Source organism: Trinickia sp. (assembly GCF_051961175.1).
In the GTDB taxonomy this organism is placed as follows: domain Bacteria; phylum Pseudomonadota; class Gammaproteobacteria; order Burkholderiales; family Burkholderiaceae; genus Trinickia.
The window spans coordinates 1-86,688 of record NZ_JBQCDN010000045.1 but is presented as its reverse complement, the minus strand read 5'-3'; the positions used below and the strand labels follow the sequence as shown (position 1 = coordinate 86,688).

85 protein-coding genes and 1 pseudogene are annotated in these 86,688 nt (G+C 64.1%); 44 read left to right on the top strand and 42 right to left on the bottom strand.

The genetic code is table 11. From position 1 onward, the window contains the following. On the bottom strand, nt 1-539 hold a 539-nt coding region (locus ACTHL0_RS02995; RefSeq protein WP_440565097.1), incomplete at its 3' end, for a SirB1 family protein. Between the two features lie 5 nt (nt 540-544). Beyond that, nucleotides 545-2,095 (bottom strand): murein biosynthesis integral membrane protein MurJ, encoded by a 1,551-nt coding sequence (gene murJ / locus ACTHL0_RS02990; protein ID WP_440565096.1) that lies wholly within the window; start codon nt 2,093-2,095, stop codon nt 545-547. A 628-nt stretch (nt 2,096-2,723) separates the two neighbouring features. On the opposite strand from murJ, the gene rpsT reads away from it, so the two are divergent. Continuing rightward, nucleotides 2,724-2,996, top strand: a complete 273-nt coding sequence (gene rpsT / locus ACTHL0_RS02985; RefSeq protein ID WP_102647170.1) for a 30S ribosomal protein S20 — start codon at nt 2,724-2,726, stop codon at nt 2,994-2,996. A 238-nt stretch (nt 2,997-3,234) separates the two neighbouring features. Here the strand turns inward: rpsT and ACTHL0_RS02980 are convergent, their stop codons facing one another. Continuing rightward, entirely contained in the window at nt 3,235-3,564 is a 330-nt protein-coding gene (locus ACTHL0_RS02980) for a DUF3579 domain-containing protein (RefSeq protein ID WP_440565106.1), read from the bottom strand. Nucleotides 3,565-3,821: 257 nt separating this feature from the next. Between ACTHL0_RS02980 and argF the strand changes: the two genes are divergently transcribed. Beyond that, nucleotides 3,822-4,751, top strand: a complete 930-nt coding sequence (gene argF, locus ACTHL0_RS02975; protein ID WP_440565095.1) for an ornithine carbamoyltransferase — start codon at nt 3,822-3,824, stop codon at nt 4,749-4,751. Between the two features lie 154 nt (nt 4,752-4,905). On the opposite strand, the gene murB is transcribed toward argF, so the two are convergent. Next, entirely contained in the window at nt 4,906-5,943 is a 1,038-nt protein-coding gene (gene murB, locus ACTHL0_RS02970) for a UDP-N-acetylmuramate dehydrogenase (RefSeq protein WP_440565093.1), read from the bottom strand. 226 nt (nt 5,944-6,169) lie between these two features. On the opposite strand from murB, the gene ACTHL0_RS02965 reads away from it, so the two are divergent. After that, nucleotides 6,170-6,655, top strand: a complete 486-nt coding sequence (locus ACTHL0_RS02965; RefSeq protein WP_277427161.1) for a YajQ family cyclic di-GMP-binding protein — start codon at nt 6,170-6,172, stop codon at nt 6,653-6,655. Between the two features lie 165 nt (nt 6,656-6,820). Here the strand turns inward: ACTHL0_RS02965 and plsY are convergent, their stop codons facing one another. The 5 genes from plsY to queG all read right to left on the bottom strand — a co-directional run bounded on the left by plsY (nt 6,821) and on the right by queG (nt 10,973). After that, nucleotides 6,821-7,480, bottom strand: a complete 660-nt coding sequence (plsY, locus tag ACTHL0_RS02960; RefSeq protein WP_440565092.1) for a glycerol-3-phosphate 1-O-acyltransferase PlsY — start codon at nt 7,478-7,480, stop codon at nt 6,821-6,823. An 81-nt stretch (nt 7,481-7,561) separates the two neighbouring features. Beyond that, the gene (gene ybaK / locus ACTHL0_RS02955) at nt 7,562-8,053 is read right to left on the bottom strand and encodes a Cys-tRNA(Pro) deacylase (protein ID WP_440565091.1); all 492 of its coding nucleotides are present in this window, start codon (nt 8,051-8,053) and stop codon (nt 7,562-7,564) included. Nucleotides 8,054-8,125: 72 nt separating this feature from the next. Next, on the bottom strand, nt 8,126-9,109 hold the full coding sequence (gene xerD, locus ACTHL0_RS02950; RefSeq protein WP_440565090.1) for a site-specific tyrosine recombinase XerD: 984 nt from the start codon (nt 9,107-9,109) through the stop codon (nt 8,126-8,128). Then, nucleotides 9,106-9,591, bottom strand: coding sequence for a methylated-DNA--[protein]-cysteine S-methyltransferase (locus ACTHL0_RS02945; protein ID WP_440565089.1), 486 nt, complete (start codon nt 9,589-9,591; stop codon nt 9,106-9,108). The genes xerD and ACTHL0_RS02945 overlap by 4 nt, the downstream gene beginning before the upstream one ends. Before the next feature lie 53 nt (nt 9,592-9,644). After that, on the bottom strand, nt 9,645-10,973 hold the full coding sequence (gene queG / locus ACTHL0_RS02940; protein WP_440565088.1) for a tRNA epoxyqueuosine(34) reductase QueG: 1,329 nt from the start codon (nt 10,971-10,973) through the stop codon (nt 9,645-9,647). Between the two features lie 17 nt (nt 10,974-10,990). On the opposite strand from queG, the gene tsaE reads away from it, so the two are divergent. The 4 genes from tsaE (at nt 10,991) to trxA (ending at nt 15,140) form a co-directional block, all read left to right on the top strand. After that, complete coding sequence (gene tsaE / locus ACTHL0_RS02935) at nt 10,991-11,530, top strand: tRNA (adenosine(37)-N6)-threonylcarbamoyltransferase complex ATPase subunit type 1 TsaE (RefSeq protein WP_440565087.1); 540 nt, start codon at nt 10,991-10,993, stop codon at nt 11,528-11,530. After that, nucleotides 11,512-13,113, top strand: coding sequence for an N-acetylmuramoyl-L-alanine amidase (locus tag ACTHL0_RS02930; RefSeq protein WP_440565086.1), 1,602 nt, complete (start codon nt 11,512-11,514; stop codon nt 13,111-13,113). Before tsaE ends, ACTHL0_RS02930 begins: the two co-directional genes overlap by 19 nt. A 127-nt stretch (nt 13,114-13,240) precedes the next feature. After that, a complete protein-coding gene (locus ACTHL0_RS02925; protein WP_440565085.1) occupies nt 13,241-14,134 on the top strand; it encodes a pirin family protein in 894 nt (297 codons plus the stop codon). 157 nt (nt 14,135-14,291) lie between these two features. After that, nucleotides 14,292-15,140: a thioredoxin gene (trxA, locus tag ACTHL0_RS02920; RefSeq protein ID WP_440565084.1), complete on the top strand. Its 849-nt coding sequence runs from the start codon at nt 14,292-14,294 to the stop codon at nt 15,138-15,140. A gap of 154 nt (nt 15,141-15,294) precedes the next feature. Here trxA and ACTHL0_RS02915 read toward each other — a convergent pair whose 3' ends face one another. Further along, on the bottom strand, nt 15,295-16,167 hold the full coding sequence (locus ACTHL0_RS02915; protein WP_440565083.1) for a tRNA threonylcarbamoyladenosine dehydratase: 873 nt from the start codon (nt 16,165-16,167) through the stop codon (nt 15,295-15,297). A gap of 195 nt (nt 16,168-16,362) precedes the next feature. On the opposite strand from ACTHL0_RS02915, the gene pdxH reads away from it, so the two are divergent. The 3 genes from pdxH to ACTHL0_RS02900 all read left to right on the top strand — a co-directional run bounded on the left by pdxH (nt 16,363) and on the right by ACTHL0_RS02900 (nt 19,627). Beyond that, on the top strand, nt 16,363-17,001 hold the full coding sequence (gene pdxH, locus ACTHL0_RS02910) for a pyridoxamine 5'-phosphate oxidase (protein ID WP_440565082.1): 639 nt from the start codon (nt 16,363-16,365) through the stop codon (nt 16,999-17,001). 158 nt (nt 17,002-17,159) lie between these two features. Continuing rightward, nucleotides 17,160-18,374: a class I SAM-dependent methyltransferase gene (locus ACTHL0_RS02905; RefSeq protein ID WP_440565081.1), complete on the top strand. Its 1,215-nt coding sequence runs from the start codon at nt 17,160-17,162 to the stop codon at nt 18,372-18,374. Between the two features lie 44 nt (nt 18,375-18,418). Next, nucleotides 18,419-19,627 (top strand): DUF72 domain-containing protein, encoded by a 1,209-nt coding sequence (locus ACTHL0_RS02900; RefSeq protein ID WP_440565080.1) that lies wholly within the window; start codon nt 18,419-18,421, stop codon nt 19,625-19,627. On the opposite strand, the gene msrA is transcribed toward ACTHL0_RS02900, so the two are convergent. Further along, nucleotides 19,599-20,153: a peptide-methionine (S)-S-oxide reductase MsrA gene (gene msrA, locus ACTHL0_RS02895; protein ID WP_440565079.1), complete on the bottom strand. Its 555-nt coding sequence runs from the start codon at nt 20,151-20,153 to the stop codon at nt 19,599-19,601. The genes ACTHL0_RS02900 and msrA overlap by 29 nt on opposite strands. A 325-nt stretch (nt 20,154-20,478) precedes the next feature. Here msrA and ACTHL0_RS02890 point away from each other — a divergent pair, with 325 nt between their 5' ends. Further along, a complete protein-coding gene (locus ACTHL0_RS02890; protein WP_440565077.1) occupies nt 20,479-20,988 on the top strand; it encodes a flavin reductase family protein in 510 nt (169 codons plus the stop codon). Between the two features lie 31 nt (nt 20,989-21,019). On the opposite strand, the gene ACTHL0_RS02885 is transcribed toward ACTHL0_RS02890, so the two are convergent. Beyond that, a complete protein-coding gene (locus tag ACTHL0_RS02885) occupies nt 21,020-21,514 on the bottom strand; it encodes an Lrp/AsnC family transcriptional regulator (RefSeq protein ID WP_440565076.1) in 495 nt (164 codons plus the stop codon). A 130-nt stretch (nt 21,515-21,644) separates the two neighbouring features. On the opposite strand from ACTHL0_RS02885, the gene kynB reads away from it, so the two are divergent. Genes kynB through kynA form a run of 3 tightly spaced genes read left to right on the top strand, consistent with a single transcriptional unit; the run spans nt 21,645 to nt 24,556 of the window. Further along, a complete protein-coding gene (kynB, locus tag ACTHL0_RS02880) occupies nt 21,645-22,292 on the top strand; it encodes an arylformamidase (protein ID WP_440565075.1) in 648 nt (215 codons plus the stop codon). Between the two features lie 34 nt (nt 22,293-22,326). Beyond that, nucleotides 22,327-23,577: a kynureninase gene (gene kynU / locus ACTHL0_RS02875; RefSeq protein WP_440565074.1), complete on the top strand. Its 1,251-nt coding sequence runs from the start codon at nt 22,327-22,329 to the stop codon at nt 23,575-23,577. Nucleotides 23,578-23,587: 10 nt separating this feature from the next. Further along, nucleotides 23,588-24,556 carry a tryptophan 2,3-dioxygenase gene (gene kynA, locus ACTHL0_RS02870; RefSeq protein ID WP_440565073.1) on the top strand — a complete coding sequence of 323 codons (969 nt, stop codon included), beginning with the start codon at nt 23,588-23,590 and terminating at the stop codon, nt 24,554-24,556. Between the two features lie 104 nt (nt 24,557-24,660). On the opposite strand, the gene ACTHL0_RS02865 is transcribed toward kynA, so the two are convergent. Together ACTHL0_RS02865 and prs are read right to left on the bottom strand one after the other, a co-directional pair. Beyond that, on the bottom strand, nt 24,661-26,421 hold the full coding sequence (locus tag ACTHL0_RS02865) for a nicotinate phosphoribosyltransferase (RefSeq protein ID WP_440565072.1): 1,761 nt from the start codon (nt 26,419-26,421) through the stop codon (nt 24,661-24,663). Between the two features lie 54 nt (nt 26,422-26,475). Beyond that, nucleotides 26,476-27,324 (bottom strand): ribose-phosphate diphosphokinase, encoded by an 849-nt coding sequence (prs, locus tag ACTHL0_RS02860; RefSeq protein ID WP_440565071.1) that lies wholly within the window; start codon nt 27,322-27,324, stop codon nt 26,476-26,478. 125 nt (nt 27,325-27,449) lie between these two features. On the opposite strand from prs, the gene ACTHL0_RS02855 reads away from it, so the two are divergent. From ACTHL0_RS02855 to ACTHL0_RS02835, 5 genes are all read left to right on the top strand, one after another. Further along, a complete protein-coding gene (locus tag ACTHL0_RS02855; protein WP_440565070.1) occupies nt 27,450-28,148 on the top strand; it encodes an NUDIX hydrolase in 699 nt (232 codons plus the stop codon). Nucleotides 28,149-28,415: 267 nt separating this feature from the next. Next, the gene (locus tag ACTHL0_RS02850) at nt 28,416-28,886 is read left to right on the top strand and encodes a Fur family transcriptional regulator (protein WP_440565069.1); all 471 of its coding nucleotides are present in this window, start codon (nt 28,416-28,418) and stop codon (nt 28,884-28,886) included. Nucleotides 28,887-28,956: 70 nt separating this feature from the next. Next, nucleotides 28,957-29,844 carry a metal ABC transporter solute-binding protein gene (locus ACTHL0_RS02845; protein ID WP_440565105.1) on the top strand — a complete coding sequence of 296 codons (888 nt, stop codon included), beginning with the start codon at nt 28,957-28,959 and terminating at the stop codon, nt 29,842-29,844. Nucleotides 29,845-29,846: 2 nt separating this feature from the next. Then, nucleotides 29,847-30,818 (top strand): ABC transporter ATP-binding protein, encoded by a 972-nt coding sequence (locus ACTHL0_RS02840; RefSeq protein ID WP_440565068.1) that lies wholly within the window; start codon nt 29,847-29,849, stop codon nt 30,816-30,818. Then, nucleotides 30,811-31,593, top strand: coding sequence for a metal ABC transporter permease (locus ACTHL0_RS02835; RefSeq protein WP_440565067.1), 783 nt, complete (start codon nt 30,811-30,813; stop codon nt 31,591-31,593). The genes ACTHL0_RS02840 and ACTHL0_RS02835 overlap by 8 nt, the downstream gene beginning before the upstream one ends. On the opposite strand, the pseudogene ACTHL0_RS02830 reads toward ACTHL0_RS02835, so the two are convergent. After that, nucleotides 31,590-31,745: pseudogene (locus ACTHL0_RS02830) on the bottom strand (type II toxin-antitoxin system RelE family toxin); the annotation flags it as partial. The gene ACTHL0_RS02835 and the pseudogene ACTHL0_RS02830 overlap by 4 nt on opposite strands. A gap of 183 nt (nt 31,746-31,928) precedes the next feature. On the opposite strand from ACTHL0_RS02830, the gene dalD reads away from it, so the two are divergent. The 3 genes from dalD to ACTHL0_RS02815 all read left to right on the top strand — a co-directional run bounded on the left by dalD (nt 31,929) and on the right by ACTHL0_RS02815 (nt 35,950). Continuing rightward, nucleotides 31,929-33,341, top strand: a complete 1,413-nt coding sequence (gene dalD / locus ACTHL0_RS02825) for a D-arabinitol 4-dehydrogenase (RefSeq protein WP_440565066.1) — start codon at nt 31,929-31,931, stop codon at nt 33,339-33,341. Nucleotides 33,342-33,456: 115 nt separating this feature from the next. After that, nucleotides 33,457-34,938, top strand: a complete 1,482-nt coding sequence (gene xylB / locus ACTHL0_RS02820; protein ID WP_440565064.1) for a xylulokinase — start codon at nt 33,457-33,459, stop codon at nt 34,936-34,938. Between the two features lie 40 nt (nt 34,939-34,978). Further along, nucleotides 34,979-35,950, top strand: a complete 972-nt coding sequence (locus tag ACTHL0_RS02815; protein WP_440565063.1) for a sugar-binding transcriptional regulator — start codon at nt 34,979-34,981, stop codon at nt 35,948-35,950. A gap of 8 nt (nt 35,951-35,958) precedes the next feature. On the opposite strand, the gene ACTHL0_RS02810 is transcribed toward ACTHL0_RS02815, so the two are convergent. Continuing rightward, entirely contained in the window at nt 35,959-36,405 is a 447-nt protein-coding gene (locus tag ACTHL0_RS02810) for an SRPBCC family protein (protein ID WP_440565062.1), read from the bottom strand. Between the two features lie 459 nt (nt 36,406-36,864). On the opposite strand from ACTHL0_RS02810, the gene ACTHL0_RS02805 reads away from it, so the two are divergent. Further along, nucleotides 36,865-39,963 carry an autotransporter family protein gene (locus ACTHL0_RS02805; RefSeq protein WP_440565061.1) on the top strand — a complete coding sequence of 1,033 codons (3,099 nt, stop codon included), beginning with the start codon at nt 36,865-36,867 and terminating at the stop codon, nt 39,961-39,963. 72 nt (nt 39,964-40,035) lie between these two features. Here ACTHL0_RS02805 and ACTHL0_RS02800 read toward each other — a convergent pair whose 3' ends face one another. Continuing rightward, the gene (locus ACTHL0_RS02800) at nt 40,036-42,156 is read right to left on the bottom strand and encodes a protein kinase domain-containing protein (RefSeq protein ID WP_440565060.1); all 2,121 of its coding nucleotides are present in this window, start codon (nt 42,154-42,156) and stop codon (nt 40,036-40,038) included. Nucleotides 42,157-42,515: 359 nt separating this feature from the next. Between ACTHL0_RS02800 and ACTHL0_RS02795 the strand changes: the two genes are divergently transcribed. The 3 genes from ACTHL0_RS02795 (at nt 42,516) to ACTHL0_RS02785 (ending at nt 43,654) form a co-directional block, all read left to right on the top strand. After that, on the top strand, nt 42,516-42,788 hold the full coding sequence (locus ACTHL0_RS02795) for a hypothetical protein (protein ID WP_440565059.1): 273 nt from the start codon (nt 42,516-42,518) through the stop codon (nt 42,786-42,788). Nucleotides 42,789-42,885: 97 nt separating this feature from the next. After that, nucleotides 42,886-43,152 carry a hypothetical protein gene (locus tag ACTHL0_RS02790; RefSeq protein ID WP_440565058.1) on the top strand — a complete coding sequence of 89 codons (267 nt, stop codon included), beginning with the start codon at nt 42,886-42,888 and terminating at the stop codon, nt 43,150-43,152. A 250-nt stretch (nt 43,153-43,402) separates the two neighbouring features. After that, nucleotides 43,403-43,654: a hypothetical protein gene (locus ACTHL0_RS02785; RefSeq protein WP_440565057.1), complete on the top strand. Its 252-nt coding sequence runs from the start codon at nt 43,403-43,405 to the stop codon at nt 43,652-43,654. Nucleotides 43,655-43,714: 60 nt separating this feature from the next. On the opposite strand, the gene ACTHL0_RS02780 is transcribed toward ACTHL0_RS02785, so the two are convergent. After that, nucleotides 43,715-44,188, bottom strand: a complete 474-nt coding sequence (locus ACTHL0_RS02780; protein ID WP_440565056.1) for a lecithin retinol acyltransferase family protein — start codon at nt 44,186-44,188, stop codon at nt 43,715-43,717. Nucleotides 44,189-44,700: 512 nt separating this feature from the next. On the opposite strand from ACTHL0_RS02780, the gene ACTHL0_RS02775 reads away from it, so the two are divergent. Both ACTHL0_RS02775 and ACTHL0_RS02770 read left to right on the top strand, forming a co-directional pair. Continuing rightward, entirely contained in the window at nt 44,701-44,985 is a 285-nt protein-coding gene (locus ACTHL0_RS02775; protein WP_440565055.1) for a hypothetical protein, read from the top strand. 21 nt (nt 44,986-45,006) lie between these two features. After that, a complete protein-coding gene (locus ACTHL0_RS02770; protein WP_440565054.1) occupies nt 45,007-45,777 on the top strand; it encodes a PP2C family protein-serine/threonine phosphatase in 771 nt (256 codons plus the stop codon). A gap of 15 nt (nt 45,778-45,792) precedes the next feature. On the opposite strand, the gene ACTHL0_RS02765 is transcribed toward ACTHL0_RS02770, so the two are convergent. From ACTHL0_RS02765 to ACTHL0_RS02725, 9 genes are all read right to left on the bottom strand, one after another. Then, entirely contained in the window at nt 45,793-47,109 is a 1,317-nt protein-coding gene (locus ACTHL0_RS02765) for a sigma-54 interaction domain-containing protein (RefSeq protein WP_440565053.1), read from the bottom strand. Continuing rightward, the gene (locus ACTHL0_RS02760) at nt 47,106-50,147 is read right to left on the bottom strand and encodes a peptidase domain-containing ABC transporter (protein ID WP_440565103.1); all 3,042 of its coding nucleotides are present in this window, start codon (nt 50,145-50,147) and stop codon (nt 47,106-47,108) included. Before ACTHL0_RS02760 ends, ACTHL0_RS02765 begins: the two co-directional genes overlap by 4 nt. A gap of 99 nt (nt 50,148-50,246) precedes the next feature. Beyond that, nucleotides 50,247-50,999, bottom strand: coding sequence for a peptidylprolyl isomerase (locus tag ACTHL0_RS02755; protein WP_440565052.1), 753 nt, complete (start codon nt 50,997-50,999; stop codon nt 50,247-50,249). A 71-nt stretch (nt 51,000-51,070) separates the two neighbouring features. After that, nucleotides 51,071-52,462 (bottom strand): HlyD family efflux transporter periplasmic adaptor subunit, encoded by a 1,392-nt coding sequence (locus tag ACTHL0_RS02750; protein WP_440565051.1) that lies wholly within the window; start codon nt 52,460-52,462, stop codon nt 51,071-51,073. After that, entirely contained in the window at nt 52,459-54,420 is a 1,962-nt protein-coding gene (locus tag ACTHL0_RS02745; RefSeq protein ID WP_440565050.1) for an FHA domain-containing protein, read from the bottom strand. Before ACTHL0_RS02745 ends, ACTHL0_RS02750 begins: the two co-directional genes overlap by 4 nt. Before the next feature lie 213 nt (nt 54,421-54,633). After that, nucleotides 54,634-56,022, bottom strand: a complete 1,389-nt coding sequence (locus ACTHL0_RS02740) for an efflux transporter outer membrane subunit (protein ID WP_440565102.1) — start codon at nt 56,020-56,022, stop codon at nt 54,634-54,636. Between the two features lie 229 nt (nt 56,023-56,251). After that, complete coding sequence (locus tag ACTHL0_RS02735; protein WP_440565049.1) at nt 56,252-56,524, bottom strand: hypothetical protein; 273 nt, start codon at nt 56,522-56,524, stop codon at nt 56,252-56,254. A 276-nt stretch (nt 56,525-56,800) separates the two neighbouring features. Further along, a complete protein-coding gene (locus ACTHL0_RS02730) occupies nt 56,801-57,229 on the bottom strand; it encodes a DUF4399 domain-containing protein (RefSeq protein WP_440565048.1) in 429 nt (142 codons plus the stop codon). A gap of 13 nt (nt 57,230-57,242) precedes the next feature. Beyond that, nucleotides 57,243-57,650 (bottom strand): DUF4399 domain-containing protein, encoded by a 408-nt coding sequence (locus ACTHL0_RS02725; RefSeq protein WP_440565101.1) that lies wholly within the window; start codon nt 57,648-57,650, stop codon nt 57,243-57,245. 279 nt (nt 57,651-57,929) lie between these two features. Between ACTHL0_RS02725 and ACTHL0_RS02720 the strand changes: the two genes are divergently transcribed. Beyond that, nucleotides 57,930-59,078, top strand: a complete 1,149-nt coding sequence (locus tag ACTHL0_RS02720) for a formylglycine-generating enzyme family protein (RefSeq protein ID WP_440565047.1) — start codon at nt 57,930-57,932, stop codon at nt 59,076-59,078. A 19-nt stretch (nt 59,079-59,097) separates the two neighbouring features. Here ACTHL0_RS02720 and ACTHL0_RS02715 read toward each other — a convergent pair whose 3' ends face one another. The 5 genes from ACTHL0_RS02715 to ACTHL0_RS02695 form a co-directional block, all read right to left on the bottom strand. Further along, entirely contained in the window at nt 59,098-60,255 is a 1,158-nt protein-coding gene (locus ACTHL0_RS02715; RefSeq protein ID WP_440565046.1) for an ABC transporter ATP-binding protein, read from the bottom strand. Then, nucleotides 60,243-61,007: an HAD family hydrolase gene (locus ACTHL0_RS02710; RefSeq protein WP_440565045.1), complete on the bottom strand. Its 765-nt coding sequence runs from the start codon at nt 61,005-61,007 to the stop codon at nt 60,243-60,245. The genes ACTHL0_RS02715 and ACTHL0_RS02710 overlap by 13 nt, the downstream gene beginning before the upstream one ends. Continuing rightward, nucleotides 61,004-61,867 carry a carbohydrate ABC transporter permease gene (locus ACTHL0_RS02705; RefSeq protein WP_440565044.1) on the bottom strand — a complete coding sequence of 288 codons (864 nt, stop codon included), beginning with the start codon at nt 61,865-61,867 and terminating at the stop codon, nt 61,004-61,006. The genes ACTHL0_RS02710 and ACTHL0_RS02705 overlap by 4 nt, the downstream gene beginning before the upstream one ends. Beyond that, the gene (locus ACTHL0_RS02700; RefSeq protein WP_440565043.1) at nt 61,864-62,799 is read right to left on the bottom strand and encodes a carbohydrate ABC transporter permease; all 936 of its coding nucleotides are present in this window, start codon (nt 62,797-62,799) and stop codon (nt 61,864-61,866) included. Before ACTHL0_RS02700 ends, ACTHL0_RS02705 begins: the two co-directional genes overlap by 4 nt. Nucleotides 62,800-62,915: 116 nt before the next feature. Then, a complete protein-coding gene (locus ACTHL0_RS02695; RefSeq protein ID WP_440565042.1) occupies nt 62,916-64,247 on the bottom strand; it encodes an ABC transporter substrate-binding protein in 1,332 nt (443 codons plus the stop codon). 283 nt (nt 64,248-64,530) lie between these two features. On the opposite strand from ACTHL0_RS02695, the gene ACTHL0_RS02690 reads away from it, so the two are divergent. Both ACTHL0_RS02690 and ACTHL0_RS02685 read left to right on the top strand, forming a co-directional pair. Further along, entirely contained in the window at nt 64,531-64,779 is a 249-nt protein-coding gene (locus ACTHL0_RS02690) for a type II toxin-antitoxin system Phd/YefM family antitoxin (protein WP_440565041.1), read from the top strand. Next, nucleotides 64,776-65,162, top strand: a complete 387-nt coding sequence (locus ACTHL0_RS02685) for a type II toxin-antitoxin system VapC family toxin (RefSeq protein ID WP_440565040.1) — start codon at nt 64,776-64,778, stop codon at nt 65,160-65,162. The genes ACTHL0_RS02690 and ACTHL0_RS02685 overlap by 4 nt, the downstream gene beginning before the upstream one ends. Nucleotides 65,163-65,198: 36 nt before the next feature. Here the strand turns inward: ACTHL0_RS02685 and ACTHL0_RS02680 are convergent, their stop codons facing one another. After that, nucleotides 65,199-65,954 carry a YoaK family protein gene (locus ACTHL0_RS02680; protein WP_440565100.1) on the bottom strand — a complete coding sequence of 252 codons (756 nt, stop codon included), beginning with the start codon at nt 65,952-65,954 and terminating at the stop codon, nt 65,199-65,201. A gap of 639 nt (nt 65,955-66,593) precedes the next feature. Between ACTHL0_RS02680 and ACTHL0_RS02675 the strand changes: the two genes are divergently transcribed. The 12 genes from ACTHL0_RS02675 to ACTHL0_RS02620 all read left to right on the top strand — a co-directional run bounded on the left by ACTHL0_RS02675 (nt 66,594) and on the right by ACTHL0_RS02620 (nt 77,507). Further along, nucleotides 66,594-66,785: a Flp family type IVb pilin gene (locus ACTHL0_RS02675; RefSeq protein WP_440565039.1), complete on the top strand. Its 192-nt coding sequence runs from the start codon at nt 66,594-66,596 to the stop codon at nt 66,783-66,785. A gap of 87 nt (nt 66,786-66,872) precedes the next feature. Further along, the gene (locus tag ACTHL0_RS02670) at nt 66,873-67,406 is read left to right on the top strand and encodes an A24 family peptidase (RefSeq protein WP_440565038.1); all 534 of its coding nucleotides are present in this window, start codon (nt 66,873-66,875) and stop codon (nt 67,404-67,406) included. 15 nt (nt 67,407-67,421) lie between these two features. Then, entirely contained in the window at nt 67,422-68,462 is a 1,041-nt protein-coding gene (gene cpaB, locus ACTHL0_RS02665) for a Flp pilus assembly protein CpaB (RefSeq protein WP_440565037.1), read from the top strand. Nucleotides 68,463-68,470: 8 nt separating this feature from the next. Then, entirely contained in the window at nt 68,471-69,889 is a 1,419-nt protein-coding gene (locus ACTHL0_RS02660) for a type II and III secretion system protein family protein (protein WP_440565036.1), read from the top strand. Between the two features lie 14 nt (nt 69,890-69,903). Beyond that, nucleotides 69,904-70,308 carry a CpaD family pilus assembly lipoprotein gene (locus ACTHL0_RS02655; RefSeq protein ID WP_440565035.1) on the top strand — a complete coding sequence of 135 codons (405 nt, stop codon included), beginning with the start codon at nt 69,904-69,906 and terminating at the stop codon, nt 70,306-70,308. Between the two features lie 13 nt (nt 70,309-70,321). Continuing rightward, nucleotides 70,322-71,548, top strand: a complete 1,227-nt coding sequence (locus ACTHL0_RS02650) for an AAA family ATPase (RefSeq protein WP_440565034.1) — start codon at nt 70,322-70,324, stop codon at nt 71,546-71,548. Then, nucleotides 71,545-73,038, top strand: coding sequence for a CpaF family protein (locus ACTHL0_RS02645; protein ID WP_440565033.1), 1,494 nt, complete (start codon nt 71,545-71,547; stop codon nt 73,036-73,038). The genes ACTHL0_RS02650 and ACTHL0_RS02645 overlap by 4 nt, the downstream gene beginning before the upstream one ends. Continuing rightward, a complete protein-coding gene (locus ACTHL0_RS02640; protein ID WP_440565032.1) occupies nt 73,035-74,033 on the top strand; it encodes a type II secretion system F family protein in 999 nt (332 codons plus the stop codon). The genes ACTHL0_RS02645 and ACTHL0_RS02640 overlap by 4 nt, the downstream gene beginning before the upstream one ends. Beyond that, a complete protein-coding gene (locus ACTHL0_RS02635; RefSeq protein WP_440565031.1) occupies nt 74,030-74,962 on the top strand; it encodes a type II secretion system F family protein in 933 nt (310 codons plus the stop codon). The genes ACTHL0_RS02640 and ACTHL0_RS02635 overlap by 4 nt, the downstream gene beginning before the upstream one ends. A 40-nt stretch (nt 74,963-75,002) precedes the next feature. Next, nucleotides 75,003-76,031: a tetratricopeptide repeat protein gene (locus ACTHL0_RS02630; protein WP_440565030.1), complete on the top strand. Its 1,029-nt coding sequence runs from the start codon at nt 75,003-75,005 to the stop codon at nt 76,029-76,031. Continuing rightward, on the top strand, nt 76,028-76,456 hold the full coding sequence (locus tag ACTHL0_RS02625) for a TadE/TadG family type IV pilus assembly protein (RefSeq protein ID WP_440565029.1): 429 nt from the start codon (nt 76,028-76,030) through the stop codon (nt 76,454-76,456). Before ACTHL0_RS02630 ends, ACTHL0_RS02625 begins: the two co-directional genes overlap by 4 nt. Continuing rightward, nucleotides 76,449-77,507, top strand: coding sequence for a TadG family pilus assembly protein (locus ACTHL0_RS02620; protein WP_440565028.1), 1,059 nt, complete (start codon nt 76,449-76,451; stop codon nt 77,505-77,507). Before ACTHL0_RS02625 ends, ACTHL0_RS02620 begins: the two co-directional genes overlap by 8 nt. 22 nt (nt 77,508-77,529) lie before the next feature. Here the strand turns inward: ACTHL0_RS02620 and ACTHL0_RS02615 are convergent, their stop codons facing one another. From ACTHL0_RS02615 to ACTHL0_RS02585, 7 genes are all read right to left on the bottom strand, one after another. Continuing rightward, nucleotides 77,530-77,643 (bottom strand): PAAR domain-containing protein, encoded by a 114-nt coding sequence (locus ACTHL0_RS02615; protein WP_440565099.1) that lies wholly within the window; start codon nt 77,641-77,643, stop codon nt 77,530-77,532. A 146-nt stretch (nt 77,644-77,789) separates the two neighbouring features. Then, entirely contained in the window at nt 77,790-78,140 is a 351-nt protein-coding gene (locus ACTHL0_RS02610; RefSeq protein ID WP_440565027.1) for a type II toxin-antitoxin system ChpB family toxin, read from the bottom strand. Beyond that, the gene (locus tag ACTHL0_RS02605; protein WP_440565026.1) at nt 78,134-78,385 is read right to left on the bottom strand and encodes an AbrB/MazE/SpoVT family DNA-binding domain-containing protein; all 252 of its coding nucleotides are present in this window, start codon (nt 78,383-78,385) and stop codon (nt 78,134-78,136) included. Before ACTHL0_RS02605 ends, ACTHL0_RS02610 begins: the two co-directional genes overlap by 7 nt. 140 nt (nt 78,386-78,525) lie before the next feature. Further along, nucleotides 78,526-78,762, bottom strand: coding sequence for a tyrosine-type recombinase/integrase (locus ACTHL0_RS02600; RefSeq protein ID WP_440565098.1), 237 nt, complete (start codon nt 78,760-78,762; stop codon nt 78,526-78,528). A gap of 43 nt (nt 78,763-78,805) precedes the next feature. After that, nucleotides 78,806-80,338 (bottom strand): efflux transporter outer membrane subunit, encoded by a 1,533-nt coding sequence (locus ACTHL0_RS02595; RefSeq protein ID WP_440565025.1) that lies wholly within the window; start codon nt 80,336-80,338, stop codon nt 78,806-78,808. A gap of 1 nt (nt 80,339) precedes the next feature. Further along, nucleotides 80,340-83,543, bottom strand: a complete 3,204-nt coding sequence (locus tag ACTHL0_RS02590; RefSeq protein WP_440565024.1) for an efflux RND transporter permease subunit — start codon at nt 83,541-83,543, stop codon at nt 80,340-80,342. Between the two features lie 19 nt (nt 83,544-83,562). Then, nucleotides 83,563-84,777 (bottom strand): efflux RND transporter periplasmic adaptor subunit, encoded by a 1,215-nt coding sequence (locus tag ACTHL0_RS02585; protein ID WP_440565023.1) that lies wholly within the window; start codon nt 84,775-84,777, stop codon nt 83,563-83,565. Between the two features lie 414 nt (nt 84,778-85,191). On the opposite strand from ACTHL0_RS02585, the gene ACTHL0_RS02580 reads away from it, so the two are divergent. After that, nucleotides 85,192-85,848: a TetR family transcriptional regulator gene (locus ACTHL0_RS02580; protein WP_440565022.1), complete on the top strand. Its 657-nt coding sequence runs from the start codon at nt 85,192-85,194 to the stop codon at nt 85,846-85,848. A 95-nt stretch (nt 85,849-85,943) separates the two neighbouring features. Here ACTHL0_RS02580 and ACTHL0_RS02575 read toward each other — a convergent pair whose 3' ends face one another. Both ACTHL0_RS02575 and ACTHL0_RS02570 read right to left on the bottom strand, forming a co-directional pair. Next, nucleotides 85,944-86,186: a helix-turn-helix domain-containing protein gene (locus ACTHL0_RS02575; protein ID WP_440565021.1), complete on the bottom strand. Its 243-nt coding sequence runs from the start codon at nt 86,184-86,186 to the stop codon at nt 85,944-85,946. 55 nt (nt 86,187-86,241) lie between these two features. After that, complete coding sequence (locus ACTHL0_RS02570; RefSeq protein WP_440565020.1) at nt 86,242-86,658, bottom strand: type II toxin-antitoxin system RelE/ParE family toxin; 417 nt, start codon at nt 86,656-86,658, stop codon at nt 86,242-86,244. Between the last annotated feature and the right edge of the window lie 30 nt (nt 86,659-86,688).

Here is an 86,688-nt window from a genome sequence, read left to right as displayed (position 1 = left end):
AGCAGCATGCGCAACGCGTTGCCGACCGACTGCTCGGTGTGCGAGATGTAGGGCTCAAGCATGTCCACCATCTGCGTCTCGGAGAGCGACTGGCCCGTCGTAGGATCGAGCATGACGTCGCCCTCGGGCAGCGTCACGCGTAGCAGAAAGTGGCCGGGGAACGACACCCCTTTCACCGGCACGCCAATCTGCTCCCCCAGTTCCAAATAGAGCACCGCCAGCGAGATCGGAATCCCGCGCCTGCGCTTGAGCACGACGTTCAGGTGGCTGTTGTCCGGATCGTAATAATCGTTCAGGTTGCCTGCGAAACCGAGCTCGCGGAAGAAGAAGCGATTGAGCGCACCGATTCTTTCCGCCAAATCGGCACTCGCGGGCAAGCGCCGCTTCAAGCGCAGCGCGAGTTCGTCGAGTTCGGCAAGCACCGCTTCGAGGTCGAGATCGGGATACGCATCTTGCGCGAGCGCGATCGCTGTCTCCGTCAGGGGAAGACTGTCATCGTCGGCAACGAGGGTGGCGAAGTAATCGAGTACGGATGTCATGGCCGTCACTTGGCACGCCTTCTGAAGTACGCGTATTTGAAGCCCATCAGCCAAAGGATACTGAAATATAGTGCGGCAAAGATCACCAGGCACGCGCCGAGCAATGCAATGCGCGCCCACGGATGCGCACGCAGGCCGATCCAGTCGAAAGTGATCGCGCACCAGTGCATCGCACCGGCGAGCAGCAACGAAGCGCCCGCCATCTGCACGAGAAAGCGCAACCACCCGTGCGATGGAGTATAGATCCCCCGCCGGCGCAAACCGATGAACAACAACGATGCGTTCACGCAAGCGCCGAGCCCGACGCTCAGCGTGAGGCCCGCATGCGCCAGCAGGGGCACGAAGGCGTAGTTCGACAGCTGGGTGACCACCAGGACGGCGATGCCGATCTTCACCGGCGTTTTGATGTCCTGTTTGGCATAAAAGCCAGGGGCGAGAATCTTGATCAGGATGATGCCGACGAGGCCGATGCCGTACGCCGCCAGCGCGCGGCCGACCATGACCACCGAATGCGCATCGAAACGGCCGTAATCGAACAGCCCGGCCACCAGCGGTTGGGCGAAGAAAAACAGTGCGAGCGCACTCGGCACGGCGAGCAGGAACGTCACGCGCAGCCCCCAATCGAGCAGCGCCGAATACTCATGCGGATCGGCATCGGCATGCGCCTTCGCCAGGCTCGGCAGCAAGATCGTGCCGAGCGCGGCGCCGAGCAGGGCCGTCGGAAATTCCATGAGGCGATCGGCGTAATAGATCCACGACACCGCGCCCGGCCCCAGACGCGAAGCGATATTGGTATTGATGATGAGGCTGATCTGCGCGACCGACACGGCGAACATGGCGGGCACCATTTTCACGAGCACGCGCTTGACGCCGCGGTGCGCGAGCGCGGCAAACGGATTGAGCCCGATGCGCGGCGCCATGTCGATCTTGCCGAGCGCCGGCAATTGCACGACGAACTGCAACACGCCGCCCACGATGACGGCCCACGCCAGCGCGTAGACCGGCACCTTCATATGCGGCGCGACAAACGCGGCGGCAATGATAAAGGCGATGTTCAGTAGCACTGGCGCAAAAGCCGGCAGCGAGAACTTGCCGTAAGTATTCAGCACGCCGGCGGCGAGCGTCGTCAACGAGATGAAGACGATGTACGGGAACATGATCCGCGTCATCGTCACGGCAAGCACGAACGCCTGCCCGTCGGCCCGCAACCCCGATGCCACGACGTAGACCACCCACGTGGAAGCCACCATGCCGAGCAGCGAGACGAGCGCGAGCATCCAGGCGAGCACCGTCGACATCGCATCGACGAGCGCCTTCGTTGCATCGTGTCCTTGCTGGCTTTTGAATTCGGCCAGAATCGGCACGAAGGCCTGCGAGAACGCGCCTTCCGCGGACAAGCACCGCAACAGGTTCGGGATGCGGAACGCGACGTAAAACGCGTCGGTGAATTGACTGGCGCCAAACGCACGGGCGATCAGCGTCTCGCGGGCAAGACCGGTCACGCGGGACAGCAGCGTGAAGCCGCTGACCGTCAGCAAGGCTCGGAATAGATTCATCAGATTTGAACGCTGCGCTAAAGCTAAACATTCTCCGATGCGCACGCGCATCGCCAGTGGTGGGGATCCTCGGCCATTCGACGGAAGAAGGCGTCAAGGGGCGCTTATTATACGGACACCTGCGGTCCAACCGGCCCCGGCGCGGAAACGCCGGTGCCGACGTCACCGGTAGCCCCGGTGGCACGGGTTCCGCGCGCTTGGCCGATGCCGAGCACAAGATCCGGCCCTCTTCGACCGCTGCCGCCCCGTCAGGTTGCACGGGTAGCGGATCCGTCGCGGGCTTGCCATGTGCCTGATTTTGTTGCTATACTCGCGCGTTTCGAAGCTCGACCTCGGTCGCCAACCGGTCTTTCCTCACGAAAATGAGAAAAGGGCCGGCCCCGGCTGCTGGCTGAGAGGCTGACCGAGAAGCCGGCTAAGAAGGCTGACAGGGCGATCCAAGACCCAACGGCGAACGCCGGCGTGTGGTCGCCAGGCACCGTGTTCGCGGCATCTTCGCGAAAACCCCGAGCACGCTTCGTCGATGTTTTTGCGCTTCCGGGCAATCGCTTCCGGAGGTTTGGACCAAAAGCGGCACTCGATCGGCCTACCGGCCGTGCGCCGAAACAGTACAGGACAAGGAACTCTCATGGCTAACTCCGCACAAGCACGCAAGCGCGCCCGCCAGGCCGCCAAAGCGAACTCGCACAACTCGGCTCTGCGCTCGAAGTACCGCACGGCTGTCAAGGCTGTCCGCAAGGCGATCGAAGCCGGCGACCAAGCCAAGGCGGCAGAGCTTTTCCGCGCTTCGGCGAAGACGATGGACATCATCGCCGACAAGAAGATCGTTCATAAGAACAAGGCCGCTCGCCATAAGAGCCGCCTGGCCGCAGCCATCAAGGGCCTGCAAGCCGCCGCCTGATATAGGCTTTTGCGACAGGCGAGGCCTCTGCGCCTTGCCGGCGAATGCTTTGCCCCGTGGGCCCGGCCCAGGCGCAAAACGGTCGCACGACGCGATCGCACGACGCATTCGGCTATAAGATCGGCTACCCGATCCGGCAACAAAAAAGCCCGCAATATCGAGATTGCGGGCTTTTTTGCGCGCCTGCTCGGCGTGTCGTCGGCGTGAAGTCAGCGCGCGAAGGAAGGCCGAGGCTGACCTATACCTTTTGCGACGCCCCGTGATCGGCCGGAAGCTCACAGGCCTCGGTGACGACCAGATCGTTGTCTTTTGCGAAATTCATGACGAAGTCGAACGCCATCGGCTCGATATCGCGCAGCCGCGAATCGATGATGACGCATTTGAGATCGCCGAGGAGAATCGGGCGCACGTAGCGCGAATACTGCAGCCGCGCGTTAGGGCCCTGGGCGCCGGGACCGTAACAGGACATGACCCCTGCGAGGCGCTCCGACCAATCACTGGGACGGAATTTCTTCCCGCCTTTCGTGATGCCTTGAATGAAGTATTCGGTGTGGGATGCTTCGGCCATGTACGAAACCCATGAAACGTGCCCGAAGCCTGCCCGCCGGGCTTGGGAAAACTCGACGATTATACCACCCGCAGCGACTTTTTCCGCACTGCACACAAACTGCGATGCCCATGGCGCGTGCGTCGGCTCCGGCTCGCCGGCTGGACCTGCCGGCTCGTCAAACAAAAAAAAATCCTTTATGCTGCTTGCAGTTACCACATCCGACGGCGGCGCCGTCCGGTGCCGGCGCACCGGGTCAAGCCCGCCGTATTCGTTTTATGGCCGCCAAACAAATCCGTCACTACCTGCAGTTCAACGATTTCTCCCGGGACGACTACGAGTACGTGCTCGAACGCTCGCGCATCCTGAAACGCAAGTTCAAGAACTACGAGACCTATCACCCGTTGCACGACCGCACGCTCGCGATGATTTTCGAGAAGAACTCGACGCGCACGCGGCTTTCGTTTGAAGCCGGCATCTTCCAGCTCGGTGGCCACGCCGTGTTCATGAGCACACGCGATACCCAACTGGGCCGCGGCGAGCCGATCGAAGACGCGGCACAAGTGATTTCGCGCATGGTCGACATCATCATGATCCGCACCTTCGGGCAGGACATCATTCGTCGCTTCGCGGAAAACTCGCGCGTCCCCGTCATCAACGGCCTGTCGAACGAATATCACCCGTGCCAGGTTCTGGCCGATATCTTCACGTTCTACGAGCATCGAGGCCCGATCGCCGGCAAGACGGTCGCGTGGGTGGGCGACGCCAACAACATGCTCTATACATGGATCGAGGCCGCTCAGATTCTCGGCTTCAACCTGCGTATTTCGACGCCGCCGGGCTACGGGCTCGATGCGGCGCTCGTCGCGGCCGGTAGCGCACCGTTTTACAACTTGTTCGACAACCCCAACGAAGCCTGTGAAGGGGCCGATCTGGTCACCACCGATGTGTGGACCAGCATGGGGTTCGAGGCCGAGAACGAAGTGCGCAAGGCGGCTTTCGCCGATTGGTGCGTCGATGCGGAGATGATGGGGCGGGCGCGTCCCGATGCGCTCTTCATGCACTGTCTGCCGGCTCACCGCGGCGAAGAAGTCAGCGCCGAGGTCATCGACGGGCCGCAAAGCGTTGTTTGGGACGAAGCCGAGAACCGGCTGCACGTTCAAAAGGCGCTGATGGAGTTCTTGCTGCTCGGCAAGCTCAATCACTGAGGACGGTTTTCCTTGCCGGCCCGGCCGGGGCCGCGTGCCCCCGGGGCCCGGGTATCGTTCGCCGGCGCCCCGTAACCGGGCGCGGGGGGCGATAACGGGCGATCACACCACGATGGGCACACAATCCGGCTCGGGTCCACCACCCGAACCGGTGCTAAACGACGACGGGCTCCGGCTCCAACTCGACACCGAACCGCTCTCGCACATCATGCTGAATCGCTTGCGCGAGCGCGAGCACCTGCGCCCCCGTAGCACCGCCGCGATTGACGAGCACCAGCGCCTGCCGCTCGTGAACGGCGGCCGCCCCCATCGCGCGCCCCTTCCAGCCGCACTGATCGATGAGCCAGCCCGCCGCCAGCTTCACGCGCCCGTCGGCTTGCGGGTATGAGACGATCTGAGGCTCCCGCGCGCGCAACGCCTCGAACGCCGCGGCATCCACGACAGGGTTTTTGAAAAAACTGCCGGCGTTGCCAAGCGTGGCCGGATCCGGCAGCTTCGCACGACGCACGGCCACGACGGCATCGAAGATGGCTTGCGGCGTTGTCTCGCCGGCACCCGCCTCGAGCGCCCGGGCCACGTCGGCATACCCGGCGCGAGGCGCCCACGCCTTCGGCAGACGGAACGTGACGGACGTGATCGCGAATCGATCCCGCCCTTCCCGCTTGAAAAAACTGTCGCGATAACCGAATTGGCATTGCGCGGCATCGAGTTCGACGGTTTGGCCGCTCGTCAGCTCGAGCGCGCGCAACGAATGGAAGCGCTCAGCCATCTCGAGGCCGTAAGCGCCGATGTTTTGGATCGGTGCGGCGCCGACCGTGCCCGGAATCAGCGCGAGGTTTTCGAGCCCCGGGAAGCCGTTCGCCAGCGTCCATGCGACGAACGCATGCCAATTCTCTCCGGCGGCCGCTTCGACGTACCAGGCTGCGTCGTCTTCGCGCACGAAGCGCTTCCCGGCAAGCGCGACGAGCAAGACGATGCCGTCGAAATCGCGTGTGAGGACGACGTTGCTGCCGCCGCCGAGCACGAGATGCGGCAGGCCGGCCACGCGCCGGTCATGCAAGGCCGCGATACATTGATCGGGCGATTCGATGCGGCAGAACCAGCGTGCACGGGCGTCGAAGCCGAACGTGTTATGCGCACGCAGCGTGTAGTCGGATAAAAGCAAGAGCGGATCGGAATCGGAAAAAGACATCGGCGAAGGGGGCGCTTGTGCTGCACCGCGGGGCGAAGCGTCGCACAATGCGACGTATAGCGCCGCCCGGCGTTTTCTCGGAAGACTTGCGTCGGTAAAATGGCGTTCGGTCGTGATTATAGCGAGTGCCCGGAGCGCGCGATCGGCTCGGGTACGCAAGCCATGCATGCGGGGCTCGCCGCTTGAACGCGGGTGCCGTCCAAAAACAGCGTTGGGAGAAATGAATATGCCGTCGTTCGATGTCGTCTGCGAAGCCAATATGATCGAAGTGAAAAACGCGATCGAGCAATCCAACAAGGAAATCTCCACGCGCTTCGATTTCAAGGGATCGGACGCGCGAGTCGAGCAAAAGGAGCGCGAACTGACGATGTTCGCCGATGACGACTTCAAGCTCGGTCAGGTGAAAGACGTCGTGCTGTCGAAGATGGCCAAGCGCAACGTCGACGTGCGCTTTCTCGATTACGGCAAGATCGAGAAGATCGGCGGCGACAAGGTCAAGCAGGTGGTGACGATCAAGAAGGGCGTGTCGGGCGATCTCGCCAAGAAGATCGTCAAGCTCGTCAAGGACAGCAAGATCAAGGTGCAGGCGAGCATTCAGGGCGATGCCGTGCGGGTGACGGGCACCAAGCGCGACGATTTGCAGAGCGTCATTGCGATGCTGCGGAAAGACGTCACCGATACGCCGCTCGATTTCAACAATTTCCGCGACTAACCCGAGCCGCGCACACGCGCTCGCGGCGGATCGTTGCTCCGCGGGCGCGGGCCTACGCCGGCCGCCGCCTCGCGATGCATGCACGCCCGGCCGCCAGCGTGCGAAGGTACGAACGGGCGAACGTCCGTTAGCGGGCTGTCACCGCACGAGCGGTCCTGCGCAACGTCAGTGCTTGCGGGCCTGTGCGGCGCCCGAGCCGGCCTTGCCGCCAGCTTGCGCACCGCCCTTCTTCTCGCCGATCCGGCTTTCCGTACCCGCAATCAGCTTCGCGATATTGGCCCGGTGCCGCCAGACGAGCAACGCGCTCATCGCAAATACGGCCCAGGCAATCTGATTGGCGCCGAACAGGAAGATGTCGAACAACGGCGCGAACACCGCCGCCATCCGCGCGGCGAACGACGAGTAGCGAAAGAAGAACGCGACGATGAGCCAGGTCAGCGCGGTCGCCAGGCCCAGCACCGGATGGATCGCGAGCAGCACGCCGGCCGCCGTGGCCACCCCCTTGCCTCCCTTGAATTTGAAGAACACCGGATAGAGGTGCCCCAGAAAGACGGCGATCGCGGCGAGCGCCACGGCCGTATCGCCGAGGCCGAAGCGCGGCCCGAAGCGCGCAACGAGCCAGACGGCCAGCCAGCCCTTGAACGCGTCGCCCACAAGCGTGAGGATGGCCGCGGTTTTGTTGCCGCTGCGCAGCACGTTCGTCGCACCGGGGTTCTTCGATCCGTACGAACGGGGATCGGCCAGCCCCATGGCGGCGCTGACGATCACGGCGAACGAGATCGATCCGATCAAATAAGCGGCAACGGTGGCGATCAGCAATGGCATAGCGGGAACTCTTTCGACTTAGCGGGCATAGGGCCCGGCGCACAAGGTGCCAGGGCGGCTCATTCTACAGAACGGCAAGGCTCATTCGCTGCTTGCGCATTGCACCGGGCGCGCGCCGAGCAACGAGGTCAGCACCGACGGCGCGAGGCTCACGAGGTAGCCGCGACGCCCGCCGTTCAGATAGATCGAATCGAGTTCGAGGATCGTCGATTCGACGTAGACCGGCATCGTCTTCTTCGTGCCGAACGGCGACGTGCCGCCCACCAGATAACCGGAGTGCCGATTGGCCACTTCGGGCTTGCATGGCTCGACACGCTTCGCCCCGATCTGACGGGCGAGGTTCTTGGTCGATACCGTGCGATCGCCGTGCATGAGGACGATCAGCGGCTTGGCGTTCTCGTCTTCCATGACGAGCGTCTTGACGACGCGGTGTTCGTCGACCTTGAGCTGGCGCGCCGATTCGGCCGTCCCGCCATGCTCGACATACTCGTAGGGGTGCTCGCCGAAGCGCACGTCGTGGCGACGCAGGAACTGGGTGGCCTGGGTCTCCGAAACATGTTTTGTTTTGCTCATCGGCGCATTGTAAGCGCAACCGCCCGGCCGTTTCACGTTTCATCTTTCACGCCACATCGCGTTCGGCCGTCCTCACCCGCGCGGATGATGCGCCGCGTGCAGGACCCTCAGGCGCTCCCGCGCGACGTGCGTATAAATCTGCGTCGTCGAGATATCGGCGTGGCCGAGCAATAGCTGGACGACGCGCAAGTCGGCGCCGTGATTGATGAGGTGTGTCGCGAACGCATGGCGCAGCGTATGCGGCGAGAGCGGCGTTTGCACGTCGGCCGCGCGCGCGTGCCGCTTGATGATGTTCCAGAACTGCTGACGCGTCATCCCTTCGCCGCGTGCCGTGACGAAGAGTGCATCGGCTGCGCGCGCGCCCATGAGCGCCGGCCGCGCCTCGCGCAGGTAGCGCTCGATCCAACCGTGCGCTTCCTCGCCGAACGGCACCAGCCGCTCTTTCGACCCCTTGCCCATCACACGTACGACGCCTTCGTTCAAGCCGACTTCGACGGTCTTGAGCGCGACCAGCTCGCTCACGCGCAATCCACTCGCGTACATCAGTTCGAGCATCGTGCGATCGCGCAAGCCGAGCGCCGTATCGACATCCGGCGCGGCCAGCAGCGCTTCGACTTGCGCTTCGGTCAGCGTCGACGGGAAGCGCGGCGCCTGCTTGGCCGAGCGTATGCGCAGTGTCGGATCGGCGCCGATCCGATGTTCGCGCAAGGCCCACGCGTAGTAGCGACGGAAGACGGAAAGCCGGCGATTCGCGGATGTCGGCTTGCCGTCGCTGCGGGCGGCGAGATAGCCGTTGATGTGCGCCTCCTGCGCCGCATCGATGCCGACGCCTTGCGTGCGTGCGAGCCAGTCCGCGAAGAGCCGCAAATCCCGGCCGTAGGCGTCGAGCGTATTGCGCGCGAGGCCATGTTCGAGCCACAGCGCGTCGCCGAATGCGTCGATCGATCTCACGTTGGCGGCTTGCAGTGCCCGCGCCGCGGTATCGGCCGGCGATTCGTCGCTTGCCGCCGGTGCGCCAGGAGACTCAGCCAAGGCGATGCCGTTCGTGCCGCTCATAGCGCCAGCGCCAGTTGGCTGCTTTCATGTGCGAGCAGCCAGCGTTTGACACGCGGATAGAAGCCGTCGCCCGAATGATGCGAGAACCCGCCGAGCCCGTTCGCCGCGACCACGCGATGGCACGGAATCACGAGCGGAAACGGATTGTCGCCGCACGCCTGCCCCACCGCGCGCGCCACGCCGTCCACTTGGCGGGCCAGCGCGCCATACGTCATCACGCTGCCGGGCGGGATCTCGCACATCGCCTGCCAGACGCGGCGCTGAAACGGCGTGCCGGCATCGGCGAGCGGCAGATCGAATGGCGCGGCGGCGTCTGCCAGATACCGCTCGATCTGGCGGGCGGCGCGCTCGGCAATCGCCGAATCGGGTGCGCGCAGAGGAACCGAATCCTCGAGATAAGCGATCGCACGGACGACGCCCGCCGCGACATCGACTTCGATCCCGACGTTGCCGAACGGCGCACTGACGACGGCGTGGTACATCACTGTTCTCCTGCTCCCCGATAAATGGCGGCGGCTTTCGCGTGCCCGATAGCTTACGCCGCTTGCAGCGCCCAGTGCACGTGCTCGCGCACGAGCGGCGAGGGATCGTCGGCCCGCGCACGCAACGCCGCGATGATACGCGTGCGCATCGCGTCTTCAAGTGTGCCCGGCTGCCCCGTTCGATCGGCGTTCGACTCCGCATGCGGCGTCGCCGCCGGGTCACTGCGCTCACCGCGTCCCGCGCGCAGTGCATTCCCCATCGCGACGGCCAGGTTGCGCAGCCACCGCTCGTAGCCGATCCGCCGGATCGCGCTGCCCTGCATACGCGTATCGAACATCTCGGCGCTCCAGGCGAACAGCTCGACGAGGGTGGCACGGTCGAGCCCGTGGCGTACGTCGAAGTCGTCGACGCTGGCTGCCTGTGCAAACTTGTTCCACGGGCACACGAGCTGGCAATCGTCACACCCGTAGATCCGGTTGCCGATGAGCGGACGCAGCGGCTCGGGAATACTGCCTTTCAGCTCGATCGTCAGGTAGGAGATGCACCGGCGGGCGTCGACGCGATAAGGCCCGACGATCGCGCCGGTCGGGCACGCATCGATGCAGCGCGTGCACTGTCCACAATGCGCACCCGCCTCGCGCGTCGCCCGTTCCGGCGCCGTTTGCGCATCGGTCGGCAACGGCAAGTCGACATAGATCTCGCCGAGAAAGAACAGCGAACCGGCGTCGCGTTCGAGCAGCAACGTATGCTTGCCGCGCCAGCCGACGCCGGCCTTTTGCGCGAGCGCCACTTCGAGCACGGGTGCCGAATCGGTGAAGACACGATAACCGAACGCGCCGATCTCGCGCTCGATGCGCTCGGCCAACTGCTGCAGCCTTGCCCGCATGACCTTGTGATAGTCGCGGCCGCGCGCGTAGAGGGAGACGACGGCGGCCGCCGGATCGGCGAGGCGAGCGAATTCACGCGCGCGCCAATCGTCGTGCATGACATCGGACGCGGCTGACGATCGGCTTTCATCCGGGGCTTGCGCCAGCATCGCCGCGGGCAAATAGGCCATGCGCGCAGTGATCACACGTCGCGTACCGGCCACAAGCTCGGCCGGCCGTGCGCGTTTCGCGCCATGTTTGGCCATATAATCCATCTCGCCGTGGCAGCCTGCTTCGAGCCAGGCGGCGAGCGCCGCTTCGGCATCCGACAAATCGGTGTCGCTGATCCCGACGGCGGCGAAGCCCAGCTCGCGCCCCCACGTCTTGATGTGCTGCGCGAGCGTGGCGAGCGCGCCATCGTCGAGAGGATTGGCGGCCTGGCCGGCGCCGCCGCGCGTATCGGCCTCGCCGAGTGCGTGCGCGCCAGGGCTGGCCTGTTCCGGACTTCGTTTCATCCCGCTATTTTACGAGAATGCCCGCCGCACCCGCTTCGTCGTATTTTCCGCCCGCGAAAGCGCTGCTAGAGCGCCGCTTCACGCTCGACGATCTCGCGGCAACCGATGCGTTCGGCGCGCGGTTCGCGCAGTCGATCGATGCCGTGCGCCTGCTGCCGCCTTTCAGCGGCCTGCATGTGCAGCTGCTCGGCGATCTCGGCGCCGGCAACACGACGCTCGTGCGCGCGACGCTGGCCGGCCTCGGTCATTCAGGCCGCGTGCGCAGCCCGACCTACACGCTCGTCGAACCGTACGCGCTCGCTCGCGGCCAGGGGGAACTCGAGCTCTACCATTTCGATCTCTACCGCTTCGCCGATCCGGCCGAGTGGCTTGACGCCGGCTTTCGCGAATATTTCGATGCGGGCGCGATCTGCCTTGTCGAATGGCCGCAGAAGGCCGGTGCGCTGCTCGGCACGCCCGATCTCGTGTTCGCCCTCGAACCGATCGATGACGACCGGCGCCTGCTCGACGCCCGTGCCTATAGCGACTCAGGAAAAGCATGTCTCGAAAGATGTTGATCAAACCGTTCCAGTCGATCGAATCGGCGGCGACCGCGACGCATAACTGGCGCCGCCGCCAAGTGTTGCGCGCGGGCGCATCGACGCTGGTCGTCGGGCTGGCCTCCGCCTTCGGGTTCCCGACCGCGGCGCTCGCCAGTTCCGTGCTCGGCGTGCGGGTGTGGCCGGCGCGCGACTACACGCGCGTGACGATCGAATCGGATCAGCCGCTGGAAACGACGCAGCAGCTTTTGCAAGGGCCCGATCGCCTTGTCGTCGATCTGAACGGCCTCGATCTCGATCAGGCCCTGCGCGATCTCGTCTCGAAGATCACACCGAACGATCCGCAAATCGAAATGGTCCGCGTCGGGCAGTTCCAGCCGCACGTCGTGCGTCTCGTGTTCGATCTGAAAGGCTCGGTCAAGCCTCAAGTGTTTTCGTTGCCGCCCGTAGGCAGCTATCGCTATCGGCTCGTCCTCGATCTGTATCCGAAGGTCGCCCCCGATCCGCTGATGGAGCTATTGGCCGAAACGGAACGCAAGGACAAGCGGCTGGACGACAGCGCACGCGAGGCAGACACACTTCAAAACGCGCCCGCACCGCTGGCGGGGCCGAACGCGGCGCCCGGCACGCCGCCCTCGCCGCCGGACAACAGCGACGCGTTTTTCCAGCGCTACGCCCAAAACACGCCCCCCGGGGCGCCGGGCGGCCCGGCGTCCCCGAGCGCCAACGCAGGCAGGGGGGCGGCCCACAAGGCGCCGAAGCCCGCCACTGCGCCCCCCGCGCTGGCCCAGCGACCGGGCGGCCCGGACAAGAACGCCGGTGCGGCCGACGACGGGCTGGGCGACAGCGGCGATACCTACGCCTTCACCACGCCCAAGTCCGGCAAGACCGTGCGCCTGCTCACGGTCGCGATCGATCCGGGCCACGGCGGCGAAGATCCCGGTGCGATCGGCAGCGCCGGCACCTACGAAAAGCATATCGCGCTCGATGTCGCGAAAAAGCTGCGGGCGCTGATCGATGCGCAACCGAACATGCGCTCGATGATGACGCGCGACGCCGACTTCTTCGTCCCGCTGAACGTCCGCGTGCAGAAGGCGCGGCGCGTCGGCGCCGATCTGTTCGTCTCGATCCACGCGGACGCGTTCACGACGCCCGAGGCACGCGGCTCATCGGTCTTCGCACTGTCCGAGCACGGCGCGACGAGCGCCGCGGCCCGCTGGATGGCCAATAAGGAGAACTCGTCCGATCTGATTGGCGGGATCAACGTCAAGACAGAGGACGCGTCGGTCAACCGCGCGCTGTTCGATATGTCCACCACGGCGCAAATCCGCGATTCCCTGCGCTACGGCTCTTTCGTGCTGAAAGAAGTGGGCGAGATCAACAAGCTGCACAAAGGTTCGGTGGAGCAGGCAGGCTTCGCCGTATTGAAGGCGCCCGATATTCCGTCGATCCTCGTCGAAACGGCTTTCATCAGCAATCCCGAGGAAGAAAAGCGCTTGAACGACGATGGTTATCGCAGCGAAATGGCGAGCGCGATCCTCAAAGGGATCAAACGCTACTTCGCGGCGAACCCGCCGTTGGCCAAGAACCGGATGGCGTAATCCGACGGCCGGGCACGGCCCTGCCCGGCCGCCGCCATGCTGGCGCGCGCCCCGGTACAGCCGACGGAACCGGATTCGCATGCCGAAGTACAATGGTCCGCCCAGCCGACCCCGTATGGAGTGCGTTGTGCCGACATCCGTCAAAGCCATCCTGAAGCCGACGCTCCGCGACATCGGCAGTCTCGCGGTGCGTCGCGTGCTGCCCGCACTCGCGGCCCGTCTCGTCGGCCCGTTCATTTTCTTCGATCACATGGGGCCCGCCAGCTATGCGCCGGGCACCGGTGTCGACGTCCGCCCGCATCCGCATATCGGCCTGGCGACGGTCACCTATCTGTTCGAAGGTGCCATGCTTCACCGCGACAGTCTCGGCTCGGTCCAAAAAATCACGCCGGGTGACGTCAACTGGATGACGGCCGGCCGCGGCATCGTCCACTCGGAACGCACGCCGGACGAGGAGCGGCGCCACGGCCAAGTGGTGCACGGCATCCAGACGTGGGTGGCGCTCCCGCTCGCGCACGAAACCGACGAGCCCTCGTTCGAGCACCATACCGCCGCCAAGCTGCCGCAGATCGAACGCAACGGCGTCACGCTGACCGTCATCGCCGGCAGTGCCTTCGGCTTTGAAGCGCCGACGCGCACCTACTCGCCGACGCTCTATGTCGCGGCGAACTTCGCCCCCGACGGTGCGCTCGCGCTGACGCCCGAACATGAAGAACGCGGTGTCTACCTTGTCGACGGCGATCTCGCGATCGACGGCGAGCCCTTGGATGCCCACCACATGGCCGTGCTCGTGCCGGGCGAGACGGCCACGCTGTCAAGCCGCGCCGGAGCATCGGTCATGCTGCTCGGCGGCGCGAAACTCGACGGCGAACGTTTCATCGAATGGAATTTCGTGGCGAGTTCGCGCGAAAAAATCAGCGAGGCGAAGGCCGCATGGTCGGCCCAAACGATGGGCCACGTGCCCGGCGAGACCGAATGGATCCCGCTGCCCGAGCGCGCTGCGCACGCGCGCAAAGATTGAAAACACGGGAGCCGTCCCCAGCTTCAGGCTGTCTTCCGCATTAAGCCGCATTAAGCAACTGAAAGCGGCACCAGGCAGCGCGATGCGGCCCTTATCGGCACGGATGGCGCCGCTCAGCACGGAACGCCACCCGCAAGCAGTCACCCACGAGGATGTGATGAATACCAGCTTGGCAACTTTCGAGAAAGACGTCATCGACGCTTCGGCGCTCGCGCCCGTGCTCGTCGATTTCTGGGCACCGTGGTGCGGGCCCTGTACGTCGCTCGGCCCGCTGCTCGAAAAGCTCGAACACGACTATGCCGGCCGCTGGCGGCTCGTGAAGGTCAACGTCGACGAAAACCCGGAACTTGCGGCCCATTTTCAAGTGCGCAGCATCCCGCACGTCGTGGCGTTTTCGGGCGGGCGCCCCGTCGATCAATTCACCGGCGTCCTGCCGGAAAGCCAGCTGCGCGCGTTTATCGACCGCCTGGTGCCGGATCCGGCCCAGGCCGAACATCGCGTCGCGCTGCATGCGCTCGAGGCGGGCCAGCGCGATGTCGCGCTCGAGCACCTGCAAGCGGCGCTCGCGCTCGATCCGGGTTTCGACGAGGCGCGGCTCGATTTGATCGAGGTGCTGCTCGACGAAGAGCGGACCGACGACGCACGCCGCGAGGCCGAACTGCTTTCGCCGAAGATCACGCAAGGCATCGACGCGCGCTACAACACCTTGAAGACCCGGCTCGACGCCCTCGATGCGGCAGCCGACCTGCCGCCGACGGACGCACTGGAGACGGCGGTCACGGCCGATCCCGGCAATCTCGAGGCGCGCTTCGACTTGGCTAACGCGCTGATCGCGCGGCGCGCTTATGAACCCGCGCTCGAACATCTGCTCGAAATCGTCAAGCGCGATCGTACGTTCCGCGATGATGTCGGCCGCAAGACGATGCTGTCGGTTTTCGATCTGGCGGCGCACCGCCCGGAGCTGGTATCGGCATGGCGGCGCCGGCTCAGCGCCGCACTGAACTGAACGTCGTGCTGGACTGACCTGCCGCATCGGCGCAGGACTGACGCGTCCGCGCGGGACGATGCGCTGAGCGACGGGCGCGCCGCTCGGCCGTCGTGCACCAGCGCGCCGGCCCTGCACGCGAAGACGGCCCGCGCTCAGTCCCGCTCAGTCCCGCTCAGCGCGCCGTCTTCGCCAAGGCCCGCAGGACGTGGGCGGCCGCGGCAAAGCCGAAGCTCGCCGTCACGCAGACGCTCGAGCCGAACCCCGCGCAGTTGAGCCCGACCGGGCCGGCATGGCCGGGCGAGGTGTTCAGATGCTCGGCGACATTGTCCATATCGCAGACGGCCGCCTCGGGATAGATGAGCGGTTCGTCCGAATAGACGGCGCTCACCTTGAATTTCGCTTTGGGCCCACGCGGAAAGCCGTGTTGCTTGCGCAACTGCGCCCGTACCTTCGAGAGCAGCGGATCCTGGATGGTCAGCGCCAGATCGTCGATGCGGATCCGGGTGGGATCGAGCTGCCCGCCCGCCCCGCCCACCGTGATGAGCGGCTGCCCCTGCGCGACGCACCACGCGATGAGCGCCGTTTTCGTGCGGACGCTGTCGATGGCGTCGATGACGTAGTCGAACCCGCCCCCAAGCAGCGCATCGAAATTGTCCGGATCGACGAAATCCTCGACGCGATGGACGACGCATGCGCGATCGATGAGCGCGATACGTTCGGCCATGGCGTCGACCTTGGGCTTGCCGTAATTGCCGTCGAGCGCGTGCACTTGCCGGTTCGTATTGCTTTCGGCGACATTGTCGAGATCGATCAAGGTCAGCGCCCCGATCGCGCTGCGCGCCAGCGCCTCCGCCACCCAGGAACCCACGCCGCCGATACCGATGACGGCGACGTGAGCGGCCTCGAACGCGGCGAGCGCATCCGGGCCGTAGAGACGGGCAATGCCACCGAAGCGGCGGGCGCGATCCGCCTGCTCGGTGTCTTCGACGCCGCTCAGCGCGGGAATGGGATCGGATGAGGCCGCAGTGGCGTGGGGGGTGGACATGACGCGTGCAAATCTGACGAGCGAGGGCCGTATTGTGCCTCAACGAGCCCGTTCCAGCTGCGGCGCTTGGCGTACTGGCGCATCCTGCGCGCGCTCGCCACTATTTTAGATTTCACCCGATTTCGGCCCAACCCGAGGCAGGTTTCTCGCAGGTTGGCTATACTGACCCCGACTGTGTAGCGGTCGCATAACAACATGACAACCCTCGCCGATCTCCGTAAAGATTATGCGCGCGGCTCACTCGACGAAACGAGTGTCGACGCCGATCCGATCCGCCAATTCGACGCTTGGTTCAAGCAAGCGCTCGACGCGCGGCTGCCCGAGCCGAACACGATGACGCTCGCCACCGTCGATGCGCGCGGCTATCCCTCGGCGCGAATTGTGCTCATCAAGGGCGTCGACGCGCGCGGGTTCGTTTTTTTCACGAACTACGAAAGCCGTAAGGGGCTCGACCTCGCGGCCAATCCGCACGCGAGCCTGCTCTTTTACTGGATCGAACTCGAACGTCAGGTGCGCGTGGAAGGCACGGTCGTAAAGACGAGCGCCGAAGAAAGCGACGCGTATTTCCATTCGCGTCCGCTGGGCTCGCGGATCGGTGCCTGGGCGTCGGAGCAAAGCCGCCCAATCGAGAGCCGGGCGCTGCTCGAAGCGCGGGAGAAGTCGTTCTCCGAGCGTTTCGGTGAAGACCCGCCGCGGCCTGAGCACTGGGGCGGCTATCGCCTCGTGCCCGAAACCATCGAATTTTGGCAAGGGCGCCCGTCGCGCCTGCACGACCGAATTCTTTACACCCGCCTGAGCGCCGACAGCTGGCGCATCTCGCGATTATCGCCTTGACGGCGAGCTGACGCCTCGCGCCGGCGCGCGCCGCTTCGCCCGTACCGGGGTTCGCGGCGGGGCCGTCTGTGCAAGAACACGCTGTCCGTGCCTCGAGTGCGAGCTGCGGACGGCCGCTTTGCTCTGCTTTGCATTTTCAACGTACACGGAGAAAACGCATGTTCTGGGAGAAAAAGCTGGCGCAGTGGGTGGACGATGTGCGCAATAAGACGAACCTGCCGGCGCGCCTCGTGTTATGGAACGGGCAACAACTCGACTTCGGCAGCTTCGCCGCGCCGCAGGTCACGCTCAAGGTCAATTCGGCGTCCGCGCTGCCGCTGCTGCTCGAGCCCAGCCTCGACAATCTCGGCGAAGCGTACGTAGAGGGCAAGATCGATATCGAGGGCAAGCTCTCGGACATCATCACGATCGGCTACTCGCTCGCCAAGAGCACGGTCACGAGCGCCAGCAAGCTCGCCCGTGTGCGACGCTACTTCAATCACACGAAAACGTCCGACAAAAAAGCGATCCAATATCACTACGACGTTTCGAACGAGTTCTACCAACTCTGGCTCGACGATAGCATGGTTTATTCGTGCGCCTACTTCGAAAACGGAGACGAAGATCTCGGCACGGCGCAGCGCAAGAAGATCGACCACATTTTGAGAAAAATCCAGCTGCAGCCCGGTCAGCGCCTGCTGGACATTGGCTGCGGATGGGGCGCGCTCGTCTTGCGCGCAGCGAGCCAGTTCGGGGCACAGTGCGTCGGCGTCACGCTCTCGCAAAATCAGTTCGACCTGGCGACCGAACGCGTGAAAGCGGCGGGGCTGGCCGACAAGATCGAGATTCGTCTGCAAGACTACCGTGACCTCGACGGGCAATTCGACCGCATCACGAGCGTCGGCATGTTCGAGCACGTCGGGCGTAAAAATCTGCCCACCTATTTCACGAAGATTCGCGAGCTGTTGGCCGAAGACGGCATTGCGATGAACCACGGCATCACGTCCAGCGATTACGACAGCGGGGAGACGGCGCTTGGCGGCGGCGAGTTCATCGATCGATATGTCTTCCCCGATGGCGAGCTGCCTCACATCAGTCTCGCGCTCGAGGCGATGCAGCGCGGCGGGCTCGAACCGGTCGACATCGAAAGCTTGCGGCGGCATTACGCGCATACGCTCGAAATCTGGACCGAGAACTTCGAGACTCACAGCGACAAGCTCAAAACGCTCGTCGACGACGAAAAGTTTCGCATCTGGCGCGTGTATCTGGCCGGCTGCGCCTACGCGTTCGAGCACGACGATGTCTCGCTGTTCCAGATCGTCTGCCGCAGAGCGGGCCGCAGCGCTCAAACGTTGCCTTGGTCGCGCCGCTACATGTACGATCGGCCGCTTTAGCGCGTAGCGCGCATGTGAGGCCCCTGTGCCGGGCCCGGTATTCGATGGCAGCCAGCAAAGACGGTACGCAATTCGATCTGTTCGGCGGTGAAGACACCGGCCTGTCACGGCGGGTGCCCACGGCCGGAACGCCCTCCGACGACATCACCGGGACCGGTGAAACCGCCGGAACCGCAGGGACAGCCGAAGCGGCGGCGCAGGCCAAGCGAGGCCGCCGCGCACGGGCCGTGCTCCCTGCACCGGCGTCGCCCGATGTGCTCGATTGCGCGCAGGTGCTCCCACCGCAGGTGCGGCTCGGCACGTCGTCCTGGTCGTTCCCGGGCTGGGAAGGCATCGTCTACGGCGAGGCTTACAGCGATTCGAAGCTCGCCCGTGACGGGCTCGCGGCCTACGGCGCGCATCCGCTGCTGCGCACCGTCAGCATCGATCGTTCGTTTTACGCGCCGCTTTCCGTGGCGGACTACCTGCGCTACGCGCAGCAAGTGCCGGATGATTTCCGCTTCATCGTCAAGGCACCCGCTTCGGTGACGGACGCGTCGCTACGCGCCGAACGCGGCGAGCCGATCGGCGAGAACCCGTGCTTTCTCGATGCGAAGCTGGCCGCCGCCGAATTCGTGACGCCTTGTCTGGCCGGTCTGGGCACCAAGGCCGGCTCGCTCGTGTTCCAATTGCCGCCGTTGCCGGACCGTATCCTGGCCGAGCCGATCGCATTCGTCGAACGGCTCGGCGCGTTTTTCGATGCATTGCCGCCCTTGCCGGCCTCTGCGTCCGGCGAAGAGGGCGCCTTCGCACCCACCTGCTACGCGCTGGAAATTCGCGACGCCTGTCTGCTCACGCCGCGGCTTATCCGGATGTTGCGCGAGCGCGGCATCCGTTACTGCGTGGGGCTGCACGCGCGCATGCCGGACCCGTTGCGGCAAGCGGCGGCGCTCGCGCTGCTCGACGGCGATACGCCCTGCGGGCCGCTCATCGTCCGTTGGAGCTTGCACGGCGGGTTCAAGTATGAACAGGCGAAAGCGAAGTACGAGCCGTTCAACCGGCTCGTCGACGAAGACCCGGCAACGCGCTCGGCACTCGCCGAACTGGCCGCGCGCTATGCCATCGCAGGGCAACCCGTGCTGATCGTGACGAACAACAAGGCCGAAGGGTCGGCCCCGCTCACGTGTCTCGGGCTCGCACGCGAAATCGCGGCCGCCTGCGCCCGGTTGCGGGAAGAGGCGCTGCCTACGCCGCGCCCGGACGCATCCAGCTAGCGAACTTCGCGCGAAACTTCGCGACTTTCGGCGCCACGACGAACGCGCAATATCCCTGCTCGGGGTGCTGAGCGAAATACCGCTGATGATAGGCTTCGGCCGGCCAGTAGTTGCCGTCGAGCGGTTCGACTTTCGTGACGATCGGGGCGTCGAATACACCATCGCGCTCGAGCTCCCGAATCGATTCGAGGGCGATCTCCCGCTGACGGTCGTTATCCGTAAAAATGACGGACCGGTACTGTTCGCCGACGTCGTTGCCTTGCCGGTTCAGTTGAGTCGGATCATGGATCGAGAAGAAGATCTTCAAGATCTCGTGATAGCTGATCCGGGTCGGGTCGAATTCGACTTTGACCACTTCGGCATGCCCGGTGCCGCCGTCACAGACTTGCTCGTAGGTAGGCCGTTCGAGCCTGCCGCCCGCATAGCCCGATTCGACGCTCTTGACGCCCTCGACATCAAGGTAGACCGCTTCGAGACACCAGAAGCAGCCGCCGCCCAGCGTGGCGGTTTCGGTCGTCTGACTCATGGCTTTCGCTCTCCTCATTCATATGCGGTTAGCGCGGGTGGCAGCGGGACGGGCAACCCGCCCGACGTGCGATTGCGCTCAGAGAGAACTAGCTTAGTGCGTTTTGGGCAAAGATGGGAGCCCACCACGCGCAGGCGATGCCACCGTCCAACGCAGCCTATTTCGCACAGCGAGGTCGGCCGATTGCGTATTCAATTAAAATCAACTATTTCGCCACTTACGCTACGACGTTTTCAGCCTTGGACTTTTCCTTTTCGACTGCCCTCGTGTGTGCGCACCCTGCGCAGCGCGCGGCCGCCGTGCGGCATGCCGGAGCCAGCGCACGATGAAGCGCGCAAGCCCCCCGAACTTCGATGTCGTCGCGTTCCGGCAGGCATTGGGTCAATTCGCGACAGGCGTGACGGTCATTACGACGCGCGCCCAGTCGGGGCAGTTGATCGGCATCACGGCCAGCTCGTTCAATTCGGTTTCGCTTGATCCGCCGCTCGTGCTCTGGAGCCTCGCGACAAAATCCGCCTCGATGCCCGTGTTCCAGACGAACAGCCACTACGTAGTGAACGTGCTGGCCGCGTCGCAACTCGATTTGTGCCAGCGGTTCGCAACCGTCAAGGGCGATCGTTTCGCCGGCGTCTCGCACGCGGCCGGCGATACCGGCATGCCCGTGCTCGAAGGCGCGCTCGCCTGGTTCGAATGCCACAACCGAAGCCGCTACGAAGAAGGCGATCACGTGATTTTCGTCGGTGAAGTCGAGCGCTGCGGCGTCCACCCGGAGGCGCAGGATATCGCACCGCTCATTTTTCATGGCGGCGCATTTCACGGGGTGAAGCCGCTTTAAAGCACAGCTGGGAGCCGCCGGCCGCGGCGGCTCAGCGCACCGCGGTTGCCTGCGCCAACACCACCGGCACCCCCGAGTCCTCTTTCAGTGTCTGCAAGACGATGTTCGATCGAATGTCCATGACGCCCGGCGCCTTATACAGCTTGCTGAGCACGAAGTCGGAGTAATGCTTCAGGTTGTGCGCGAGCACGCGCAGGACGTAATGGCTTTCCCCTGTGACGACGAACGCACCCATGACTTCCGGCCACGCTCGCACCGCCTCGGCAAAGCGTTCGTGCCAATTCTCCTGATCGTTGCGCATCGAAACCTGCACGAAAGCTTCGAGCTCGAATCCCAGCGCCTCACGGTTCAAGCACGCCCGATAACGTTCGATGACACCCTGCTCTTCGAGCAACCGCAACCGGCGCAGGCACGCCGATGGCGACAGCGAGATGCGATCGGCCAAATCGAGGTTGCTGATCCGGCCTTCGTTCTGAAGAACGCTCAGAATGCGGCAATCGGTGGCGTCCAGCGTGATCGCGTTCATTTTTGGCCCCCTTTTTCGGTTTATCTCGAATTATGTTCTAGTCCGCTCGATTCGTGGAGAGAATTTCGCAAGCACTTTGCGCGCGAAGTTGCCTATCATCGTCGCAAGCTTCCCCTAACCGCGAGGAAACATGCAGGAGACGATCTGGGACATTTCGCCGCCCGTCGAGGCCGCCACCCCCGTTTGGCCGGGCGATACGCCCGTCGGCATCGAGCGCGTCTGGCGCATGGAAGCGGGTTCGCCCGTGAACGTCGCGCGTCTGACCTGTTCGCCCCATACGGGCGCGCATGCCGACGCGCCGCTGCACTACGACGCCGAGGGCGTTGCAATCGGCCACGTGCCGCTCGCGCCCTATCTGGGCCCCTGCCGCGTCGTGCATTGCATCGGCGCGTCGCCGCTCGTCTTGCCCGAGCACATTGCGCCGTTCGCCGATGCGCTGCCGCCGCGCGTGCTGCTGCGCACCTATGAGCGCGCACCGGTTACGCGCTGGGACGAAACGTTTTGCGCCGTCGCGCCCGAGACGATCGACTTTCTTGCCGCACGCGGCGTCGTCTTAATCGGGATCGACACGCCTTCGCTTGATCCTCAGGATTCCAAAACGATGGATTCGCATGGGCGCGTGCGCGCGCATCGGATGTCGATCCTCGAAGGGCTCGTGCTCGACGCCGTGGCGCCCGGCGACTACGAGCTCATCGCGCTGCCGCTGAAGCTCACGACACTCGATGCCAGCCCAGTGCGCGCGGTTCTGCGCGCGCTCCCCGGATCGCTCGCCGCCTAACCCTTTATTACCTCGACAAACTGTTGACCCTTTCATGAAAACACGTGCCGATGCGATCGCGCTCGACCGCGACGATCCCCTTGCCCGCCTGCGCGACCGGTTTGCGCTGGCCCCGGATGTCATCTATCTCGACGGCAACTCGCTGGGGGTGCCGCCCGCGGCCGCCGCGGCACGCGCCCAAGCAGTCATCACCCAAGAGTGGACCGAAGGGCTCATCCGCAGCTGGAACGCGGCAGGCTGGTTCGCGCTGCCGCGCCGCCTCGGCGACAAGCTGGCGCCGCTCGTCGGCGCGGCCAGCGACGAGCTCGTCGTCACCGATACGATTTCCGTCAATCTGTTCAAGCTGCTGTCGGCGGCCTTGAGGATGGCGCACGATCGCGATCCGAGCCGCCGCGTGATCGTGTCCGAGCGCGCCAATTTCCCGACCGATCTCTATATCGCCCAAGGGCTCATCGAACAGCTCGATCGCGGCTACTCGCTGCGTCTCGTGGACGATCCGGCCGACCTGCCCGATGCCATCCGGGACGACACGGCCGTTGCGATGATCACGCATGTGAACTATCGAACCGGCTACATGCACGATATGGCCTCGCTCACGCAGCTCATCCAGCGCTCAGGTGCGCTCGCGCTGTGGGACCTCGCACATTCGGCCGGTGCCGTTCCCGTCGATTTGAACGGCGTGCATGCGGATTTCGCCGTCGGCTGCACTTACAAATATCTGAACGGCGGGCCCGGTTCGCCGGCGTTCGCCTGGGTGGCCAAGCGCCATCAGAATGCGCTCGCGCAGCCGCTGTCGGGCTGGTGGGGGCATGCCGCGCCGTTTTCGATGCATCCCGTCTATGCCCCTGGGCAAGGGATCGGCCGCTTCTTGTGCGGCACGCAGCCGATCGTCTCGATGTCGCTCGTCGAAGCGGGACTCGACGTCTTCCTCGAAACCGATATGCAGGCGATCCGGCGCAAGTCGCTCGCGTTGACCGATGCCTTCATCGATCTCGTTCAAACGCGTTGCCCGGGCCATCCGCTGACGCTCGTCACGCCACGCGCCCATACGCAGCGCGGCTCGCACGTGAGCATCGAGCATCCGCACGGCTATGAGGTCATGCAAGCCTTGATCGCGCGCGGCGTGATCGGCGATTACCGCGAACCGCGCGTGCTGCGCTTCGGTTTCACACCGCTTTATACGCGGTTCGTCGATGTCTGGGATGCCGTCGAAACGCTGCGTGACGTGCTCGATACCGAAGCCTGGCGCGCGCCCGAATACGCGGCGCGTCATTCCGTTACCTGAGGAGGCCTGAATGACCGAACATATGCGCTTACCCGAGATGCCGGAAGCCGCGGAGCCGACGTCGCATGCGGCACGCGGGGGCTGCCCATTCGGACACGGCGGCGAATCGGCACCGAGCGACGGGGCAGTCAAGGGGGCACCGCACGTTCCCCCGGGAGACGCGGGCTGGCATGACGCGCAACTCGATTTTTCACAATCGATGAGCTATGGCGACTACCTCTCGCTCGATTCAATCCTGCATGCGCAACATGCGCGCTCGCCCGATCACAACGAGATGCTGTTCATCATTCAGCATCAGACGAGCGAGCTCTGGATGAAGCTGGCGCTGTACGAGCTGCGCGCGGCGCTCGGCAGCGTGCAACGCGACGAGTTGCCGCCCGCCTTCAAAATGCTGGCGCGCGTGTCGCGAATCATGGAACAGCTCGTCCAAGCGTGGAACGTACTGGCGACGCTGACGCCGTCCGAATATACGGCCATGCGTCCGTACCTGGGTTCGTCGTCGGGCTTTCAGTCGTATCAGTATCGGCAGATCGAATTCGTGCTGGGCAACAAGAATGCGCAGATGCTGAAGCCGCACGCGCACCATCCGGAGGTTCACGCGCAGGTGAAGGCCGCCCTGGAAGCACCGTCGTTCTATGACGAAGTGGTCCGGCTACTCGCGCGCCGAGGCTTTTCGATCGCCCCGGATCGGTTGGAACGCGATTGGACCCAGCCGACCACCTATGACGCGTCCGTCGAAGCGGCATGGCTGGAGGTCTATCGCAATCCATCCGAACACTGGGAGCTCTACGAGATGGCCGAAGAACTCGTCGATCTCGAGGACGCGTTCCGTCAATGGCGCTTCCGCCATGTCACGACCGTGGAGCGCATCATCGGCTACAAGCAAGGCACGGGTGGCACGAGCGGCGCGCCGTATCTGCGAAAGATGCTCGATGTCGTCTTGTTTCCCGAGCTGTGGCACGTGCGCACTGTGCTTTAGGGCCTGTTCACGCGAATTCCAGGCTTGCGCCAGCCCCAAAAAGGATTGTTTCAATCAGGGAAACGTGCCTCGCTGACGAACGAGCGAGGCACGGCCCGGCCAGGTCACATCGCCAGGCTGCCCGCTTCCGGGCAGACCCACGAGGCCCGCAAGCGCTCGCGAATCTCGGCGAGCGTCGTCGTCACGAGCAATTCGCCGTCGCGGAAGACCGGCTTGAGCTCGCCCGCGTCGAATTGTTCCAGCGTCTGTTGCTCGTGGAGCACGTAGCCGTCGCCTTCCTTTTCGACGCGCAACAGGCCGCGTGCCGACTTCTTCGTGCCGTCGTCGGTGGCCGGATCCTTGTAGATGTCCACTTGCTCTTCACCGACTTCGGCATAGATCGCCTTCATCGCCCACCCGAAGGTATCGCGCGACAGCATGTTGTACGTGTACGAGCCGATCCCGAAGACGACATTGCTCGACGCGAAGCCTTTCGCGGCCAGCCGGCGCATGATCTCGAAGGCGCGCGGCAACGAGACCGAATCGCCGTAGATCAGGCCGACCTTGTCGTTGAGCATCTTGTAGCCCTTCTCGGTCATCGTGCCGCCGTAGATGTCCCACAAGCATTGCACGGAGCCTTTGTACTCGGCCTCGGTGATCGCTACATCGGTGGCCGCCACCACGTACTTGCCGTCTTGCATGCGCAGCGTGCCGTCGGCATTGCGCGCGAGTTCGCTCTGTTCGTAGCCAGCCAGGATCCGGACCGGATCGCCCGAGTCGGGACGGAACACCACGCGGCTTTGTCCGAGTGCGTTCGGCTTGCGAGCCAGAATGTCTTCCTTGAGCTCCTTCGCGATGACGGTGATCACGTTCCAGTAATCGAACGAATCGGAGACCAGCGATACCATTCCGGCCGGATAATCTTGCGTGACGAACTCGCGAATCACTTCGCGCTCCGCCAGCCGCCGCAGCCCTTTCTCTTCGTAGCCCGTCGAAGCGACTTCCTTGGTCAGCCGTTCGATCTGAGCCGCGGCTTCCTGCTGCGACAACGCCTTCAACGCGGCGGCGGTCAACACGGCGTCGCCCTTGCCCGTCGCCAGGCGCTTCAGCGTGAACAAAATACGCAACGTCATCACGCTGTGCTCGGATGCGGGAATCGAGCCGCCCACCAACGCCTTGTCCGCATCGGCGCCGTAGTAATCCTCGGCGTAGTCGATGGCCGGAATCGTGTCCGTGCCCGTGAACGAGAGCAAGTGCCCCGTACCGCAGCGCATCGCGTCGTGCACGCCGCTCATGCCGCGCATCGAGAAGTCATGACCTTGCCAGTCGACGAAGGCTTCCGGTGCGCCCGTGAGCCTTGCGAAGTAAGTCAGGAGCTTGCGGAATTCGAAGGCGATCGTCGCTACTGTCGACGGCTTCCACAGTTCCGTGCTGAAGAGCGTTTCGAAATAGGTGGAGACCCACGGAAAATCGGCGTGCGTATTGATGAACACAACCGGCGGCACCTTGATGTTCACGCGTGCGCCTTCCGGCAGGGCGCGCAATTCGAGCGGAAGGTAGCCGAGATCGTGCAGCGCCGCGAGTCGATCCATGGGCACGGCATCCGGCCCCAACGCGGTATCCATGCGGCGCTTGTACTTACGCAATGCCTCGGCCTTCGGCGCTTGAAAGAACTCACGTTGAAACACGCCGAGGAAAAACTCCTTGATAAACCCTTGGAGCCCGAACCAGACGATCTTGTCGTCGAAGAACTGCGGCAGCACCGGCGCGTATTTCGCCGAGCGCGGCGTGAAGTTCGCCACGAGCTTCGTGGTTTCTCCCGGGTACATCGACGGGTGGCCGGTCTTGTAGAAATCCGCGAGATTGAAGGGGATCAGTCCGTTCATGCTCTTGCTCCTCGGTGCGTTGTATTGATGTGTTGCTGGTTGGTTGTTGTCTTGTCAAACCCGGATGGCGCGCGTGTCGCTCGTCCAGTTGTTGCGCGTAAAAACGCCGGCATAGCTTTCGAGCAGCCCATCGAGCCCCTTGCTGAAAATGCCGTGCGTAACGTACAGGAACAATGGGTGGCGCGCCATGCTGCCGCCACGTTTTTGGCGGACGGCTTGGGCGAGCTCGGTGAAGGTGCGGCCGCCGTCGCAGATGTCGTCGACGACGAGCAGCGCGCCATCGGGCAATTCGCCTTGGATTTCGGTGCCCGTAATGGCCCCGGTGCGGGTATCGCGCACTTTGTCGGCGAACACGACGGGGAGCGCGAGTTGCGCGGCCAGTTTGAGGACCCGCTTGCGTGCACCGGCATCGGGCGCGACCAACGCCACGTTCGCGCATTCCGTGCGAATCCGGTCGAGCACGCGACGCAAGGCGGGCAGCGGATCGTCGATGACCACGCGATCGAGCAGGGCCGGCGTGACGTCGCTATGCGGATCCTGAACCACGACCCGGCGGTAGTGCTGTGCATTGATGAGCTCGCAAAACACCTTCGCGCTCAGCGATTCACCCGGGTTCGCGACGCGATCCTGGCGCGCGTACGGAACGTAGGGCAGGTGCAGATCGATCGCCGTGCCCGGATACGCGCGACGCAGTGCGTCGGTGGTCATCAGCAACGTCATTGCCGCATCGGCGTTGGGAACGTGCGCGTTCAACTCCAATGCGTCCGCTGCGGCGCCCGTTTGAACCGCGACGTGCAATTCGCCACCCGGAAACTTCAATACCTTCAGTTCGACTGGACTGCGTGCGGCCTCGGACACATCCGGGGAGCCTTTCGTTTCGACCACTGCCGTGATGCCAATCATCGCCCTCTCTCCACATAGTTGTAAAGTTCAACTAACATGAAGCGAAGTATAGATCGACATAGTCGATATCTGCAACTATCTTTGTTAAAATATTTTCCTGTTTCAGGCAAGGGAGGACGGCGGCGATGACCAAGACATACGGAAAGCCGGACGTGAGCGTCGATGTGGTGCTGCTGACGCTGGCGGAGCAAGGCTTGATGGTCGCGCTGCACCGGCGCCCAGGTGAGCCGTACCGCGGCGCGCTGGCGCTGCCGGGCGGGTACATCCATACCGATCGGGATACGTCGCTGGAGGATGCCGCACGCCGTACGCTGCTGGATAAGACAGGGCTCGCGCCGCGCTACCTCGAGCAGGTACAGACATTCGCGGGCCCCCTGCGCGACCCGCGCGGGTGGTCGGTCGCGATCAGCTATGTTGCGCTCGTGCCGTTGGACGAGTTGGCGGCGGCATCGTCCGACGTCTTCGAATTCTATTCGGTGGACGGCCTCCCCGAGTTGGCGTTCGATCATACCGGGCAGGTGCGCGCCGCCGTGGAGCGCGTCAGAAACAAATCGAGCTATTCGACCTTGCCGTGCTGGCTGCTGCCGGAGAAATTCACGTTGACGCAGTTGCAGCACACGTACGAAGCCGTGTTCGGCGAAACCGTCACGCGGGCCACGTTCCGCTCGAGACTGGGTATCAAGGTGGGCGACGTGCAGGCGGGAGAGGCCGTGGACGAAGCGGGTGTCCTGATCGCGACCGACGACTATCAAGGGGGCAACCAACGGCCCGCACGGCTCTTCCGCGCCGACCGCCTCGGCTTGTTCAAGCGGGCGAGCTGGTGACCCGCTTCGCTGACGCGTCCCCCTGCGCGAGCAGCCAGTCGCGAAACGCCGCCACGTCGGCGCGCTCGACTTTTACACGCGGGCAGACGAACCCATAGCTGTAATCGTTCGGGACGGCGAGGTCAATCACGCGCGCGGCTGCCTGCTTCCGCGCAGCGCCTGACCGCCGCGCGATGACCTCGCCCCCGGTCCCCCACCTTATCGTTCCATACGCGATGCGGTGATATGTTATATCATCGCAGCCACGAATTACTTCGGAACGAAGCCATGTCAGCCGCCTCCTTGACCGATCGCCTCGCACGCGCCGATGCGTACGCGGCCGAACACGGCCTGGCGCTTACCCAGCTGCGCCGGCAGGTCTATGCGCTCGTCGCCGCGGCGGGCAAACCGATCGGCGCCTACGATTTGCTCGCCGCCCTCGAGCCCGAGCGCGGCCGCGTGCCGCCGACTACCGTCTACCGCGCCCTCGAATTCCTCGTCGAGCACGGATTTGTTCACCGCATCGAATCGCGCAACGCGTTCGTCGCGTGCTGCGAAATCGGCAAACCGCACCAAAGCCAGTTCCTCATCTGCGAACGCTGCGGCGATACGCTCGAAATCCCCGGCGAAGAACTCGCCGAACGGCTTTCGTCCACGCCCCCCGCGCACGGCTTCGAGGTTCACAAACAAGTCGTCGAGCTTAGCGGGCTGTGCGGCCACTGCCGGCACAAGCGCGGCGAACACACGCATCGGCATTGACGCCTTTCGTGTTGTCGCTGGTTTTCGATCATTAGGAGAACGGATGAAATCGATCGGCCTCACGGGTCGCATGGCAGCGTCTGTGCGCCATGTGGCGAAGCACATCGCGTTGGGCATGGCCGCGCTCATCTTCAGCGGGGCCGCGTTGGCGCAGAGCGCCCCGATCCCCGTGGTCGCCGCCGAAAATTTCTACGGCGACGTTATCCAGCAATTAGGCGGCGCCCACGTGAGCGTGACGAGCATCCTCAGCAACCCCGATCAAGACCCGCATCTGTTCGAAGCGAGCCCGAAAACCGCGCGCGACCTGCATCGGGCGGCGCTCGTCGTCTATAACGGCGCCGATTACGATCCGTGGATGGAAAAGCTGCTCGCCGCGTCGAAAAACGATCGGCGCGTGGCGATCGTGGCCGCCGATGTCATGGGCAAAAAAGCCGGCGATAACCCGCACCTCTGGTACGACCCGCAAACGATGCCCGCCGTCGCCAGGAAGATCGCCGATGCACTCGCCCGCCTGGACAGCGCGCATAAGACCGATTACGACGCGAATCTCGCGCGCTTCCTTGCGTCGCTTGCGCCGATCGACAACAAAATCAATGACCTGAAGGCCAAGTATCAAGGCGTTGCCGTGACTGCCACGGAACCCGTCGCCGGCTATCTGTGCGACGCCGCCGGCCTCGCGATGCGCAATGCGCGCTTTCAACTGGCGGTCATGAACGACACCGAACCGGCCGCCTCCGACATCGCCGCATTCGAGCAGGACTTGCGCGGCAAGCGCGTGCGCGTACTGATCTACAACGCGCAAGCCGTCACCAAACTGACCGAGCGCATGCTGGGCCTCGCCAGGCAATCGAACATACCGAGCGTCAGCTTCACCGAAACGCAGCCCGCCGGTAAAACGTATCAACAGTGGATGAGTGCGCAGGTCGACGCGCTCGCACAGGCGCTCGGAGGACATTGAGCATGAACGAGGACAGTGAACGCGGTGAAGCGCCGGCGGCGGCCTCCGCCAGCCGTGACCACTCACAGGGTCCCGCGCTCGAATTCGATCACGTATCGCTCGAGCTGGCCGGACGTGCGATCCTCAACGATGTGAGCCTTGCGATCGGCGCAGGGGAATTCGTTGGCGTGCTCGGGCCAAATGGCGCCGGCAAGACGACACTGATGCGCGCCGTACTCGGTCTCGTGCCGGTGGCGAGCGGGGCGATTCGTGTCAAAGGCGCCAGTGTCGCGCGCGGCAATCCCTCGATCGGCTATATGCCGCAGACGCGCAGCGCGCTCGCGAGCCGCCGTGTGCTCGGGCGCGATTTCGTCGCCATGGCCGCCGACGGCCACCGGTGGGGCTTGCCGATCGCCGACGCCGCCACGCGGGATGACGTCGAACGCGTGCTCGAGCTCGTCGGCGCGGGCAAGCTCGCCGCACGGCCGCTCTCCGAGCTTTCCGGCGGGGAGCGCCAACGCCTGCTGCTCGCGCAATGCCTGCTCGGCAAACCGCAGTTGCTGTTGCTCGACGAGCCGCTGATCAGTCTCGATCCGCACCATCAGCGCAGCGTCGTCGAACTCGTCCGACGCGTGCAACGCGAGCTCGGTATCACCGTGCTGTTTTCCGCGCACGAGTTGAACCCGCTGCTCAATGCGATCGACCGCGTGCTTTATCTCGGCAGCGGTAGCGCCGCACTGGGGACAGTCGACGAAGTCATTACGCGCCCCGTGCTGTCGCGGCTGTACGGCTCTCCCATCGACGTGATGCGTGTGAACGGGCGCATTTTCGTCATGTCCGGCGACGTCGAAGTCGAAAAGCACGATCACGAACACGAGAACGACGGCGACGGCGCGGCGCATCACGGCCATGCGCATGCACACGGGCACGAGCACGGCCAGCGCCCGGGGGGGCATGGCCACGACCATTCACACGGACACACGCACGATGTTTGAATACGACTTCATGGTGAATGCGTTCGCGGCGTCGGGGATCGTCGCCGTGCTCGCAGGCGTCGTCGGTTACTTTCTCGTGATGCGCGGGCAAACGTTCGCCGGTCACGCGCTGTCGCACGTCGGATTCACCGGTGCCACCGGCGCCGTGCTCATCGGCATCTCGCCGCTGTGGGGCATGATCGGCTTCACGCTCGCGGCCGGGGTGTCGATGGGGGCGCTCGGGGAGCGATTGGCGGGCCGCGATGTCGCGATCGGTGTTGTCCTCTCGCTCGCGCTCGGCTGCGGATTGCTTTTCCTGCACTTTTTCACCGCATACGCGACGCAGGTCACGGCGCTGCTGTTCGGCAACGTACTGGGCGTCACGCATTCGACGCTCGTTGTGCTAGCTGGCATTGGCGCCGCGAGCCTGATCGCCCTGGGGGCGATCATGCGCCCGCTGTTGTTCGCGACGCTGCAGCCCGAGCTGGCGGAAGCGAAAGGCGTGTCGTTGCGGCTCGTCTCCGTGCTCTTTCTGGCGATCGCCGCGCTGGCCGTCGCCGCTTGCACGCAGATCGTCGGGGTGCTGCTCGTCTTTACGCTGATGGTGGGGCCGGCCGCCGCCGCGCAAAATCTGTCGACGCGCCTCGCCACCGGCGTCGGTCTGGCAGCCTTATTTGCGCTCGCTCAAGCGTGGCTTGGTGTGACGCTCGCGTTCTATACCGATTGGCCGACGAGCTTCTGGATCACCGCGCTTTCGGCGCTTGTGTACTGCGCGAGTTTGTTGCGCCGGCGCTAACATCGCTTAGCCGCCGCCAAGTAGACAGCGTCGCGTTCGCGTTTGCCCACCGCGACCACAATGACTGTGACCTGCTTATCCCGCACTTCATAGACGAGGCGGTAGCCGGCGCTTTTCAGTTTGATCTTGTACCGGTCACCGGTCTCAAATGCCCTCCCTCGTCCCGCTCTCGCTGCAACGCGTCTTGACTTTCGCGCGCCACAAACCGATCATTCGCTCAGTCAACGAACAAAAGATCCATTTGGATCCGACGGCGCATCGGTCGCCGCACTCAACATCGCTGGGCGGAATCGGCGTTCGGGGCCGAAGCCCCGGCCCGCAAAGGAGACAAAACGATGGTCAATGCGCGCAGCACCGGCTCGAATGTGATCTTGCACTTGGGCGTCGGCTCGTTTCATCGAGCGCACCAGGCGTGGTACCTCCATCGCCTGCGTGCCGCGGCGGGCTCGGGCGATCCTCATTGGTCACTGACCGTCGGCAATATCCGTAGTGATATGAACGCCACGCTCGAAGCGCTGGCGAGGCAGCAAGGCGTCTATACGCTCGAGACCGTCACGCCCCAAGGCGAGCGCGCCTACGAAACGATTCGTTCGATCGAGCGCGTGCTGGCCTGGTCGCCGACGCTCGCGTCGATCGTGGAAGCGGGCTCCGACCCTGCCTGCAAAATCATTTCGTTCACCGTCACCGAAGGCGGCTATTACCTAGACGAGGACGACCGCCTCGATACGGCGAATCCCGATCTCGCCGCGGACCTGGCCGGTGCGCGCACGACGATCTACGGCGCCCTCGCCGCGATTCTCGATGCGCGCCGCGCAAGCGGCGCCGGCCCGGTCACGCTGCAAAGCTGCGACAACCTGCGCAGCAACGGCGAGCGCTTCGAAGCGGGCATGCGCGCATTCCTGGCCGCACGCGGCGAGACGGAACTCGAAGCCTGGTTCGAGGCGAACACGAGCTGCCCCAATTCGATGGTCGACCGCATCACGCCGCGTCCGACCGACGACGTCCGTGCGCGCGTACTCGAAGCGACGGGCATCCCCGACGCCTGCCCAGTCATGGGCGAAGCGTTCATTCAATGGGTCATCGAAGACCGCTTCAAGGCAGGACGGCCGGCGTGGGAGAAGGCCGGCGCAGAACTCGTGGAATCGGTCATGCCATACGAAGAAGCGAAGATCCGCATCCTGAACGCGAGCCATAGCTGCATTGCCTGGGCGGGTTCGCTCGTCGGCCATACCTACATCCATGAAGGCACGCTCGATGCCGATGTGCGCCGGTTCGCGCATGAGTACGTCACGCAAGACGTGATCCCCTGCCTGACGCCGAGCCCGCTCGATCTGGCGCACTATCGCGACGTCGTCCTCGATCGTTTCAGCAATCCCTACATCCAGGACACGAATCAACGTGTCGCGGCCGACGGTTTCTCGAAGATCCCGGGCTTCATCGCCCCGACGCTGATCGAAAGCTTTTCGCGCAACGCGCAGCCGAACGCCACCGCGATGCTGCCGGCGCTCTTCTTCCGCTTTCTCGATCGATGGCACCAGGGCCGGTTGCCCTACGCGTATCAGGATGGCCTGCTCGATGAAGCCGCGGTGCACGCGTGGTTCGATGCGCCCGATCCGCTCGCCCCGTTCTGCGCGTCGCGCGCCCTTTGGGGCAGCCTCGCCGGCGAGGTGCGGCTCCGACGCGTGATCGAGGCGGCGCTCGAACGCGTCGATGTCTGGCTGGCCTTACGCGAGCAGCCATCGCGCTGACCGACATTGGCGCCAGCGCGTCGCGCGGCTAAAGTAGCGCATCCGCGGCGCGCACGTTGCGCGCCGGCGTTTTTCGATCTCATTACGGATCGCATCGACCAAGGGGCCGTCCGCCATGTACCTCGGCATCGACCTAGGCACGTCCGAAGTCAAAGTTTTGCTGCTCTCGGCCGACGCGCGCGTGCTCGCCACCGCGGGTTCGCCATTCCATGTATCGCGGCCGCATCCCCGTTGGGCCGAACAGGATCCGGCCGATTGGTGGCGCGGCACCTGCGAGGCCATCGCGAAACTACGCGCCGTTTGCCCTGACGCATTCGCCCAAGTGCGCGGCATCGGCTTGTCCGGGCAGATGCACGGCGCGGTACTGCTCGACGCCGCCGATCGCGTCCTGCGCCCGGCCATCCTCTGGAACGACATGCGCAGCGTGGAAGAATGCGCCGAGCTCACGCAGCGCGCGCCCGAACTGCACGCGGTGGCAGGCAACCTCGCAATGCCGGGCTTCACCGCGCCCAAGCTGCTGTGGGTCGCGCGGCACGAGCCCGAGGTCTTTCAGCGCACGGCCTGTGTGCTGTTGCCGAAGGATTATCTGCGGCTGCGGATGACAGGCGAGCGGGTCTCCGATCCCTCCGACGCCGCGGGCACGCTCTGGCTCGATGTGGCACGGCGCGATTGGTCCGACGCGCTGCTCGCTGCCTGCGATATGCGCCGCGCGCAAATGCCGCGTCTGGCCGAAGGCAGCGCGCCGTCGGGCGTCCTGCGCGCCGACATCGCACGCGAGTGGGGCTTGAGCGGTGAAGTGATCGTTGCCGCCGGCGGCGGCGACAACGCGACGAGCGCGATCGGTATCGGCGCGACAGAGCCGGGCGACGGCTTCGTCTCGCTCGGCACATCCGGCGTGCTCTGTGTCGTGGGCGATCGTTTTTCGCCGAATCCGGCATCGGCCGTGCACGCGTTCTGCCATGCGATCCCCGATCGCTGGCATCAGATGAGCGTCGTGCTATCCGCCGCGAGTTGCCTGCGGTGGGTGTGCAAACTGACCGGCACCGACGAGCCGACGCTCGTCGGCGAGGCCGCCGCGCTGCCGCCCGATACGCTCGAATCGGCGCCGATCTTTCTGCCGTACCTATCGGGCGAGCGTACCCCGCACAACGATCCTTACGCACAGGGGGTGTTCTTCGGCATGACGCACGCGACCGACCGCGCGCTGCTCGGCTATGCGGTACTCGAAGGCGTGACCCTGGCGCTGACGGACGGCCTCGATGCGCTGGCCGCCGCCGGTACGGCGCCGAACGCGCTCTCCCTGCTCGGCGGCGGCGCACGCAGCACGTTCTGGGCGCAGTTGCTGGCCGACGCATTGTCGACCACGACGCGCCAGCACGGCGGGGGCGAAACGGGCGCGGCGCTCGGCGCGGCGAGGCTCGGCTGGCTCGCAACCGGCGGCGATCCCCGCGAAGTGCTGGCCAAGCCGCCCGTCGTCGCGCAATTCACGCCGGACGCGCAGCGTCATGCACAGTTGCGCGCGCGCCTGGACGCTTACCGGTCGCTTTATCGGCACGTGCGCCCGTTGTTCGACCCCTCGCGCGAGCGGCTGGCCTGATATCCTCTCTCGCAGCTTCATCCGTACCGGGTCCATCACTGTGTCAAAACTCAACGAAAAGCTCGACCTGGCCACCCGCGCCGCCTGGCTCTACTACGTGGCGGGGAACACGCAGAACGAAATCGCCGAAAAGCTGCAGGTATCGCGGCCCGTCGCGCAGCGTCTTGTGGCATTCGCCGTCGAAAAGAATCTCGTGCGCGTGCGCATCGAACACCGGTTGGCCGATTGCCTGACGCTGGCCGAGCAATTGAAGGCCCGTTTCGGACTATCGATGTGCGAAGTCGTGCCCGTCGACGACGATGCGCCCGAAGCCATCGATCGCAAGCTCGCCGTGGCCGGCGCGCAAGTGATGGAGCGCTATCTGAGCGAAGAAAAGCCGATGATCATCTCAGTGAGCAGCGGCCGCACGCTGAAGGCGGCCGCCGATCAACTGGGGCAAATCGACCGGCCGCAGCACCGGCTCGTGTCGATGGTCGGGGCGATCGCGCAGGACGGCTCGTCGAACCGCTACGATGTCGCATTGCACATCTCTGAAAAAACCGGCGGCAAGCACTTCCTGCTGCCGGCGCCGCTCATCGCCGACAGCGAAACCGAACGTGCGCAGTGGGTCAATCACCGTTTGTATCGCATTGTCGAATCGTTGACGGCGCAAGCGGACGTCTCTTTGGTCGGCATCGGCGACATCGGGCCGAAGTGCCCGCTGCACGTTGACGGCTTCATTACCGCCGGCGAAGTGGGCGAACTGACGAAACGCGGGGCCGTGGCTGAAATGTTGGGGCTGCCCATCGACGCCGCCGGCCAGCGCGTCGAATCGCCGACGGGCCGGCGCGTGACGAGTGTCCCGCTCGATTCGCCGCCCAAGCGGCCGACGATCGGCTTCGCCGGAGGCGAGCGCAAACACGGCGCCGTCCAGGCGGTACTGAAGGGCGGCTGGCTATCGGGGCTCGTGACGGATGAAGCGTGTGCGCGGGCGGCGTTGGGGGAAACGGGAACGCGGGGAGAGAAGCGATGAGCCGAGCCTTACTGCCGGATCTCGGCCTCGACCAGCATCTTCAACAACGCCAGCGATTCCTGCCAGCCCAGGTAGCACGCCTGCACCGGGATGACTTCCGGTATGCCTTCCTGCACAACGTTCAGTTCGGTGCCGAAAGGCGTCTGCGTCAGTGAGACCGTTGTCTGCATGACACCCGGCAAGTTCGGATCGTCGAACTTGCCGGAATAACGGATGCGCTCATGCGGCACCAACTCGAGATAATCTCCGCCGAACGAATGTCCGTCACCTGTCGTGAAGTTCGTGAACGACATGCTGTAACTGCCACCCACCTCGGCCTGCAGGTGGTGAACAGTACCGGTAAAGCCGTTCGGCGGTAGCCACTTCGCAAGCGCGGCGGCGTCAAGGAACGCGCGATAGACACGCTCCGGGGTGGAACGCAGAACACGGTGCAGACGGACGGTATTCGTGGGCATGATGAGCTCCGTAGAACGAAGGGACGGCCCCTTCCATCCTACTCGACGAACGAGATGCCCCGAAATCGACCGTGGCGCGCCCATTTCGTCGCGCGCATCCAACACATTGCACGGTGGGGCGAATACGACCAGCCTGAGCCGTCTACCCGTTTGACGGATACGAATCAAACAGTTGTCAAACAACGAAAAGGTTTAAAACAACATTTCTCCCGCCACCTCCTCCTATTAATGTTCTCGCGCAAACGTTTGCCGTTGGCAAACGTTTCGATGGTCGCCCAGCGCCCATGCCCATCAAGGCTTGATGCTTTTCATCACGTCTTGATGGAATAAGAATTTTTGACCCCTCCAAAAATATTATTTAAGAATCGTTCTCCGCTATCTCGGATAAATTTCGCTCGGTATGGAAACGCCTGCATCTCGCGTTTCAAATTTTGAGACAAAACAACCGAGAATCCCCCTATGCGGCATGACATTCGCTTTCAATCGGCGCCGGGCCGTCGCCCCGCCGTGGACTCCACCCCGCACCAGCTAGTCCGTACGGCATCGAGCTTCCGTCCGAAGACGACGACGCTCGCGGTGCTCGGCTACATCGCACTGGTCCCGGCCCTCGCCCAGGCAAACTGCAGCACCGTCGGTACGGCCACCACTTGCGACAGCACCGCGCCGTCCCCATGGACCACGATGATCGGCACGGGGTCGACGACCGCGTCGGGATCAACGGTAACAGTTGGTCCCAATGCACAGATCAGCCTCGGCGACAGCAGCGCGATCGCGTTGTCGGATAACGCAACCGTCACCGTGCAAGCCGGCGCGGTCGTAAAGAACGCAGCGGTCAACACCGGCGGCACGTACGGCACGGGCGGCAACACGATCGACTTCCGCAACAACAGCACGCTGACCGTCGAACAAGGTGGCACCGTGTTGTCGGGGGGTACCCAGGGCTCTGCCGAAGCAGTCAACCCGGAAGGCACCGGCAACACGATCATCAACAACGGCACGATCCGCGGCATCAACTCGGCCGCGATCTGGTTTCAAAACACGTCGGGCTCGAACACCGTCATCAACAGCGCCACCGGCGTCATCCAAGCGCCGGGTAACGTGATGGGCGCATCGGGCAACGGCGCCGTCGTGTTCACGAACTCCGGCCAGGTTATCGGCAATCTGGTGTTTGCTGGCGGCAACGACACGCTGAACCTGGAAACCGGGTCGACTGTGAGCGGCTCGATCGACGGCGGCGGGGGCAACAATCTGCTGACGCTGGGCGGCACGGGCACCGACACGCTGCCGACCCGGATCACGCGCTTCCAAACGCTCCAGAAACAAGACAGCGGCACCTGGACGATCACCAATTCAATCGCCGGCATGGGGTTGACGTCGGCTGAAGTCCAGCAAGGCACGCTCGTGCTGACCGGCAACAATTCGACGTATACCGGCACGATGCTCGTTGATCAGGCCGGCACGCTGCAGGCCAGCGCCCAAAGCCTGACCAATGCTGTAACGGACAACGGCCTCGTGCGATTCCAGCAAGACACGGCCGGGACCTACGCGGGCCTCATCAGCGGAACGGGCGCCGTCGAGAAGGATGGTGCGGGTACGCTCACGCTCGCCCCGTCGGCTCCCGGCGGCAATGCGTACACGGGCGGGACGATCCTGCATCAAGGCGTGCTGTCCGTTGCAGCGGACAATGCGCTGGGCGGTACGGCGGGCGGTGTCACGTTCGATGGCGGCACGCTACAGCTCGGCAGCGCATTCAATCTGGCCAACTCCCGGGCGATCTCGATCACGTCCAATGGCGGCACGATTGATACGCAAGGTTTTCAATCGACGATCAGCCAGCGGATCACCGGCTCCGGCGCGCTCGCCAAGACCGGCTCGGGCACACTGGTGCTCAACGGCGCAAACACCTATTCAGGCATGACATCGGTCGCAGCGGGCACGCTCGTCGTCGGCGACGCGTCGAATACGGGCGCCTCCATCGCGGGCCCGGCGACGGTCGGCACGGGTACGACGCTCGGCGGTTACGGCACCGTGGGCGGCGACGTCACGAACAACGGCACGATCGCAGTGGCGAATGCGTTGTCGTCCGCGTCGGTGTCCGCAAACGCGCCGGGCAGCTTCACGATCCACGGTCAGTTGACGAATGCCGGCCTCGTGCAAGTGGGCGGCAACGGGCAACCTGGCAATACGTTGAACGTGGGCAGCTATGTCGGCAATAACGGAACGATCGCGCTGAACACCACGCTCGGCGCCGACAACTCGGCGTCGGACAAGGTTGTCGTCAACGGCGGCACGGCAACGGGTTCGACCACGCTCAAGGTGACGAACGTCGGCGGCAAGGGCGCACCCACCACGTCCAGCGGTATCGAAGTGGTGCAGGCAACGGGCGGGGCAACCTCCAGCGCGAGCGCATTCACCTTGGCTGGCGGGACGATCAAAGCTGGCGCGTACGCGTACTACCTGGCGAAAGGCGGCGTCACCCCTGGCACATCGGAGGACTGGTATCTGCGCAATACGGTGCCCGCCACGTCCAGCGGGATCGCCGCGGCCACAGGCGCGGCTGCGGGCAGCCCGGCGCTGCCGGCCGCCAGCGCCACACCGATCACGCTGTATCGCCCGGAGGTGGCGCTTTACTCGCAGATCCCGCCCGTGATGCGCGAACTCGACACGATGCAACTCGATGAGTTTCACCTGCGGCAGGGCGATCAAATGCTGCTGAACGAGCAGGGCCGCCTGCCCGCGGGATGGGGCCGAGTGTGGGGCGCGCATAGCGTCCTGTCGGAAGGCGGCGATGTCAACCCGCAGTTCGACGGCACGATGGGCGGCGCGCAAGTGGGTCATGATATCTACGCGGACGGCGTTCAAGGCGGCCACCGCAACCACTATGGCTTTTATGTCGGCATGGGCCGGGCAACGGGCGACGTCAACGGCTCGGCAATCGGTCTCGTCGGCGTAAACGTGGGACACCTTTCGGTCAACGAATACAGCCTTGCCGGCTACTGGACGCATATCGGTCCGACCGGCTGGTACACGGATACGGTTGTGCAGGGCAGCGCGCTCAACGCGGATTCGACATCGAGCGACAACGTCCACGCAAGCACGCACGGCACCGCCATCTCGGCCTCGGTCGAAGCCGGCATGCCGCTCGCGATCGGCCACGGCATCACGATGGAGCCGGAAGCCCAGGTGATCTACCAGCATCTGTCGATCAAGGACTTGAACGACGGCGTCTCGCAGGTGAGCTTCGGCAGCGGCAACTCCGTGCTCGCCCGCTTCGGCGTGCGCTTCGCCGGCAACTGGGACGCGCTCGGCGTCGCATGGCAGCCGTACATGTCCTTCAACGTGCTGCATGCGTTCGCCAACGGCGACCATCAAACCTACGATGGCGCAACCTCGATCGCGACGTCCGTCAATCAAACCACGGGACGCATCGACGCCGGGCTGGTGACGAAGTTCTCCAAGCACGGCAGTGCGTTCGCTACCGTGAGCTGGGGCACGAATCTCGATGGCGAGCATGTGCGCTCGATCGGCGGCGACGCCGGAGTACGGTGGTCGTGGTAAGGCGCGGGGCCCCTCGCGCGTGACATGAGGGGGCGCCCGCCCCCTCATGCTGCAAACCGGCCCGTTTGCGATTCAACCCTTCCCCCGCGTCGTAATCTGCACGAAGTCGACGGCAATACGCGCCGCGCCATATTGCGCGGCGACTTGCTTCAATCGCTCCTCCATCGCCTTCAGATACTCGGCGTGCGACTCGCTCTCCGGGCGCAACGTACGGAACAGCGGCGCCGGCGTAATCACGAGCGTCACGATCTCCGTCCCGAACGGCTTGCCGATCACCCATTCGCCCATGCTCCCGATCGTCGCCGCGTAATTGGGCGGTGCCTGATTGTCCGGCTCCCGGCGGCTTGGTACGAGATGCACGACGCTGCCGTCGAGCACGTAGTAATCGACGTTGACGTAGGCGTCGTAGTCCGGCGTCTTCACGTCGAGCACGAGGGGGCTCCCTTCCGTCAACCATGCGTTCGGCGCTTTTGTCGCGATCGACGTCCCGGCCGCAGGGCTCCCCGCTTCATGCGTCGATACCCAGTAGGGCGCCAACGCTGTGACCATGTCGCAATAACGATCGTCGAACTGCGTGATATCGAGGCTCAGCGACTTCACGCCGGGCACACCGCTCAATGCATCGCGCAGGCGCGCGAGACCCACCCAGCGCCCCAGATAGCCGCTCACCCGCAAGGCGTCGCCTTGCACCACCGCTCGCAATGCCGAGCAGGGCAATGCGCCGAGCACCGGCTTAACTGCGGCGAGGGAGAGCGCCGGGGGCGGCGCCGCTTCACTTGAAACCACCGATGGTTGAGGCACCGCCGTCGCGACGGTCGCAACGGGCGCCTGTGCAGCACGTGAATGCGCTCCCAACCACGCGTGCACGCCATAGAAGAGGGCCGCAATTACCGCGACTGCACCGCCCGTCCAAGCAGCCGCAACGATCGGCCCATTGCGATCAAAACGCCTCTCAGGCTTATCGGTCCCATCAAGCCTCTTCGTCCGCGCAGGCGGCGGCGTAGCACTCGCTTTTCGAAGGGCATGGGCACCCATGCCGTCGAGAAACGCCTCGACGCTCGGCGTACGCGTCGCCCGCTCGAATGATAACGACGCGCGCAGTGTCTGCCATTGCCGCCGCGTCAGGCCCGCCACGCGCTCGGGCTCCCGATGCTCGCCGCGCGCCTGCGTGGCCGACGCTCGGTTGAACGGATGCCGCCCCGTCAGCAGTTCATAGGTCACGCACCCTAGCGCATAGATATCGTCTCGCGGATCGGGCTCGCGATGCTCGAACATCTCCGGACTCGCGTAGGCCGGCGTAATGCCGCCGAGCATGGCCGGATCGAAAACGGTCACATCGCCGTCTTCGTCCGGACGTCTGAGCACGCGCGCGATGCCGAAGTCGATGACCTTCACCTCGCCGCCGTCGGTCAGGAACACGTTCGCGGGCTTGAAATCACAGTGGACAAAGCCTCGCTCGTGCGCATAGGCAAGCGCATGCCCCATGCCGGCGATGATCGGCAATGCCTTGTCCTGCGTAAGCCCGGTGAAGCCCGGCGCACGCAGCATCTTGCTCAAGGGGCTGCCCTGCAGATACTCCATCGTGAGGTAGACGAGCGGCCCATCGCGATCGAAATCGTAGACGGTGACGATATTGCGATGCGCGAGCGTCTGCGCTTTGCGCGCCTCGCGCTGCAGCGCGATCAGCGAGTTCGGCTGGCCGCGAAACTGCACGTTCAGCACTTTGATCGCGATATAGGGCTTGCGGTCGGAGGCCTCGAGCTTGCGCAAATCGAGCGCTTTGTAGACCGTGCCCATGCCGCCAATCCCGAGACACGCTTCGAGCACGAAGCGTCCATTGAGCGTGTCGCCGATGCCCTTCGTCCGCTCCGCCCCGGCTTCGAGAGGATCGCCGGATGTATCGGACGACGGTGCATGAGGCGCGCCCAGTGCCACCGGCGCAGTCTGCGCCCGGGTTTCGTCGCCGAGCACGGCTTGAGCCGATGTGCCCGAGAATCGCTCGATGCGGCGGATCGCTTCGCTGTAGATCTCGTCGGGCAGCGGATCTTTTGTCTGGGTTTGGTCCAGCACCTCGCGCAGCCGCGAGCAGTCCGTCTGACCGGTAGCAAGCGCGAGCTCGATCTGCGCAAAAAACGCATCGCGCGAAACCGCCCCCTTCCGGAACGTCTCGATCAGCTCCGCCAGGCTCGTCATGGCCATGTCCCACGAGGCGAAGATGGAGCCTCGCCGATCGATACTAGTTCGCGCCGCCCCCTTGCGCAATCGGTGTCCCAACACACTTCATGCGAAATATCGACGCTGTCGTGATTCATCCAACACGGCACCGGCCAAGTGTTGGATGGCGTACGACAACTGACGGCCTCGATCGCGCGAGACCGCTTCGACGACCGCTCATGACGTCATCCGCAAAGCCTTGCTCTCATTGCGTCTCGCCGATTCCCGAACACTCCGCTCGCTCATATGGCACATCCTGTGCAGTAGAAGGCCCGAGCGCGCAACACCGCAGCTCACCATTCTCGAAGCCTCAATGCTCACTCTTTTGGAGAACCGCCATGAACTCGCTGATGATCAAAGACCTCGACGTCGCCAAGGAACTCGATGGCCGTGCCATGTCCGCCGTGCGCGGCGGCCACTTGGGCCTTTACCCGCTGTTGCCGTACTACTCGCCCGTCAATGTGAGCAACGCCACGAACTTCACTGCCTCGCAACTCATCGGTCAGTCGAACAGCATCGTGAACAACACGGGCAACGACGTCGCCTTCGTCTCCAACATCCATTCGACGGTGAACCCCTCGCAGAAAGCCAGCAACACGATCAACTTCTGATCGTCGGTATGACCGGCCGCCGCGAAGACCATGCGGCTTCGCGGCCGTCGTGCCCCACCTGTCCGTTACCTGTCCCCGCCTTTTACGGAGAAACATCATGTCCTCAATTGTCATCCACGAACTCGAGCCGGGCCCGGCACTCGATCGCCATGCCCTCGCCCGCGTACGCGGCGGCGCGAGCGCGTCGCTCACCAGCTTCGGCCCCAACGTCAACGTCAATGTCGGCGTGAGCCAAAGCATCGTGCAAAACCAGGCCGTCGTCGTCAATGCATTCAACGACAACGCGATCATCGGCGCCGGTGTCGGCCCCTTCAAGCTCAACGTCAGCCCCGCGCAGTTCGCCAACACCGGCTTCACACTTTAAGCGCGCTCCGCCCCGAGAGCGAGGCTTCAGCGCCTCGCTCTTTTTTTTCTTCGCACGAAACATCCGGCACGTCTGGGCCAACGAACACGAACCGAGCAACATGCCGGGAAGCGCACGCGAGCATGAAACGCCTACGCCTATACTGAAACCAGCGCAGACTGCCCATGCGATGTGATGTGATGCCCAGATGCGCGGAAGTGGAAAAAGAGAAAAACCGACGTCTGTCGGTTATTGAAGCGCGGAGCACACCATGACCGTTCTCGTCATTCACGATCTTCCGGAAAGCGTCGAACTCGACAAGCTCGCGATGGCCGCCGTCACGGGCGGCGCGATGGTTCAGGCACACGAGACCCTGTTCGTGCGCCGGCAAACGTTCACCGGCCTGGCACTCGCCACCGCCGCACGCGGGTCGCCGCTCGAGCCGTTCGAACCGCTTGGATCCTGCGCACCGTTCTCCGGCAGCGGCTCGCGGCGATCACTACGCACGACGCTCTGGCGGTAGCGCTACGGTAGACAGGTGTATGAGGTTGCGAGAGGAGGCACATGATCTTCTCCGTGAGAATCAGGCGGCGAGCAGAGCGGCCGGCGCGCGGCAGGCATACCGGGTGCGGGCAGCGATGAATGCGTGATAGAGGCCCGTCAATGTGCGAACCGCGGTGCGCGGATGGCTCAGGCAGGCTCGAACTTGTTCGCTGCGGGCAATGCCTTCGATACACCACGTGCAGAAGTGCTCGCAGTTGTTCGTCAGCAGGCGATAACGGTCTTCGCCGAGACGCGAACGGGCGCGTTCGACGGCTTCGAGGCCACCGTAACGGCGCCGCGTGTCCTGGACGACGACGATGTCGTGTCCGGCGCCGAAGCGCTCGAGCGTGACCTCCTCGACGGGGCCGCGATGCAACGTCGTGCAAAAGCCCGCATAGTGAACGACCTTGCCGCCGCCGACGTAGATGCCGTGATGGCTATAACCCTCGCGAACGGTGACGAGATGCGCGCCGAGCGGCAGGTCGATTCGCGTTGATTGGAGCTCGGGGCACATGGCGGTATCCGTTCGGGGTCGTTTGCAAACCGTGATGGAGAGTAGGTTTGCGGGTTGCCAACTATCCTGCATCGACTGTGCCAATGAGCCTCTCCCAGGTACAGCAAGGCTGAGCGACGATACGGATACGCATTGCCAGAACGAATGTCGGCCGCGTGCCGACAGAACACCAACGATTGTGTTGGGATACAACCATCATCCAGAGGCACGGACGACGACAAAGCGGTGATTCGAGAACTGTCGGATTCGAACGAACGCCGACGAGCCCAGTGTCGGTGCCGCGGCAACGGATTGGCGCGATGGATTCAATCCACACGGGGCGCGAAATGGAAGCACGGGGCGGCGTCGAACCTCGCGCAGCGAGGACTGATGCGGGGCCGAGGCAACGCAGGCCCTCGATGACATCGCACCATCCCGCGCATGGCATCGCCCTTGCATGAATGGACCCGCCGCGTCGTCGCCGTTATGAGCGCGCCGCCCCAGCACCCGCGACTTCATCGAAGGAGATCTCCATGGCCGCCATCACGATCACCGACCTCACCATGACGCGCGACCTGCCCCGCCGGTCGATGTCGCTCATTCGCGGCGCCGGCGCGCCATGGGTCTTCGGCTGGATTCAGCCGTTCGCACCGCCCACGGCGAGCGTGGGCCCGGTCGTCAATCTCTATCAGACGAACAAAACGTTCTACGCCCACCAGGTCGTCAACCAGATCCAAGTGGTCGACGTCAACAACACGGGCTCGAACTCGAATCTAAGCGTCGTCGCGGGCGAGAACGGCAAGAACGGACTTGGATAACGCATCGCACGAAGGCCTGCCATGGCCCCGCCCCTCATCTGGACCTCGGCATCGCGCAGCGATGTGGGCCTGGTCAGAGCGCTCAACGAGGACGCCTGCCTCGATGCGCCCGAGCGCGGCCTATGGGCGGTAGCCGATGGCATGGGCGGACACGCGGCCGGCGACGTCGCGAGCCGGATGATCGTCGATGCGCTGGCCGCGTTACCCGTGCAAACGAGTCTTGCCCGGTTCGTCGCCGCGGCACGCGATGCACTCGACTCAGTCAATCGGCAGTTGCGCGAGGAAGCCGCCCAACGCCACGTCAGTATGATCGGTAGCACCGTCGCCGTCTGCCTAGCGAGCGAAATGCGCTGCGCGCTGCTATGGGCAGGCGACAGCCGCATCTACCTTTACCGCGATGCGCATCTCACACGGCTCACGCGCGATCACAGTCAGGTCGAAGAACTCAAGAGCCGCGGTTATTTGACCGAGGAAGAAGCGCGCCATCATCCCGCCCAGCATCTGATCACGCGCGCCGTCGGCGCGGCGCCTCGGCTCGAACTCGACGAAACGTATTTCGATGCGCGCGACCGCGACATCCTGCTTTTGTGCAGCGATGGGCTCACGAACGAGGTACCCGACGCCGAGATAGCCAATACGCTGGCATGCGGCAGCTGCGAGGCGGCCGTGCTGACGCTCGTCGACCGCGCGCGACAGAACGGCGGCCGCGACAACATCTCGGCGATCGTCGTGTGCGCCGACGATCCAGCCGTGGACAGGACGCTGATCAATCCGTCCGCGGCTTCGCCATGACTCAATGAATCGGCCCTACCCGCTCGCTGCTTTGCCGTCGTAGTGCCGGAAATCCTTCGAGTGGATGCCGTGCTTTTTCAACAGCATCTGCAGATGCGATCGGTTCATTTCGCAGCGGCGAGCGAGTTCGGCCACCGTGCCGCCCGTTTCCTGGAGCCCTCGCTCGAGAAACGCGCGCTCGGCTTCGTCGCTGGCCGCACGCTTTGCTTCGGCGAGCGAAATGGGTGCGACGGCCTGCGCGCCGTCGTCCTGCGTCATGCCGGCACGGGCGGTCGCGAACGAAGATTGCGGTCGAATATCCTCGGGCAGATGCTCGATATCGGCAATGTCGCTCGCCAAGCACGACAGACGATAAATAAGATTGCGCAGTTCGCGGATGTTGCCGGGATACGCATAGCTGAGCAGGAACTCGCGCAGCTTCGGGGTCATCTTGATCGGGCGGCGTCTCAGTGCTTCGGCCGCCTCGTCGCCGAAGTAGGCAAACAGCAGCGGTATTTCATCGCGTCGCTCGCGCAACGCGGGCAATGTAAGGTGAATGACACTCAATCGATAGAACAAGTCCTCGCGAAACTGCCCCGCCTCGCTCATCTTCCGTAGATTGCGATTGGTGGCGGCGACGATACGCGTATCCACGGCGATGGGCTCGTCCGAACCGACGCGCTGAATCTCGTGCGCCTCGAGCACGCGCAGCAGCTTGACCTGGCCGCTCAATGGCAACTCGCCGATCTCGTCGAGAAAGATCGTGCCCGTGTGCGCACTCTCGAACTTGCCCTTGCGATCGCCCGCCGCGCCGGTGAACGCGCCCTTCTTATGACCGAAGAGCTCCGACTCCAGCAGGTTCTCCGGAATCGCACCGCAATTGACGGAGATGTAGGGCCGCTCCGCACGCGCCCCATTGGCATGAATCACCTTCGCCATCAACTCCTTGCCCGTGCCGCTCTCACCGTCGATCAGCACCGGCAGATCGGTCGGCGCAGCCTTCTCGGCGATCTCCAACGCTGCAAGCAGCTTCGGATTATCGCCGAACGTGCCTTCGAAAATGAAGCGGCGGTCGACGAGCGCCTGCCGCCGCATCCGTGCCGTGCGCTCCTCGAGCGCCGGCCCGACGTGCTCGGCGGGCTCGAGCTGCGCCGCTTCCACGAAGCGCTCCTTGCGCGAGAGCTGCACGATCTCGTCACGCAATGTGTTGGCCTGATTGAGCAGCTTCTGGATGTCAGCGCGCTCGAGCTTAGGCGCCCAGCGCAGCGCCGAGCGCAGGATTTCAACCTTTTCGAGCAGCCCCGCGTACGAGACGGTCGAGCTGATGTCGCCGAGCGGATCGAATAGTTTCATGACGCACTCAATTGCTTTTGAACCAGCTCGTAATACATGCCCTTGCGCGCGACGAGTTCGTCGTGCCGGCCTTGCTCGACGATCGCACCGTCATAGAGGACGAGAATCTTGTCCGCACGCATGATCGTGCTGAGGCGGTGCGCGATGATGACGGCCGTGCGCCCTTTCAGGATGTCCTGCATGTTGGCGAGAATGTTGCTCTCCGATTGCGTATCGAGCGACGACGTCGCTTCGTCGAACACGATGAGACGCGGGTCGTGATAAAGCGCGCGCGCAATGCAAAGGCGCTGAATCTGTCCGCCCGAGAGCCCTACGCCTCGCTCGCCGATGATCTGCTCATAGCCGAGCGGCATCTTCGCGACGAAAGCATGGGCGTCGGCCATCTTCGCGGCCTCTTCGATGCGACGCCGGTCGGGGCTCGGATCGCCGCATGCGATGTTCTCGGCGATCGAGCCCGAGAACACGAGATTCGTCTGCATGACGTAGCCGATTTGCGCGCGATAGCAGGTCTGATCGATCACGCTCATGTCGTAGCCGTCGACAGCAATGCGTCCTTCCGTCGGCGCATAGAACCCTACCAGCAGCTTCGCGAGCGTCGTCTTGCCCGAACCGCTTCGGCCGACGATCGCCACCATCTCGCCCGATTTGATCTCGAAGCTGACGTTCTCGAGCACGTAGGGGCTCTCGTTGCCGCCATAACGGAAGTAAACGCCACTAACCGCGACATCGCCATGCAAGTCCGGCAGCAACACCCGCGATTCGATATCGGCGGGCTTTTGCTCGGGCTCGATATCGAGCACGTCGCCGAGCCGCTCCATCGCGACTGCCGCATCGTTCATGAGCCCCCACAGGCCGACGAGCCCCATCAACGGCGCGAGCACGCTGCCCATGAAGGCGTTGAACGCGATCAGCTGGCCGATGCTCAACTGCTGCGCGAGCACGAGGCCCGAGCCGACCCAAAGAATGGCGATCGTCGTCGCCGCATGAAAGAACTGGCTCGCGAGCGTCACGAGAATATGAAAGGCTTGCGCACGGTATTGCACATCGAGCGCTTTCGCGTACTTGCGTTCCCATTTGATTCGCACGGGCCGCTCGATCCCCATGCCCTTGACCGTCTCGATGCCGCCGAGTGTTTCCATCAGCAGCGATTTCGATTCGGTCGACGCGCTGAACACCTCGCGCGCATAGTGTTTGATCTTCGGCGTCGCGATCGCGGTCAGCGCGAGGATCGGCACCACCAGGACGATCAACAGCAAAGTCAGCGTCACGTTATACAGAAACATGACGGTGAAGTAGATGACGATCATCAAGAGATTGAGCACGGTCGTCACCGTCGATTCGGTCAGGAACGCGCGTATCGTCTGGTTCTCCTGAAACCGGGCGAATACGTCGCCGGTCTTGCGCGTCGCGAAAAAACCGAGCGGCAGCGCCATCACGTGCTTGAAGAACTGCGACATCATCGCGAAATCAAGACTGCGCACCATGAAATTCGACAAGTACGCGCGGATCGTCGTCATCAATTGCGTGAAGAGATTCGCGATGACCAGCCCTCCGATGAGCACATGCAGGAGGCTGACGTTCTGATGAACGACGACGCCGTCGAGTATGTTCTGGATAATGAGCGGCGGCACGATGCCGAGCACTTGTATGACGAACGTCGCCAGAACGAGGTAGGCCAGGATTCGCTTGTAGGGCGCGAGATAAGCGACGAAACGCACCCAGGGCGAGCGTGCCGCGGCGTTTCCCACTGCCTCGCCGTCGCGGGTCAACACGAGACAGGTGCCGCTCCAGCCGCGCTCGAACGCCTCAATCGTGAGCTTTCTAAAGCCAAGCGCGGGATCGGCCACGCGAACCCAGCGCTTGGACACGCCATAGACGACGATGTAGTGGTAGCCCTCCCAATGCACGATGAACGGCAGGTCGAAGCCGAGCATCGCGTCGTAGGTGCATTGCACGCCGCGTGCCGTGAATCCGAGCGATTCGGCCGTGCGGGCGAGACTCTCGAGCGTCGCGCCTTGCGTCGTCACGTTCGCGAGCTCGCGCAGCTTGCCGAGCGTCATTGAAATCCCATAGTGCCGACAGACCATCGCGAGACAGGCGGCACCGCAATCCATCTCCTCCGCTTGCTCGACGAGCGCGAACCGTTTGACGACCTTCGCACCGAACTCGTCCCGCGCCGCGAGATCGAGTACAACCGGCCGCTTGCGCCGCTCGGCCAGCTTTTTTTGCCGCTCGAGCTCACGGTCCATGAAGCGGATCCGCTCCTCCAGCACTTCGCGCAGCTTCGGATTGCGCTCGAGCATGAAATGCACGGTCTTCTCGGGAATGACGAGCAGCCGCGTGTCGGTCAGAGCAGTGACCGTTGCCTGCTGCTCCCGGCGCAGCACACAGGCCCGTTCGCCGAAGATGGAGCCGGCACCGAGCGTCGCCAGCGGATAATCCGTGCCATCGGCCTCGTGGGTCACGCGAATTTCGCCTTGACGCACGACGTAAAGGCGCAAGTCGTCGCGCGAGCCTTGCTCCAGAATGACCTTGCCGGCGGCAACGCGTTTGACACCGACGCTCGACACGTATTCCTCCAGCTCGGCGCGCGAGAGCTTGCCGCGCAGATCGAAGAGCCGCGCGACGAACCCGCCCGCCGAGCTGATCGCGACGTAGCTGGTCGCGAACGAGCGCGCCGCTTCGTTGGCGGCAAGCACCGGCTCGAATACGGCGCGCGCGATGAAAACCAGCTCCGTCTTGCTCGAGGCACGGACGGATGCCTCGTGCCGATATTCGCGCAGCATCGCGATCTCGGCGAACACCTCGCGTTCCTTGCGCACGCCAAGGCTCGTTTCCTTGCCGCCCTCTTCGACGAAGAGCCGCACCGAGCCCGAGCGAACGATGAACAGCCCATCGGCGGGCTCTCCGCGGCCGCAGATCGTTTCACCGAAGGCGAACGAGCGGGTTTGGGCGCCGGCGGCGAGGCGCAGGAGTTCGTCCCGCGAGCACGTCGACAGCAGCTCGACCGACGCCAGAAACTGCGCCAGAGCCTGCATCTGCTCGTCCGTTGCGGCAGCAAAGCCAGGGCTCGATGCCGGCTCCGGTGCTTGAGTGTCCATATCCGTCGTCCCTGCGCGAGTGTGGGGCAGCCCGCTTCAATGCGCGTCGATGATGTGTTCCTGCGCGCGTGCGGCGAGCCATTGCTCGCACAACAGGCGCCGCACTTCGGAGGCGACCTCGGGATCGAGCGCCGCCGGATATTTCGCCGTCACCGAAAATATTTCGTAGAACGATCCGTCGGGCGACGCAAACGGCCCGATCAGATCGCCGGCTTGCGCATTGAAGACCTTCGCCTCGATCTCGGTCTTCAGCGAACCGCGCAGCACCTTGCCGATCACGCCGCCTTGCTCACGCGTATCGGCGATCGAATGCTCCCGTGCCATCTCGGCGAAGCATGATGGATCGTCTGCAACGATCGACATCACCTCGCGCGCCTGCCCCTCCGATTCGAGGACGATATGGCTGACCTCGACGCAGTCGAACTTGGGTGAATTGAGCTTGAAGTAAGTCTCGATGGCCTCGTCGCTGCAGATCTGCGCCAGCATCTTCTCCTGATAGAGCGTGTCGGTCACGAACGCCTCGAATTCGTCGAGACTGATCGCGAATGCATCGAGATAGCGGTTCATGTCGGCGGCCCGATGCAGGCCGCGCACGCGGCGGAATTGATCGGCCCGCGCCTGAATCTCGTCGGCCGAGATGCGCATGCCGAGCTTTTTCGCGGCGATGACGGTGAGCCGGTCGCGCACCTGCTGCTCGACGAGCCCTTCGAATTGGCCCGTCAGTTTCAATACGCGAACGAAGTCGTCGGTGCCGATGACCTCGTCGTCGATTCGCACGATTGTCGCCATATCCTTCTCCTTCGCTTGCCCATGTTCCTGTTTCTTTCGATGGATCGCCGATTCACTCGATGCGCGACCTCTCACCCCGCAACCTGCCGGAACGGATCGAGCGCGAAGTCGATAAGACGCCGCTCGCGCACGACGATTTCGGCCGTAGCGGTCATGCCGTAACGCAGCGGATACGTCGTCTGCCCGATCGTGTAGTAATCGCGAGCGAGCGTGACGCGCCCCTCGTAGACGGGCGCATGCGTGCTCGATGACAGCTTCGTCGCCGGCGAGATGTACCCGAGCGTCCCCAGCATGACCCCGTAGCGCTGATAGGGAAACGCGTTGAACTTGAGCTTGACGGGCAGCCCTTCGCGCAGGAACGCGCGGTCCTGCTCGGCGATTTCCACTTTCACGACCGGGTGCGCGTTGGCCGGCGCGATGCCGCCGAGCGGCGTGTTGGCCTGAATCTTGTCGCCCGGTTGCGTCGTCGTGACATCGGTGATGACACCCGATACCGGTGCGAGTACGAGCAGAAAATTGTCCTTGTCGATGTTCTCAAATCGAATGCGCGCGGCGGCATCGGCGGCGAGTCGCGCGGTTTGCACCTGCAGACGCAATTTCTCCTCGGTATTGGCGATCTCGCGCAGCGCAGCGTCGTACTGGATCCGCAGATTCGTCAACGTTTCGCCGCTACTTTCGAGTTTCCCCTTAGCCTGCGCGAACTCATGGCTGGCTTGAGCCTCGAGCTCGGCGAGTCGCGCCTGCGCGATCCGCACGTTGTTTTCGGCCTGAAGATAGGCGCTTTTCTTTTCTTCGACCTGGGATTGCGATACGCCGCCGCCGCCGGGGAGCGCAAGCAGCCGCTCGAACTTTTGCGCTTCGTCTCGCGCCAGATCGCGCGCGCGCACGGCGTTGTCGATATTGCTTCGCGCCGCATCCAGCTGCGCCTTCTGGGCTTGCTCGAGCTTGCTCGTGCCCTCGGCAAGGCGAGTCTCCTGCTGATGCTCTTCAGAGGCGATCTGCGCTTTCAATGCCTCGGCCTGCCGCTCCATCAATGCCTTCTTCTGCGGGAACTGAGCCCAGTCGCGCTCCGCATCCTCGAGCTTCAGCCGCGCATCGAGCGCATTAGTCGCCGCTTCGATCGCACCGCGCGCATTGAGGCGGCCGATCACGTCGCCCTTCTTCACCGGCTGACCTTCCGCGACGTAGATGTCGGCCAGCTCGCCGTCGACGGGCGCATAGATACGGCGAACCTCGGATTCGGGCGCGAGCGCGCCGGCGGCCGATACGATCACGTCGGCCCGCCCGACGAACGACCAGAGCAGTGCGGCCATGACGAGCGAGGCAACGGTCACCACGGTCAGCTCGATGAGCCGGCGCGGCTGCTCGACGAGAATCGCAATGCCTTCCGCGCTGTGATCCTCGAGCGCTTCGGTAAGCGGCTTGAGATCCGATTGCCGCGACGGCCCCGATGTCGTGCTCACGGCGTCCTCCCCTGCGATGCGGCCGCGAGCTTCGCCAGGCCGGCCGCGTGCGCTCGAAACGGCGGCGTCGCAAAGTGGGCCGATCGCAACGCGTCAGCCACGGCCTGCATGTGGCCGGCGCGGGCTTGCTCTTCGATCCGTCGATAGAGCAGCAGATCGGCGCGTACGTCGTCGAGCCCGGCGAGACGCGGGTACCGTTCCCCGTAGTCGGCGAGGATCGCAGGCAGCCCCTCGAGCTGATCGTCGTGCGTTTCGTTCAATGCAGCCTCGATTGCGGCTTTCAAGCGATCGAGCGCCGCGACGTAGACAGCGTCGTCGCTTTCGAGCTGACGCAGGTGACTGAGTGCATCGGCGTAAGCATCGCCGAACGCAGGCACGTATGACACGATCTGATCGAGTTCGCGCTGGTGCGCGTCCGCATCGTCGTTCCACCGCGCAATCAATGATCGGATGACGGGCTCGTCGCGGTAAATGCGGATCGGCGCATCGGCGCCGCCGCGTGCCGACCAGTACGCATCGAGGTCGCCGATCCAACCGATCATGCGCGCCAGCGGCGCGATGTCGGGGTTGTGGCGACTCAGCGCCGTCAAAGCCGCCACGCGCTCACGCGCGCCCGCGAAGTCGTGCGCGGCCAGCGCGGCGACCCACCGCGGCACGAGCCATTTCATCGCGGCCTCGGTGCCCGCGGCGCGAAACTGCGCATCGCCCGGATGCCGCGCGAGATCGCGATCGGCAAGCTGCGACGCCTCCTCGAAATGCTGCGAGGCGAGCAGCGATTGCATCTCGCGTTGCGGTGCACCGCGCAGATACAGCGCCGCCGCCAGCACGACGAGCAGCACGAGTGCGGCGCTTGCCCAACGCGTCACGCGCCGCATATCAGGCTCGGCGGAGCCACCGAGGGCCACACTCAATTCGGAGATGAAATACCCGAGGCGCCCCATTCGGCGGTGTAGCGCGCCACGAACAGGCTCGGCCTCCTGCGAATCGGCTTCGGGATTCACTTCGTCTTCGTCATGGCTTGCAGCGTCGACACAATAGATGTCCAGAAACGAATGCGGCGCGGCGATAAAAGTCGTATGGTCTTCGACATTGCCCAGAGGCTGCGGGGGGACCGGCTGCGCCCCGCCAGTGTCAGCGTCGGTGGCGTCGGTGGCGTCGGTGGCGTCGGTGGCGTCGGTGGCGTCGGCACAGGGCGCCCGCTGCGCATGCCCCTGCGTGACGGTCGGCTCGGCCGTCGCGCCTCGATCGATACTCACCCGATAGACGAAATGATTGCCGCCGAATGCGATCCGCGTTCCCTCTCCGATCGCAACGGCGCCGGCGTCGAGGCGTCGTCCGTCGACGAACGTCCCATTCGTGCTGTCGAGGTCTTCGATGAATACCGCTCCATCCTCGACGAAGACGATCGCGTGCCGGCGCGACACATAGTTGACTTGATGCGGGAAGGCATCTCGATAGCGTGCGAATGTCTCGTCGGTCTTGCTGACGAGAAACGGAAAACGCGTGACGACGATCGTCTCGAGACCGAGATCGTCGCGCTCGGGCTTCAGGGTCACCGCAATCGACGAAGTGTCGTCCGCGCAGGGGCCTCCCGCACGGGGCTCGAATCGAACGCGATAGCCCAGCACGCCGGCGAGGCGCAGCTCGTCGCCGTCGCGTAGCTGCCGTGGCATGCCGCGAACGGCCTCGCCGTTGACCGTCGTGCCGTTTTTGCTGCCGAGGTCCGCGACGTAGGCTGCATCCTGCTCGAAAAAGAGCTTCGCATGGCGGCGGGAGAGTTCGGCGGCGATATCGGCACGCAGGCCGGCGAACGGCGTCTCGGCTCGACCGATAGCGAACAGCTCGCGCTCGACGCGGATGTCGCCGAGTTCCGGGTGCATGACCGGCTTGAGCACGACATCGAATCGTCGCGCGAGCGGGGCGCGCATCTCGGCAATCGGTATGTCGTCGGTGGACATGATTCGAGACCTGCAAGAGGATACGGGACTGCACCCGGATCGCTCAGCGTGCTCGGCTCCGTATGAAGAATGCCGAAGATGCCGCTTGATCGGCGGCGTGAAAAAAGTGTAGGCGACGTGACATGGCAGTCAATCCGTTCCGGCGGTCTTGCCCGCCGTGCGTCGAGAGATCTATGGCGCCACGATGCGCGTTCCACGTCTGTGCGTTCGTCGTCATTGCGCGGCGGTATCGGTGCTTGCAGCCGCATTGCGTGCGTTCTCGACGGCGACGGACGGCCAGCCGCCACCGATCGCCTTATAGAGCTTCACCGTATCGGTGAGAATCTGCTGATGATTGGCGACGAGGGCGAGTTCGGCTGCCGCGAGCGAGCGCTCCGATTCGAGCACGTCGAGCTGCGACACGACGCCCTCCTTCAGTTGCGCCTCGACCTGCGCGGCGACGACACGCAAGTGCGCGTTCTGCTGAGCGAGTTCGGCGCGTTGCTTCTTGTGCGCATCGAGATCGACGAGTGCATTTTCGACTTCCTCGAAAGCCGCGAATACCGTTTGCCGGTACTGCTGTCGAGAGAGCTCGGCCTGCGCTTCGGTCGTCTTGATATGCGCCCTTACGTTGGGATCGAACATGGGTAGATCGATGCTCGGCAGAAAACTGAAGGTGAATGCCTTGAACAGATCGCCGAGCGAAAAAGCCGCCGTGCCGCCGCGCCCGGTGAGACTAATGCTCGGCAATTGCGCCAGCTTCGCCGCACCGATCGCGTCGTACGATTCGAGCACGCGAAACTGCGCGGCCACGACGTCGGGCCGCCGCTCCAGCAAGCGCGCCGGCAGCCCCATCGGCACTTCGGGCAACGTCGTGCGCTCGCGCAAATGCCCGGTGGGCACCTTGAATTCGCCGGCCGGTACGCCTACGAGGGTCGCCAGCGCATTCTCGGCAAGGTCACGCGAGCGATGCAGTTCGATCAATTCGTTCGTCAATCCGTTGATCTCGGCCTTTTGCCGCAATACTTCAGTCTGCGGCGCGACACCGTTGGCGGCCATCGATTGGTAGATGACCAGGATCCGCGCGTTCTTCTCGAGGGTGCGACGCGCCTCGTCGATCTGATCGTCGAACTGCAGAATCTGGAAATAGGTCGTCGACACGCCGGCCACTAGCGTCAGGTAGCCGGCTCGCCAGTCGGCCTCCGATGCATGAAACTCGGCCGTCTGCGCCTGCACGCCTTTTTCGACTTTGCCCCAGATGTCGAGCTCCCAGTTGACCTGCGAGCCGACATTGATTGTTTTCGAGAGCCGCTGTCCCGTGGTCTTCTCGAAGTCGACACCGGTCCCGAGATCGGCGCTCGGCAGCGCACCTGCCCGCGCTTCGCCGATCTGCGCGCCGGCGATGCGGATGCGCGCAGCGAGGATCTTGATATCGACGTTGCCCGCAATGGCCTTTTGAATCAGCGCATCGAGGTAAGGATCCTCGAACGATTTCCACCATTGCGGATCGACCGTCTCGGGGGCCGACACCGGACGATCGAGATGCGCCCACGCGGCTTTCGCAGGCGTATCCGGGCGCTGATAGGCGGGGACGTTCAGATCCATGCAGCCGGAAACCAACATCGCGCAAGCCGCCGCGGCGGCGAGCGAGGTGCGCGAAACGCGCGAGCGGATGCGAGTCCGAAGCTTCGCTGCACGAGCCGTACCAGTCAGCGTTTCCACGATTGACTCCAAGTGAGGGGCGGCAGCCGAGACAGGTGCGTCGCGGCAGCGGAATCGGCTGCGGGAGGCCGGGACCGCCGCAACGGTGACGCAATGACGCGCTGTTGCGGCGGCCGGGCGGTGCCGACGATCAAAAGTTGATCGTGTTGCTGGCCTTCTGCGAGGGGTTCACCGTCGAATGGATATTCGTGGCGAAGGCGACGTCGTTGCCCGTGTTGTTCACGATGTCGTTGGTTTGGCCGATCAGTTGCGAGGCGCTGAAGTTCGTGGTGTTGCTCACATTGACGGGCGAATAGTACGGCAACAGCGGGTAGAGGCCCACGTGGCCGCCGCGCACAGCGGACATGGCACGGCCATCGAGTTCCTTGGCGACGTCGAGGTCTTTGATCATCAGCGATTTCATGGCGGTTCTCCAAAAGAGTGAGCATTGAGACTTCGAGGATGGTGAGCTGCAGTGTTGCGCGCTCGGGCCTCATACTGCATAGGGTGTGCCATGTGCGCGAGCGCCACGCGCCGGCAGCGCCCGAACGCTTGTCCGTTCGGCCTTTGGTGCATTTGAGGGGGGCCGCCGAGATCGTCGATCGCCGTGGGCGTCAGACGCATGTGGTGGGCTGCGTGCAACAGATCGTGCGCCATGTGTCTGGCACGGGCAAACACGCTCTGTTGCCGGCGAGGAAAGTCACTGGATGTAGATCGTGATCTTCTTCGAATACACGGGAGGGTTGTGGGGAATGTGATCGGCGTCCCCCACCAGCAATTGCAGTGTGTGCTTGCCCGGCGGCAGATCGAGCATCGTTTCCGTCTGCCCGGCACCGAAGTGCAGATGATTTCTATCGGACGGAATTTTCTCGTCGAACGGCGGCAACTCCGTATCGACGAGCAAATGGTGATGCCCCGTGTTCGGGAACTTGACCCCGGCCGGCGCCACGCCCATGTAGCGCAGCCCGAACCAGACTTTGAACGGCTTGCCGGCCGGCAAGCGCTGGCCATCGTTGGGCCAACCGATATAGACCATCGCCCTCGGATCGGCCTGCGTGGGTCCCGCGAGGACCTCACGGGCCGATATCAGCAACGCCCCGGCAGCGGCAAGCGCCGATCTCCTGTTCATGATTTCCCTCTGCTCAGCGCACGGTCACCGTGATCTTGTTGGAATACACGGGTGGGTTATGCGGCACATGGTTGTGGTCGCCAAGCAGCAACTGCAGCGTGTGCTTACCCGGCGGCAGTTCGAGGCGGGCCTCCGTTTCCCCGGCGCCGAAATGCAGATGGTTCCGATCGGACGGAATCGGCTGATCCATCGGCGGCAAGTCGGTATCGACGAGTACGTGATGGTGTCCAGCCTGGGGTTTATCGATGCCTTTCGGGCATACGCCCATGTTGCGCAGTCCCATCCGTATCCAGAATCCGCCCGTGATCGTCGCCCCGTCGTACGGCCAGATGATGTATTCCTCGGCGCCCGGCGGCGAAGGCGTGGGCCCGGCGACCGACAGGCGCGGCACGATAAGCGCCGTTGCGGACACGATGAGCATCGTTCGTCTGCGCATGGCCCTCTCCTTTGGGCGGTTCGCTGTGTCGTGCCGCGCAGCATCGCCGCGAGAATACGGAACGCGGAACGTGGAACGTGGAGCGCAAGAAGCGGCGCACCGGCGTTGCGCGCGGGTGACGACAAGAAGCCTATCGTCACCCGGAGGCACAGGCGGGTACCGTGTGTTTGCGCACAGACCACCGGTTGTTCCTGGCCCACAAACTGTCGGTGTCGGACATTGAACGAACCCGGCAATACGGGTGCCGTAACGAGGAGATCCAGCATGCGCCAAAGCCTCATGCGTCTGTGCCAGGTTGCATTGATCTTCGTATCGATTTTCTCGGCCGGGTCGGTTCCGTGCGTCGCCGGCGTGCTGCCGAAGGACAGCTCGGAACAGTACGAGCTCACGTTCTGGGCGTCGATCAAGGACAGCAACTATGCGGGCGATTACGAGGCCTATCTGAAGGCCTATCCTGACGGCCGATTCGCGCCGCTCGCGAAGGCGCGCATCGCGAGGCTGCGCGCCGCAACGGCGGGCTCGGCGCCGCCGGCCGCCAAAGCGCAAAGTCAAACAGCCCCGCCCGCCGTGCACGGACCGGCCGCCTCGCCAGGCATGCGCCCTCCGGCGGCATCGGCCAACCCGGCACCGGCGGCGCCGCACCCGCCTTCGTCGGCAGTCACCTCAGCCGCACCGACATCGACGCCGCCACCGGCCGATCACGAGATCAAGGACTGCGCGGCGTGCCCGGTCATGATTGCGATTGCGCCCGGGAAGTTCGAGATGGGCAACAACCACAGCGATCCCTCGGAGCGGCCCGCCCACGCCGAGGCGATCGGCCAACCGTTTGCGCTCGCGCGTTATCCCGTCACGGTCGCCCAATGGAACGCCTGCGTCGCCGCCTCTGCTTGTGCGCCGCTCACGACCGACGAGAGCCATGCGCCGAACGCGCCCGTGCACGACGTGAGCTGGGATGACGCGCAGCGGTACCTGACCTGGCTGACGAAGATCGCGGGCAAACCGTATCGGCTACCGACCGAGGCCGAGTGGGAATACGCGGCACGCGCGGGCACGACGACGCGCTACTGGTGGGGCGACGATTTCCGCACCGGCAAGGTGAACTGCAAAGATTGCGGGCAGCCCTGGCATCAGGAGGGGCCGGCCAACGTCGGCACGTTCGCCGCCAATCCGTTCGGTCTTTACGACATGGGCGGGGCCGTCTGGGAGTGGGTCAGCGACTGCTGGCACAGCTCCTACAAAAATGCGCCCGTCGACGGTCGCTCATGGAACGAGCCGAATTGCCAGTCGCATGTCATACGGGGTGGCTCGTGGCTCGACGGCGCGAACTACATGTTGTCGTCGACGCGCTTCAAATACGACGCCAATGTCCGCTATACGGCGAACGGCTTTCGTGTCGCGCGCGACATGAAGTGAGCGTACGAGCGGCCCCGCTTCACGCCGCCGACAATACCTCCACGATCTTCCTGTCGTAAGCCTGCCCGTCTTCGTCGAACAGATGACAATGCTCCGGGTCGGCCCCCAGCACGAGCGATTCGCCGCGTTCGTGCCGCTCCAACGGGGGAATGCGCGCGATGAGACCATCCGCCGCCACAGGCGCTTCGGCGTACAGATAGGCGGCGTCCCCCAGCGACTCGACCGCCGTCGTGCGCGCCGCCACGCCGGATACGGGCGCCCCGCCCGCCGAGGCCGTCGGCTGCACATGCAAGTGCTCGGGCCGAATCCCGACCGTCACGCGCGCACCCCGCGCCAGCGCCTTTGCACCCGATGACGCCGTGCCGCGCGTCTCCACCGCCACGCGCTGCGTCTCGCCCGTGGCATACCGCACGAGTATATCGTCGCCCGAGACCTCTTCTACGACCCCTTCGAGAAAATTCATCTTCGGCGAACCGATGAAGCCGGCGACAAACCGGTTCGCCGGCGCATGGTAAAGACGATTCGGACTGCCGACTTGTTCAACGTTGCCCGCCGACATCACGACGATCTTATCGGCCAGCGTCATGGCCTCCACCTGATCGTGCGTGACATAGATCATCGTCGTCTTCAACTCGTCGTGCAGCCGGGCGAATTCGAGCCGCATTTTGACGCGCAAGGCGGCGTCGAGGTTCGACAGCGGCTCGTCGAACAGAAATACCTTCGGCTTGCGCGTGATGGCGCGCCCGATCGCCACCCGCTGACGCTGCCCGCCCGATAGCTGCTTGGGCTTTCGATCCAGCAAATGATCGATGTGCAGGATCTTCGCCGCATTGCGCACGGCATCGTCTATCTCGGCCTTCTTCGCCCCGGCGAGCTTCAGGCCGAACGCCATGTTGTCGTAGAGCGACATATGCGGATAGAGCGCATAAGACTGAAACACCATCGCGATGCCGCGCTTGGCCGGCGGGACATCGTTCACGCGTGCGGCATCGATGAGCAGTTCGCCGCCGCTGATTTCCTCCAACCCGGCAATCATCCGCAGCAGCGTGGATTTACCGCAACCGCTCGGCCCGACGAATACAACGAACTCGCCGTCGGCGATGTCGAGGTTCACGTTACGCAACACCTCGTGCGTCTCATAACGTTTCGCGATACCGCGCAGCGTCAAGCTTGCCATGATGCGTCTCCTTTCCCATTCATCGCCGTGCGCACCGAATCGGCGGCATCGGTCATCCATTGATCGACCAGCGCGGGTAATGCGCGCATATCGTCGAATACCTGCTGCGCGCCCGCTTGCAGGAGCGCCTGCGTGTGCGCGCCCCCCACCTGCTCCGCGTGCGTGCCGCCCGCGAAACCGAGCACGACCATCCCGGCGGCGCTTGCCGCTGCGACACCCGTGACGCTGTCCTCGACGACGAGGCAGGCCGCGCTCGACACGCCCAGGGCATCGGCCGCGGCGATATAGATATCGGGCGCCGGCTTCGGCCGCGGTACGCGATCCGCACAAAACACGCGCGAGCCGAAGAACCGATCGAGCCCCGTGCGCGCCAGCACGGCCGCGACATAAGCCGTGTAGCTGTTGCTCGCGCAGGCTTTGGTCAACCCGATTTGCGCGAGCGCCGCTTCGACGCCGGCCACGACGGGCGCCTGCTGCGCCGCCGCTTCCACGCTGCGCCGGATCGCATCCATCTGTGCCGGCGCCAGCGATTCGCCGAGCGCAGCGGCGCTCGCTTCGAGCACCCGTTCGATGCGCAACCCAAGCAGCGGCATGACGACCGGTTCGACGTCGGCATGCGGCCAGCACACCTGCAGTTCGCGCACGAGCATCTTTGCCGCCACGGCTTCGCTGTCGATCAGCACGCCGTCGCAATCGCAGATCAGCACCCGGTCGCGCCGCAGCTCCCCTGCTCCGATCCCGTGCGCCGTCATTTGACGGCTCCGAACGTGAGGCCTCGCACAAGCTGCTTCTGCGACAACCAGCCCACGAGCAGAATCGGCGCGACAGCCAGCAGCGACGCCGCCGACAACTTCGCCCAGAACAAGCCTTCGGGGCTCGAGTACGACGCAATGAACACCGTGAGCGGGGCGGCATTCGAGCTCGAGAGGTTGATGCTCCAGAACGCCTCGTTCCACGACAGGATGACGAGCAGGAGGGCCGTCGATGCGAGCCCCGGCAGCGCCATCGGCATCAACAGGTAGACGATTTCCTGCCACGTCGCCGCGCCGTCGATACGCCCCGCTTCGAGGATGTCGCGCGGGATTTCATTGAAGTAGGTGAACGCCATCCACACGGCGATCGGCAGGTTCATCAGCGTATAGACGATGATGAGGCCCGAAACCGTATCGAGCAGCCCCGCATTCTTCCAAAGCAGGTAGATCGGCACGAGCACGCCCACGGACGGCATCATCTTCGTCGACAACATCCAAAGCAGCAGGCTTTGCGTGCGCCGCGTCGGAAAGAACGCCATCGTATAAGCGGCCGGCACGGCCAGCAGCAGACACAGCACGGTCACGCCCGCCGAAATCAAGATCGAATTGCGGGCGAATAGGAAGTAATCGCTGCGTGCGAAGACTTCGCGGAAGCTGTCCAGCGTCGGCATGAAGAACAACGACATCGAATAGGCGTCGCGCTCCGTCTTGAACGCCGTGATCATCATCCAGAAGATCGGGAAGAACAGCGCGAGCGCGATCAGCCAGGCCAGCGCCACCGGCACGGCGCGCTTGACGGCATCGAGCCCGGACGATGACGCGCGCAACGACGGCGCGGCGGATACGGTGGGATGGCTCATGCTTCGTACTCCCCTTTAAGGTTCTTCGCGAGCATGCGGACGAGGAAGAATGCGACGATGTTCGCCAGCACCACAGCCAGAATGCCGCCCGCCGATGCCAGGCCGACATCGAACTGCTGCAAGCCGAGCGCATAAATCAAATACGACAGAATCGTCGTGGCCGTGCCTGGGCCGCCCGAAGTCGTCGTATAGATTTCGGCGAAGATCGACAGCAGAAAGATCGTCTCCATCATCACCACGACGGAGATGGCCCGCCGCAGGTGCGGCAGCGTAATGTAGAAAAACATCGCGACCGGGCCGGCGCCGTCGATACGCGCGGCTTCCTTTTGCTCCTCGTCGAGCGATTGGATCGCCGTGAAGAGAATGAGGAACGCGAACGGCAGCCACTGCCACGCGACGATGACGGTAATCGCCGAAAGCGGATAGGTGGCGAACCAGTCGACAGGCTGCATGCCGAACGAGCGCATGACGGCCGCCACGACGCCGTACACCGGATGCAGCATCATGTTCTTCCAGATCAGCGCGCTGACTGTCGGCATGACGAAGAACGGGCCGATCGCGAGCATGCGCGCGATGCCTTGTCCCGGGAACTTGCGATCGAAGATCACGGCCATCAGGATGCCGCCGACAACGGTAATGACGAGTACCGAGCCGATCAGCTGCAGCGTATGAACGATCGACGGACCGAACGCGGGATCGGTGACGAGATAGCGGTAATTGTCGAGGCCCGCGAAACCTTTGGCGTCAGGGTGGAGCAGGTTGTAGCGGGAGAACGAATACCAGATCGTCATTGCGAGCGGTATCGTCATCCATAAAATGAGGACCGCAACCGAAGGTGCGGCGAGCCAGCGCGTCGAGGCGGCGCGCCGCTCCGGCGTCGGCAGCGCGTCTTGCTCAGCGGCGTGCGAGAGCGGCATATGAAGATGTCCCATCGTTTCGGACTCCTGAACGGTCGGACGCCGTCCGCGTGGGCGGCGTCGAGCGCGGGCCGTAGAACCCGGCCCGCTGGCGGACGATGCGCCCGACGCGCATCGTCCCCCGGCTCACTTTACTTCTGGTAGCCGGCTTCCCGCACCGCGCGGTCCGCCGTGGCATTGCCCGCGGTCAGCGCCTGATCCACCGTCATCTGTCCGGCAAGGGCGCCCGAAATGCTCTGGCCCACCACCGTCCCGAACGATTGGAATTCGGGGATGCCAACGAATTGCACGCCCGTGTAGGGAACGGGTTTGGCCGTCGGGTGATTCGGATCGGCCGTGCGGATCGCGTTGAGCACGAACTCGCCGAACGGTGCAGCCTGCACGTAGCTCGGGTTGTTGTACGTCGATTCGCGCGTACCCGGCGGCACCGACGCCCAGCCTTCATCCTTCGCGACGAGCTGGATGTACTCCTTGCTCGTCGCCCATTCGACGAATTTCTTGGCGTTGTCCTGTTGCTTGGACGTCTTCGGAATGGCGAGCGCCCAGGCCCACAGCCAATGCGATCCGTTCGGCGTCACTTCGGTCGGCGCCGCGGCGAAGCCGATCTTGTCGGCCACCTGCGATTGATTCTTGTTATAGAGCATGCCGGCTGCAACCGTCGCATCGATCCACATCGCGCACTTGCCCGAGGACATCAACGTCAGATTTTCGTTGAAGCCGTTCGAGCTCGCTCCCGGGGGACCATCCTTCTTCATCAGATCGACATAGAAGTTGACGGCCTTCTTCCATTCGGGCGAGGTGAGTTGCGCGTGCCATTTGTCGTCGAACCAGCGGCCGCCGAACGTGTTGACGAGGGTGGTCAAGTACGCCATGTTTTCACCCCACCCCGCCTTGCCGCGCAAGCATATGCCGTAGACGCCGGCGTTCTTGTCGGTCAGCTTGTCGGCGAATTGGGCAATCTGGCCGTAGGTGGGCTTCGGCGGCATCGTGAGCCCCTTCGCCGCGAACAGATCCTTGCGGTAGAACGTCATCGAGCTTTCGGCGTAGAACGGCAGCGCGAACAGCGTGCCGCCCGAAGAAAGGCTGTCGCGCACTGTCTTGATGACGTCTTTCTCGTCGTAGCTCGCCGGCAGGTTCGTCATCGGCGAGAGCCAGCCGCGCTTGCCCCACTGCGGCGCTTCGTACGCGCCGATCATCATCACATCGAACTGGCCGCTCTTCGTCGTGATATCGGTCGTGGCGCGCTGGCGCAGCACGTTCTCTTCGAGCACGACCCAGTTCAGCTTGATGTCGGGATTGCTCTTCTCGAAATCCGACGACAGCTTCTTCATCTCGATCATGTCGGGATTGTTCACCACCGCGATCGTGATGGTCGCGGCCGACGCCGGCAGCGCCGCCATCGCGCTCAGCGCGAGCGCGCCTGCGGCGAGCGCGCGCCGCGTCAGTCGAGCATTGCGTTGCATTGCTTGTCTCCTTAAGTCTTGTACGTTGTGATGGAACTGCGGATGCGCTTCTTATCGAAACGCGGTTCGTATTCGGCTCAACGTATTGCCGCCGTCGATGCGAGCGATCGCTCATCGAACGAGCAATTGCTCTATTTGTGATCGAATGATCGGACACGCGTCGGGGCCTGTCAAGGCACGGACGGCATTTTCGATGGTGCGGTGCGAAAGAGTCGGTTGGCCGAACGGTCTATTGCAAATTTGGACTAAACTAACGAAACTTAGTCCACCCTAACAAACGGCCATGGAAATTGTGAACATCCACGAAGCAAAAACCCACCTGTCGCGGCTCGTCGATCGCGCCGCTCTCGGGGAGGGGTTCATCATCGCCAAAGCGGGCAAGCCGCTCGTCAAAGTCGTTTCGCTCGATGCGCCCCGGTCCGAACAGCGTCGGCGACTCGGGTTTCTCGCCGGTGAAATCCTCGTCCCCGATGATTTCGACCGCATCGGCGCCGGTGAAATCGAACATCTCTTCGGAGGAGCCGATACGTGAAGCTGCTGCTCGATACGCATTTGCTGCTGTGGGCCGCCGGGCAGCCGGAGCGGCTCTCGGCCAGCGCCCGATCGTTGATCGCTGACGAAGACAACACCCTGCTCTTCAGCGCGGCGAGCCTCTGGGAAGTGACGATCAAGAGCGATCTGGGGCGCGCGGATTTCCGGGTCGATCCGCGGCTGCTGCGCCGCGGGCTCGTCGATAACGGCTATGTCGAGCTGCCCATCACGCACCGGCATGTCACGTCGCTGAAAGGGTTGGCGCCGCTTCATCGCGATCCGTTCGATCGGATGCTCGTCGCGCAATCGATGGCCGAAGGCATTGCGCTGGTGACGACGGATCCCGTCGTCGCGCAGTACGAGGGGCTGGTCAAGCAGGTTTGAGTGTCATGGGTCCAGGGCTTCTTGCGCCCCGGGGAGTCAGAAACGTTGACCGAACATGTCGTCGGCGAGCGGGACAGCCGCGAGCGCCACAAGCACCGTTGCGAGCGGCACCGTGGAGACGAAGCCCATGTACTTGAAGCCCAGTGCACCGGCCAGGCCGCCGCATATAAACGCGGCCAGCAGCGACGCGAGCAACGCGAGGCGCTGACGGTCAGCCTTCACGGGCTGTGGGTCCCTGCTTGCTGCGGCACGCGGGCCATTCCAGTAGAAAAGCTTGCCGATCTCGATCCCGATGTCGGTGACAAGGCCCGTGACGTGCGTCGTGCGAATCTCGGCCTTCGATATCTTCGTGATCATCGCGTTTTGCAAGCCCATCACGAAGCACAGCAGCGCGACCGTCGCGGGCACGAACAGCACGCGATGGGTTTCCAGGTTCGACCCGAGAAAGCCGAAGATCAGCAGCAATGCGGCCTCGAGCATTAACGGCATCGCGTACAAACTGCGCAGTGCGCGCCGTCGGCCCCAATTGATCATGACAGCCGATGTGGCCGCGCCGGACAGGAAGGATAAAAGCGACGCCAGCCATGCCCCCGCCAGCCCGATCTCGCCCAGCGCCAGAGAATCGGCCAACGAGGAAACGACGCCCGACATATGCGACGTGTATTGGCCGACCGCTAGAAACCCGCCGGCGTTGGCCGCGCCGGCAACGAACGCCAGCGAACGCCCGAGCCGGCGATTAGCTTCGTCGGTGCGCTCGGGATTCGTAAAGGCGCGCAGGTAATGGATGGGCATGTCGGCTCGCTCGCCGGGTGGCGCGTACGAAGCGATCACTCGCACAGGGACGTCCCGCGGCAGCGATTGCTTACGATCGTTCGATCCTAGCACGACCTGATCACCAAACCGGTACGCCAGGGCCCGCCCAGCGAATGCCAGCACGTGATTCGCGAGGATGCCTGCGTCGAAAAGCCGCGCGTCGGCGTGGCGATCGCCCGCGTCGGCCTCGGGTGTCCTGCTCAATGTCATTTTCAACGGCGTATCGAGCGCGAAAGAAAACGAAAGCGAAACTGAAAGCTTATTGCGAGGATGACGAGCGCCCCTCGACGACCCGGCTCGAGGGGGCGAGTTCAGTAATCGTACTTAATCCTTAGTAGAACTGACTATCGTTTACGCTTAGGCACGACAAGTCATACGATTCGAGCCAGGCCTGCCTGGACCGCCGCAAACCCTTATCCCGCTTGGCTCTCAGCCTCCGTTTTAACCACGTCATCATTGTTCATACGAAACATCAGCCAGACAGATATTCAGGACTTCTACGGATCGGCCTAAACCCGCGCAAACGATTGCCGTAAACAAATTTGGGAGCCTTTGATCTCCCATCCCGTTGCGAAAGTGGCCGGTCGGCCCTTCGTTATTCATTGAGGAGTCCTAATAATGTTGCACTTCGTACGGTTCCTTTCGCGCGACGAGCGCGGCGTCAGCGCACTCGAATACTCGGTTTTGGCCGGCATCGTCGTCGTGGCCGTTGCGGCAGCGGGTGCCATCTTCGGTGGCAATACCGGTCTGCCGGCCCTGTTCGACAACATGATCACGCACGTCACAAGCGTTCAAACGAACGGGCACTAATGGGTGACGACTGAACTCGTTCGGCGGTCACGCCGAACGAGTCGTCCCGGCCGGCGTCGGCGTCAGTAGATCGAAAGGCATACGTTCATGTTCCCGGTCCATGCTCTCGCTTGCGCGCTCTTGGCCACACTGGCTGTCTCCGATTTACGCCGGCGGCGGTTGCCCAACGCAATCGTCGCGGCATTCGCCATCCTTTATTTCGCGCAAGCATGGATCGCCGGGGAAAATCGCCTCGGCCTCGAAACCCATCTTGCGGCAGGCGCTTGCGCGCTGGTGCTGGCCGCTGTGCTGTTCCGCTTCGGGTGGCTCGGCGGCGGCGACGCCAAGCTGTTCGGCGCCGTGTTTCTGTGGAGCGGCCCCGCGCTCGCGACGACCGTCTTCTTCATCGTTTCGTTGATTGGATTGATGCTCGGCCTCACGCAGATCGCCATCGGCCGGATGCAGCGCGATCGCGCCGCCGCCCCGACGCACGCATGGCTCGCACCCGCGCGCGGCGTGCCGTACGGCGTCGCGCTGGCCGTTGGCGGTGTCGCCGCGGTATGGCTGCCGCTGGCGCACGTCCAAGCGGTCGCGCCGCACCTCGCGGCCTCGGCGCTTTCGATCCCCGTACGGCTCACATAACGGAACGCGGTCGTCATGCAAAATATTCTCAAACTCGTGGGCCTGCTCGTGGTCGCCGCGATCGGCGCGTTCGTCTTGCGCGCGCTGTATGTCGCGGCCTCCCGCCCCGGCCCCGCCAAGCCCGCGCCAATGGTGCGCATCCGCGCCGCCGCGGCCGACCTGCCCGACGGCCTGCTGTTGCGCGACAGCGATCTCGTCTGGAAAAACGTGCCGCGCGGCGATGCCCCCGCGGGTGCCCTCGTCGAAGGGCAACCCGACGAAGCCGATCTGAAGGGCGACCTGCTGCGCCATGCCGTTCATGCCGGCACGCCCCTCGGGCCGGCCGACGTCATTTCGCCGAGTTCGCCCGGATTCCTGGCCGCGGCGCTCAAACCCGGCATGCGTGCGATCTCGGTCGCGATCGACGACGTATCCGGCAACGCGGGACTCATCGAACCGGGCGACTATGTCGATGTCCTGCTAACCCAGCAAATTTCGACATCGCCTGGCGCGACGACGAGCTCGACCGATCGAACAGTCGAAGCCGAAACGATCGCCGAACGCGTCCGCGTGCTCGCCGTCGGCACCGCCTTTACGCGGCCCAAGGACGACGACAAGAAACCGAACGAGGCGAACTCGCGCGCGCGCACCGTCACCTTCGAGGTCACGCCGCGCAGCGCCGAGGTCGTGACGGTAGCGGCTCATCTCGGTTCGCTTTCGTTGGCGCTGCGCAGCTTCGCTACCCGCGACCGCAACGCGAGCCAGGCCGAGGACGTGACCGAGCCGCAGACCGAACCGGTCTGGGCACGCGACGTCTCGCGCGGCCTGCGCGCGATGGCGCCCGCACCGCACGCCGAAACACATACGGTCGCACGGCGCGCGAGCGCGAGCGAGCAGTCGGTCATCGTCTATCGCGGCTCCAAACAGAGCGATTCGCTCGGTACCCGCTCGTTGGGACTGCAAATCAATATGACAGGCGCGCTGCCGCCGTTGCCGGCCGGCGCGCCGCCGTCGGCACCCGAGCCCGCGCCCGCCGCACAAGCGGCACCGGCCCCGCCCGCTCGTCCTGCTGCATAGGATTTCCCATGATCGACGTCACCCGCATCCGCTTGGGCCGCCACCACGCCGCGCTTCGCCGCGCGCTGACCGCCTTCGCCAGCCTTGTGTTCGCCGTCGCCTTGCTCTGCCCGGGCGCCGCATTGGCCGGCGATTCGACCACCGACGACGGGCTGCTGACCGTGCCGGCCGGCGGCGGAGCGATGGTGCAATTGCCCGAAGCGGCCGTGGCCGTCTTCGTGGCCGACCCCGATGTGGCCGACGTGCACGTGCCAACGCCCAAGACCGTGTTCGTCCTCGGCAAGAAGGCCGGCACCACGACGTTGTTCGCGCTCGGCGCCAACAACCGCCCCATTCTGCGCAAGACGATCACCGTTGCGTTGGACACCGCCTCGATTCAGCGGCTGCTCGATGCGCGCTTTCCGCAGTGGCGCTTGACGATTGCGAGCGCACCGGGTTCGTTGATGGTCAGTGGGCATGTGCCGAGCGCGGCCGATGCGGATGCGGTCCTGCAAACCCTGAAACCGTACCTGCACGATCAGGAAGCCCTGGTCAACCGCCTGACGCTCGCCCAGCCGATACAAGTCCACCTGCGCGTGCGCATCACCGAAGTCGACCGCAACATCACTCAGCAGCTCGGTATCAACTGGAGTTCGCTCGGCGCTGCCGGCAACTTCGTCGGGGGACTGTTCAGCGGCCGCGCGTTCCTCGATCCCACCTCGAAGCTGTTCAACCTCGCGCCGTCCGGTGCGTTCTCGGTGCTCGGCGGATTCCATACGTCGCACTTCTCGATCGACGGCGTACTCGATGCGCTCGATCAGGAAGGCTTGATCACGATGCTCGCGGAGCCCAACCTGACGGCGATGTCGGGCCAAACCGCCAGCTTCCTGGCAGGCGGGGAATTTCCGATCCCCGTCGCGCAGGACACGACCGGTGCGATCACGATCGAGTTCAAGCCCTATGGCGTCTCGCTCGATTTCACGCCCACGGTGCTGGCAAACAATCGCATCAGCCTCAAGGTCCGGCCCGAAGTCAGCGAGATCGATCCGACCAACAGCGTGACGACGGGCTCGATCAAAGTGCCGGCGCTGACGGTGCGCCGCGTCGAGACCACCGTCGAACTCTCGAGCGGCCAAAGCTTCGCGATAGGCGGCCTCTTGCAGAGCAAGAGCAGCGACGTGCTCTCCGAGTTGCCCGGGCTCGGGCGGCTGCCGATCCTCGGCAAGCTGTTCTCGTCGAAGGACTATCTGAACAACAAGACGGAAGTTGTCGTCATCGTGACGCCCTATATCGTGCAACCCGTCGGGCCCGGCCGGCTGCACGATGCGCTCGACAGCGTCACGCGTCCGAGCAGCGACATCGAGTACGCGCTGCAACGCGGGCTCGGCCTCGATCCGCTGGCCGGCGACCGGCCCCGGCTGGTCGGCGCGGCCGGCTTCGTCTACTGAATGGGAGCCGACTCATGCGCAATCGCCTGATACGCCATCTGACTTCGACGGTCACGTTCCTCGCGGCGCTCGGTTCACTCGCGGGTTGCATGTCGGCCCATCCGCCGCTCGGCATGCCGGACGACTCCGTCATCGGCTTCACCGCGCAAGACGGCGGCCGCGCCATCCCCCCGCAGTGTGCTCAGTTGAATCAGCCCTCGCATATGAGCGATGCGGGCTGGCACCGTCCGGGCGTCGCGTTTGGCTGCGCCACGTACTCGAACCTCGCGGCGATGCTCGCCCGCCCGGCCGACCTCGTCGCCCCCGTGCCCTATGCGGGCGCGGATGCGGCGCTCGGGGCCAGCGCGGTGCGCGCCTATGAGGAAGGACGCTCGCAACCGCTCAAGCCGACGTCGACGACGACGTCGGTCTCGCATTAGTCACGGAGCCGTCATGGGTGCATTCGAGCTGCGCTCCGCCAATCGCCGCGCACAGCCGCTCTCGACCGACCGCATCATTGCCGTCGTCGCGGATGCGAGCAGCGAAGAGGTGGTCAAAAATCTCATGCTCGATCAGGGGATCGGGCACGCCTATGTCGCGCGCGGCGGCATCGACGACGCAATCGAATTGATGCGCGGCCTGCCGCATTCGCCGCGGCATCTGCTCGTCGACGTATCGGGCGCGTCGATGCCCGTCTCCGAACTGATGCGGCTCGCGGAAGTCGTCGATCCGTCGGTCAATGTGATCGTCGTCGGCGATCGCAACGACGTAGGCTTGTTCCGCTCGCTGCTGCGGATGGGCGTCCAGGACTATCTCGTCAAACCGCTGACTGTCGAACTCGTGCAACGCGCGATGACCGCGAGCGATCCGAGCGCGTCCGCACGCGCGGGCAAGGCGATCGGCTTCATCGGCTCGCGCGGCGGCGTGGGCGTCACGACGATCGCCACGGCGCTCGCGCGCCACCTCGCCGACAAGACGCGCCGGCGCATCGCCTACGTCGATCTCGATCTGCATGGCGGGGCCGCAGCGTCGATGCTCGGCATCGTCGCGGGCAACGGCTTGGCCGAACTGCTGCAGAACACGCATCAGCTCGATCAGCAGCTCATCCACCAAACCGCGGTCGCGCAGAGCGACCGCCTGTTCGTGTTTGCCGCGGAGCTGCCTTATGAGCAGCCCCTCGCGCTGCGCGCCGGGACCGTCGCCGAACTCGTCGCCGCCCTGAAGCACCATTTCCACTATGTCGTGCTCGATGTGCCGCAGCGGGCGGGCGGCTTCGTCGACGAAACGCTCGATGCCTGCGAGACGATCCATGTCGTCGCGGATCGTTCCGTGCATGCGGCGCGCGAGACCGCCCGGCTGTGCCGCTTCGCCGAAGGCCGCCCCGCCGACGCCGCCGTTTCGGTGCTGCTGAACAACGCCCAGCAGCCGGTACGCGGCCGCGTCGCGCAGGCCGACTTCGTCCATGCGCTCGGCCGCGCGTCGGTGCATGAATTCCCGTACGAGCCACAAACGCTCGCCGTCGCGGAAAACCTCGGCGAGGCGATCGGCGACGGCAAACACTCCGCGTTCGCGCGCGCCGTCGTCGCGCTGGCCGACGCCATCACAGGCTCCGAGGCGCCTGACGTCGCAGCGCCTGCCCCCTGGTATGCGCGCCTGCTGCGCAAGCGGAGCGCCGCATGATGTTCGGACGCCGCAGCAACGCCCCCTCGTTCGCGCCCGTATCGCCTGCCGCGGGACACGCCGCGCACGCGGATGCGTCCCCCTGGCCAAGCTCGAACAAGACGGCTGCGGCGAGCGTGCCCGACATCAAAGGGCAACCGGCCGCGGTGAACGCAGCGGGCAGCGCGCCCGACGCCGCGGCCCACGCGAGCGACGCGGCGCCGCCGCTGCCGGCCGACCGCCACGAGGCGCTGATTCGCTCCGACACGTTCAAGCTGATCCGCACGGCGGTGTTTTCGTCGATGAACATGTCGGCCGCGCTCATGATGTCGCGCGCTCAAGTGCGCGAGGGCATCGAGCAGATCGCCGCCGAAACGATCGCCCGCGAACGGCTGACGATCACGCTGGCCGAGCAAGGGCTCATCGTCGACGAAATGCTCAACGATATGTTCGGCGTCGGACCGATCGAGCCGCTGCTGGCCGACGAACGCGTTACCGATATCCTCGTCAACGGCCCCGATCAAGTCTACGTCGAGCGCAGCGGGCGGCTCGAGCTCACGCCGCTGAAGTTCCGCGACAACGCCCATGTGATCAACGTCGCGCAGCGAATCGCGGCGGCCGTCGGACGCCGCGTCGACGAAAGCAGCCCGCTCGTCGATGCGCGCCTGGCGGACGGCAGCCGCGTCAATGTCGTATTGCCGCCGATCGCCCTGCGCGGCGCCTCGATCTCGATCCGCAAGTTCGCCAAGCGCAACATCACGCTCGCGCGTATGGCGCAGCAAGGCAACCTCTCCCCGGCGATGGTGGAAGTGCTGCGTATCGCCAGTGCATGCCGGTTGAACATCGTGATCTCGGGCGGTACGGGATCGGGAAAGACGACGCTGCTCAACGCCCTGTCGAACTTCATCGATCCGCACGAACGCGTCGTGACGATCGAAGATGCGGCCGAGCTGCAGCTGCAGCAGCCGCACGTCGTAAGCCTCGAGACGCGCCCCGAGAACAGCGAGGGGCTGGGCGGCATCTCGCAGCGCGATCTCGTGCGCAACGCGCTGCGGATGCGGCCGGATCGCATTATCCTCGGCGAGACGCGCGGCACCGAAGCATTCGACGTGCTGCAAGCGATGAACACAGGCCACGATGGCTCGATGACCACGATCCACGCCAATACGCCGCGCGATGCCATTACGCGGCTGGAAAGCATGGTGATGATGGCGAACGGCAACCTGCCGCTCATCTCGATTCGTCGTCAGATCGCGAGCGCCGTCCACATGATTCTGCAGATCGAACGCATGCGCGACGGCATGCGGCGCGTCACGCGCGTCACGGAAATTTCAGGCATGGAGGGCGACGTCGTCATCACGCAGGACCTGTTCGCGTTCCGATTCAACGCCGGCGGCTATGAGGAACAAGTGCGCGGCACCTTTGATTCGTCTTCCCTGCGCCCCGCCTTCGCTCAGCGCGCCGCCTATTACGGCCTCGAGGAGCAATTGATCGGAGCGATGCAATCGTGACGCCCGCCGACGTCGTCGCAGGAGGCTCCTTCTTCGCGATCGTCGTCGCGGGCCTCATCGTGCGCTCGCTGCGCGAAATGGCGCGCAAGCACCCTGCCCAACGCATCGCCCAGCGCGTCACCGCATTGCGCGACCCGCGTGCGGCGAACCCGTCCACCAACGAGGCCGCGCGCGGCGCCAAGCCGTTGCATCAACTCGTGAGTCTCGAGCGCCGTCCTGGCGACGAACCGGCATGGCAGACGTGGCTGCGCGCCAAGCAGCAACGCATCGAAACCATCGCGGGGCGCTCGGGCGTGCGAACCATCATCATGGTGGCCGTGCTGGCCGGTCTTGCCTCGTTCGTCGCGGCCATGCTCGCGGGACTGCCGTTCTGGACGCGCGTGCTCGGTGCGCTCGTCGACGCACTCATCGCCGTCCGTGGGGTGTACATTTTTATCATCGCCCGCTTCAAGCAGCGCTTCCTGGCTGCGTTTCCCGACACGCTCGATCTCATTATCCGCGCGGTGCGTGCCGGGATTCCGGCTGTGCAGGCCATCTGCACGGCCGGCGTCGAAAGCGACGAGCCCGTACGTTCGACGTTCCGCGCGATGGGCGACGCGCTGCTCGTCGGGGCGGAAGTGAAAGACGTACTCGAGCAAGCGGCCGAGCGGCTGCAACTCGCCGACTTTTCCTTTTTCGCCGTCTGTCTCGTTCTGCAACGGGAAACGGGCGGCAATCTCGCCGAAACGCTCGAGAACCTGGCCGCCATCGTCCGCTCGCGCCGCGATATCCGCGCGAAGACGAAAGCGCTCACGGCCGAAGGGCGCATCGCAAGCAAGATCATTTCCGGCGTGCCGTTCTTCATCATGGGCTTTCTGTACATCGTCAATCGCCCCTATGTGTCGCTGCTGTTCCATACGCGCGCGGGCCACAAGATGCTCGTGCTCGCAGCCGTGCTGATGACGATCGGACTCTCGCTGATCCGCAAGATCGCCAACCTGGATACCTCGCGATGAATGCGACCGATATGTGGACGAATCTGGCGCTCGTCGCGCTGCTGGCCTGCGCGACGGTATGGCTCGTGGCGCATGGACGCGGCGTGCGTTCGCGCATCGCACAGCGGGCGCGGCACGCCGTGACGCGCGCGGGCACGCCGGGGCAGGAACGAAACGTCCCGCAACAGCTCGCGCATAAGGTTGCGACGATCGGCGAACGGATGCCGATCATCGATGCCGCCGAGCGCGGCAAGCTCGCCATGCGGCTGGCCAGCGCCGGCTTTCGCGAGCCGCGTGCCGTCTCGATCCTCGCGGGACTGAAGATCGTCTGCGGGGCGTGCGTCGCACTCGGCGCGATCGTGCTCGTCCCGCACTTGCCGCGCATCGGCGGCTACTTCGTCATGCGGTTGCTGGCGATGGCCGCGGCATTCGTCGTCGGCATGATGGTGCCCGAGTTCGTGCTGGGCTACCTCATCAAACGCCGTCAGCGCGCCATCTCGGTTGCGCTGCCCGACGCCCTGGACCTGCTCGTCATCTGCACGAACGCCGGCAACAGTCTCGTCGTCGCGATCAAACGCGTGGCGGCGGAGTTGCGAACGATCAGCCCGCCGCTCGCCGACGAATTTTCGGTGACGGCCGATCAGCTGCAGATCGGCGGCGATAGCGCTGCGGCGCTCAACGCGATGGCCGCCCGGATCGGCGTCACCTCGATGCGCGCGCTCGTCACGACACTCGTGCAATCGCAGCAGTATGGGACGCCGATCACGCAGTCGCTGCGCATGCTGTCTCGGACCGAGCGCTCGATGCAAATCATCGCGCTCGAAGAAAAAGCTGCGAAGCTCGCGCCGAAGATGACGCTGCCGATGATGCTGTTCATCATGCCGACAGTCGCGTTGATCGCGGCGGGGCCGGCCGTCATCCGGCTCATCGCGGTGTTTCATCAGCATTGAATGGAATGGATTGCCGGTCGTATCGGCCGTAGGAGGTGTCATGAATCCGATCGTCTTGCCGTCGCGACGTCTGCTCGTTGCGCTGATTTCGGCCTGCACGCTGGCCAGCGGCCTGTTGACCGGCTGCGCGGGCGGACCGCAGGTGCAAACGCGGCCCGTCATGTCCGAGCGCGGGACCGACAAGAGCACCGATCTGCGCATCGCGGAGAGTGCGCTCGATAGCGGCGACACCACGCTGGCGATTTCCCTGTTCGAGCGCACGCTGAAGGCCGACCCGCACTCACTGCCGGCCGAGCTCGGACTGGCCGATGCGATCTATCAGACGGGCGATCTGGCGCGCGCAGGTGTGCTCTACAGCCAGGTAGCCGCGGCTGCGCCCGACGATCCCCGCGCGCAACTCGGACTGGCGCGCGTGGCGTTGCGTGAGCGTCACCTGGACGACGCCGTCGCCCGCTATCGCCGCCTGCTTCAAACGCACCCCGACAGCGCTGCTGTCGCTGAAGGACTCGGCGCCGCGCTGGATCTACAAGGCCACCACGGCGAGGCGCAAGCCGTCTATCGTGCAGGACTCGCGCGCCATCCCGAAGTTCAAGGGCTGAAGACCAATCTCGGGCTGTCGCTCATTCTCGATGGGCATGCGCGCGAAGGCGCGAACGTCTTGCTCGACGTGGCGGGGCTACCGGATGCACCAGCGCAAGCGCGCGAAAACCTCGCACTCGCCTATGGCCTGCTCGGTAATGGCGAAGCCGCCAAGCGGATTCTCACGGCTGACATGCCCGATGCGTCGGCCGAGGACAACTTGCGCTTTTACCAGGATCTGCGCGCGCGCTTGGCCGACCCGGCGGCGGTAACGGGAACTGGGACGACGCCGGCTTCGGCTTCGGCTTCGGCTTCGGCTTCGGCTTCGGCTTCGGCTTCGGCTTCGGCTTCGGCTTCGGCTTCGGCTTCGGCTTCGGCTTCGGCTTCGGCCAGCGCCAACGCCCACGGCGCTGCGACGTTGAGCAGCGACATCGCGCATGTCGAACGCGTGCCGTTCCCGCAAAGCGCGCCGATTGGAGCCAGCGAATGAATCGGCTCGCGCATCTCGCGTCCGATGCGCGCGGCGTCGCGGCGCTCGAGTTCGTGCTCGTCTTCCCTTTCTTGATGACGGTATTGTTCGGCATCATCGATACGAGCCTGCTCCTGTGCGACAAAGCCGTCATTACGAATGCCAGCCGAGAGGCTGCGCGCGCGGGCGTGGTGGTACGTGTTCCGCAGATGGCGGCGAGCGATGTGGCAAACGTGGCGCTCTCCTATACGCACAACAACCTTGTGACCGGAGGAACCGCCACAACACCCACCGTCAGCGTCGCACAACCGGCGGGTACCTCACCCGGTAGTCCGCTTTCCGTGACGGTGACCTACACGTATGAAGGGCTGGTGCTAGGCTCGGCGATGAGCGCGTTGACGGGCCCCGTCACCGTGAGCGCGACGACCGTGATGAATTATGAATAGGCGTTTGCCGTGTGCTGCCGGCCGCGCGTCGAGCCACGGCGCTTCGCTGCGCAGGCAACGCGGCTCGGTTCCGCTGTGGTTCGTTCTGACGGTTCCGGTCTTACTGACCTTCGGTGCGTTTGCCGTGGACATGCCGCGTGTCGCAACGGCACGCAACGAACTTCAGAACGCGGCAGATGCGGCGGCGCTCGCAGGCGCATCGCAGTTGCTCGCCGGTAGCAGCGGCCCCGACTGGCCGGATGCCGCCAGCGCGACGAACGCCGCCGTCTCGCTGAACAAATCGGATGGCGTGACATTGACGAGTGCGAGCGTACAAACGGGCTACTGGAACCTGACCGGCTCCCCTGCGACGCTCGAAGCAAAGACGATCACGCCCGGCAACTATGATGTGCCGGCTGTGCAAGTGACGGTGACGCGCAACGCGAGCACCAATGGCGGTGCGGTAACGTTGCTGCTCGGTGGGTTTCTCGACTACCTCACCACACCCGCGAGCGCCACGGCTGTGGCGGTCGCCGCCGCGCCGTCCACCGTGGGCGCCGGTGGGCTCTTTCCAATGGTCATCGATCAATGCGTGCTCAATCAATATTGGAACGCGCAAACGAACGAGCCGATGACCGATCCTTCGACGGGCAAGCCGTACGAGTTCCAGATCGGCAATGGACAGACCTACAACGGAACGTGTCAGGCGGGGCAATGGACATCGTTCCTCACCAATGCGAACGATGTGCCGACCGTGCGCGGGCTCATCGCCTCGGGCAATTCGGGGCCAATCGCGATCGGCGACAACATTTGGGTCGAACCCGGCGTGAAGACAACGATTTACAGCGACGTGCCGGTGGGGGTCACGATCGTCGTGCCTGTCGCCACGCAGATCGATTCGCACAGCTACGTGCCGGTGGTGGCGTTCGCGGCGTTTTACGTCGATGGATCGTACGGCGACAGCCAGAAGTACATCGAAGGGCATTTCGTGGGCGGTTATCGGATTCCCGTGCAATCGTGGGGCGTCGGGCCGGACTACGGGGCGTATGTGGCGCCGCGGTTGGCGCTTTGAGGCACTAACGATAGTCGGTGCGCTAACCGCCCGCATCGGCCGTAACGCTCCCATTCAGCGTGCAGCCGCACTCCGTTCGATGGCCATGCACAGCCACACGCCGGTTGCCGATGTTGAACGTCGCGTGTGCCTCGATGATTCAGTTCACGCCATGCGGACGACCGTCCGGATTTTTTTCCCTTCACTCTCCAGAACGTGCCGATCGCTTCCTTGCAGAAGAGCCTCCCGCCGATCCGAATTCGCGTACCCGCCGGATAGTTTTCGAGTCGCACGCTTTTTCCGTCATTCCAAAATGGTTTGTAGGCGAGCGAGCGCATCTTCGACAACTTCAATGGGGGCGCGCTCGACTTTTCGTGCGCCACGCGCCTCAAGGTCGAGCGTGCGAACCATGTTCACCAGCGCCACGCCCTGCGTCTCCGTTCCGGAACCCGAGAGCGGCACAGCGAATCCCGCGTATCGCGCGAATTCGCCGCCCTGCGTGATCGGCGCAACGAGCGCCACGCCAAGCGTGTTGAACGCGGCGGGTGACAGAACCAGCGCGGGCCGGAAATCCCGCTGCTGTTGTTTACCCACTGTCGGATTCAGGCTAACCCGCACGATATCGCCACGCTCGAACTTGACGCGCCTCACCATGCCTCACGCCCCACAGGCTTGACTTCACCCCACGCAACGAGGTCTGCCGGTTGCGGAGCCTTCGGGTCGCATTGCGCAACGAGTTCATTCAGCGAATATTTTCGGCGCGCAGGCGAAAGCAACACGCCATCCGGCCGTACATCGGCATTCAGAGAACTGCCAGCCGACGCGCCGATCTGCTCCAACAACACAGCGGGAAGCCGTACGGCCGCGCTATTGCCCCACTTCTGAATTTTAAGTTCCATATCATGCTCCGAATGTTTATCCATTGCAGACACTCGCCGGCGAAATGGCAAGCTATTTGTATCTACATTGATTCTACATTCGGTTCGTTTAACGGCCCCACAAACCGCTACCCTGTTTAAACGGCATCCGGCGTCAAAACTCAATCCTCCGCAAGCGAGGCGTCGAGCGCTGCAACGGCAGCGCGTCGCTCTTTCGAAGTGGTTTCAAGATATGGCCCGACATGCTCGAGGTGAGCATGGCCCAACAACAATTGAACGGTGTCGAGGGACTGCCCCTGCGCTACAAGATGGCTCGCGAACGTGCGCCGACCCGAATGTGTGCTGAACCCTCGCCCAAGACCACGCCTGGGCGCAAATAAAAAAACGGCGAGCCTAATGTGCTCGCCGGTTTTTCTGTCCAGTGAGTGACTGCGCCGATCGTCAGCCCGACGTCTTCGCCGATGGAGATGTCGACGTGGACGACGTCCCGCTCGCTTGAGCCGCCCCCACCGTCGCCGGCGCGTCGGGCGGCCGCGGTGTCTCGCCCGTGTTCGCGATCCAGCCGCCGCCGAGCGCCACATACAGATCGACGAGATTATCGAGCCGCGCCACGCGCGCGCTCACGAGCGCTTGCTGCACCGTATAAAGGTTCGTCTGCGCGGTGAGCACCTGCAAATAGCTGTCCACGCCGTTCTTGTACCGCAGCTGCGACAGATCGAGCGTGCGCGACTGCGCGAACGTCGTGCGCTCGAGCGAGTGGATCTGCGCGTCGTACGTGCTGCGCGCCGCCAGATCGTCGGCCACTTCGCGGAACGCCGATTGAATCGCCTTCTCGTAATTGGCGATCTCGATCCGCTTTTGCACGCTCGCGAGATCGAGATTGGCCAGGTTTTGCCCGCCCTCGAAAATCGGCAGCGTGATCTGCGGTGCGAACGACCATGCAGCCGAGCCAGGCTTGAACAGCCCGCCGAGCGTCAGGCTCTCCGTGCCGAAAGAACCCGTCAGTGAGATCTTCGGGAAGAACGCCGCCCGCGCCGCACCGATGTTCGCGTTGGCCGCGCGCAAGGTTGCCTCGGCCTCCATGATGTCGGGCCGGCGCGTGAGCAGATCCGACGGCAAGCCCGCCGGGATATCGGTTAGCAAGCGCTGATCGCCGAGACTCAGGCCGGCCGGCAAATCGTCAGGCAGCGGTTGGCCAACGAGCAGCACGAGCGCATTCTCGGCCTGTGCCCGAGCACGCGCCTGCGCTTCGCGATTCGCGCGCGCTTGTTCGACGATCGTCTCCGCCTGACGCAGATCAAGTTCGGAGCCGGTACCGTTATCGAACTGCAGTTTGGTCAGCGAGTAGGACGATTCCGCCGTCTTCAACGTGTCGTCGGTGATCTTGAGGAGATCGTCGACGGCCAGCATCTGCAAGTACTGCTGCGCCACCTGCGAGACAAGCGAAATCTCGGCAGCCTTGCGCGCTTGCGCCGTCGCCAGGTATTTCTCGAGCGCCTGGTCCTTCAGGCTGCGAATGCGCCCCCAGAAATCGATCTCCCAGGAGGTATTGAGTCCCACCTGATACTGCTGCGAGAGCGTTTGACCGAACAGCGACATGTCCTTCGGCGTGCGCTGCACCGACTTGCCGGCTTGCGCGTTGATCGCCGGGAATAACTGTGCGCGCGTGATCCGGTATTGCGCACGCGATGCGTCGACGTTCAGCACGGCCACGCGCAAGTCCCGGTTGTTTGCCAACGCAAGCTCGATGATCTGCTGCAGACGCGGATCGGAGAAGAACTCGCGCCAGCCGATATCGACAGCCGCCCGCCCTTGGGCCGTATCGCCGGAGGTGGTCGCGGGTTGCGTCGCGTAAACGCCCGAGGCCGGGAATGCGGACGCGACCGGCGCGGCCGGGCGCTCGTACTTCGGCTCGAAGGTGCAACCGGCCGCGAGCACCGTCACGGCAATCGCAATCAAGGAATATCGAGTCATTTCAGTGTCCTTCATCGGCATTCTCTTTCTCGTGCTGGCCCGGCGCTTGGGCTGCATGATGCGCTTCGGCCAATCGAGCCGCCTGATCGACATCTTCCGTTTCCCCGCCGAACTTCGCGCGAATCACGACGAAGAACATCGGGATGAAGAAGATGGCGAGGAACGTAGCCGTCAACATCCCGCCGATCACGCCCGTGCCGATTGCATGCTGGCTGGCGGAACCCGCGCCATTGCTGATCGCAAGCGGCAGCACGCCGAGAATGAACGCCATCGACGTCATCAAGATCGGACGCAGCCGCAGCCGCGCCGCTTCCATGGCCGCCTCGACCGGTCCCATGCCTTCGCTCTCCTGCAACTCGCGCGCGAACTCGACGATCAGGATCGCGTTCTTGGCCGAGAGACCCACCGTCGTCAGCAGGCCGACCTGGAAGAACACGTCGTTTTCGAGCCCGCGCAGCGTGGCGGCCAGCAGTGCGCCGATCACGCCGAGCGGCACGACCATGATGACCGAGAACGGAATCGACCAACTTTCGTAAAGCGCCGCCAGGCACAGGAACACGACGAGAATCGATACACCGTAAAGAATTGGCGCTTGCGAGCCCGACTGAATTTCCTGGAACGACAGCCCCGTCCATGAGTAGCCGATCCCGGCCGGCAGCTTCGCCGCGATCTTTTGCATCGCCTGCATCGCCTGGCCCGTACTCTTTCCCGGCGCCGCGGAGCCCTGGATTTCCATCGACGAAATGCCGTTGTAGCGCTCGAGCTTCGGCGAACCGAAGGTCCAATGCCCCGATGCGATGGAGGTGAACGGCACCATCGTGCCCGATGTATTGCGCACGTACCACTTGCTCATATCTTCAGGCGACATGCGGAACGGCGCGTCGGCCATCACGTACACCTTCTTGATCCGGTTGTCCGTATCGAGGAAGTTGTTCACGTATTGCGACGCCCATGCCACCGAGAAAGTCTGGTCGATCGCCTGCGGCGACACACCGAGCGCCCGCGCCTTCTCGCGATCGATGTCGACCTTTAACAGCGGCGTATCGTTGAGCCCGTTCGGCCGCACGCCCATGAGCGTCGGATCCTTGCCCGCCATCCCCAGCAATTGATTGCGCGCGGCCATCAACGTGTCGTGGCCCAGGCCCGCGTTGTCGGTCAGCTCGAAGTCGAAACCCGAAGCCGTGCCCAATTCGGGGATCGACGGCGGATTGACCGGGAAGACCATCGCGTCCTTGTAGCCCCCATAGTGCATGAACATCCGCTGAATAACCGCCTGCACTTTCTGATCCGCGTGCTGCCGCAGGCCGTAATCCTTCAGCCGCACGAACACGAGGCCCGAGTTCTGGCCGCGGCCCGCGAAACTGAAGCCGTTCACGGTGAACACCGATTCGACGAGCGACTTCTCCTTCGTGAGCAGGTAATCGGAGATGTTCGAGAGCGTGCGTTCCGTCGTTTCCTGCGTCGACCCTGTTGGTGTCTGCACGAGGACGAACATGAGCCCTTGGTCCTCGTCGGGCAGGAACGATTTCGGCAAGCGCACGAACAGCAGGCCGACCGCGACGATCACCGCCAGATAGATCACGAGCCAGCGGCCCGAGCGTCGAATCACGTGATGCACGCCGCTGTGGTACTTGTCGCGGCTGCGGTCGAACGTGCGATTGAACCAGCCGAAGAACCCCGTCGTGGCCGCATGCTCGCCCGGCTGGATCGGCTTGAGGATCGTCGCGCACAGTGCCGGCGTCAGCACCAATGCGACGAGCACCGACAGCACCATCGCCGAGACGATCGTCAGCGAGAACTGGCGATAGATCGCGCCCACGGAGCCGCCCGACAGCGCCACCGGCACGAACACAGCCGACAGCACGAGCGCCACACCGACGAGCGCGCCGGTGATCTGGTCCATCGCCTTGCGCGTCGCCTCCCGCGGCGACAGGCCCTCCTCGCTCATCACGCGCTCGACGTTCTCCACCACGACGATCGCATCGTCCACGAGCAGACCGATCGCGAGCACGAGCCCGAACATCGACAGCACGTTGATGGAGAAACCCACCGCGTTCATGATCGCGAACGTGCCGAGCAGCACCACGGGCACGGCGATCGTCGGGATCAGCGTGGCACGCAGGTTCTGCAGGAACAGGTACATCACGAGGAAGACGAGCACGATCCCTTCGAGCAGCGTCTTGATCACTTCCTCGATCGACAGCCGCACGAACGGCGTCGTGTCATACGGATATTTCACGACGAGGCCGTGCGGGAAGTACTTGTTCAGCTCGTCGATCTTCGCGCGCACTTCCTTGGCCGTTTGCAGCGCGTTCGCGCCCGTGGCCAACTGAATGCCCATCCCGGCTGTCGGCTGCCCGTTGTACTTCGTATCGAAGTTATACGTTTCGCCGCCGAGCTCGATGCGCGCGACATCCTTGATACGCACCTGCGAACCGTCGGGGTTCACCTTGAGCGTGATATCGCCGAAATCCTTCGGCGTACGCAAGAGCGTTTGCTCGGTGATCGTCGCCTGCAGCATTTGGCCCGGCACAGCGGGCGTACCGCCCAACTGCCCGCCCGCGATCTGCACGTTCTGCTGCTGCAGCGCGGTGACGATGTCGCCCGGCGTCAAGCTGTAGTTCGTCAGCTTGTTCGGGTCGAGCCAAATCCGCATCGCGTACTGCGTGCCGAACAGCGTCACAGTGCCGACGCCGTCGAGCCGGCTGATCGGATCCTGAATGTGCGAAGCGACGTAGTTGGCCAGATCGTACCGGCTCATGCTGCCGTCTTCGGAAACGAAGGCGAGCACGAGCAAGAAGCTGCTGCTCGATTTTGTCACCTTCGTACCGAGCTGCTGCACGACCGTCGGCAACAGCGGCGTCGCGAGCGACAGCTTGTTCTGCACCTGCACCTGGGCGATGTCGGGGTTCGTCCCGGCATCGAACGTCAGCGTGATCGTGGCCGTACCCGAATCGTCGCTCGTAGAAGACAAGTACAGCAGGTGGTCCAGGCCGCTCATCTGCTGCTCGATGACCTGCGTGACCGTGTTTTCGACTGTCTTCGCCGAGGCACCCGGATAGCTCGCCGAGATCTGGATCGACGGCGGCGCGATCGTCGGATATTGCGCGATCGGCAGATTGAAGATCGACGCGATCCCCGCCAGCATCAGGATGATCGCAATCACCCAGGCGAAGATCGGCCGATCGATAAAGAACTTTGCCATTGTTGCGGGCTCTCCGTGATCAGGCGGCGGGCGCTTGCGCACCCGAGGCAGGCGTGGCCCCGCTGGCCGAAGCGCCTTGGGCCCCTGCCGCAGCCTGCGGCAGTTGGGCCGGGACCGGTTTCACCTTCATGCCGGGGTGGACCTTCTCCGTCCCTTGAACGATCACGCGATCGCCGGCCTGCAGGCCGCCATCGACCACCCAATCCGCGCCGCGCATGCCGGACGTCACGAGTGGGCGCCAGGTGACTTTGTCGTCTGCGCTCACGACGAGTGCGATTGCACTGCCCTTCTGATCGTGCGTCACGCCGATCTGCGGCACGAGCATCGCGTGCTCGTTCACCCCTTCCTCGATACGCGCGCGCACGAACATGCCCGGCAGCAGCACGCGGTTCGGGTTCGGGAACGTCGCCCGGATCGTCACGGAGCCCGTCGATTGATCGACAGTCACATCCGAGAACTGCAGCTTGCCCGGCAGCGGATACGGCTGGCCGTCTTCGAGAATCAGCGTGACCTTCGCCGCACCGGGGCCGGTCGTCTTCAAGCGCCCTTCCTGGGCCTCGCGACGTAGCTTCAGGCCGTCCAGGCTCGATTGCGTCAGATCGACATAGACCTGGTCGAGCTGCTGAATCGTATCCATCAACGTGGCTTGGCTCGCCTGCACATAGGCGCCGGGCGTGACTTGCGAGACGCCCGTGCGGCCGGTAATCGGCGCCACGACGTCGGTATAGCCGAGGTTGATCTGCGCCGTCTCGACACTGGCTCTGCCCGCGGCGACATCGGCTTGCGCCTGCCCTTGCGCGGCCACGGCGTTGTCGTAGTCTTGCTTGCTGACGGCATTCGCCGCGACGAGCACCTTGTAGCGGTTGGCCTGGGCCGTCGTGGTCGCGAGATTGGCCTGCGCCTTCGCGAGCGTCGCCTTCGCGCTGTTCAGCGCGGCCTGGTAGGGTGCCGGATCGATTTTGTACAGCCGCTGGCCCGCTTTCACTTCGCTGCCTTCGGTGAACTCGCGACGCTGCACGATGCCATCGACGCGCGCGCGCACTTGCGCGACGAGAAACGCGCTCGTACGGCCCGGCAGTTCGGTGACGACGGGGACCGCGCTCGGCTGCACGGTGATGACACCCACTTCGGGCGTTTGCTGAGGCGGTGCGGACGGCTTTTGTCCGCAGGCCGCGAGCGCCATGGCCGCGGTAGCGGCGCAGATTAAGCGAAATGGAACCGGTTGGACACGCATGGAGCGACCTCTGGTCTATAACTGGGAACGAAATGATCCTATCGCGCCTCTTCCCCCGCGAGGCGCGCGGCGCGACGTCGTCGCAAGACGCTTGAGCAAGTCGATGGGCGCCAGCTCGGACGCCATACCATGCGTATGGCGCCGCGCGAGCCGCGCAAGAAGCGCGAACCGCAAAGGGCTGGAGGCTCGTGCGCAAACCGACTGACGATAATACCCTCGATTTCGCTTACGGCTCACTGGCCCGCATTTGCGGGCGCGTCTAAAGCTGGCGCTCATTTTACATACATTCCCGACTGTATGTAAAATGAGCGCTCATTACACAATGTTCCCGAGCCGCGGCGGCGCACAGGCGCGGCGATGGGATCGACGGCGGACAGATAGGTCCGCGCAAGCGCCCACCCCAGGCGGCAATCCATGGCCAGACGAACGAAGGAAGAAGCCCTGCAGACTCGCAACCGTATTCTGGATGCGGCCGAGCAGGTGTTTTATGACAAAGGCGTATCGCGCACGTCGCTGGCGGACATTGCCGCGCATGCGGGCGTTACGCGCGGGGCAATCTATTGGCATTTCGAAAACAAGGGCGATCTGTTTACCGCCATGTTCGATCGCGTGCTGCTGCCGCTCGACGAATTCGGCGCGCCGCCGGCCAATGCGGAGGAAGCGGCCAACGACGATCCGCTCGCGCGGCTCGCCAGTGTGTTGAAGTGGTGCCTGCAGGCCGCCGCGAACGATCCGCGCCGGCGCCGCGTGTTCGACATTCTGTTTTTGAAGTGCGAGTTCGTTGACGAAATGGGCCCCGTCAAAGAACGGCATCAGAAGAGCATGCGCGAGGGCGTGGGCAAAATCGAGGCTGATTTGATCCTGGCCATTGGCAAGGGGCAGTTACCGGCCGATCTCGATACGCGCCGGAGCGCGTTGTATGTTCACGCGTTCGTCGGGGGTTTTTTGCGGGATACGCTGCTGCTGCCTGCCTCTGACGATTTCGTCTCGCACATCGACGCCTTCATCGATGCCTGCATCGATGCGTTGCGGACGAGCCGGGCACTGCGTAGGGATCGGCACGCGAGTTAGCCCGGTGCCCCCGGGCACTGACGCTCAGTCCGGTAGGAACGTCTCGTCGATCACCTGCCGCATCGCCCGCCGGGCCAAGAGGGCACAGCAGGACCTTACAGCAGGGCTTCCAAGCCCTTGCGATCAACCAGGTCGAGCAATTTCAGCGAAGGGCCATTCGGATGCTTTTGCCCCTGCTCCCATTTCTGTACCGTCGAGATGCTCGTGTTCAGGCACGCCGCGAACACTGCCTGACTCGCCTTGGCGCGCTGGCGCAGCCGCCGAATCTGCGCCGCGCTGTATTGCTTGATCGGTGGCAGACACAACGCGTCGAACTCTCGCATCGTCACCGAATCCATCAGCCCGATCTCGTGCAGGTCTTACGCCGTCTCATGCAGCGTCTTCAACAGTCTGTCACCCATCGTTTTCCACCTCATCCACCTCATCCACCTCATATAGCTTGCCTGTGCTCAACGCCTCACGCAGCTCCCGAGCATCGTAGCTCAGCAGTTGCGACGCCAGCCGTTTCAACGTCTCCAGCTCTTTGTCGTTCAAGCTGGACCGCTCGTTTTTCGCAAAGCCGAACACGAAGAAGGCTCGATCTCCCACTCGCAACGCCAGCAGCGTACGCACTCCGCCGCTTTTACCTCGTCCGCCAATGCTCACCCGCTTCTTGAACACATGACCGCCCAGGTTCGCATCAATCAGCCCTCGGCTTATCTCATCCGTCCCACGAGCAACGCCGCATCGCTCACACCTTCCTTGTCGGCCCAACGCGCAAACATCCTGGTCTTGAAGACCCGCATACCGCTCCTTTTTCTTGCCGAACATTATAGCACTACGTGCTATAGCTCATCACCG

Excerpts from the sequence above, each read along its gene's own strand:
- murJ (WP_440565096.1), bottom strand. The coding sequence starts at position 2,095 with ATGAATCTATTCCGAGCCTTGCTGACGGTCAGCGGCTTCACGCTGCTG.
- rpsT (WP_102647170.1), top strand. The coding sequence starts at position 2,724 with ATGGCTAACTCCGCACAAGCACGCAAGCGCGCCCGCCAGGCCGCCAAA.
- ACTHL0_RS02980 (WP_440565106.1), bottom strand. The coding sequence starts at position 3,564 with ATGGCCGAAGCATCCCACACCGAATACTTCATTCAAGGCATCACGAAA.
- argF (WP_440565095.1), top strand. The coding sequence starts at position 3,822 with ATGGCCGCCAAACAAATCCGTCACTACCTGCAGTTCAACGATTTCTCC.
- murB (WP_440565093.1), bottom strand. The coding sequence starts at position 5,943 with ATGTCTTTTTCCGATTCCGATCCGCTCTTGCTTTTATCCGACTACACG.
- ACTHL0_RS02965 (WP_277427161.1), top strand. The coding sequence starts at position 6,170 with ATGCCGTCGTTCGATGTCGTCTGCGAAGCCAATATGATCGAAGTGAAA.
- plsY (WP_440565092.1), bottom strand. The coding sequence starts at position 7,480 with ATGCCATTGCTGATCGCCACCGTTGCCGCTTATTTGATCGGATCGATC.
- ybaK (WP_440565091.1), bottom strand. The coding sequence starts at position 8,053 with ATGAGCAAAACAAAACATGTTTCGGAGACCCAGGCCACCCAGTTCCTG.
- xerD (WP_440565090.1), bottom strand. The coding sequence starts at position 9,109 with ATGAGCGGCACGAACGGCATCGCCTTGGCTGAGTCTCCTGGCGCACCG.
- ACTHL0_RS02945 (WP_440565089.1), bottom strand. The coding sequence starts at position 9,591 with ATGTACCACGCCGTCGTCAGTGCGCCGTTCGGCAACGTCGGGATCGAA.
- queG (WP_440565088.1), bottom strand. The coding sequence starts at position 10,973 with ATGAAACGAAGTCCGGAACAGGCCAGCCCTGGCGCGCACGCACTCGGC.
- tsaE (WP_440565087.1), top strand. The coding sequence starts at position 10,991 with ATGCCCGCCGCACCCGCTTCGTCGTATTTTCCGCCCGCGAAAGCGCTG.
- ACTHL0_RS02930 (WP_440565086.1), top strand. The coding sequence starts at position 11,512 with ATGTCTCGAAAGATGTTGATCAAACCGTTCCAGTCGATCGAATCGGCG.
- trxA (WP_440565084.1), top strand. The coding sequence starts at position 14,292 with ATGAATACCAGCTTGGCAACTTTCGAGAAAGACGTCATCGACGCTTCG.
- ACTHL0_RS02915 (WP_440565083.1), bottom strand. The coding sequence starts at position 16,167 with ATGTCCACCCCCCACGCCACTGCGGCCTCATCCGATCCCATTCCCGCG.
- pdxH (WP_440565082.1), top strand. The coding sequence starts at position 16,363 with ATGACAACCCTCGCCGATCTCCGTAAAGATTATGCGCGCGGCTCACTC.
- ACTHL0_RS02905 (WP_440565081.1), top strand. The coding sequence starts at position 17,160 with ATGTTCTGGGAGAAAAAGCTGGCGCAGTGGGTGGACGATGTGCGCAAT.
- ACTHL0_RS02900 (WP_440565080.1), top strand. The coding sequence starts at position 18,419 with ATGGCAGCCAGCAAAGACGGTACGCAATTCGATCTGTTCGGCGGTGAA.
- msrA (WP_440565079.1), bottom strand. The coding sequence starts at position 20,153 with ATGAGTCAGACGACCGAAACCGCCACGCTGGGCGGCGGCTGCTTCTGG.
- ACTHL0_RS02890 (WP_440565077.1), top strand. The coding sequence starts at position 20,479 with ATGAAGCGCGCAAGCCCCCCGAACTTCGATGTCGTCGCGTTCCGGCAG.
- ACTHL0_RS02885 (WP_440565076.1), bottom strand. The coding sequence starts at position 21,514 with ATGAACGCGATCACGCTGGACGCCACCGATTGCCGCATTCTGAGCGTT.
- kynB (WP_440565075.1), top strand. The coding sequence starts at position 21,645 with ATGCAGGAGACGATCTGGGACATTTCGCCGCCCGTCGAGGCCGCCACC.
- kynU (WP_440565074.1), top strand. The coding sequence starts at position 22,327 with ATGAAAACACGTGCCGATGCGATCGCGCTCGACCGCGACGATCCCCTT.
- kynA (WP_440565073.1), top strand. The coding sequence starts at position 23,588 with ATGACCGAACATATGCGCTTACCCGAGATGCCGGAAGCCGCGGAGCCG.
- ACTHL0_RS02865 (WP_440565072.1), bottom strand. The coding sequence starts at position 26,421 with ATGAACGGACTGATCCCCTTCAATCTCGCGGATTTCTACAAGACCGGC.
- prs (WP_440565071.1), bottom strand. The coding sequence starts at position 27,324 with ATGATTGGCATCACGGCAGTGGTCGAAACGAAAGGCTCCCCGGATGTG.
- ACTHL0_RS02855 (WP_440565070.1), top strand. The coding sequence starts at position 27,450 with ATGACCAAGACATACGGAAAGCCGGACGTGAGCGTCGATGTGGTGCTG.
- ACTHL0_RS02850 (WP_440565069.1), top strand. The coding sequence starts at position 28,416 with ATGTCAGCCGCCTCCTTGACCGATCGCCTCGCACGCGCCGATGCGTAC.
- ACTHL0_RS02845 (WP_440565105.1), top strand. The coding sequence starts at position 28,957 with ATGGCAGCGTCTGTGCGCCATGTGGCGAAGCACATCGCGTTGGGCATG.
- ACTHL0_RS02840 (WP_440565068.1), top strand. The coding sequence starts at position 29,847 with ATGAACGAGGACAGTGAACGCGGTGAAGCGCCGGCGGCGGCCTCCGCC.
- ACTHL0_RS02835 (WP_440565067.1), top strand. The coding sequence starts at position 30,811 with ATGTTTGAATACGACTTCATGGTGAATGCGTTCGCGGCGTCGGGGATC.
- dalD (WP_440565066.1), top strand. The coding sequence starts at position 31,929 with ATGGTCAATGCGCGCAGCACCGGCTCGAATGTGATCTTGCACTTGGGC.
- xylB (WP_440565064.1), top strand. The coding sequence starts at position 33,457 with ATGTACCTCGGCATCGACCTAGGCACGTCCGAAGTCAAAGTTTTGCTG.
- ACTHL0_RS02810 (WP_440565062.1), bottom strand. The coding sequence starts at position 36,405 with ATGCCCACGAATACCGTCCGTCTGCACCGTGTTCTGCGTTCCACCCCG.
- ACTHL0_RS02805 (WP_440565061.1), top strand. The coding sequence starts at position 36,865 with ATGCGGCATGACATTCGCTTTCAATCGGCGCCGGGCCGTCGCCCCGCC.
- ACTHL0_RS02800 (WP_440565060.1), bottom strand. The coding sequence starts at position 42,156 with ATGACGAGCCTGGCGGAGCTGATCGAGACGTTCCGGAAGGGGGCGGTT.
- ACTHL0_RS02795 (WP_440565059.1), top strand. The coding sequence starts at position 42,516 with ATGAACTCGCTGATGATCAAAGACCTCGACGTCGCCAAGGAACTCGAT.
- ACTHL0_RS02790 (WP_440565058.1), top strand. The coding sequence starts at position 42,886 with ATGTCCTCAATTGTCATCCACGAACTCGAGCCGGGCCCGGCACTCGAT.
- ACTHL0_RS02785 (WP_440565057.1), top strand. The coding sequence starts at position 43,403 with ATGACCGTTCTCGTCATTCACGATCTTCCGGAAAGCGTCGAACTCGAC.
- ACTHL0_RS02780 (WP_440565056.1), bottom strand. The coding sequence starts at position 44,188 with ATGTGCCCCGAGCTCCAATCAACGCGAATCGACCTGCCGCTCGGCGCG.
- ACTHL0_RS02775 (WP_440565055.1), top strand. The coding sequence starts at position 44,701 with ATGGCCGCCATCACGATCACCGACCTCACCATGACGCGCGACCTGCCC.
- ACTHL0_RS02770 (WP_440565054.1), top strand. The coding sequence starts at position 45,007 with ATGGCCCCGCCCCTCATCTGGACCTCGGCATCGCGCAGCGATGTGGGC.
- ACTHL0_RS02765 (WP_440565053.1), bottom strand. The coding sequence starts at position 47,109 with ATGAAACTATTCGATCCGCTCGGCGACATCAGCTCGACCGTCTCGTAC.
- ACTHL0_RS02760 (WP_440565103.1), bottom strand. The coding sequence starts at position 50,147 with ATGCAGGCTCTGGCGCAGTTTCTGGCGTCGGTCGAGCTGCTGTCGACG.
- ACTHL0_RS02755 (WP_440565052.1), bottom strand. The coding sequence starts at position 50,999 with ATGGCGACAATCGTGCGAATCGACGACGAGGTCATCGGCACCGACGAC.
- ACTHL0_RS02745 (WP_440565050.1), bottom strand. The coding sequence starts at position 54,420 with ATGTCCACCGACGACATACCGATTGCCGAGATGCGCGCCCCGCTCGCG.
- ACTHL0_RS02740 (WP_440565102.1), bottom strand. The coding sequence starts at position 56,022 with ATGTTGGTTTCCGGCTGCATGGATCTGAACGTCCCCGCCTATCAGCGC.
- ACTHL0_RS02735 (WP_440565049.1), bottom strand. The coding sequence starts at position 56,524 with ATGAAATCGCTGATGATCAAAGACCTCGACGTCGCCAAGGAACTCGAT.
- ACTHL0_RS02730 (WP_440565048.1), bottom strand. The coding sequence starts at position 57,229 with ATGAACAGGAGATCGGCGCTTGCCGCTGCCGGGGCGTTGCTGATATCG.
- ACTHL0_RS02725 (WP_440565101.1), bottom strand. The coding sequence starts at position 57,650 with ATGCTCATCGTGTCCGCAACGGCGCTTATCGTGCCGCGCCTGTCGGTC.
- ACTHL0_RS02720 (WP_440565047.1), top strand. The coding sequence starts at position 57,930 with ATGCGCCAAAGCCTCATGCGTCTGTGCCAGGTTGCATTGATCTTCGTA.
- ACTHL0_RS02715 (WP_440565046.1), bottom strand. The coding sequence starts at position 60,255 with ATGGCAAGCTTGACGCTGCGCGGTATCGCGAAACGTTATGAGACGCAC.
- ACTHL0_RS02710 (WP_440565045.1), bottom strand. The coding sequence starts at position 61,007 with ATGACGGCGCACGGGATCGGAGCAGGGGAGCTGCGGCGCGACCGGGTG.
- ACTHL0_RS02705 (WP_440565044.1), bottom strand. The coding sequence starts at position 61,867 with ATGAGCCATCCCACCGTATCCGCCGCGCCGTCGTTGCGCGCGTCATCG.
- ACTHL0_RS02700 (WP_440565043.1), bottom strand. The coding sequence starts at position 62,799 with ATGGGACATCTTCATATGCCGCTCTCGCACGCCGCTGAGCAAGACGCG.
- ACTHL0_RS02695 (WP_440565042.1), bottom strand. The coding sequence starts at position 64,247 with ATGCAACGCAATGCTCGACTGACGCGGCGCGCGCTCGCCGCAGGCGCG.
- ACTHL0_RS02690 (WP_440565041.1), top strand. The coding sequence starts at position 64,531 with ATGGAAATTGTGAACATCCACGAAGCAAAAACCCACCTGTCGCGGCTC.
- ACTHL0_RS02680 (WP_440565100.1), bottom strand. The coding sequence starts at position 65,954 with ATGCCCATCCATTACCTGCGCGCCTTTACGAATCCCGAGCGCACCGAC.
- ACTHL0_RS02675 (WP_440565039.1), top strand. The coding sequence starts at position 66,594 with ATGTTGCACTTCGTACGGTTCCTTTCGCGCGACGAGCGCGGCGTCAGC.
- ACTHL0_RS02670 (WP_440565038.1), top strand. The coding sequence starts at position 66,873 with ATGTTCCCGGTCCATGCTCTCGCTTGCGCGCTCTTGGCCACACTGGCT.
- cpaB (WP_440565037.1), top strand. The coding sequence starts at position 67,422 with ATGCAAAATATTCTCAAACTCGTGGGCCTGCTCGTGGTCGCCGCGATC.
- ACTHL0_RS02660 (WP_440565036.1), top strand. The coding sequence starts at position 68,471 with ATGATCGACGTCACCCGCATCCGCTTGGGCCGCCACCACGCCGCGCTT.
- ACTHL0_RS02655 (WP_440565035.1), top strand. The coding sequence starts at position 69,904 with ATGCGCAATCGCCTGATACGCCATCTGACTTCGACGGTCACGTTCCTC.
- ACTHL0_RS02650 (WP_440565034.1), top strand. The coding sequence starts at position 70,322 with ATGGGTGCATTCGAGCTGCGCTCCGCCAATCGCCGCGCACAGCCGCTC.
- ACTHL0_RS02645 (WP_440565033.1), top strand. The coding sequence starts at position 71,545 with ATGATGTTCGGACGCCGCAGCAACGCCCCCTCGTTCGCGCCCGTATCG.
- ACTHL0_RS02635 (WP_440565031.1), top strand. The coding sequence starts at position 74,030 with ATGAATGCGACCGATATGTGGACGAATCTGGCGCTCGTCGCGCTGCTG.
- ACTHL0_RS02630 (WP_440565030.1), top strand. The coding sequence starts at position 75,003 with ATGAATCCGATCGTCTTGCCGTCGCGACGTCTGCTCGTTGCGCTGATT.
- ACTHL0_RS02625 (WP_440565029.1), top strand. The coding sequence starts at position 76,028 with ATGAATCGGCTCGCGCATCTCGCGTCCGATGCGCGCGGCGTCGCGGCG.
- ACTHL0_RS02620 (WP_440565028.1), top strand. The coding sequence starts at position 76,449 with ATGAATAGGCGTTTGCCGTGTGCTGCCGGCCGCGCGTCGAGCCACGGC.
- ACTHL0_RS02610 (WP_440565027.1), bottom strand. The coding sequence starts at position 78,140 with ATGGTGAGGCGCGTCAAGTTCGAGCGTGGCGATATCGTGCGGGTTAGC.
- ACTHL0_RS02605 (WP_440565026.1), bottom strand. The coding sequence starts at position 78,385 with ATGGAACTTAAAATTCAGAAGTGGGGCAATAGCGCGGCCGTACGGCTT.
- ACTHL0_RS02595 (WP_440565025.1), bottom strand. The coding sequence starts at position 80,338 with ATGACTCGATATTCCTTGATTGCGATTGCCGTGACGGTGCTCGCGGCC.
- ACTHL0_RS02590 (WP_440565024.1), bottom strand. The coding sequence starts at position 83,543 with ATGGCAAAGTTCTTTATCGATCGGCCGATCTTCGCCTGGGTGATTGCG.
- ACTHL0_RS02585 (WP_440565023.1), bottom strand. The coding sequence starts at position 84,777 with ATGCGTGTCCAACCGGTTCCATTTCGCTTAATCTGCGCCGCTACCGCG.
- ACTHL0_RS02580 (WP_440565022.1), top strand. The coding sequence starts at position 85,192 with ATGGCCAGACGAACGAAGGAAGAAGCCCTGCAGACTCGCAACCGTATT.
- ACTHL0_RS02575 (WP_440565021.1), bottom strand. The coding sequence starts at position 86,186 with ATGGATTCGGTGACGATGCGAGAGTTCGACGCGTTGTGTCTGCCACCG.
- ACTHL0_RS02570 (WP_440565020.1), bottom strand. The coding sequence starts at position 86,658 with ATGTTCGGCAAGAAAAAGGAGCGGTATGCGGGTCTTCAAGACCAGGAT.